Below are 115,343 nucleotides of genomic sequence, written 5' to 3'. Positions count from 1 at the left end.
ATGAATTATCAACTTTGAGATTGATATTTGCTCATGTTGAACAAGTCTGTTTTGTCGAGAATAAAGCAGGTATACTTGCTGCCACTTTATCGTTTAATAATTTTTGGTTGATAAATTAATGGAACAATACGTTGCGTTTTTAGGTAACCATCCGGTACTTAGCATCATTTGGGTTGTGTTAGCCGCGATGTTAGTGAGTAGTTGGTTTAAGAGTCAGTTTTCTAAAATTAGACAAATTAATCCCCAGCAGTTGACTATGCTTGTTAACCGCCAAGATGGTCAGGTACTCGATATGCGTGCAGCAAAAGAGTTTAACCAAGGTCACATTGCAGGTTCTGAGCAGGTGAATGCGGAAAAACTCAAGCAAAAAGATTTTGCTGGTCTTGAAAAACATAAATCTAAGCCCATTATATTGGTCTGTAACACAGGTATGACGGCATCTGCTGTTGCTGATAACATGCACAAAGCTGGATTCGAGCAAGTGTACGTATTATCAGGTGGTATTGGCGCATGGCAAAGTGCGGGTTTACCAATCTCTAACGGAAAATAACTGAGGTCTATGATGAGCCAAGTCGTAATTTACACCAAAGACTATTGTCCTTTTTGTCATCGTGCAAAAGCACTATTAGATGCAAAAGGTGTCACATACACTGAGTATGATATTGGCGCACAGCCTGAGCTTCGTGACGAGATGATCGAAAAAGCCAACGGTGGCTATACTGTGCCACAAATCTTTATCGCTGAGCGCCATATTGGTGGTTGCGACGATATGATGGCGCTTGAAGCGCAAGGCGAACTCGATAAGCTATTACAAGCATAAGATTGATTGAGCTTTGGCTCAGCTTACTTTTTATAATGACTGCTAAGAATTAGCAGGATCACAACAGAATTTAGGAAATTATCATGGCAGAACAAAACCAAGCAGCAGAACAACAACAAGAAGGCGCTCAGTTCAACATTCAACGTATCTATACTAAAGATGTATCGTTTGAAACGCCAAACTCACCAGGTATCTTCCAAAAAGAGTGGACACCAGAAGTTAAGCTAGACATGGACACACGTTCAGCAAAGCTTGATGACAACGTTTTTGAAGTTGTTCTAGCACTAACGGTAACGGCAACTATTGGTGAAGAAACTGCATTCCTATGTGAAATCCAACAAGCTGGTATCTTTGCAATTGCAGATCTTGAAGAAATGCAAATGGCACACATGCTAGGCGCATTCTGCCCTAACATTCTATTCCCATATGCGCGTGAAGCGGTAGCTAGCCTAGTTAACCGTGGTACTTTCCCACAGTTAAACCTTGCGCCAGTTAACTTTGACGCATTATTCGCTCAGTATATGCAGCAACGTGCGGCTCAAGCACAGCCTGAGCAAACTGCTGACGCATAATTGATGAGTACAGCAAAATCAGCTGTAACTGTATTGGGGGCGGGGTCTTATGGCACCGCCCTTGCTATTTGTTTCGCCCGAAATGGTCACCAAGTGACACTGTGGGGCCGCAATAGCGAACACGTTGAGGCGCTAGCAGCTGAGCGCAAAAACCAACGTTATCTTCCTGACATCCAGTTTCCAAACACGCTTGAACTTGAGGCCGATTTAGAAACGGCTGTTAAGTCTAGCGAGCGTATTTTGGTGGTTGTGCCAAGTCATGCGTTTGCAGACACCTTGAAGAAGATTAAACCTATGCTACTTGAGAATGCAAAAGTAGCTTGGGCAACCAAGGGGCTCGAACCAAATACTGGGCGACTATTGCAAGAGGTGGCACTGGATGTGTTAGGTGACGATGTGCCGCTGGCGGTGCTAAGTGGACCTACTTTTGCAAAAGAAATGGCCGCAGGATTACCTACTGCTATTTCAGTGTCTTCGATTTGTGCAAAGTTTCGTGAAGAGCTCGCTGAGCTGTTGCATTGCGGTCGCTCGTTTAGGGTGTATAGCAACGAAGACTTTATTGGTATTCAGCTCGGCGGCGCGGTCAAAAATGTTATCGCAATTGGCGCGGGCATGTCTGACGGCTTTGGTTTTGGTGCGAATGCTAGAACGGCGCTTATCACCCGAGGACTCGCTGAACTTTGTCGTTTAGGATGTGCGTTAGGCGCGCGCTCTGAAACCTTTATGGGTATGGCAGGGCTTGGTGATCTGATTCTCACTTGTACGGATAACCAGTCGCGTAATCGCCGCTTTGGTCTTGCGCTTGGCTCGGGAAAGTCGGTCGATGAGGCGATGTCGAGTATAGGTCAGGTGGTCGAAGGCTATCGCAATACCAAAGAAGTTTATCTACTTGCCAAACGCACTGGTATTGAAATGCCTATCACTGAGCAGATCTATCAAGTGCTTTATGAGCAAAAAGATGTGAAAGAAGCCGCAATGGCGTTGCTTGGTCGCGAAAAGCGAGCTGAGTGATAATCGAATAGAGAGGCGTAGCTACCTCTCTATTACTCTCCAAACTTAATGTTATAGCGACGTTTAAACCACAGTAAAAATGGGATTTCAATCACGCTAAATGCGACAATCGTAAACACCACCCAATTACTCTTAAAAAACACTAACGAAAACTCGATATCCTTGCCATAGTACAAACTTCCAGACACGACTAAAGAAACCGCAGTAACCAATAAATCTTGTTTGCTGATACTGGCGAGACTTTTCTCTTTCAACTTTGGGTAAACGAATACGTAGGCCACAAAAAGGAGAATAAAGTTGAGTAAAATAAGCGTTAGCTCAGGTGACATGATTACCTCTATGCCTTGTGTGTCATTCGGCACAAGATAACATAATTTCTTCGCTTAATGCCTCGTTGAAACGCTTTTTATCTGATACTGAACAGGTATAATGGTAAATCCAACTTTTGAGGTGCACATGATCTCCAAGAATCAACAAAAACTACTTCGTGCTTTAGGGCAAAAAAAATATCGCAAGCAACATGGCCTGTATTTAGTACAAGGCGAGAAGAATGTGATTGAGTTAGTTGATGCTGGGTTGGCTGTTGAACAGCTGTTCGCGACCAGTGAGTTCATGACAAAGTATAAATCCAAACTCGTTAATATTGCCTGTGTAGAAGCAGAAGAAGATGTGCTGAGTAAGGTGAGTACTTTGGTATCAAATAATGCGGCGATAGCGGTCGTTGCAATGCCGCCAGCAGAAGAAATCAATACTGCTGGGCTGGTGTTGGCATTAGATGGAGTCTCAGACCCGGGTAATCTCGGTACCATTATTCGTCTTGCTGATTGGTATGGATTAACGCAGCTTGTGGTGAGCGAAAACTGCGCGGATCAATTTAACCCTAAAGTGATCAGTGCCACCATGGGCTCATTTGTGCGTGTTAATGTGGTGAGAACCGATCTCGAGGCCTTTTTAAAGCAATATCAAGGCGAGTGCTATGGTGCATTCCTTGGTGGTGAGAGTGTGCATCAGTGCCAATTTAGTCGTAATGCCGTGTTGGTCATGGGCAGCGAGTCTCATGGTATTAGCGATACTATAGCGGCGCACATCAATAAAAAGGTGACTATTCCTGCGTTCGGTGGTGCTGAATCATTGAATGTGGCGATGGCTACCGGGATCATTTTGGATAATATCAAACGCTGTCATTGCTAACTCATAGATCTTACTAATGAATTGCCTTATTCTCAAAAGTAACCGCGAACAACAATAATAAGCTATGCGACTGAGTAGCATCAAACTAGCCGGCTTTAAATCTTTCGTAGAGCCAACCAAGATCCCGTTTCCTGACCAGATGACATGTGTGGTTGGGCCAAACGGCTGTGGTAAGTCTAATGTTATTGATGCGGTTCGCTGGGTACTGGGTGAAAGCTCTGCGAAAAATCTCCGTGGCGATGCCATGACGGACGTTATTTTTAACGGTTCAACCAAACGTAAACCTATCTCGCAAGCTTCTGTAGAACTGATTTTTGATAATACTCAAGGCCGGTTGCCCGGCACGTTTGCAGATCGTAACCAAATTGCCATTAAGCGCTTAGTGACGCGAGACGGCCAATCTCTTTATTTTCTAAATGGTAGTAAGTGCCGTAAGCGCGATATCACAGATATCTTTTTAGGTACTGGCCTAGGTCCTCGCAGTTATGCAATCATTGAGCAAGGGATGATCTCTCGCTTGATCGAAAGTAAGCCGCAAGAGTTAAGAGTTTTTTTAGAAGAAGCCGCCGGAATTTCAAAATATAAAGAGCGTCGACGAGAAACCCAAACCCGGATCAAGAGTACCCGCGAAAACATGGAGCGTTTGCTCGATGTTAGGCAAGAGCTACAGAGTCAGCTAGATAAACTGGCACTTCAAGCGCAACAGGCGAGCGAATATAAGTCTTTAAAGTCGCAAGAGCGTGACTTAAAGTCGTGGATAGCAATTTTAAAGTGGCAAAGCCTTGAGCAAAAGCAGGCAATAAAAGCCAAAGAAATTGCCAAACTCAACGAAAAATTAGCATTTTTTAATGAAGCTCACAGTGGCCATGACAGCATTTTGGCGACGCTAGAACATGAAATTAAGCATTTCAATGATGGCTATGAGCAAGCACAACATAGCGTGCACCGAATTGAAACCCAGTTGGCAACGCTTGAGCAACAGAAAGTCAATCTAACTGATAAAAAGCGTCAGCTTATTGAGCAGTCTCAAATACTGAAATCACAACAGCAAGAAGTGATTGAGGCGCAAGATGAGCAAGCCGAGTATGTGGCGAGCAGCGCTGAAAAAGTCGCTGAAGTTTCTGAACGACTTGAAATTGCGCTATTGCAACTGGAAGAAATTCAACTCGCAAATGAGCAAAGTGACACAGAGCAAACTCAGTTAGAAGCGCAGTTTAGTGGCGCACAGAAGCAGTACCAACAAATACATGCTCAGGTACAGCAAGGGGCAAGCCAATTAGCGCAACAACAGCAAGCTAAACTGCACGTAGATAAGCGTCAGGCTGAGCTGCTGGAACAGGCCGAAACGCATCACGCATCTATGTTGGAAAATGACTTGGCTGAAGCTCAGGATGCACATCATCAGCTAGTTCAAGCGATGGCAAAATTACAAAGCCAAGCTAGTAAGTTGCAAGGCCAAGAGCAAACCAATAAAGAAGAAATCTTACAGGCGCAGACTCATGCTCAAAAAGCGCTTCAGGCGCTACAAGAAGTGCAATCTGAAATAAAAGCGTTATCACGCTGGGCAGACGAAGCGTCGGAGACTTCAGCTGCGACTATGTTATCGCAACTTGTTGTTGAGTCTGGGTATGAAGAATGCGTGGAAGCGGCACTGCTTGGGTTGACGCATTTAGTCGTTGAGCAAAGCGAAATGAATACGCTATGGCCCATTGAACTCGAAGTTCCCGTTGATTCCGTCGCGACAAAAATAAGCTCAGGACTGTTCCCCAGCTTTTTAACGAAAATAAAATTATGTGCTGAATCTACAGACTTTCAATCGTGTGAACAATTCCTTCTCGGCGTGACGGTCTGTGGCGTTATTGTGGGGGATAACTTTAAGGCCAAGGTGAAAAGCAATGAAGAGAGTGGCGCGTTAAAACGCTATGCCCAATTGCAGTCATGCCATACTCAGCTTCCTCATTTGCAACAACTCGCCGAAGAGGCTGAGCAGGTTGTAGCACAAAAACACATTGTTCTTGAGAACACGCAAGCTGGCTTATTAGAAACACAGCAATGCGTTCACGAAAAAGCCCAAGCGATCGCCAGCCATAAAACCAAAGTTGAAATGCTGGATGAGAATCTGAGCGCTTGGCGTGAGCAAGGACAAAAAATTCAAGAACAGCTTGATGCCATTGCTCAAGAACGAGGCGAGGTCATCGAACAACTTGAACTTTATACGGAACAGCAATTACAACGTGATGAGTTGCTAGCGCAAGCACAACAAACACAACAACTAGCCGAGGCTAAGTTGACTGAGTTTAAACAACATAGTCAATCTCGACGCGCCGCATTACAAGACGCGCAGCAATTAGTTCATACCACTAAACTTGCATCGCAGCAGGCAGAAAGTGAACTACAGCTCAGCAATTCTAAGTTGGAACACTTGCAACATCGTCGCGATGAAATAAACCAGCGCATCGAGCAAACGCAAGCAGATATTTTGCTTTGTGAAGAGCCGCTCGCGGAGGCGCATGAAGACATTGAATTATTGCTCGCCCAACATCTAGAAGCCAAAGCGCAAAAGCAAACGGTGTTGGATACGCTCAACCAAGCTAAGGAAAACCTCTCCCAAAAACAAGCGGCATTAAAAGATGCACAAGGCGAAGTGAGTAAACTCAATGAGTCTTTGCAACAAGTGAAACTTGAAGAGCAAAGCTTGATGATAAAGGCGCAAGCGGCACTTGAACCCTTGCAGGAGCTTGGTCGGACGCTAAAAGCGGAATTGGCGCAATTACCTGAAGACGCAAACTTGGGCCAGTATCAAGCCAATTTGAGTCGAGTCAGTAATGATCTTGGCAAGTTAGGGGCTGTAAACTTAGCCGCAATTGAAGAGTTTGAAGAAGCGAAGGCACGTAAAACCTATTTAGATACACAGCTGGATGATCTCACTAATGCGTTAGAAACGTTAGAAGCGGTGATCAGAAAAATTGATAAAGAGACCAAAACCCGCTTTAGTGCCACCTTTAATCAAGTGAATGAAGATTTAGCCGAGTTGTTTCCTAAAGTGTTTGGTGGGGGGAATGCATATCTAGAATTGACTAGCGATGACCTGCTTGAAAGTGGTGTTTCTATCATGGCAAGGCCGCCTGGTAAGAAAAACTCGACAATTCATCTGTTAAGTGGTGGAGAAAAAGCGCTGACCGCATTATCATTGGTGTTTTCAATATTCAGGCTTAATCCAGCCCCATTCTGTATGCTGGATGAAGTAGATGCACCGCTTGATGACGCAAACGTAGGGCGATTTTGTCGTTTGGTTGAAGAGATGTCGCAAACAGTGCAATTTATTTATATCAGTCATAACAAGGTCGCTATGGAAATGGCGGGTAGACTGACGGGGGTAACCATGGCAGAACCAGGGGTGTCGCGCATGGTTGCCGTAGATATAGAACAAGCGGTGCAAATGGCACAGGCATAACAACAAAAAAGGTGAGCAATGGCCACAGAGTTAAGATGGGCATTAATCGTGATCAGTGCGTTGGTCATAGGCGGGTTACTCATACATGGACTTTGGTCTGTTCGTAAGAAGAGCAGCGATAAAGTGTCTAAAAAGGAGCCCAATGAACTCAAAGAGCAAACGCCGAATCATGATAAAGAGCCTGACGAACCTGAAATTGGAGAGATGACCTTTAGTGCGGTGGATGACGAGCCTGCGACTGAGGGTATTATAGCGACGGAAGAGCCTGAAACTGAGGTGCAAACCGAGAGCAGTGGCTCTGAAGAGGCTGAGCCTGAAGAGAGTGCAATAGAGCCACAAGACTTTATTATTCTTCACGTTCATATGCCTGAAGGCCTGAAAATGGCAGGTTCTAGGTTGTTACCAACCGTGTTAAGCCTTGGGTTTAAATATTCTGATGAGGGCTTCTTTAATCGCCATTTAGAGCCGTCCGGAAATGGTCCTGTGTTATTTAGATTGGTAAACATGTACAACCCAGGTACGTTTGATATCGATAACATGGAACAATTTAGCACCGCTGGCATTAGTCTATTTATGACCTTACCTTGTGAAGGCGATAACTTGGCTGCATTTAATATGCTTCACAGTGCATCGAAAAAATTAGCTGAAGAGTTTGGCGCAACCGTACTTGATAAAGACCGTGAACCGTTAACGGTTGAAGCCGTGCGAGGTTATGTTGAAAAAGTGCGTGAATTCGCCGCTTAATCGCTACTTAGAATCATTTTTAAGCCACTGGCATCCGCTGGTGGCTTTTTACGTTTAGAGGTTTAAATGTCAGACAACATTGAAAGCCAAGTTGCAGCTCTTAGGCAGCAACTCGAAGATTACAATTACCAATATTATGTTTTAGATAACCCAAGTGTGCCTGATGCGGAATATGATCGTGTGATGCGCCAGTTGATGGCGCTTGAGCAGCAGCATCCTGAGTTACAAAGTCCTGATTCCCCATCGCAGAAAGTGGGTGGTGAAGCGCTTAGCAAGTTTGAGCAAGTAACACACAGAGTACCTATGTTGTCGCTTGATAATGCCTTCGACGAGAGTGAATTTACGGCATTTAATCGCCGTTTAAAAGAGCGCCTACTGACAAGTAAAGATGTTACTTTTTGCTGTGAACCAAAGCTCGATGGCTTGGCGGTGTCTATTTTGTATCGTGATGGTGTGCTCGTTCAAGCGGCGACAAGGGGAGACGGTCAAGTTGGGGAAAACATCACTGAGAACGTCAAAACCATTCGCAATATTCCGCTGAAACTGCGTGGAGAACATATTCCGCATGAAGTAGAAGTGCGTGGTGAAGTTTTTATGGATACTGCGGGTTTCATTAAGCTAAATGAAGCGGCGCAAGCGAAAGGTGATAAGACCTTTGCAAACCCAAGAAATGCGGCAGCGGGAAGTCTGCGCCAATTAGACTCAAAAATTACCGCTAAGCGTCCGTTGATGTTTTATGCTTATTCTATGGGCTTGGTTGAAGGCGGTGAGCTGGCAAACGAGCATTATGCGCAGCTACAGCAATTACAAGGTTGGGGCTTGCCAATGAGCCCTGAGACAAAGCTTGTCGATAATGCACAGCAAGCTTTGGCTTATTATCAAGATATCATGACGCGCCGTGCTGAGCTTCCCTATGAAATTGATGGCGTAGTGATCAAAGTGAATGATAAAGCGCAGCAAGAGCAGCTTGGTTTTGTTGCTCGCGCGCCGCGCTGGGCGATTGCATTTAAGTTCCCTGCACAAGAAGAGATCACTCAGCTGCTTGATGTTGAGTTTCAGGTCGGTCGTACTGGTGCTATCACGCCCGTTGCACGTTTAGAGCCTGTTTTTGTTGGTGGTGTTACGGTATCGAATGCCACGCTTCATAATGGTGATGAAATTGCGCGGTTAGGTGTAAAGATTGGTGATACCGTTATTGTACGCCGAGCTGGGGATGTGATCCCTCAGGTAACTCAGGTCGTTTTAGATAGGCGTCCTGATGATGCCAAAGAGATTGAGTTCCCAGATACTTGTCCGGTGTGTGATTCTCATGTTGAACGTGTTGAAGGAGAAGCGGTTGCGCGTTGTACTGGCGGTTTAGTGTGCCGTGCACAACGTAAAGAAGCAATTAAGCACTTTGCATCGAGAAAGGCCCTCGACATAGATGGGCTTGGCGACAAAATAGTTGAGCAGTTAGTTGAGCGAGAGCTTATCAAGACGCCTGCTGATTTGTTTATCTTAAAGCAGGGCCATTTTGAGTCTCTTGAACGTATGGGGCCAAAGTCTGCTAAAAACTTGGTTGCGGCGCTTGAAGAAGCAAAGCAAACAACGTTAGCCAAATTTTTGTATTCGCTTGGGATCAGAGAAGTCGGTGAAGCGACAGCACAAAACTTGGCAAATCACTTCCAGACGCTTGAAAAAGTGATGGCCGCCTCCATTGATACTCTACAGCAAGTAAGTGATGTTGGTGTTGTTGTTGCGCAGCACATTCATAGCTTTTTTGCCGAGCAGCATAATCAAGAAGTGGTAACTGCATTGATAGAAGTGGGTGTAACTTGGCAAGATGTTGCAGCACCGTCAGAGGATACACAACCTTTAGCAGGGCTAACTTATGTATTGACTGGAACCTTGAGCCAATTGAACCGCAACGATGCTAAAGCGAGATTGCAAGCGCTTGGCGCTAAGGTCGCGGGTAGTGTGTCGAAAAATACGGATGCAGTTTATGCCGGCGAAAAAGCAGGCTCTAAGCTCACTAAGGCACAAGAGCTAGGTGTTGAGGTGTTCGATGAAGAAGCGCTGATCGCACTGTTAAACAAATACGAGTAGTAAAATGAAATCAGTAACACGATACGGCCCTGAATACTGGGATAAATATGGCGTTTATCGTACGCCAATCGCTTTTAATTTAGCGCTGGTTGTGTTGCTCCGCCCGTTGCTTATTTGGGTGTTTTCTGCACTTGCGAGACGCCCAGACTTGGATTTGATGTCGCTATTTTTTGAGTCTAAGTTTCACTTTTTTGTCGCGACAGGGATCGCTTGTATCGCGCTCATACCAACCGTTGTGTTTTCTCTTAGACGGCCAACAAGCTCTCCAAAGCTCGCAGCCGTCTGGCGTTATATGCGTTTGCCACTTATATTAACAGCGGTACTCGATTTAGCGTGGTTGATCCTGCAAGCTGGGAAAACCCATTATAGCTTTTCTCCTTATATTGCCGTACAAATTGTGTTGGTGAGTTGGGTACTTTTATATTTAATTAAAAGTCGCTATCTAAGCTGCTTTTTTGGCGATTGGCCACTTCCTGTTGAAGAGCAAAAGACAGAAGTAAACAAGAGAGAGAATTGAGATGTTAAAGTGGTTAGATATACTAAACTTTGCCAGAAATGGTAATCCTGTTGCTCCTCGCAGAGTTGAAAAATCGGACCAGCAATGGCAATTAGAGCTTGCTCCAGAAACCTACATGATCACTAGGAAAAAGGGGACTGAACGCCCGTTTAGCTCACAAAGTTGTCAGCTTTTTGAACCTGGTAAATACTACTGTGTATGCTGTGGCGAGTTGTTATTCGATGCCGAAGAAAAGTTTGATAGTGGCTCTGGTTGGCCCTCGTTTACACAGCCTGCAGCAGTGGAAGCGGTTGCGTATCATGGCGATAAGAGCCATGGAATGACGCGCGTCGAAATCACTTGTAACGTGTGTGATAGCCACTTAGGTCACGTATTCCCCGACGGCCCTGAGCCAAGTGGACTGCGTTATTGTGTTAATGCCCTTGCAATGGAAAAGAAATAGCTCAATTGCGATAAAACAAGTGATTACTCAAAGTCGAGTTTCATTTCATTTAGTTTAGCTTTGAGTTTACCGTAGCGGATCTGCTGTTCACTATCCAACTCAGACTGATTTAGCAAGGTAGTACAACGCTTTGCTAAATTGGAATTAAAAGTACTTCCTGACTTAGCGCAACTATCACTCATACATTGCAGTAAATTCAGCGCTATTCCCGAGTTTTTAGGCATAATTCTAAATGCTTGAGTGAATGCCTCCAAAGCGGTTTCATATTGTCCTTTGTTAAACTGTGTGACCGCATGGTTATTGAGCTCTCTTGGGCCCATGGTGATCTCTTTTTTCTCTTGCTGCTGCTGATATAGATAGTGCATTGTGATGGGATCTGCGCTTGAGTTATGGCGTTCACAGTGTGCAATAACTTGACTAAATAGCTCCTGAGCTTTGTGGTTTAGCCCCACCTCATGTAGTGCTTTTGCTTTGTCTAAAGTGGAATCTACCGAGCGAATAACGGGTTCATCTTCTAACTGTTCTAGCAGTTGTTTCGCTTTTTTATGCTCATCTTTTAGATAATGGACGCGGGCGTTGAGGACATCGATTTGCGCTTGGGTTTGTGCGTTTGGAAATTGCTGTTTTAAATCACTCAGGTATTGTTGCGTCTGCCTTGTGAGACGAGTAACTTGGTCTGATTGATCGGTACTCAGGGCAAAGTCTATTCCAGCTCGTGCTGCATTCAAATACACTTCGGGTTTGTCATGGATCGAGTAGCGCGCGAAACTTGCGATATCTTTATGTGCTTTATAGCTGGCTTCATAGTCGTGATTAATTTGCGCAACTCGACCAAGTGACTGTTGCCTATTTATGTTTCTGGGTGCCATCTCAATTGCTTGCTCTAACAATTGTTGGGCATTCTCATATTGGTTTAACTTTATTTCGAGTTTGCTCAATAAATCGAGCGCAGGAAGACGAGTTTCCGGTCGCTCGATTAAGGTTTTTAACATCTTTTGAGCAATAACATCTTCATTGTTGGTAATGAGCGCCTCGACCAAGCCTAGCTTAGCCCATGTAAACTTTTGCAGAGCCAAAACCGACTTGTAAAAAGACTTAGCTTCTTCTAATTGATTGAGTCTGAGTAAAAGTTCTCCTTTTAGCTTTAGGAGTAGGGAAGTGTAGTTATGATCTTTGTTGTCTAGTTCTAGATCTAGCGCTTTTAAGGCCTTTGAGTAGTTCTTATCGTCTACAAGCAAGTTTATATGCCTTAAAGCCTGTTTACGCTTTAAAACTCGTTCTATACGGTTTTGTAGTTCTTTTATTGAGAAGGGCTTAACTAAAAAGTCATCGGGTTGGAGCTCGATAATGCTATGGACTAACTCGGGGCTGGTTTCAGAAGAAATAAAAATAAAAGCGGTACTTGAGCGAATTAACTGTTTGGACCGTAACTCTTCATAAAATTGATAGCCATTTTGCTTTTTTGCTAAACCAAAAGAGCATACGATGAGATCAAACTTATTGATGGTGCAAAGCTCTTTTGCACTGTCTGCACTTTCTGCAAATTTTAAATTTCTGAAATCTAACTGTTCTAAAGATTGTTTCATATAGCTCAATGCTAATGGTTGATCTTCAACGATTAACATTTTGGCATTTTGAATAGATGGAGCTGACATAGAAACAATTTTTAGACAATGGCTTTGCTTCTAGTCTAGTACTTAGGTGTAGTTTTGAAAACAAAAATTAACTCATTTTTAGTAGGTTAGTCTATTTAGCTTATCCCAACTATTTACTGAGGTTAGTGGCAAAATAGTTAAGGGTATAACCAAAATTTGGGAGGCTGAGTAGAGTAACTAATTAGTTAATAAATGAGAAAAACGAGGTTGTTTCTATGGACTTTATGGCAGGTTTAAGTTTATTCAGTTTGATGTGATTTTTGAGTATGTAAAAAGTAATAACGATTGTACTGAAAGTGAAGTGGTTTCTTATACTGGATTTGAATCTGAGCTCTTAGTCTTGTTTAGGCATAGGCCACTCTATCTAGAAAATAAAGTGGTGGGTTGTACTGGACTTGAACCAGTGACCCTCGCCTTGTAAGGGCGATGCTCTCCCAACTGAGCTAACAACCCGAATTGTGTTTCAATTTATACTCTTGAATCGAGTTTAATGTCCAATTCTAATCTAAAAGTAGAATTGGTGGGTTGTACTGGACTTGAACCAGTGACCCTCGCCTTGTAAGGGCGATGCTCTCCCAACTGAGCTAACAACCCAATTTGTATTTCAATTTATACTCTTGAATAGAGTTTTATGTCCAATTCTAATCTAAGAGTAGAATTGGTGGGTTGTACTGGACTTAACCAGTGACCCTTGCCTTGATCAGGCTTAGTGCGATGCTTTGCATCGACCACTCCATCTAAATAAAGAATAAAGTGGTGGGTTGTACTGGACTTGAACCAGTGACCCTCGCCTTGTAAGGGCGATGCTCTCCCAACTGAGCTAACAACCCAATTTGTATTTCAATTTATACTCTTGAATAGAGTTATGGTGGGTTGTACTGGACTTAACCAGTGACCCTTGCCTTGATCAGGCTTAGTGCGATGCTTTGCATCGACCACTCAATCTAAATAAAGAATAAAGTGGTGGGTTGTACTGGACTTGAACCAGTGACCCTCGCCTTGTAAGGGCGATGCTCTCCCAACTGAGCTAACAACCCAAATTGTGTTTCAATTTATACTCTTGAATAGAGTTTTATGTCCAATTCTAATCTAAGAGTAGAATTGGTGGGTTGTACTGGACTTGAACCAGTGACCCTCGCCTTGTAAGGGCGATGCTCTCCCAACTGAGCTAACAACCCAAATTGTGTTTCAATTTATACTCTTGAATAGAGTTATGATGGGTTGTACTGGACTTAAACCAGTGACCCTTGCCTTGCTCAGGCTTAGTGCGATGCTTTGCATCGGCCACTCTATCTAAATAATAAAGTGGTGGGTTGTACTGGACTTGAACCAGTGACCCTCGCCTTGTAAGGGCGATGCTCTCCCAACTGAGCTAACAACCCAAATTGTTTTACAACGTCTGCCGTTGTGGGGCGGTATTATAGGTTTAGTTTGAAAAGAGTCAACACTTAACTTTAAAAAACTATACTGTGTGATGCTTTTATGCTCAATGCTTTAAGCTCTTCATTATAGAAGAGGTGAGGGGTCTTATATTTTTGGTCCAAGAATCATCTTAACTTGGGGAAAATAAGTTGCTGAGCTTTGCATGCTATAGCGCGAAATTAAGCTGGGTTGGATACCATGCGGAAAAAGAAAAGAGCCGTAAATCACTCTGGCCTAATTGGATTTAAAACTAAAAGGCGGAGGTGCGGTAACTATGTGTTTTAAATTGTGTAATAAATAATCCAATTCAAGGTGTTAGGCTTGCAAAGGGGAACTGCTTGGTTATATTCTATGCTTCTTGATTTAAAATGAATCAGTTAGAAAAAACTTTCATAAAAGTTGTTGACTTTATTTTTGCTCCTGCATAGAATGCGCCCCGCACTCAGCGATACAGGCTAGCAGTTCAAGTCTGACTATTATGGGGCTATAGCTCAGCTGGGAGAGCGCTTGCATGGCATGCAAGAGGTCGACGGTTCGATCCCGTCTAGCTCCACCAATTTATCGTTAGTGCATATGTCCTAGTACATAATTCAAATGGCAACGCCTCGAGTGCGAAGTTGTTTGTTATTGTGTCCCCTTCGTCTAGAGGCCTAGGACACCGCCCTTTCACGGCGGTAACAGGGGTTCGAATCCCCTAGGGGACGCCACTTACTTCGGTAGGTAACTCGGTTGGCGAGAGAATAAACAGCTAAATAAAGTCCTAGTGACACAGAAAAACTTTCTGTTTTTTGATAAGGCCATTCGCCTCACAGGCTCGGTCTCATCTAACGCAGAAATTGCAAATCAGTGATTTGCAAAACAATTTCTGCGTCCCCTTCGTCTAGAGGCCTAGGACACCGCCCTTTCACGGCGGTAACAGGGGTTCGAATCCCCTAGGGGACGCCACTTACTTTGGTAAGTAACTCGATTAGCAAGAAAATAAACAGCTAAATAAAGTCCTAGTGACACAGAAAACTTTCTGTTTTTGATAGGGCCATTCGCCTCGCAGGCTCGGTCTCATCTAACACAGAAATAGCAAAACGATGATTTGCAAAACAATTTCTGCGTCCCCTTCGTCTAGAGGCCTAGGACACCGCCCTTTCACGGCGGTAACAGGGGTTCGAATCCCCTAGGGGACGCCACTTACTTAGGTAAGTAACTCGGTTAGCAAGAGAATAAACAGCTAAATAAAGTCCTAGTGACACAGAAAACTTTCTGTTTTTGATAGGGCCATTCGCCTCGCAGGCTCGGTCTCATCTAACACAGAAATAGCAAATCGGTGATTTGCAAAACAATTTCTGCGTCCCCTTCGTCTAGAGGCCTAGGACACCGCCCTTTCACGGCGGTAACAGGGGTTCGAATCCCCTAGGGGACGCCACTTACTTTGGTAAGTAACTCGGTTAGCAAGAGAATAAACAGCTAAATAAAGTCCTAGTGACACATCTGTGTCCCCTTCGTCTAGAGGCCTAGGACACCGCCCTTTCACGGCGGTAACAGGGGTTCGAATCCCCTAGGGGACGCCACTTACTTTGGTAAGTAACTCGGTTAGCAAGAGATTAAACAGCTAAATAAAGTCCTAGTGACACATCTGTGTCCCCTTCGTCTAGAGGCCTAGGACACCGCCCTTTCACGGCGGTAACAGGGGTTCGAATCCCCTAGGGGACGCCACTTATTTTCTGTATTCTACTCTCATCATAAAAATGTTCATATTTTCCTTTCATTGTTGTTTAAGTTCAGAACTCTGCTAGTTTTTATATTAACTTTCTGTTGTTCGTTAAGTATTCATACCAATTTTTCTTAATACTTGATCCTTCAAAATAGAACACTTAATTGTGTAAATTGGTATCAAATTATATTTCACTATGATCTCAATCAGTCTTTCGGTGAAATTTCTTACGATTTTTAAGAAAGTAATAATTTATTATCTATTGCCCTTTTTAATCGAGAGCGAGCTATGACAAAAGGTAGAGCTGATTACACAGGAAAAGAGAATGATTATCCAAGTTCTTACAATCTACTTTCAACGACAAACGTAAAAGGTCAGATAAAGTATGCGAATTCGCAGTTTTGTGAAGTTGCAGGGTTTTCACTTAGTGAGTTAGAGGGGAAGCCCCATAATATCGTTAGGCATCCAACAATGCCTAAAGCCGCTTTCAAGAACCTATGGGATTATATCGAAGCGGGCAAACCTTGGATGGGAATGGTTAAAAACCGCTGCAAGAATGGCGATCACTATTGGGTTAATGCTTTTGTCACTCCTATTAAAGATGCATCTGGTAAGACTGTCGAATATCAATCAGTGAGGACAAAGCCGAGCCGGGAGGTCGTTAACCGTGCAGAGGAAATCTACACTGATTTAAATAATGGTGTGTCACTAAGTAAATTTACTCGTGCCTCTTGGTCTTTGTCAGCTCAAATGATGGCAATAATCATTGTTTTCTATGCCCTAACCATGTTGATCTCAACTTTATCATCACCTTGGAATTACCTCGCTGAAACTCTGCTTACTCTTGCTGTATTATTTATTACTTATTCTCGCCTTGCTCCAGTGCGGTCGCTCAGCGAAAAGGCAAAAAAAGTATACGATAACCCTCTGATGCAAAAAGTGTATCTTAATAAGGTTAATGATGTTGCATCTATAGAGCTTGCCTTACTTGCTAGAGAATCCGAGCTTCGGGCTGTGCTTGGGCGTGTTAAAGATGCTAGCGCCACCGTTTCAGAGTACGCAACCAAAACGATGCAAGAATGCAAAACGAGTTCTGATATTTTAAATCGACAGCAAGCGCAAACCGGCTCCTTAGCAACAGCCATTAATCAGATGTCGGTGTCGATTGGTGAAATCGCCTCTAATACTAACAATGCAGCGCAGCAATCCGAAGCGGCGCTTGAATCCGTTGTGAAAGGCAACAAAGCCGTTGATGACAATATGGAAAATAATTATGCCTTATCGGAAGAGTTATCTCGCACGCAAAAAGATATAGAAGATCTTAATGCGCAAACAGTTAACATCGAAGGGGTTGTTGACGTGATCCGTGGGATCTCCGAGCAAACCAACTTACTTGCTTTAAATGCCGCTATAGAGGCTGCTCGTGCAGGTGAACAAGGTAGAGGATTTGCGGTTGTTGCTGATGAGGTGAGAGCGCTTGCGCAAAGGACACAAGATTCGACAGCCGAGATTAATGGTATTATTGCCGATCTGAGGCAGCGAGCAGAACGGGCGGTTACTGCCATTCAAAGTGGAGTAGAGCGCTCCTCTGAATGTGTAGTAAAGGCAGAAGGTACTAAAGTGAGCCTTGAAACGATCAACACAATAGTCAATGAAATATCAGGTTTGAACTATCAAATTGCGACATCGACAGAAGAGATGTCGAGTGTTTCTAATGAGCTAAATGCTAATGCTGTGACAATTTCAGGTCTTGCGGATGAGTCTATGGAAAGTGCGCGTAAAACGCATGAAACGATGAGAAGCACTGAACAGGCTTTAGAAAATCAAGAGGTGCTTGTTGAGCAGTTTATTCGAAAATTAAACAGTGCCCACCGTTGAATAGATAACTTAAAGTAATACAGCACCGACAGGGTTGTTTATGGGGGAGGCTAATCAGAGCTATTTAACCTGAGGTTTGGATAAGGAATGAGTTAACTCATTGTTTTTAATACCACATTAAATTATACCCTTATCTAGCCAGTCAGTTTTAGGGATAACAAGGCGAATTTATGCACCAATAGCTGGCTATTGGAAGTGAATTCAACGCAGTTAGCGCTAAAACTGGCTGCTAGAAAGGCATTAATTATCCCAAGCTCAGGTTATTTAGCTCTGATTAATAATAGTAGTAGTAAACGGAGCGGACCTAATACCAATTGCATTAATTAAACACTGTAGCCGTCTTCAACCCCTTTCACGGCATAGGCTACTGCATCATGAGCATGAAGAGATTCGTAATGGTTTATCTTCACATAGAAATCTAAATAAGCTTGCTGGTTTAGCAATGCTTTTAACTTTCTAGCTGCATCTTCACAAAACATTAGGTTTTGGCCATTTAGGCGCGCAAACTCTTGTTCATCTTCTCGTTTTACTGCGGCTTGAACGGGGGTTTTCAACTCATTTTCAACCAACTCAATTAGATCCAAAATCTCAAATTCAGTACTATTATTTGTAAGCTTAACTTTTATATTTGCAATCGAGCGCTGAGAGTGGGGTGTTGCAACGATCCCTTCTGTGCTACCTAGCCAGTTATGCACACTATGGAAATCTAATTGTTTGCCATCAAAAGCTTGTTGGAAAGCGTTTTGGATCAGTTGACGAGACAATGCTGCCGAACAGGGGCAAGTCGATGAGTAAGCAACGTCAAGCGCCAGTTCTAGCTTGTAAATACCGTTTATCAACGTCGCATCAAGGGTAATTGGGTATGATTTCCATCCCATTTTTTTACTTAAAAGCGAAGGGCGTCTGATAGGCAATTCAAACTGCAGGGTTACTTTTGCACCTGTACTTAAGTCGCTATGCGTACTTAAAAAGTTATCTAACAACTGCTTTAGAGTTTTAGGTGTAAGTACTTGCTCACAAGAAAGCGTATCAAGGGCAAGAAAGAGGCGTGACATGTGAATGCCTTTTGCGTCTTCTTTTTGCAAATTAACAAATGCATCGGCTTTGGCTGTAACAGTAACTTGATTTAGGCCTTTGCTTTCTAATACTAAAGGCAACTCTATGTTACCCATGCCTACCCAGTCTAAAGTTCCTGTTTGTAACGCACTAGCACTGTGTGCAATGTCTGGCATGTTATTTTGCATCGACGCTCTCTTTTCTCACGACTTAAAAAACGGGCATATTACACGAAATCAGATTAAGTTGGGATGGTGCGCTTAAATCTATCCGCACTAAATTAGATGAATTGTGCATTTAGTGATACAGAGTCTCATTTCTGTTATCTATCGTTCTGCTTAGTGTGTATGAAAATGAGTGAATGATCTGGCCCTGCAATTTCTATACTCGCTTATTACTAGGGCTTTTGTATAATATTTACTTTGAGGGCTTGAAAAGCAATTCAGTCAGGCTCAAGCGGTAGAATATAAACTTGCCTGACAAGTGTTTAACAATGGTGAAGTAATAATATGACAGAAAATTCGTTTGGCTCATGGGCTCGAATTTTATCAAACTTGGTAGAAAGATACGGTAACAAGCGGGCGTTTGCCATCGCTTATGCTTTTACGCTCTTCGTTGCAGTTATTCTATCTTGCATGTTTTACTATGTTGCATTAGGTGTAGTTGAAATTGTCGATATATCGGCACTCTTTTTCTTAACCGCTGTCATTGCGCCCGCTCTTATCATGATGTCCGTCGCGGCAATGCGGGAGGTACATTCATCGAAGGCCTACTTGGAGTCGGCAACACAACAAGAAAAGATGCTGAACCAAACGCTAAAGGACAATATTAATCGTTTAAATAGTGAGATTGACGAGCGTAAAATTGCTTTGCATGCTAAACACCGCGCGATAGATGAATTAAGAAAAGAAATTGCAGAGCGTAAAAAGACCCAACAAGAACTTGCGCAGCAAGGTATGTTACTGCGAAGCATTGTTGATTCATCTCCTGATCTGTTCTATTACCGCGATGAAAACGGTGTATTCGCAGGCTGTAACAAGATGTTCGAATTAGTGATGGGCAAAAGCAGTGAAGAACTAATTGGTAAATCAGTCGAACAAATATATTCAGAGCAATATCTTCCAAAAGTACTTGAAACAGATAGCCAGGTATCAGAAACACAGCAACCATTAACACTTGACGTAGAGTATCCCGTTGAAGGCGAACCTCGTTGGTTTGAAATGCGCAAGCTGCCATTTATCAATGATAAAGGCGAATATATAGGCTTGTTGGCCTTTGGTCGTGATATTACTAGTCGTAAAGAAGCCGAGCAGGCGTTAGAAACTGCGTATAAGGATAAAGGTAAGTTTATTGCTACGCTAAGTCATGAATTAAGAACTCCGCTCAATGGTATTGTTGGTCTGACGCGCATGATGTTAGACACCGACCTGACTGCGCAACAAAAAAGCTGGTGTAATACCGTGTTTTCAAGTGCGGAGACGCTTGGCAATATTTTTAACGACATCATTGATTTAGATAAAATTGATAGGGAGCAGCTAGATATAGCAACAGACAGTATCAATGTTTCTGATTTTATAAACGATGTAGTCAACTTTGCAGGTCTAATTGCTGATCAAAAGGGCTTAGAATTTACTATCAATCGTTCCGGAATCTTAGACGTTTATGCGTTACTCGATCCGACACGTCTACGTCAGGTACTCTGGAATCTAATTAATAATGCAGTGAAGTTTACCCACAAGGGGAATGTGACGCTGGAATGCCGCCGCGAGAATCGAGATGATGGGCCATGGCTGACAATTAGCGTTATAGATACCGGTATGGGAATATCCGAAGATCAGCTTGAACGGATCTTTGAGATGTATTACAAGGCTCCAGATGCATCGGGCAGCAATGCGATTGGCTCGGGCATTGGCCTTGCGGTTACTAAAGCTTTAGTTCAGGCTATGAAAGGAACGATAGCGGTTACTAGTCAAGAAGGTAAGGGGAGTCGTTTTGATGTTGAGATCCCGTTACAGCTATGTAATGCACCGAAAGAACAAAGTTACGCTGGTAGAAGCTTGTACATTTTACTTGTTGAGGATGTGCCGTTAAACGCTGAAATTGCAACAAATCTATTAGAACAGCGAGGGCATGAAGTTATTTGGGCTGAAACTGGCGAGGACGCTCTTTCGTTTGTTGAAACTGAAGATGACCTAGATCTCATTCTTCTGGATATGCAGCTACCAGATATCAATGGTGATGTTGTTGCGCGTCAAATAAGAGAAGACAGCCACTTTGATCACTTACCAATAGTTGCCTTAACCGCAAACGTCAGAAGCGCCGAGCAAGAGCTTGAGGGGATTAATGTTCAGGGAGCTTTGGCCAAACCAATAAATACTACTAAGCTCGACAAAATGCTCGCTGAGTTATTTGGAATTGAGGCACAGAAAAACAAACAAAGTATCGATATTCGAGAAGCGTTATCACAACCTGAATACTCCGATTTAGATATAGAGACCATTTGCGACTTTGTTGAGTCTATGGGGGCTGCTGCATTCCAAAGAAGCTGTGATCTATTTACTAAGCTCAGTCCTAAGTACTGTCAAGAGCTCAGAGAGGCTGTTGCACAAAATGATATCGAGGAATATGGTGCGGTTGCACATAAAGTTAAAGGTGCTGCTGGTTCGGTAGGGCTGCAACTTGCCCAATTACAAGCGAAGAAAATGGAATTAGAATCAGAAGGCAAAGAGGAAGAGACACTATTGAATTGGGTTTCTGAGTTAGAGGCAAAAATAGAAGAAGGGCAAGAAGCCCTTCATCCATTAATTGCAAAACTCGCTGAAGATCAGTAAAAACGATTATTGAGCGTCGAGTTTACCAATGAAACGGTAACCTTCACCGTGAATTGTACTAATTAATTCAGGCGTATTGTTATCAGTTTCGAAATGCTTACGAATACGACGAATAGTAACGTCAACAGTACGGTCGTTTGCGCGAAGTTCACGACCAGTCATGTGCTTGATAAGCTGCTCACGGCTAAAAATGCGGCCCGGCGAATCTAGCATTAGACGAAGTGCACGATATTCACCTTTTGGTAGACGCTTTGAATCGCCTGTTGGAGATGTTAAACAGCGACTGTTTTCATCTAACTCCCAACCATTAAAAGTAATAACGCCGTTGCTATCAATTGTTGACTCTTCTGCAGACGTGCCAGTACGAGAGATTAGGTTGCGAGCACGAATCGTTAGTTCACGCGGGTTAAATGGTTTTGTGATGTAATCATCAGCACCAATCTCAAGACCAAGAATGCGGTCAACATCATTGTCACGACCTGTTAGGAAAATAAGGCCGATGTTTTTCTTCTGACGTAATTCACGCGCCAAAATTAAACCATTTTTACCAGGAAGGTTGATATCCATGATTACAAGGTTGACATCATCATTTGATGTCAACTTGTCATGCATGTCATCGCCATCAATGGCTTCGATTACTTTGTAACCTTCCGCTTCAAATAAACTAACGAGGTTCAGTCGAGTTACGTCTTCATCCTCTACAATTAGAATGACTGGCGTTTGCATTATTAATTAACCTTTTCGGAATATATAATTTACAATGTGTCCGGACTTATATAATAAATCCGAATATTTACGATTATAGGAGCTTATCCAATTGTTAACAAGTAAAATCAGTTGGGATGAAACTTGGATACGGCAAGCAGCCTTGAGCGCACGATGAAGTACTGTTTTTCTAGTGCTTGCTTATTTATATACAGTCGAATTTTGCTCCCTTCTTGGACCAAAGAAGCAATCCCGCCTCTTTCTAAAAACTCAATACTTTCGCCCACGGTCAACATGTTTGACTCTATTGTATCGGTCCAAGCGGACAGTATATCATTTTCGCTAGTTTCATCAATGTATGTGATATCGCAAGCGCTGGAAAGTTCCCTATAACTCCACGTTTTTTTTGCTTCTACGAGCTCAATGGGTTTGCCTCGCACATTCAGCTTTGTTGCACTTTTTAGTTCAGCAGCAGGCCCTGATTCAAGTGAATAGAAGCAAAATTGAATACTGGTTTTTGTGTTTTCGTCGGGAAACTCGACGAATTTTGCCATCTGATAGAGAAAAGCAGAACGAACCTGATCTGGTGATTTTGCAGTTGTATTTAAGGAGACAAATAAAAGCAAAATAACTAGATTAATCAACCTCATTTTAGATTACCCGACAGAGGAAGAGTTATAATAAATTTAGCACCTTGGCTAAATTCTTCATCTAAAGTGATCGAGCCTCCAAGTGCTTGGGTTACTAGATTATAAACCAAATGCATACCTAGGCCGCTTCCTCCTTCACCTCTACGCGTTGTGACAAACGGATCGAAGATGCGCTTTTTAATTGCTTTGGGTACACCCATTCCGTTGTCTGCGTATTCAATAGCAAGTTGTCCCATTGATGGTTTCACAGTAATTGCAATGCTATTGTTTTGTTGATCTTTAAAACCATGGAGTAAGGAGTTGGATATAAGCTGTTCTAATACTTGTTGTAGTGGTCCAGCTTTACTTTCGATTGCAAGTCCAGAGTCACAGTCAATAGTCACTTCAGGTTGTTTTGTGGAGAGTTCAGCTCGCATAGATGCTACGACTTCAGTAAGCAGGTTTGACAAATCTATTTGTGAGTTCACTTCTAGATCCTGGCTTACGGCAAGGCGCTTAAAGCTAGAAACCAGCTCAGCCGCTCGGTTTAGGTTGCGGTAGATGAGATCAAGATTTTCAATTCCATCGTTAACAAAGCGCTCTAACTGTTTGGAGGTCAAAGACTTTGTTTGAAACGCTTCGCGAATATCGGATAATTTATCTCTTAACAACGTAGAGCCTGTGATACCCAAACCGATAGGGGTATTTACCTCGTGGGCAACACCTGCCACCATTTGCCCCAGCGAAGCCATTTTCTCGTTCTCGATGATTTGGTTCTGGTATTGATGCATACGCTCTAAAGCGTTCAGCAGTTCTTGGTTAGCCTCTCTCAGCGCAATTGTGCGTTGATTCACTTTTTCTTCTAAGCTCTGGTTGAGCTGTTTTATCTCTTGTTTATCCGCTTTATGACGCTCAAGTTGATTTTCGGTGCGAGCTAACATGATATTTAAGTTATTTGCTAATACGTTTAGTTCAGAAATATTGCTGCCAGGCGCTCTTGCACTGTAATTATGATTTTTTGAAACGTCCTGCAATAGTGCAGAGAGTCCTTCAATTGGCGTCGCTATACGCTTTTGGATCCCCCTTGAAACTAGCAATACGAGGAGGAGTACGAATAAGGTGAGCGCGATATCTACTAAGATTTTTTTATTTATATAGTTTGAGAGTCTTTCTAAACCGCCGCGGACATAAACATAACCTTCAATATTCCCCTCATAAATTACAGGTTTAATCAATTCAATGTAGTCTTCTGAGACCTTGGGGGTTTTTAACTCTTCAATTTGATTAACCTTTAGCGGTACTGGTGGTGTTCGACTGGCGTTGTAGCTGGTAAAAAATACAGGGCTGTTGGTTACGTCATCCATGGCATAGATATGGATGTTTTTGATGATATCCACTTGTTGAAAAGACTTTAGACGTGCATCTTCAGTTTTTCGATCATCGAATAAAATTGTGATCTGAGAATTGAACGCAACGATGTCGGCTATCATCTCTATTTTATTGATGATCAGCTGTTTTTGCTCTTTTACATCAAGGTAAGTGGAAATAGATATGGATAAAGAGAGGCACAGCGCGGTTACAAGCATCACTGCGCTGATCAATACTTTTCTTATGCTTGTTTTGGTTAATTGCTTACTCATTCTTATTCCAGCTGTATGATCAGCCTTAGCTGCGGCTACAGAGCTTTTGAGATCCAATAACTCATTATAATAAAGTAGAGCAAATCTTTGAAAATGAAAAGATAAAAGGTGGGTTTGAGTTAAGGTTTACTTGATATAAGCAAGTAAACCTTAGAGTTAGTAAACTACTGCGCTTTATAGATGGCGAATTTAGTGTTTTTAGTGACAACTTCAAACTGTTCAAACTGAGCTTCTAAAATAGGAGGGTATTTTAAGAAGCTATTTGCAACTAGCTGAATATTAGACTTGGTATCCATATGACGCTTGATGTTATGTAGAAATTGCTCAGCGATATCATAGTCTGTTGAAAGGCCTGTATGAAATGGTGGATTGCTTAAAATAAGGTTGAATTTACCATTCAATTCACTTAAACCGTCACTAAGTAGCAAAGTTGCACTGAGGTTGTTTAAAGCTAAAGTCTGCTGCGTGGCAAACAGCGCAAGCGCATTGACATCCAAACAGGTAAACTTAAGAGTTGGGCTGTTCAATAAGGCGTAGCAGGCTATAAGTCCAGCACCACAGCCAAAATCTAACACTTTACCTTTATAGGGAAGGGTGACATTTTCTAGCAATAATTGAGTACCAGCGTCGAGCTTCCCATGATTAAATACACCTGGCAAACTTGCGGCAGTAAACTCTGTTTTGGCGATACGCACTGAAAATGTCTGTACATAATGGCTTAAATCAAAATTTGGGTTGGCAGTAAGCTGATCAAACTCATACAAAATGCAGTGTTTTGCGCTTTCTAATTTATAACAGTGTGCAGCGTGCTCTTTAAGTTGCTTTTCTGCACTTTTCACCCCACTTTTGTTTTCGCCAACAACGAGTAACCTAGTTTCAGCCGTGCTCAAGTGACGAATATTATCAAATACCATTTGCGCTTCAGGTTTTGATTTAGGGTAATAATAAATAACTAAATCAATATCTTGTAACTGCGGTAATTGATGATCTACATAGCTCTTAACGTCGGCGATTTTATCTGCGTGAAGGTGGTCTGCAAAATCGAAACTAAACGCATGAATTGCCGAACTTGGATTGAGCGCTTTTAATTCACGTAGGAAGCCATCGCGCTGATGGTTAATAACCAGAATATTGTTGGCAATAAGCTCTTCTTCATTACGAAGTAGTAATAAACTTGGGTTGGTAAACTGCAACGCTAACTCCTAGTGAATGTACTCAAATAGCTGGGCGATGAAGCAGCCTGTTGAGCCGCTCCATTATAAAGAGTGGGTGTTTAGCTAGTACGCTCGAACATTAAATCCCAAACGCCATGTCCTAAACGATGGCCTCGTTGCTCAAACTTAGTAAGCGGTCTAAAGTCTGGACGAGGAACATAATCATTGCTTTGCGACTGGTTTTTATAACCAGGTGCTGCACTCATCACTTCAAGCATATGCTCGGCATAGTTTTCCCAGTCAGTTGCCATATGGAACACGCCACCTACTTTAAGCTTTTGGCGTATTTTCTCAGCAAATTCAAGTTGTACGATGCGACGTTTGTGGTGACGCTTTTTATGCCATGGATCAGGGAAGAATAGCTGTAATTTAGCAAGGCTGCCATCAGCGATACAATCCGCTAAGATTTCAACTGCATCGTGTTCAAAAACACGTAAGTTAGTGATGCCTTGTTCATCTGCATCCATCAAGCAAGCACCTACACCTGGACGGTGTACTTCTATGCCAATAAAGTTTTGTTGTGGGTTATTTTTTGCCATCTCAACGAGAGACTTGCCCATCCCAAATCCAATCTCAAGAACGACTTCATTGCTGTTACCAAATACTTCTGTAAAGTCTAGCAAACCTTGTTGGTGCTCCAGTCCCATTGTTGGCCAGCATTTTTCTAGCGATGCTGCTTGGCCTTTAGTAAGACGTCCTTCACGCTTAACAAAGCTACGCACTTTTCTGATGTACTTGCCTTCTTCCTGCGCCTGTTCGAGCGCACTTTTGCTTGATTCGTTCATGGTCATTTCTATGCTCGTGAAAATGGTCGCACATTATCGTCATTCAGTTGGCAATAAACAAGTATAGAGTGAAATTTTACGTGGTGACTATTAAAGCAATTGTGATTACACTGGCGGCTTTTGTAGCAAGTACTAGTCAAGTTTATGAAAGTTAGCCAGCAACAAGCTAAGTGGTTTGGTGAGCAAGTTGTGTCTTGGTATCACCTTCATGGTAGAAAAACACTGCCGTGGCAACTCGGAAAAACACCGTATAAAGTATGGATTTCAGAGGTGATGTTACAGCAGACTCAAGTAACCACAGTTATTCCTTATTTTGAGCGCTTTATGGCGCGCTTCCCAACAGTAATTGCATTGGCCGATGCACCGGAAGATGAAGTGTTACACCATTGGACTGGGCTTGGTTATTACGCCAGAGCAAGAAACCTTCATAAAGCTGCAAAAGTGATCAGAGATAGCTATAAAGGTGAATTCCCACAAACATTAGAAGCGGTGATGGACTTACCGGGCATTGGTCGCTCTACCGCAGGTGCGATACTCTCTCTTGCGCTTGGTCAGCATCATCCAATACTCGATGGTAATGTTAAGCGGGTCTTAGCTAGGTTTTATATGGTTGAGGGCTGGTACGGAGTAAAAAAGGTCGAAAATCAGTTATGGTCTTTGAGTGATGCTGTCACGCCAAGCGGTGATGTAAGAGCGTTTAATCAGGCTATGATGGATTTAGGTTCAGGCGTATGTACCAGAAGTAAGCCAAACTGTGATGTTTGCCCACTTGTTGAGGAATGTTCGGCGTTCAAAAATAATCGGGTTAAAGAGTTTCCAAACCCTAAACCCAAAAAAGAGAAACCAAAAAAGCGTACTCACCACTTAATAATTAAATGTGGTGATAAAGTTTTGATGGAGAAGCGCCCTTCGAGTGGAATATGGGGTGGGTTATTCGGCTTTTTTGAGTTTGCAGAGCAAGATGAGTTAGACGCGTTTATTAAGCAGCAAGAACTTAAACTTGAATGTACAAATACACTTGAACCCTTTGTGCATATTTTTACGCATTTTGAGTTAACTATTACCCCCGTGGTTGTAGAAGTAAAAAGTATGCCAGATTGTGTGCATGATCAGCAATTGCTGTGGTTCGATACTCATAACCCGCCAGAGGTTGGGCTCGCTGCGCCGACTAAAAAGTTGGTTAAAGTATTAACCGCAATAGGGTAAACTGACGCTATCACTGGTGCTGACTCTCATTGAGTGCACGATTAAAATTGAAGAGGTAGATACTCATGGCACGTACGGTATTTTGTCAAAAGTTACAAAAGGAAGCGCCTGGACTGGATTTTCAACTGTATCCAGGAGAAGTTGGTGAACGTATATTTAATAACATCTCCAAAGAAGCTTGGCAGCAATGGCAGCATAAGCAAACTATGCTAATCAACGAAAAGCATCTTAATATGATGGATCCTGAGCACAGGCAAATGCTTGAAGAGCAGATGGTCGGCTTTTTGTTTGAAGATAAAGAAGTCGAAATTGAAGGCTACAGGCCACCAGAAAAATAAAGGTCGCATCAGCGACCTTTTTATAGCTCATAAACTGGCTAGGGGACGATTAATACTCTCTATCCACAGAAAGCTTGGCAAGTCCTATCAGTGCTTCTTTATGCACTGAGTCAGGTAAAACGCTCAATTGTGCAATCGCTTTTTGGGCTTCTTCTTGGGCTTTAGCCATCGTGAAGTCAAGTGCTTTGGTTTCGGCTAGTGTTGCTAAAATATCGTCAAGATAATCAAGCCCATTACCACTTTCTATTGCTGTTCTGATCTGAGCTGTTTGCTGAGCAGTTGCATGCTGCATTGCATAAATAAGCGGAAGCGTAGGTTTACCCTCGGCGAGATCATCACCAATATTCTTACCCAGCAATTCTGCGTTAGCACTGTAGTCAAGAATATCGTCTACAAGTTGGAAGGCTGTGCCTAAATGCATACCGTAAAGCTTAAGCGCAGTTTTAATTTCGTCTGATTGCTCTAGCACTACAGCGGGTAGTAAAGTTGCAGCTTCAAATAGCTTCGCCGTTTTGCTGTAGATAACCTGCATATAACTCTTTTCAGTTGTATCTGGGTCATTACAGTTCATTAGCTGTAACACTTCGCCCTCAGCGATAATATTGGTTGCATCCGCTAGGATCTGCATGACTTCCATATTACCAAGACCAACCATCAACTGGAATGAACGAGTGTAGATAAAGTCACCAACTAATACGCTTGCCGCATTTCCAAATTCAGCATTTGCAGTCGGTTCTCCACGGCGCAGTAATGACTCATCAACCACGTCATCGTGGAGTAAGGTTGCTGTGTGAATAAACTCTACAATTGTCGCTAGTGTGATGTGTTTATCACCTTCGTAACCTAATGCTCGTGCAGCCAAAAGGGCTAACATTGGGCGGATGCGTTTTCCTCCGCTATTTACAATGTATAAACCTAGCTGTTTTACAAGTGCAACATCAGATTGCATTTGTTGATGTATAAGTTGGTTGACGTCAAGCATATCTTGCTCAACCAAATTTTGGATAGTTTTTATATCCATTGCGCTCCGAGCCAATCTATTAACCGAAAATGAATAAACTCGGCGATTGTACTACAAAAAAATCATCGACTCGATAAATTGTCGTAGTTGCTTATAAAAAAACGTTTTTATGCTTACTTTTTGTGCTTTTGATGGTCGCGTAATGGGTGAAATAGGTACAGTAAAATCTCATTTGGTACTGTATTAGGTAAACTATAGATTCGCCTTTTGTCTGATGATTTGTCTGATGAATTGAGAGAAAAAAGAGCTTGGCTTTGACATTTTTTTGACTAGAATAGGGGAAAATATTTGATTGCCCTCATACGAGCTAAATTTTATTCACTTTCTTCAAATTTACTCTTGCGCCAAGATACGCATTAGCGTAAACTTCGCGCCCTATTGAAGAATATTAAGTTGCGTCGATTTGAGGGCGCACAGACGGAGTTAATTATGTACGCGGTTTTCCAAAGTGGTGGTAAACAGCACCGTGTGACTGAAGGTCAAACAATTCGTTTAGAAAAGCTAAACGTTGAAACTGGTGCAGCAGTTGAATTTGATTCAGTACTTCTAATTGCTGATGGTGAAAAGATCGAGATCGGTGCACCGTTTGTTAACGGTGGTAAAATTACAGCTGAAGTTGTATCTCACGGTCGTGGCGAGAAGATTAAGATTGTTAAGTTTAGACGTCGTAAGCATTCTCGTAAGCAGATGGGCCACCGTCAGTGGTTCACTGAAGTTAAAATCACTGGCATTAGCGCTTAATTTTTAGAGGTACAGAAAGATGGCACATAAGAAGGCAGCTGGTAGTACTCGTAACGGTCGCGATTCAGAAAGTAAACGCTTAGGTGTTAAACGTTTTGGTGGCGAATCAGTTCTAGCGGGTAGCATCATCGTTCGTCAACGTGGTACTAAGTTCCACGCTGGTTCTAACGCAGGTATCGGTAAAGACCACACAATCTTCGCAAAAGCAGACGGTAAAGTTGTTTTTGAGCAGAAAGGTCCTTTAAACCGTAAATACGTTAGCATCGTTGCTGAGTAATCGGTATTAAATACTAAAAAACCCCGCTTAGGCGGGGTTTTTTGTTTTCAGCACATCAATTACCAAATTAGCTATATCAAGGCGTATTAATACAATTGGTATTAGGAGCGATTTGTCGCTGCTGCTATAATGGTGTAGTGAATTCAGACAGAGTTAAAGAGTTTAAACCATGAAGTTTGTCGATGAAGTAGAGATTAGAGCGGAAGCCGGAGATGGGGGCAGTGGTGTCGTTTCATTCCGCCGCGAAAAGTTTGTGCCAGATGGTGGCCCAGACGGTGGTGATGGTGGCGATGGCGGTAGTGTATTCCTGCAGGCTGATGAAAATTTAAATACGCTTATCGACTATCAGTTTGAACGCTTTCACAGGGCTGAGCGTGGTACCAATGGTCAAGGCCGTAATTGTACCGGTAAAAAAGGTCAGGACTTAGTACTTAAGGTACCAGTTGGTACAAGAGTTACAGATGTCGATACTGAAGAGTGTTTAGGCGATTTGACCAAAAACGGACAAAAGCTGATCGTAGCGAAAGGTGGGTATCATGGTCTTGGTAATACGCGTTTTAAGTCAAGTACTAATCGCGCACCAAGACAGAAAACGCTGGGTACTCAAGGTGAAGTTCGTAACCTTCGCTTAGAATTAATGCTGCTTGCAGACGTTGGTTTGTTAGGTTTGCCAAATGCCGGTAAATCTACGTTTATCCGCAGTGTATCTGCCGCTAAACCAAAAGTCGCTGACTATCCATTTACCACGCTAGTGCCTAATTTAGGTGTTGTAAGACCTGAAGCGAGCAAGTCATTTGTAATTGCTGATATCCCAGGCTTAATTGAAGGTGCCGCTGACGGTGCAGGCCTTGGTATTCGTTTCTTAAAGCATTTAGAGCGCTGTCGGGTGTTATTACACATTATTGATGTGATGCCGGTTGACGGTAGTGATCCTGTAGAGAATGGCTTCGCTATTATTAACGAACTGCATCAGTACAGCCCTAAATTAGCGGAAAAGCCTCGTTGGTTAGTGCTAAATAAAGTGGATTTATTGCTTGAAGAAGAAAGAGAAGAAATATGCGCTCGTATTGCTGAAGAGCTAGACGCAGAAAACTTTTATATGATCTCTGCTGCAAACAAGTTAAATACGCAACCTTTGTGCTTTGATATCATGAACCTTCTTGAAAGCATGCCAAAAGATAAATTCGAAGAAGAGCAGCAAGAAGAAGTTGAATTTAAGTGGGACACATACCACAGACATGCAACTAAAAATGATAAGAGCGACGATGATGACTGGGATGACTGGGATGACTGGGATGACGACGACTACGATGTTGAAGTTATTTACGAGCGTTAAGTTACATTGAATTTATTCTGAGAGGCCCATATATGGGCCTTTTTTATGCCTATTTGAACAGTATATTACTTCAACTCAGTATTCTCGCCGCAATTCTGTTGAAGATGATATACTAATCAACCTGAACTCGGGATAACAACTTGTTCTCTAGCAGCTGTTATCCCTTACTACTGCGTTAAATTTGTTTGCAATAGGCCAGCTATTGACGCACAAATTTGCCTTGTATTAAGAAATAACTTCTGGCAAGAGTGATACTACGCTTTTGAGCTTAGTGATTTTAGTGGATTAACTTACTTCTTATCTCGAGTTCAGGTTAATCAAACATCTTGCATGCTAATTGTGTGTATAAACTAATACTAAAATACTATAAAGGTGCGTTGTGGTAATTTCAATGATAGCTGCGATGGCAAATAACCGTATTATCGGAAAAGATAACGATATGCCGTGGCACTTGCCTGCAGATCTTCAACATTTCAAAAAGGTTACGCTAGGTAAACCTGTGATTATGGGCCGAAAGACATTTGAGTCTATTGGAAGGCCTCTTCCTGGTCGTAGAAACATAGTGATATCCAGAAATCTTGACTATACTCAAGAAGGTATTGAAGTCCTCGCTTCGCCTGAAGCCGCACTTAGTGCTGTTAGGGGTTGTGACGAAATTATGATAATTGGTGGTGGTCATATATATGACATATTTCTGCCTTATGCTCAGCGGCTCTATTTGACCTTCATCGATTTAGAAGTTGAAGGAGATACTCAATTTCCAGACTACGAGCAAGTTGCTGAATGGGAAGTGCTTGAAACTGAGTGTAACGAACCTGATGAAAGAAATAACCATAGTTATAAATTCGTAACTCTGAACAAAAAACTATGAGTTTCTTGCTAACAATTGTTTAGGTTGCTAAAATATAGCCAGTTATATGCTACGAATAAAGTATTAAAGGGTCTGTGTAATGAAATTAACTACCGTGCTACTGTCAGCTTCTATCGCTGTTGCAGCTTTTTCTTTCAGCAAGCCAGTAAGTGCAAACGATCAGTTGGCGCTTTCTATATGTGAATATATCGCAGCGGACGATAAAAATCGCATTCGTAACGCTTTGAAAACATCACGCCTCAAAATGCGTAATGTTTACGATGCAATCCAGTGCAACGGTAATAACTTACTTAGACATGCTATTGCTAGCAACGCAGTCGATTCGGGCGAGTACATTATTAAAAGTATTCCAAAAAGCGCGCTAGAAGATGGTAAAGAGTTAGCATGGGCTGAGTCAAACCACGGTGATTCAGCATTGATTGCTGTCATCAAAGAGCGTGCAGGCCTTTAATTGTAAAGTTTACGCAATATGAAAAGAGCCCTTGCTAGGGCTTTTTTTATGCCTGAGTTCTAATAAACATACATTTGAGATCAAAGGCCTCACTAATTCTCCTTATTTATTTTTTGATTAGAATCAGCTTCCTTCCAAATTTTGTAATAAATTTCTGCTAAGGCTCTTGAGAAATCGAGCAATCGTGCCAATACTATTGTTAAGGGTAAACGCAAAAGAAGGATTGCATATGAAGATTAATTTATCTGGCCATCACGTAGATGTAACCGATGCTGTTAAAAACCACGTTCATGAAAAGTTTGCCAAGATCGCTAACCATTTTCCGTCGTTGTTATCCCTAGACATCATCGTCAGCAAAGAACACAAACAATTTTATACGGAGATAAGTACAAACTACGCAGGTAGCCGAATATCAGTAAAAGGTGAAGACGAAGTGATGTATCCTGCTATTGCTAAAGCGTCTAAAAAGCTTGATGCAGCTTTGAAGCACCGAAAAGGTCAGTTAAAAGCCAATAAACATCAGAAGCCGGTGAGTACAACGCCACCTATTGCGCACGAGATTATTCAAGAAATGGAACTGAAATAACCTTAGTTTCAGATAAACATCAGGCCCTACGGGGCCTTTTTTGATACACTTCTCCAATCATCCTAGCTAGCCTTAATTACGAGCATATGCCAAATTACCAAGAAATTTTAGAGCAGGCTGCACAGCGAGTTCAACCGTTGTTACGCCAAGGCAAAGTTGCTAACTATATTCCCGCTTTAGCTGAGCAGCCGTTAGAACAATTTTCTGTTTCACTGCACACGGTAGATGGCGAAACATTTAGTGCTGGAGATACTGAAGCCAGATTTACAATTCAATCAGTATCCAAAGTAATGACATTGACGCTAGCACTGCAGCGCTATGGTGACGAGTTGTGGAGTCGGGTAGGGAAAGAGCCTTCGGGTACTGCTTTTAACTCCTTAACCCAGCTTGAGTTCGAAAATGGTATTCCAAGAAATCCCTTTATAAATGCAGGTGCCATTGTAACTTGTGATGCGCTGTACTCTCGTTTATCTGCTCCAATTCATACCATGCTAGAAAGCTACAGAGCGATGTCTGGTAACGACAAGCTGTGTATTAATAAGGTTGTGGCGCAGTCTGAGTATGATCACAGGTATAGAAATGCAGCGATGGCTTATTTGATGAAGTCATTTGGCAATTTTAATAATGAAGTCGAGGATGTGTTGTGGTCATATTTCAATTTTTGTGCAATTGAAATGAATACCACTGAGTTAGCGAAGTCATTTTCCTATCTGTCTAGTCAGGGTTACTGCAACTTATCAAAACAGCGGATACTAACCAAAAAACAAACCAAGCAAATGAACTCGCTGTTGTTTACGAGTGGTCTTTACGATGCAGCAGGTGACTTTGGTTATCGAGTAGGAATGCCTGGCAAGTCAGGTGTCGGGGGGGCAATAATCGCTATTGTGCCGAATCGTTTTACAATTTCGGTCTGGTCGCCTGGGCTTGATAAAGTTGGTAACTCTTTGGCTGGGATCGCGGCATTAGAATATCTATCCAATGAACTTGGTACTGCTATTTTTTGATAGCAAGTAATATACACACTAGATGATATAAAAATAGCGACCGAAGTCGCTATTTTACCAATCCTAAACAGTCTAAGGATCGTTATTGTTCCCAGTATGATTGCTCTAGTGAGTCTTCACGCTCAGGTAGGCCTCGAGATAATCTGGGTGAATGCTGAACGAGTACCTCATAGCTTGCACGGTTTGCATATTTGCTTATCTGTGCCAAAGATGAATAGGTAATAGCACTTTGTTCATGCTTCGCCGAGTTTGGGACATTTAGCTTATGATATTCATTGGCGCAAATATCATGCAGAACAGCGGCAAGGGCACAGTCACCGGCACCATTCGTATTCTTGATGATATCCGGTCCACCCATGTAAGGAGCGGTATGGCTGTATGCTCTGATCGGTTGTTCACATTGGGCTTTTTTCATCGCGCGTGAGAATTCGTAGCGATTAAATTCAGGAATAGCACCAGGCAGCAACGGGTATTCAGTCACACGCTTGCAGCTGTCATCAACATAACCCGCCATAAACAGCCCTTTAGGGCCTGCGGTACAAATGACCAAATCAACCCAGTCCAGTGCTTTATCTGCGGCGAGAAGTGGATCGCTAAAGCCTGTGATTGCCTCACCTTCTTCTTCATTCATTGCAAGGATATCAACATGTTTAGCAACGAAGTCAGCCCACCACTTGGGGTCTTGTTCAATTAAGAACTTAGTGCCAAGCGTCAATACTACGGGTATGCCAGCATTATTGGCATACTCAACCGCCTGCATCGTTGCTTGTGTCATGGTTTCGTCGCCACTCGTGCGCATCAAATAAGCGCTGATCACTAACGCCGATGATTCTTCGATAAGCGTTTGGCAAATAGACTCAGGACGTAGGTGGTTCATTAATCCTGCGCTGATAGCAAAAGTTCGCTCACCACTGTCATCGATAAGCGTAAAACAACGACCAATAGGGCCATCAACTGGCTGCAAGTAGTCCAGATCAACTCGGCTTGAGGTGTTACATAAAAATTTATAGGCGTAGCTGCCAATCTTTATGTTTTCACTCATCACCCCAAGCAGAACTGAGCGGTCATCCGCTAGCACTGAATAGTTGTGCATGGTGTTACCTATGGTACCGCCAGCAAATTCATAGTCGATCATGTCATCACGTTTTAGCCTATCATAAAGGGCGTTGGTGACATCATTGTCTATCACTTGTGACATACCACGCTGTAAGTGGAATTCATCAAGAAAAGCTTGATCCACTTTCGCTTCGATATCAACGACGATTTGATCTATACCACAGATATAGCTCCTTTTTAGCCGATCATCAGCGTGTAACTGGTTAATAAGCGGATCTTTATCTTCCACCGGAAAATAGTGTTTATGCCTACGGCGTCCCGGAAATTTCATATTCTACCCGTGTGTTTTTGAGCTTACGAAATAAAAAAAGCGGCGAATTATAGCGTAAATCCAACCCTGTGAGCCACGGCAAAATTGCGAAAATTATCAATAATGTCCGCAAAATATTAAAAAGATGTTGGTAACATCCTGAGTTTGCTTATAAAAGCAGCTGTAATGGTGACTATGATTATTTAAGAATAGCAGCTTAACCAGAGCTCTGCTGGAGGTGATATACTCCATTTTAGGTGAGGACGACAATAAAATTATCATGTCAGAAGTAAAAGATGATCAATATTGGATGAGAATGGCGTTAGCATTTGCTGACAAAGCTGAAGCCGAAAACGAAATTCCAGTCGGTGCTGTTGTAGTGAAAGATGGTGAAATGATAGCTGCGGGTTGGAACCGTTCAATTACCTGTCATGATCCTTCGGCTCACGCTGAAATGATGGCTATTAGAGAAGCTGGCAAAGTCGTTGAAAATTATCGGCTGATTGATTGCACTTTATATGTGACGCTTGAGCCATGTCCTATGTGTGCCGGTTTACTGGTTCATAGCCGCTTGAGCCGAGTGGTGTTTGGTGCCTCTGATGCAAAAACGGGTGCGGCTGGTTCGATAATGAACTTGTTACAGCACGAAAAGCTGAACCACCAACTAGAAGTTACATCGGGCGTATTGGGTGAAGTATGTGGCGAAAAGCTGTCTGCATTTTTTAAGCGCAGACGCCAAGAGATTAAAGCAGCAAAAAAGTTGAAAAACGGTAGTACTTAAGGCTGTACTACCGCTGTGGCTGTTTTTGCGTCCCTTTGCTCTTCCATTTGAATTAGCGCAAAAATACGATGGCGCAAGAGCATTTTACGGTGTGCATTTTTCATCATTACACGACGGCGATTTGGCGACGTGTATTTGGTGTTACGTTTAAATTGATGATTCCGACGTCTTCTCAACATAGAACCTCCGAATGTGAGAGATTAGGTGGGGGTAATGCCCCCAAATATTAATTTAGTATAAATACGCTATGCCTATGACAGATTTATGACCTTTTGAAGCATTTATCAAGCCAGTTTAGTAAATATAAATTACTGTTGCTTCTCGACTTCACTGGCTTTGTCCGAATTATCAACCGGAGTCGTTTGCGAAGAGGCTTTACTGCTATCAGGTAGGAGTGCACCGTTGTCTTCCAACCACACAAGTGCATCATAATAGCGGCGAATATTATCTACATACGTTACCGCAACATCACCACGAGCATATCCATATCTTGTATTTCGATAGTAGCGCTTTTTAGTAAGTAGCGGTAGTCGTTTTTTAACATCTGCCCAGTTATTCGGATCGCCACCTTGATCCGCAGTAATGTTGCGTGCATCTCGTACATGGCCCCAGCCTACATTGTAAGAAGCAAGGGCAAGCCAAGTACTATCGGGCTGCTGTATTTCTTCAGGCATACGGTCAAATAAAATACGTAGATATTTGGCACCACCTTCAATATTTTGTTGGGCATTGAGGCGGTTTGTCACGCCAACTTTTTTAGCTGTGGGTTGCGTTAGCATCATAATGCCACGAACCCCAGTTGGAGACTTAGCTCTGGGATCCCACATTGATTCTTGATAGCTGACTGCAGCCAGCAAACGCCAATCGATATTGTGCTGTTTCGAATAACTTTTGAACCACTTGAGATAGGTGGGTAAGGTACTATGTACAGCTTCGACAAAAGCTAGGGTGTTTACATAGTTAAACTCTTCGATATGACCAAAATACTTCTCTTCGAGTGTGGCCAAAAAGTTGTTTTGCTGTACTCGAGCGAAAAATGCAGGCAGCAATGCATATAACGAATCGTCTTTTTCGTTACGCATCATCCACGCCACATGTTCATCTTTTGTAACTGAAAACGCAATACTGACGGTCGGGTGGTAGCGTCTAAATAGGGCCAGTGAATGTGAGTCTGTAATGGTGTAGTCAATCTCTCCATCAATGATGGCCTGAAGCAGCTCTTCCTCACCTTTATCTGAAACAACCTCCCAACTCAAATGAGGGTGGCTTGTTTTCGCCTCTTCAAGCGCAATAACATGATTGCTGTGTGCAAGTACGGTAATTGGCGCTTTAATATCATCAAAGTCTCTTGGCCACTCTCTCCCTTGTTTGTACACGAGTTTTTGACTGATCATTCTATACGTTGGGCCAAAACGATATTGCGCTGTTCTTGATGGGTGAAAGCTCACCGCGGAGGCGACGATATCTAAGTCTCCGGCATCTAGCCTTGCAAACAACTCATCTAAGTTAAAGTAAGGAACAATGTGTAATTCAACACCAAGCTCATTGGCAAATTCACTCGCCAGTTCATATTCGAACCCTTGTTCTCCAGTGGTGCCTTGGTAGTAGTTTCCCGGGCCCGCGAGCGTGCCAACACGTAATACCTTATTTTGTTTTACATGTTGCAACTGATTAAGAGGGGCTTTGTCGCACCCAACTAAACAGATGACAACAAAGCACATAAAGACGTATTTAAACATGACCTAGGTTCTCTTTTGCGCTCGAAATCCCAACTTACCGCAGCAAAATCATAATTGCAAAAGCCGAATTAACTTAAGGTAATGATAGATTTGCATGATATTTTCTAGTTTTGACAAATTAGTGTTAATTCCGCGCGCTATTTCCACTATAATGAGCGCCCAAAGATATCGTTCAATCCTTAACCCCGGATGAAAATACCTATGTTAATCCTACGTGGTGCACCTGCACTTTCAGATTTCAAAGTCCAAAAGATCCTTAAAACCTGCGCTGCAGCTCAATTACCAGTTACCAATGTTTATGCCGAGTTCATGCATTTTGCTGATCTAACGGCTGAGCTTTCAGAGGCTGAGTTAACTAAGCTAAACAGCCTGTTAAAGTATGGACCGACTATTACGGAGCACATGCCAGAGGGCAAACTGATCTTGGTAACACCAAGGATCGGAACTATCTCTCCTTGGGCTTCTAAAGCGACAGATATTGCAAACAACTGTGGTCTTACACAAGTACACCGTGTTGAGCGTGGTATTGCTTATTATGTTGAGGGTGAACTAACACAAGCTCAGTTCGAAGAAGTTGCACAGTTACTTCATGACCGCATGACCGAATCTGTTCATGCAGAGCTTGATGATGCAGCTAAATTATTCCGCACGGAAACGCCTCGCCCAATGTCTTCGGTGGATATTCTTGGCGGTGGCCGTGAAGCACTCGCGGTTGCGAACGTTGAGCAAGGCTTTGCACTTGCTGATGACGAAATTGACTACTTGGTAGAAAGCTTTGAAAAGCTTGGCCGTAACCCTAATGACATCGAACTGTTCATGTTCGCTCAAGCAAACTCTGAGCACTGTCGTCACAAAATTTTCAATGCTGATTGGACTATCGATGGTGTAGAACAGCCTAAGTCGCTGTTTAAAATGATTAAAAATACCTACGAAACCAATAGTGACAACGTATTGTCGGCGTATAAAGATAACGCTGCGGTAATGGTTGGCTCTAAAGCGGGTCGTTTCTTCCCAAATACAGACGGCGAATATGCTTACCACGAGGAAGATATCCACATTCTGATGAAAGTGGAAACGCACAACCACCCAACGGCGATTGCCCCATTTTCTGGCGCATCAACAGGTTCAGGTGGTGAGATCCGCGATGAAGGTGCAACCGGTCGTGGTTCTAAGCCAAAAGCAGGTTTAGTTGGCTTTACGGTTTCTAACCTTCGTATTCCAGGTTTCGAGCAACCTTGGGAAACTAACTTTGGTAAACCAGGACGCATTGTTAATGCATTAGACATCATGCTTGATGGCCCACTTGGTAGCGCTGCATTTAACAACGAATTTGGTCGTCCAAACCTATTGGGTTACTTCCGTACTTACGAAGAAAAAGTAGAAAGCCACAATGGCGCTGAAGTACGTGGTTACCACAAGCCAATCATGATCGCTGGTGGTTTAGGTAACATCCGTGAAGATCACGTGCAAAAAGGCTCAATCCCCGTAGGTGCTAAGCTAATCGCACTTGGTGGTCCTGCAATGAACATCGGTCTTGGCGGCGGGGCTGCTTCATCAATGGCATCTGGCCAATCAAACGAAGATTTAGATTTTGCTTCTGTTCAGCGTGAAAACCCTGAGATGGAACGTCGTTGTCAGGAAGTGATCGACAAATGTTGGCAGCTTGGTGATGATAACCCAATTGCGTTTATTCACGATGTGGGCGCGGGTGGTTTATCAAATGCATTTCCTGAGCTTGTCGACGACGGCGGCCGTGGTGGTAAGTTCCAACTGCGTAACATCCCGAACGATGAACCTGGCATGGCACCACACGAAATCTGGTGTAACGAGTCGCAAGAGCGTTATGTATTGGCCGTTGCAGCAGAAGACTTTGCTCGCTTTGAAGCAATTTGTAAGCGTGAGCGCGCACAATATGCGGTAATTGGTGAAGCGACAGAAGAGCGTCATCTAACAGTCGCTGATAGCCACTTTGATAATAATCCTGTGGACCTGCCACTGGACGTATTACTTGGCAAGCCACCTAAAATGCATCGTGACGTTGAGTCAAAGCGTGTAGTGGGTACAGCATTAGATACTGCGGGTATTGAGCTTGAAGATGCTGCTAAGCGTTTGCTTCGCCTACCAACGATTGCTGAGAAAACATTCCTTATCACGATTGGTGACAGAACCGTAACGGGTTTGGTTGCACGTGACCAAATGGTTGGCCCTTGGCAGGTACCAGTCGCTAACTGTGCGGTAACGGCGGCAACTTACGATACTTACCACGGTGAAGCGATGTCGATGGGTGAACGCACCCCTGCAGCACTACTTAACTATGGTGCATCAGCGCGTCTAGCAGTAGCAGAAGCGTTAACCAATATCGCTGGTGCTAATATCGGTAGCCTAAACAACATTAAGCTTTCGGCAAACTGGATGGCGGCTGCGGGTCACCCTGGCGAAGATGCGGGTCTTTACGAAGCGGTTAAAGCGGTTGGTGAAGAATTATGTCCTGCATTAGGCCTTACAATCCCAGTTGGTAAAGATTCAATGTCGATGAAGACTCAGTGGGATGAGAATGGCGAAGAAAAGTCAGTGACTGCGCCATTATCACTTATCATCACTGCATTTGGTCGTGTTGAGGATATTCGCAAAACAGTCACGCCTGAGCTTCGTACTGATAAGGGTGAAACCAGCCTATTCCTACTTGACTTAGGTGCTGGTCAAAACCGTCTTGGTGCGTCAAGCTTAGCGCAAGTGTACAAGCAACTTGGCGACAAGACACCTGATGTTGACAGCCCTGAGCTGTTAAAAGGCTTCTACAATGCGGTACAAGCATTAGTTGAGTCAGGCAAGCTTATCGCTTACCACGACCGCTCTGACGGTGGTCTATTCACCACTGCTGCGGAAATGGCGTTCGCAGGCCACACAGGTGTGAGCATTGAATTAGATGCGCTGCAAGGTACAGACTTAGAAGTGTTATTCAATGAAGAGCTTGGCGCAGTATTGCAAGTTCGCAATGACGATATCGCTGCGGTTGAAGCGGTATTTGCTGAGCACGGTATTGCTGATATTGCACATCGCATCGGTACGCTAAACAGTGAAGACAAGGTTATCTTTACTCGTGGCGGTCAGGCAGTACTTGAAAATACTCGCACAGAGCTTCGCACTATCTGGGCTGAGACAACTTACCAGATGCAAGCACTACGTGATAACCCCGATTGCGCGAAGCAAGAGTTTGACGCTAAGTTCGATGACAAAGATCCGGGCCTTAACGTTAAACTAAGCTTTGATCTAAACGAAGATATCGCAGCGCCTTACATTGCAAAAGGGGTGAAGCCTCAAGTTGCCATCTTGCGTGAGCAAGGCGTTAACTCACATATCGAAATGGCGGCAGCATTTAACCGTGCTGGTTTTGCGGCAATCGACGTACACATGAGCGATATCCTTGAAGGTCGCTTAACACTAGAGCAATTCAAAGGCCTAGTGGCATGTGGTGGCTTCTCATACGGTGACGTTTTAGGTGCTGGTGAAGGCTGGGCTAAATCAATTCTATTCCATGACTCAGCACGCGAGCAATTCCAAGGCTTCTTCCAACGCCAAGATACTTTCAGCTTAGGTGTGTGTAATGGCTGTCAGATGCTTTCTACATTAAAAGAGTTGATCCCTGGCACGGAAAACTGGCCGCGTTTTGTCACCAACAAGTCAGAGCGTTTTGAAGCGCGTTTCAGCTTAGTTGAAGTACAGCAAAGCCCGTCAATCTTCTTTGATGGTATGGCTGGCTCTCGCATGCCAATCGCGGTATCACATGGTGAAGGTCATGCTGAGTTTGCAAGCGAAGCGGCGGTACAAACGGCACTGAATTCAGGTTCAGTTGCTGTGAAGTTTGTTGATAACTACGGTGATCCAACCACTCAGTACCCAGCTAACCCGAATGGCTCTCCTGCTGGTATTACGGGCATGACCTCAACAGACGGTCGTGCAACTGTGATGATGCCGCACCCTGAGCGTGTATTCAGAGCAGTAGCAAACTCTTGGCACCCAGATGAGTGGCAAGAAGATAGCCCTTGGATGCGTATGTTCCGCAATGCGCGTAAGCTAGTAGGCTAACGAAATTAAAAAAGGTCACTTCGGTGGCCTTTTTTATTCATGGCTCGATAATTATCTATCGGGTACACTGAAAGGGAAATACCAATCATATTTTAGGGATACGAATGAAAAAATGGCTTTGGAGCTTAGTGTTGATACTCAGTGTTTTCGTGGGTGTTTACCTTGCCAGAGTTCCTTTGTCGCTCTGGGCCATTAAACATTTTATACCCGTTAATGAACTTCAGGTCAGTTGTCTTGACTGGCGTTTGTCGGGCTTCAATCGTATCCATATTACAAAAGCATGTGTGCAGACAGATGCGTTTAATGCCCAGCTTTATGATGCGCAACTAAGCATGCGCCAAGTTAATATTGAAAAAGCGGACATGCAACTTCTTCCGCCCAAAAAGTCAGATGCAACTCGGCCACAGCGCCTCGCATTACCACTCGACATCACCAGACCCAAAATGCATGTAACCAAGCTCTCTATATCTGGCGAGCCATTACCAAAGCCATTAGTTGTGTCGATTTCGGAGTCCGATCTGAATCAATTTGTAGTTTCAGGTGACATCGCTGCAGAAGTTACGTTGCAGCCAGAGCGTATTGCTGCAAATATTGATCTTAGTGGCGAGTACCTCAGCGCTTTGTTACCTCCTCAGATCCAAGCCCTTTCAGGAACTAGCCAACTTGAATTCGATGGTCTAGCTATGGACGCAGAGCTAGAACTTGAAACTTTAGTGGCGCTTGAACAGGCTGAGTGTAAAGGTACCGTTGCGTATATAGGCGCTGTGTCAGGGCGCTATGATTTAGCCACACAGCAGGGGAAGATAGCACTTGCCGAGCCGATTTCAGCGAAATCAACGCTTAATTGTCTTACTTCTGAATATAACAAACTGTTACCGACCACTTGGCAGCTTCGTATACCGAGTGAAATTACTATTTCTGCGGATTCAATTGCGACAGGTTTACTTCAAGTGACAGGTAAAGATAAACCGTTACAACTTGAAGTTAACGAGTTGGCAGTCGACTTAACTGAGCTTTTCGTCAATGGTGATATTCGCCTTGAATTTTCCGATGATAAGTGGGGCGCGCATACACTGGCTGGAGCGCTGAGTGCGCGACCAAATTTTGTTAATATGAGCGGGGAAATCACAAGTGACCTTCAAAAGCTTACACTGCAAGATGTTATTGCTGAGAATCTCGAGCTCAATAGCCGCTTCAAAATATTGGGTGATCCAACCGAGCTAATTACAGTTGAGGCTCAGCCGAGTATATTCTCAACCCAGTTGTTGACATCAGATTTGGTGATTGATAATCCATCTTTGACGCTTGATTTACATGCGCAGCTAGATGTGCCAAAACTCAAAAGTGGGCATCTACTACACAGAGTCTTACCTGAAGGAATGAGTTTTGCGATAACACTTGATTCAAAACTGCAAAACCTGAGTGTTGAGAATGTAACAGCAAAACAGAGTGCGTTGAGCGGGCGAGTTGTGCTTGAGCCTACACATGATTTTGATATCAACCTCACCTTAACCAGTGCACAGATACAACAGCAGAGTTATAAACTGAATGAGTTAGCGCAGACACTGCACTGGCAAGGCTCAGTCGCGACCGGAGAAATCTTTTCAACCTTGTCGGGCAATACTAAGGTAGCAGAAGTTAACTTAGATGATCTCAGTTTGAAAAACGTGAGCATTGACAGCAAAGGGCAGCAAAGCCGCGGATTGATGGCGTCACATGTGATTAATATTGATGGTGTAAAGGCGTTGCTTGAGCATCAATATTCAAGCTTAAAACATCCAGCACAAATACACGTGCCCATGCAGCAGCTCACTCAACTTCAGCCATATATTGACACGCTTTTACCGAACTTAAAAATTACCCATGGTAACTTCTATGCAGTACTCGAAGGGGATTTGTCCACGCGCATATTTACCTTAGACGGGAGCGTTCAAAACGGCTCTGCGTTATTTAATGAACGGCTTATTCAAAATGCAACGATTGATGTCTTTGGTCTATTAAGTTCAGCTAATATTCAACTCAAGCCAACCACACTGATTGTTGAAGAGTTGAGAGCGGGTGTTATCGTTCAAGCAATAACAGGCCAACTACTCAGCGAAGCAGGCGTGGCTAAACTGAAAGATATTAACGCACAGGTTTTTGCCGGTAACGTGGGGGTTGATGAAGTTAGTTTGGTCCCAACACCGCAGGTCGTTCAGGTATCGCTAGATAAACTGAGTTTGGATCTTATTGCCGCCTCAGGGCATGATGCGGGCGTCGAGCTGAAAGGGCTGATCTCAGGGACATTACCAGTGCAACTATCTTCATCGGGCGTGCGAATTGACTCTGGTCAAATACACAGTGTTGGTGAAGGGCTATTAAAGGTGGAAAACAATGCATCAATTAATGCGCTAAAAGAGCAGCAACCTAGCTTACAAACGGTGATCGGTGTACTTGACGAGTTGACCATTGAGCAATTGAGTAGTGGCGTAAATTTAAGTGAAGACGGCTGGTTGGACTTAGATGTTAAAATTACAGGAATTAACAAACTCCAACAACAACCAGTAAACTTTAACTATACACACTCAGAAAATGTGTTTACCTTATTACGAGCCCTACGCTTAAGCGACGAGATTACGCGCGAAGTGGAAAATGCGTTAAATAAAGAGGAGCGTTAGTGAATGAAATGGATGCTAGTGATATCAGCTTTATTGGTATTGAGCGCTTGTACTCATAAGGTGCAAGTAGAAACCAAAGAGCCTATTACGATCAACTTAAATGTAAAAGTAGATCATGAGATCCGCGTGAAGGTGGATAAAGAACTCGACAATTTATTCAGCGAAGACAGCGAGCTATTCTAAGGAGGATTTATGAAGCTAAAAGCAATCTCTACCCTAATTATTGGGCTCAGTATGAGTTTCGCCGCATTCGCAATTTCCATTGACGATGCTAAATCACAGGGTTTAGTTGGCGAAACTACATCGGGCTATCTTGGCGTAGTTAAAAATGGCCAAGGTGTGCAGCAGCTAGTTGATGAAGTGAATGAAAAGCGCAAAGAAAAATACCAGCAATTAGCGAAAAAGAACGGTATTACACTTGAGCAAGTGGAAGCTTTAGCTGCTAAAAAAGCGTATAACAAAACGCATTCAGGCCATTATATTCAAGTCAATGGCAGCTGGGTGAAAAAGTAATACTTCCAAAATCTTACAAGAAAAGGCTGGCTAAACCAGCCTTTTGACTATTTATCCGAAGCTTAGGTTAATTAGCTTTGTGGCATTGCTGAAGCAAATGCTGCCAAAACGCTTCCCCTTTACGCCTTGCGAGACGGATATTATTTTCTGGGATCTGCTCAGGATCGTCATACTCTACTAATGCTTGAGCCATACTTTCTTCGCGGATCAAGTGGAGTGTTGGGTAGGGCGCGCGGTTAGTGTAGTTTGCTGCGTCATGCTCATCGCTATCAGCGAAAACATAATCTGGATGAAAAGTGGCAATTTGATAAGTACCTTCAAACCCTTGCGCTACTAATAAAGCGTTTGCTAGGTCGACGAGATCCAAAAAGTCGTCAAAATTGCTAAAACCTTTATCAAATATAACTAGTGTTGTTTCTCGCTCTGGCTCATGGTTTAACTCTGAGCACTGCTCTAACATATCCATCACGGCATCGTCGTGGCTTATCGCTTGAGACACGAAATAATGAATGCTGTTACTTTCAACTTCCTGTCGAGCAAACGGGCAAAAGTTGTATTTTACAATGACTTGGCTAACCCAGTTTTGCATTGTAGAGATGACTGTATTCATGAATTATTCCAAGCTCTTATTGATTAGTTTTATGGTTTTAGCAATAGCCCCGGTATTTTCAACTAGTACCGATTGAGCGTTAGCACCGATTTGCGTTCGAAGCGATTTATCTTCAAATAGCGTAATAATTTGAGCGGCAAGCTTGTCCTCATCATCGACTACGATGGCACCTTGTTGCGCGATAAGTTGAGGGTATATATGCGCAAAATTATAGGTATGTGGGCCGGTTAATATTGGTACACCATGAGCCGCCGCTTCTAGTGGGTTATGACCGCCGCGTTCAATCAAGCTACCACCAATATAGGCGATATCGGCACCGCCAAATAGCCACTTTAATTCCCCTAAAGTATCCGCTAACAAGACCGAAGCTTCTGCGTTTATACCGTTACTACTCTTTTTGGTAAAAGCGAGCTCTTGTTCACTGAGGTAGTCAGCAACCGCTTGAAACTGCTCGGGATGGCGAGGCGCGATAATGAGTAACGCATTACTTACCTGCTTTAATACTCGCTGATGTGCAGCAATGACTTGCTCATGCTCCTTAGGATGCGTAGATCCTGCAAGCCAAATTAACCGCTCGGGGTAATTTTCTTGAAACTGTCTTGCCTTTGCAATTTCTTCTTCGGTGATTGAGATATCAAACTTGATTGAGCCGGTAATGTGAAGCTTAGATTGAACAAGCCCGAGCTTGATGAAACGCTCGCCGTCTTCCTCATTATGGGCTGCAAGCAGATCTATGTTGCTCATTAAGCCTTTCGTTAACCAAGCATGCTTTTTATAACCTTGGTATGATTTTTCAGAGAGTCTGGCATTGACTACTAAGGTTTTACATTGATTTTGTTTGGCGTAATGAAAAAGATTAGGCCACAGCTCAGTTTCCATCACAATAAGGAGTTTGGGCTTCAAGGTAATGAAAAACTTTCTGACCGCAAAAGCAAAATCTATAGGTAAATAACAGACATGTACTTGTACATTGCTGTGAAAAGCTTTTGTTATCTCTTCTCTACCTGTCGGGGTGTTACAAGTGACAATGATTGGAGCTGCAGCTTGTTCTTTAAGTACTGATTTTATGAGAGGTGTGGCTGCAAGCACTTCTCCAACGGAGGCGCAATGGATGACAACAGCATGTTGCGGCAGCTTGTTTGAGTTAAAGCCTAAGCGCTCTGTAAAATGAGTTCGATAGCCAGAGTTTTTCCTACCTCGAATAAAATACAGATAACTCAATAAAATAGGTGCTAATACTAGCAACAGTAAGGAATATAGTCGGCGCGCCATAGGAGTCGCTTAAGCTCAAAAATCAGTATTTTACCTTGTTCCAAGGCGAAATTGAATGAACAACACAATTTTACACAGTTCAACAGATGCCTATGGGCTTTTGGTTTGGTAGTATTTAGCGCATTAAAAGTAATGGAATAACAAAATGAATTTAGCTCGAGTACTCGCTTGCTGTAGTTTATTAGCTTCGAATCTCGCTTTTGCGAGCCCCACAGCTTATTTACCTATTGGACAAGATCCGCTGTTGGAATATCAAATCGATAAAATGTTTGCGTTGACCGTTGGTACGCCTATGGCAAAGCCTTACCGTATCAGTGAAATCAAGATGCATTTGATGAAGCTTAGGCATATTGACGCCACATTACAGCAGAGTATTAGTCAGGGGATTGCACCTTATCTGCAGGACGATGCGTTGACACAAAGATCGATAACACTGCGTGTTGATAGCGGTGAAGAAAAGCAAATAGCCAACGACAGAGGTAATTACAGCGGTGAATATGCTGAATTGGGGCTCGGTGGTGTTTGGCGTGGAAGCGAATCAAGCATTTTACAAATCGGTGCTGAGTATCGAGTAGATGCAAACAAACTTGTTCCATACAATACTTTTTATGGCATGTCCTACGGTAACTTGCAGCTTAATTTAGGATATAAAGAACATTGGTTTTCACCATTTAAGCATTCGGCTCAAGTATATTCTAATAACGCTAGGCCTTCATTATCAGCTTCTTTGGGTTTAGTTGTACCTATTCGAAATTGGTGGAACTTCGATTTTGAGCTGTTTTATTCTGAACTTGAGAAAGTCCATGACGGGATTCGTTTTCAAGGCACGCTTCACGATGGAACACCTAAAATAGCGGGTAGTCACTTTAGCATAGAGCCATTAGCTGGATGGAAAATCGCTCTAAACAGAGTCATGCAATTCGGAGGCGGGCCTAGAAAAGTAGATTTTAAGGACTTTGTTAAGGCATATTTTGACCCTGTTGGAAACGATAATAAGATAGGTGATCTCACTCAAGATGATGAACTGGGCGATCAATGGGCAACTATCACGACCAGCTTTACCACAAATTACGGCACTCAAGCACAATGGTATTTAGAATACGGTGGTGAGGATAGTGATAACCATAAAAACTATTTGTTTGGTAACACGGTTGTCAATGTTGGTGTTTTTCTCCCTCAATTGACTTCAACGACTTCATTACGCTATGAGTTTACTGATATGGAAAGCTTATGGTATGTAAACGAAATTTACGATACTTATGGCAATACGATCGACGGATTTGGCGTTGGGCATTTTGCTGCAAACCATCGCCAGTTCGATGATGGTGCACCGACGCAAATTCACGTTTTAGAAGGTACTTACCAATCAGATTATCGTTCATTATGGCGAGCTAAGCTTTCAGTTATCGATAATGAAAGTAATTATTTGAATGAACTTGGTGAGCTTGGCGCAGCGTACGAACGTGGCTACGAGTTTGAGCTGGCGCATATTGGTGAAGCTTATAGCAAGCAAATCGAAACGAAATTAACCTTGGGTAAAGATGTCTTCGGTGAAAATTACACTTGGTTATCAGTCCATGTATACTGGTAGGTATCACGCGGGACAAGCATAGAATAGTTTAGGAACAAATATGTCATTGAATGAACAAGTAGCACAAAGCTACTTTGCAAGCTTACAGCGCCATGTTGATGTTTTTGAAACAATGGCAAACTATCACCAAGAATGTGTTGAGCTACTTGAAGCATGCCAAAGCACGTTAGCAGCTGGTGGTAAGGTCATTTGGTTTGGTAATGGTGGCAGCGCGGCAGATGCGCAGCACCTCGCTGCAGAATTTGTGGTGCGTTACAAATTAGAGCGCGGTCCTTTAGCTTCGATTGCATTAACTACCGACACCTCAATTTTGACCGCGCACAGCAATGACTATCACTTTGACTCAGTATTTGAGCGTCAGGTTCAGGCACTTTGTAAACCAGAAGATATGGTGATTGGTTTAACCACATCAGGTACGAGCCCTAATATCAATTTGGCACTTCAAGCCGCAAATGAAATTGGCGCGTTTACCGTGGCATTGACAGGTAGAACTGGTGGCAAAGTGAAGGACATTGCTAAATTACCGATTATTATCGCAAACGATGAGACAGCGCGTATTCAAGAAGCGCATATGTTTATTGGTCACTGGCTATGCGAAGCGGTCGATATGCTTGTTGCGGCGGAGCAAAAAGCATGAAGTTAGCGGCGCTTCAACAGCTAAATCAAGCCAAGGTATTGGTGGTTGGCGATGTGATGTTGGATAGGTACTGGCATGGAGATACCGGGCGCATTTCTCCTGAGGCTCCAGTGCCTGTGGTGAAAGTCAGCGCATTAGAAGACAAAGCTGGTGGTGCGGCGAACGTTGCCAAAAACATCGCTCACCTAGATGGTAAAGTGGGTTTGCTTGGACTTATCGGCGAAGATGACAATGGCAAAACACTTGAGGCTATTCTTACCAAAGAAAACATTGAATCTAGCCTAGTTAACGTCGTTGAGCTGCCGACTATCGCAAAAATGCGTGTGATCAGCCGTCATCAGCAAGTAGTCCGACTCGATTTAGAAGAACCCTTTCAGTTATCTCACAGTCAACTCCTGCTTGAGCGTCTAAAGCAAGAAGTTGATAAGTATGACTTTGTGTTGTTTAGCGACTACAACAAAGGCGCTTTATGCGCCATTTCAGATATGATTGCGGTGGCTAAAGCTGCTGGTAAAACGGTACTTATTGATCCCAAAAATAGTGACTTGAGCCTTTATCAAGGTGCTGATTTTATCACGCCTAACTTAAACGAATTTAAACTCGCTGGTGGTGATACAAGCAGCGAAGAGGCACTCACCTCTAGTGCGCGCGAACTGCTGAAAACGTCAGGGATCGGTGCTATGCTGCTGACGCGCTCTGAGCAAGGCATGTCTTTGATAACCAATACTGAAAAGTTTGATTTCCCAGCTCAAGTACAGGAAGTAAGTGATGTTACGGGAGCTGGCGATACCGTGATCGCCACACTGACGACGATGTTAGGGGCTGGAATGTCAGCTAAAGACGCGGTAGAAGTAGCAAATATTGCCGCAGGTATTGCCGTGAGTAAGTTAGGTGCTGCAACGGTGTCACCGGAAGAGTTGAGTCGCAAACTGGGTCAATATCTTAGAGAAACGGGCGAGCACTACCAAACGCCATTTGAAGAAGTGCTTAAGCATATTACTTTTGCCAAGCAAAATGGCGAAACCATTGTGTTTACCAACGGCTGCTTTGATATTCTCCATGCAGGCCATGTTCGTTATTTAGCGCAAGCTAAAGCGATGGGCGACAGACTTGTCGTTGGGTTAAATAATGATGAATCGATCTCGCGTCTCAAAGGACCTGAACGCCCAATCAATCCATTGAAAGAGCGGGCTATGGTGTTATCTGCACTCGCTTCTGTGGATTGGGTTATTCCGTTTGGCAGTGTTGAAGAAAATGACACACCAGCTAAGCTGATAGAAATGGTCAGCCCTGACATTTTGGTCAAAGGTGGTGACTATAAAGTAGAAGATATTGCAGGTGCAGAGCATGTGCTTAATCAAGGTGGAAAAGTCGAGGTGTTAGCATTTTTGGATGGCTGCTCGACTTCCAATGTGATTAAAAAGGCACAGTTACAAAAAAGTTAACGTGCGCTGAGATAGGCTTGCGTTAATATTTGCCACTGATTTTCATCAAAATAAAAGGTCGGCCATTTGCCGGCCTCTTTTTTAAATGAACGTTGTAAACGCTCCATGTTTGCGTGCTGCCAACTTGAGTTTGGCTGCATGATTTTGCCCTTATCAAAATCAATTAGAAAAACTTTGCCGTCGGCATCAAACAAAATATTGTTGATGTTCAAATCATCATGATAGGCACCGGCTTGATGAAATTGAGCAATGGTGTGGCCGATACTTTCCAGTTCATTTGTACTAAGCGTTCTTGCTTGCAAAATTTCGCAAACACTGGTGGCATCAGACACCGCTTCGGTCAAAATATCTGCACGATAAATACCAAAATGAAGCGATATTCTTGCGCCAAGTGGTGTTGGGACTGGTAAACCTTGTAGTTGTAGCTGCTCTAGCAAAGCAAACTCTTGATATACGCGAGTATTTTCTAGTTTGGTAAAAATATATTGATCACTCAACAGCTTGCCGATTAAGCCACCACGATAATAGTGCTTGAGTACCGCTATGCCTTGATTAAACCGCACGAACCACGCCGTTGCTCGGCCTTCTTTCGAGCCGACAATCGCATTATTTTTCTGCCAATATTCAGGGTCAAACATTTCTTCTGAAACATCATAATCTAGGGTTGAAGGCGTTAGTAAATAGCTATGCGGCTGTTTGGTGATTTGCACAATATAGGATTCTTAAGAGTCAATTGTGACATTCTAACGATTTTTCACCCTCAGTGAAACTTGCAAACTTGTTTGATTAATTTAAGATCAAGCGCTTGTTACTTTCCATGAGAACTATTGTTTTGAGCAAATCCTTGACCTCTATTTGTATTTTGCGACTTTCTGCGATTGGCGACGTGTGCCATGCAGTGAGTGCTGTACAGGCGATCCAACGTGCACATCCGCAAGCGAAAATAACGTGGGTGATAGGTAAAGTGGAAGCCATGTTGCTGGCTGACTTACCTGGTGTTGAGCTTGTCGTATTTGACAAAAAGCAGGGTAAAGCCGCGCTCAAGGCGTTAAAGGCAAAGTTCAAAGGGCAAAAGTTTGACGTATTACTACATATGCAGGTTGCGTTAAGAGCCAATCTTGTTGCGCGAGTTATTCCTGCAAAGCAAAAAATAGGCTTTGATAAAGGGCGCTCAAAAGAGTTACACAGTTTGTTTATTAACAAGCGGATCGCACCTCAACAGTCGCCACATGTACTCGAAGGTTTCCAAAACTTTGCCCGTGCAATTGGGGCTGAGTGCGGTGAGCCAACATGGCAGATGCCAGTGACGGCAGCTCATCAAGCTGCGGCAAAATCACTGTTGCCCGAAGGGAAAGTGTTTGTGATATCGCCTGCGGCGAGTAAAGCCGAGCGCAATTGGCTTCCTGAGCGTTATGCTAGGGTGGCAGATCATGCTGCTGCATTGGGATTTCAGGTGGTGATAACGGGCGGCCCAACGGAGCTTGAGCAAAACTTAGCAGCCGAAATTCAAAAACACAGCCAAGCTGAGTTATTAAACTTGGTGGGAAAAACTGATTTGAAAACCCTACTTTGTGTATTGGAGCAAGCTGAATTGGTGCTAGCACCTGATACCGGGCCTGCTCATATGGCTGTGACAGTTGGAACGCCGGTGATAGGTTTGTATGCTCACTCCAACCCAACTCGCACAGGGCCATACCTGTATCAAGACTATGTGGTTGAGGTTTATCATCAAAACCTCATTGCGCAAAAGGGTAAAACTGCTGAACAATTACCCTGGGGAACACGGGTAAAAGGTAGCGAACTCATGTCTCAAATTTCCGTTGAAGCCGTAATTGCGATGTTTGAGCGGGTAATAAAAGAGCAGGGGATTGTGACTAATGCATAAGGCTGTATTTTTAGACAGAGACGGCGTTGTTAATAAAGATCACGCCTATGTTCATAAAATCGCGGATTTTGAGTTTATCGATGGGGTATTCAGTGCCTGCCAAGCATTTAGCAAAGCCGGTTATAAAATTGTGGTCGTGACGAATCAGTCGGGCATTGGCCGAGGTTACTATAATGAAGCACAATTTCACGCGTTAAGCGAGTGGATGTGCGCGCAGTTTAAGGCGCATGGTGTTGACATCGCTGGTGTTTATTTTTGTCCTCACCACCCTGAAAAGGCACAAGGCCCATATAAAGTAGAGTGTGACTGTCGTAAACCAGAACCCGGGATGCTGCTGCAAGCGATAGCCGAGCATGACTTGGATCCTGCGCAAAGTATTATGATTGGTGATAAAGTCTCTGACATCAAGGCTGCCCGCGCTGCTGGCGTAAAAACAGCCATTTTAGTTGAGTCTGGGCAGAGTTTTAGTCAAGAGCAACAACAGCTCGCGGATAAAGTATGTGCGTCGTTGGCGGAGGTACCAGCCGCACTATGTTTGTCTGAGTAAAATAAAGTTTGCTGCCAGTTGTCGCAAATCGTGCATTTATTGTGTGAACCTTTTAAAATAAAGATATCTTTTAATGTACCAGGTATGATTGAATTGGTACGTTCCAATTAACTTGAGCTAATTAATATAGAATAAGCCCAAGCGTTAACTTCTGATAGTGAGAATGGCAACCGCCTATGGCGATGCGTAGCTTACTATCACCGTGCAAAAAATGGAGACTCCCAGATGAGAGCATCGGCCTTCTACAGCCAGCTTCAGCAACAAATTGAAGAAGTAAAAGCTGAAGGATTATATAAAAAAGAGCGTATTATCACTTCTCAGCAGCAAGCTGAAATTGCAGTATCGACTGGCGAAAGTGTAATTAACTTCTGTGCAAACAACTATCTAGGTTTGGCGAATCACCCAGAGCTAATTAAAGCGGCGCAAGGCGGCCTTGATGACCATGGTTTTGGTGTCGCGTCGGTGCGCTTTATCTGTGGTACGCAAGATATTCACAAAACGCTTGAAGCAAAGATCAGTGAATTTTTAGAAACAGAAGATACTATCCTTTACTCTTCATGCTTTGATGCCAATGCTGGTTTATTCGAAACTATCTTAGGCCCTGAAGATGCAATTATCTCGGACTCTTTAAATCATGCTTCTATCATTGATGGTGTGCGTTTATGTAAAGCTAAGCGTTTCCGCTATGCTAACAACGATATGGCTGATCTAGAGCAGCAGTTAATTGCTGCTGATGAAGCTGGTGTGAAAACCAAGCTTATCGCCACCGATGGCGTATTCTCAATGGATGGTGTTATTTGTAACTTAAAAGCGGTTTGTGATTTAGCGGATAAGTACGACGCATTAGTGATGGTTGATGATTCACATGCGGTGGGTTTTGTTGGTGAAAATGGCCGCGGAACACCGGAATACTGTGGTGTATTAGACAGAGTGGATATTATTACAGGAACGCTTGGTAAAGCACTTGGCGGTGCATCGGGCGGTTACACCTCTGGTAAGAAAGAAATCGTAGAGTGGTTACGTCAGCGTTCACGTCCTTATTTATTCTCAAACTCGCTAGCGCCTTCAATTGTTACAGCTTCAATCAAAGTACTAGACATGATGAAAGAAGGCGATGCCCTACGTGCTAAACTATGGGATAACGCAGCTTACTTCCGTACTAAGATGGAAGCTGTTGGCTTTACTTGTGCGGGTAAAGATCACGCGATTATTCCGGTTATGTTAGGCGATGCCAAAGTGGCCTCAGAAATGGCTGACAGATTGCTAGCTGAAGGGATCTATGTGATCGGTTTCTCTTATCCTGTCGTGCCAAAAGGTCAAGCTAGGATCAGAACACAAATTTCAGCTGCGCATACGACTGAGCAGCTAGACAAAGCAATCGAAGCCTTTACCCGTATTGGTAAAGACCTAGGCGTCATTTAATTTTGCCACCGGCTTAAGCCGGTGCAGCTAACGAGCGAATACTATGAAAGCATTATCCAAGTTGAAAGCTGAAGAAGGAATTTGGATGGCGGATGTGCCAAAACCGGAAGTAGGGCACAACGATCTATTGATCAAAATCCGTAAAACAGCAATTTGTGGTACCGACGTACACATCTACAAATGGGATGAGTGGGCACAAAACACGATCCCAACTCCAATGGTTGTGGGACACGAATACGTAGGTGAAGTGGTCGATATGGGCCAAGAGGTACGTGGCTTTAGCATTGGCGACCGAGTATCTGGTGAAGGTCATATCACATGTGGTCACTGTCGTAATTGTCGTGCTGGTCGTGTTCACCTGTGTCGTAATACCATTGGGGTAGGCGTTAACCGCGAAGGTTCATTTGCAGAATACCTAGTTATTCCTGCTTATAATGCGTTTAAGATCCCTGACAACATTTCAGATGAACTCGCTTCTATCTTCGACCCATTCGGTAATGCAGTGCACACCGCATTGTCGTTTGACTTGGTTGGTGAAGACGTCCTCATTACTGGTGCGGGCCCAATTGGTATTATGGCTGCGGCAGTGGCGAAACACGTCGGTGCGCGTCATGTGGTTATCACAGATGTAAACGAATATCGCCTTGAACTTGCCACTAAAATGGGTGCTACGCGAGCAGTAAATGTTGCCAGTGAAAGCCTCGAAACGGTTATGAAAGATCTTGGTATGACAGAAGGGTTCGATGTTGGGCTTGAAATGTCAGGTGTTCCTTCTGCATTTAAAGGCATGTTAAACAGCATGAACCATGGTGGTAAGATTGCAATGCTGGGCATTCCACCTTCTGACATGGCGGTGGATTGGAACCAAGTGATCTTCAAGGGTCTAGTGATCAAGGGGATTTACGGCCGTGAAATGTTTGAAACTTGGTACAAAATGGCAAGTTTGATCCAGTCAGGCTTAAACCTTGACCCAATCATTACACACCAGTTCCATGTTGATGACTTCCAGACTGGCTTTGATACGATGATTTCAGGGCAATCAGGTAAAGTTATTCTGAATTGGGATTAATGCTCAACTTTGCTTAGTGCATGTATGAGTAGTTATAATAGAAAGACGGCTAGGTCGATAAGGCTTGAGCCGTCTTTTATTTTTTAGTTTTTAATGGGTAACACATGTCTTTTAAACATATTTCAGTAGCAGACACACAAGCGCTTTTAGGCAAAGATGATGTTGTGGTAGCAGACATTCGCGATGAAAATACCTTTTCACAAGGGCATATTCCTGGCGCCGAACATTTATCTAACGCTAATCTTGCACATTTCATGCAGGAGAAAGAGTTTGACCAACCCATTGTTGTGGTGTGTTATCACGGGATCTCCTCACAAGGCGCAGCTAACTACCTAGTTGAGCAAGGCTTTGAAGATGTTTACAGTATGGATGGCGGTTTTACGCAGTGGGTAAGTGAATTGCCAAACGAGATTGAAAAGTGAAGTTAATAGCCCATTATCACAATGCACGACTAGCTCAAGGTGCGGTCGATTATTTTAAGACGCAAGGGGTTTATTGTGTTTTGCAAAGTCATGATGGGCAACAAGTTGAAGTTTGGCTAGAGCGTGGTGATGAAGCGCTTGCTATGCGTCTTTGGCAAACGTTTTTGGAGCAACCTGAGGCAGAGTTATATCAAGCGGCTTCTTGGCAAACAGGAAGTACACAAGGGTTATTTAGCTACCAAGGCCAAAACTTAAACCTAGTAAAGCGCTTTTTGGGATTGAATTGGTTATTACAGGGCGTTTTTGGTGTCAGTATTATTATTTTTGTCGCCATGTTATTTGGTGACGCTAATGGCATCTTTTCTGCGCTACGTTTCTCCCTAGATAAACCTTGGACTTGGATAGCGCCTACACTCATACATTTTAGCGCCATACATTTGATTTTTAATTTAAGCTGGTGGTTGCACCTTGGCGCGCAAATTTCAGAGAAACTAGGGCTCTGGGCATTAGTTTGCATCTACTTTGTAACTGGCTTAACCAGTAATTTTATGCAGTACCTATTCGTTGACGCTAATTTTGGTGGACTAAGTGGTGTGGTCTACGGATTACTAGGCTTTTGTTGGGTAATTGGTCATCGAAATCCTGCCGGAGCGGCTTTGGTCTCTAAGCCTGTTATTGGTTTTATGCTGCTTTGGATGCTGTTTGGATTTACGGATATGTTTTTCATCAACATGGCTAACTGGGCGCATTTGTTCGGATTGCTATCAGGTATGTTGGTTGCGGTATTTTGGCCTATCAACAGGCAACTCAAAGAGAATAGCTAGTTACTTCGAACTCGGGATCTAGCGCTTCCGAGTTCTTGTATGAGTTGGTTCGCTTAGTGATATAAATATTTGGTAAAAAGCACATCTCGAACAATTTCCTGCCCAGTCTCTTCTTTTAGCAGTGTCTTTAGCTTTTCAGCACAGCGTTTTCTGATTTCTTCTCTGCCAGTTAATGACTTAATGGTTTCTTCATTTTCTTTACTCAGGATCTGTACGATTGCATCTCTTAGTAAAGGAGTATGGTGTTCAACCACGGCAATATTTGCAACGTCATTTAACATTAGGTCAACGGTAACACGGACATAACCGAGCTTTTTGTTGGACTGGCCTATGTAGTTTGTGATGATATCTGGCTCAAATCCGTAATACCCAATAGTTGAGTCCGCTTTTACAGGGGAAGCCGTGGTTAATGCAATGCATAATGTGAGTACAACAGCCAACAGTCTCATGTTTAATTAGGTATCCTAATACAAATTACTTTTTACTTAGTTTATACATAATTGCGTTGATTTTACAGGTAGCTTCAATACAAACATAAACTTTTTAGAAAGCCTCTGCTCTGCTATTATGACCGCGGATTTTTAAAACGGAAATAGAACGTTGCCTTTGCAATTACCCTTAGAGCTCCCTTGGCTGAAGAGCACACAGTTGGTGGATGTTGAGCCTGCACTTTCTCCTTATTTACTAGAGACCCAATCTCTAACCGCAAAATTGAAAGAAACTTGTGATAAATTTTCTGTGACTGTGCTTGCTAATGAGTTCAGGAGCGCTCCAGATGCGTTACGTACAGAGCTTTCTGAACAGGTTTGGTGCCGAGAAGTAACGTTAAATTGTAACGGTAAAGCAGCTGTATTTGGACAAAGTTGGCTCAATGAGGACGCATGTACTGTAGGCATGGATGCAATCGGTGAGACACCTTTGGGTGAGTTACTGTTTACTGATTCAAATTGGCAGCGCGGAACCCTTGAGTTTCTTCGCTTATCTACTGCCGACTATCCGGCGCTGATTGAACTAATTACACCCACTACTGGCGTCGCCCCAGAGCGTTTATTTGCTAGAAGAAGCTGGTTTAAAAACGGCAAAGCAAAGATTTTAGTTTGTGAAGTCTTTATATCGGAAAGCTTTTATGATTGACCACCAGAAATGGCAGGCTTACAGCCAACTTATGCGATTAGATAAGCCAATCGGGACTTTACTTTTATTGTGGCCAACGCTTTGGTCACTGTGGTTTGCAGCTGAAGGTGTTCCAAGTATTTGGTTTATTGTTATCTTTGCTCTGGGTGTATTAGTAATGCGCAGTGCGGGCTGTGTTATCAATGATTTTGCTGATCGCAAGGTTGATGGGGCTGTAAAGCGTACGGCGACAAGACCGCTTGCAAGGGGCGCTGTAACGAGTAAAGAAGCGCTAGGTCTATTTGCTATTTTGGTCGCGGTGGCTTTTATTTTGGTGCTTTTTTTAAACTGGCAAACCATTGTATTATCGCTTGGCGCGCTTGCGTTAGCCTCTGTTTATCCTTTCATGAAACGTTATACAAACTTACCTCAACTCGTACTTGGGGCTGCCTTTAGCTGGGCAATACCGATGGCTTTTATGGCTGTAAATCAAAATGTGTCAGTGCTTGCTTGGGTATTGTTTGTTGCGAATTTAATATGGACGGTCGCTTATGACACTATGTACGCCATGGTAGATAGGGATGATGATTTGAAGATAGGGGTAAAGTCTACAGCGATTTTATTCGGCAAATGGGATCTCCATATTATTGCGTTGCTCAATATCACATTTATCGCGATGATGGCGGCAGTTGGTGTAACATTTGACTTAAATCTCGCTTTTTGGTGCGGCTTACTAGCAGCTTCTGTGCTGCTTATTAGGCAACAATATGCCATACGCTACAGAGATAGAGACAGATGTTTTTGGGCTTTTTTAAACAATAACTATGTGGGCTTGGCGATTTTTGTCGGGGTCGTGCTGGGCTTTTTACCGCTCTAAAGCGAGTAATTAAAAACGGGCAAGTAATACAGATTATTTGCCCGTCTGTTTAGCAACTAATAAGTTACTGTTTGCTTGCTAGATGAAGATGCTGCATCCTCAATTAGCTCAAGCAAGTGATTGATATGCGCATTAGAGCCAACTTGATGATTGGTTTGTACAATCAACTGTTCTCTGTCCAATGCCTTATTGGTTTTTAAGAAAACTAAGTTAGGATCTTGTGCGATAGTTTTGGAATGTTCGATACTCGCAATTGCAAAGCTATTGCTATTCTTCAAACCATCAATTACTTGTTCAATATTACCAATCTTAACGCTCGTTGATTTGTTTAACGAGTCAACGGCTTCATTAAGCATACTTTGTACTTGCTTCGACTGTGAGAAACAGCCATACATAGGGTATTGCGTTAATTCGGCTTTTCTGATGCTGTCTTGATTTGCTAGAGGATGATTTCTCGAAACAAATAAAACTAACTGATCAGGCAGGTGAATATCACTCACTATGCTATTTGCACTTTGTAAATACACGCTGATATCAATCTCACCAAGTTGTAGCTTACGAGTAAGCTCCAACTCATCTTGCAACTGCATTTCGATCTTCACATTAGGGTACTGAGCTAAAAACTGACCGCAAGAAACTGGCACGATGCTGCTAGCTTGAGTCGTATAACCAATAATTAACTTTTGGTTATCACGGCCAAACAAACTTTGCTTAATGGTTTTCTTGGTTAGATCGAGTTCTGATAAGGTTGTTTTGCAATACTTTAAGAACAGCTCACCTTGTTCAGTCAGTTTTACTGAACGTGTTGAGCGTTTAACGAGTTCACAACCTATTTCATCTTCAAGGGTTTGGATGCTTCGAGTAAGCGCTGAAGTACTGATCTGGGTTTGTTCTGCGGCTTGTCTAAAATGTCTTAGATTACCTAATGCTACGAACTGCTCGAGTTGTTCAAATCTCATGTGAAATTCCTTTTAATTTCAACTAAAACACATTTATTACGTCTTTTCCCAATAATAATACACCAATCGGGAAAAAGAAAGTGAAGTTTTTACATTCTGATTACAAAGTTAGTCAGGATACCTGTCACGTATCTCAATAAATTGTTCCAGATTTTTTAGAAAAAGGTCAACCAATTTGGGTTCAAATTGTTTACCACTTTGAGTATTTAGCAAATCTATTACTTTATCTAGTGGCCAAGCGGGTTTATAACACCGCTCACTTCCTAGTGCATCAAAGACATCTGCCAGAGCAGTGATCCTGCCGACAATGTTAATTTGCTCTCCCTTTAAACCCCTAGGATAGCCTGAACCATCCCACTTTTCGTGATGTTGATGTGCGATTAATGCGCCACACTGCAAAATCTCATTTGTTGAATTTTTTAAGATTTCAAACCCTTGCTGCGCATGCGTCTGCATAATTATCCATTCTTCATCAGTGAGTTTTCCGGGTTTATTTAAGATTTGATCTGGAATACTGATTTTGCCAATGTCATGGAGTGGAGAGGCGAGTTTGATGATTTCTGCTTGGTAGTGAGAGAGTCCGTAAAGCTGAGCTAAAAGCATACTATAATGTGCCACGCGTTTTACGTGCGAGCCTGTTTCTTTCGAGCGTTTTTCGACGGCTTCACCTAAAATATAAGAAAGCTCTTTTTGAGAATCTTTGACGGTTTCACGCAACTTCAAGTTGTCGTAGGCTAGTGCAATATTGTTTGCAAAAAATTCAAGTAGCTGGAAATCCATGCTATGAAGTTCGCTGTCCTTACTCACATAAATCATCGTTTCACTCCCTTCTCTAGAAGGGAAATAGCCAATATATTCATTACGGGTTTTGAGCGATGCTTTTTTATTATGTGTTTCTATAAACAGATTTTGTACATTCTCGGGCAAGGTAACATTACTAGGTTCTACGCCAGCCCCTGAGGCTGCAAGTAGTTTAAATTTTGTCGGTTCGTTGGCTTGGTGATTTACCGCAGCTGCGCAATATATTTCCGAATCAGATAATCCCATTACAGCGGATACATGAGATAATATGGTTGATGCGAAATCCTGAATATTGCTACACTTCAAAAAGTTTGAGGATGCATCAATAATGCGTTCAAGTCCCATTTTGTGCTTTTCGATGGTTTGAATATCCCGGTGAGCCCGTAAAGCAGAATAGAGTAGTGTTTTTAGCTTGACGGCAGTGAGCTCGGTTTTGTTCTTATAGTCATTAATATCGTAATCGCGAATGACCGATTCTTCCGGGGCTTCTCCTGGCTGCCCAGTACGCAGGACAAGGCGAATATCAAAGTTTGCTAAGTCATCGCGGATATATCGCACTAAATCAAGCCCTGCATGATTACTTTCCATTACGACATCAATGAGGCCTACAGAGATATTCTGCTCCGTGTCCAAGATGGCTTTTGCTTCTTGTGCAGAGTAGGCGTGATGAAATCTCAGTGCTTTATTCTCAAATTTAAAGCCAGACAACACCAGTTTAGTCACTTGGTGAATGTCTTCTTCATCATCTACAACCAGAATATCCCAGTAGGTTTCGGCCATTTTATTTGTAGGGCTTTCTAGCACTTCATCTGAGAACAAAAATCCGCTCACAGATTGCTCCTCTTTTTATGCTGACTCAACGTTAGTATAGTCGGCAGTAACAAGGCCGCTAATCTTGTTGAGGTTTTTTCTCGATATTTTGCAATTCTAGTTCGATTGCATCGCAAGAAATGTGGATTTCATAAAGAGAAAGTAGCAATGACAAGGTTAGGCTACACAGACTCGCACCAAACAATGTGACGCCAAGTAAGGATATTTCAAGAAACAGGGCAAACATTGAAGACGTGCAGAGTAAAAATGCGATGACGCCCCATACTTGCATTCGTCTGATCAATCTAATTCGTTTTCTTAAGTTTTCTATTTGTGCTTTAACCAAGGATCTTATGGTGTCGCCTTCTCGGGCGTTTAATTCACGGATCAATTGTGCGAGTACCAAAAAGCGATTGGTGTAAGCGAGTAGCAATAAAGAAATTGCTGGGAATAATAGGCCCGGTGTTGTTAGAGTCATAGTCGTATTTTAATGGAATGGCTTGATGTTTAAGTGTGATGATAATGAATGATTTTATCAAGAAACAAATGAGCACATTGAGTGCTAATTCGATAGTGAAGATAATGCAATGAGTGAACAGTCTTTTCATTGGGTGCAATTGTGCGCTATCAGCGGCTTTGTTGAAGCACATTTGCTCAAAGGTCAACTAGAACAAGCGAATATTCAGGTTCGCTTACAAGGTGAGCATTTGTCAGGGGCTATTGGTGAAATTCCAGCAGAGCAAGCTGCCATCAAGCTCTTTGTTTATGCAATAAAGTTACCCGAGGCTCAGGAAATATTGGTAAACTATAACAAATCACGTCATCGCAGTGCCGCCGAGCTGTCGGATTGGCTATGTAATCACTGTGCAGAATTAAATGGACCAGCGTTTGAATATTGCTGGCAATGTGGAAATAAGCATGAGCAAAGCAAATAACTTTCAAAGAATTAGAGAGTTAAATTATCTTCAAAAAGCAGTCTTAGGCGCTGCTATTATTGAACGTATGTTGCCAAATTATTCACTATTTAGTGAGGCAACGGGTTTTGGCGACGAGCAAGTACTCAGAAATGCGCTGAATTTAATTTGGGAGAAAATATTACTGCCTAAGAGCAAAATTAGCTTAGAAAAGCTGGTTGAAAAGGTAGAACCAAATGTACCTGAGCTCAGTGAGTTTGATATGTTTGGTACCTATCCCGCAATCGACGTAGCGACAGCGCTGTTAGGCATGTTGCAAGGTCTGATGACAAAAGATGAACATGAGTTTGTAAGCGTTGCCAAAATTTCTCAGGCAACGGTAGCCAAATACATCGAATTTATGTTGATGGCGGAAGATATATCTCCAACGAATGAGTTAGTGCGTGAACACCCGCAGATGCAGTATGAAATTGAAATCCTCGCTGAGCTTATCGAGCATGTGGAAAATATGGGGCGTATTAGCAGCGAATCGGTGAAGTCGCTAAAGGCCTTGGCACTAGCTGACGGCCAAACAAATATTGGTTTGGAACTTGAGTAGTTGATTTCGTATAATCAGCGGCTGCAGTAAAGAGTTTGGAGAAAGTAACTTGCGTATTTTGGGTATAGAATCCTCATGTGATGAGACGGGTATTGCTATTTATGATGATGAGCAAGGGCTGTTGGCACATCAATTATATTCTCAGGTAAAAGTACACGCCGATTATGGTGGGGTAGTGCCTGAACTTGCTTCTCGTGATCATGTACGCAAAACAATTCCTCTTATTGAAGCTGCTTTCGCCCAAGCGGGTTGTGGTCCAGAAGATCTTGATGGCATTGCTTACACCGCAGGGCCGGGTTTGGTCGGTGCTTTGTTGGTTGGCACCTCAATTGGTCGCTCGTTAGCATTTGGTTGGGGGATCCCTGCCGTTGCCGTACATCATATGGAAGGCCATTTGCTTGCCCCTATGCTTGAAGACGATAAACCAGAGTTCCCATTCGTTGCGCTGCTAGTCTCTGGTGGCCATACCATGATGGTCAAAGTCTCAGGTATCGGTGAGTATGAGGTACTTGGTGAGTCAGTAGATGATGCCGCTGGTGAAGCATTTGATAAAACCGCAAAGCTGCTCGGTCTTGATTATCCTGGCGGCCCAATGCTTGCGAAAATGGCGACACAGGGTAAAGCAGGGCGATTTACTTTTCCAAAACCGATGACAGACAGACCTGGTCTGGATTTTAGTTTCAGTGGATTAAAAACCGCAGCGGCAAACACGATCCGTAATGAAGGCGATGACGAGCAAACGAAAGCAGATATTGCTCATGCTTTTCAAACCGCAGTCGTAGAAACGCTAGCGATCAAGTGTAAGCGAGCACTGAAAGAAACAGGCATTAAAAGCCTGGTGATTGCAGGTGGCGTCAGCGCCAATACTGAACTTAGGCAAAAGCTTGAGCGCATGATGCTTGGTATGAAAGGGCGAGTTTATTACCCGCGCACTGAATTTTGTACAGACAATGGGGCGATGATAGCTTATGCAGGAATGCAGCGCCTAAAAGCAGGTCAGCATGCGCCACTTGATATGAAGACTAAACCGCGTTGGCCGCTGGATAGTCTAGAAAAAGTCTAGGGTCTGTTGATCTTTGCTGTTTGATTTTTGTTCTCCTGAGTGTGTTTTGGTCGCGACGCTCGACTTGCCGCCTAGTAATCTAGGCAAAAGTTGAGCAACAATGAACAAAGCGCACTCAGGTGAACCCAAAGGGCAGCGCTTGATTAGCATTTCTACTGTGTTCTCGCCTGACTCACATAGAATAACTATGCTACGCAGGCTCTGCCTTGTACAAATACCAATCAAACTGCTGCAAAAACAAACTTGAAAGGTAAACAGGCCCTAGTCTTTAGACTTTTTCCCCACCTTGGGCTCTTTACCACTCAAGAGCCTTTTAATATTTGCTCTATGACGAATAATAATCACCACAGTTAAAAAGCTTACCGGCACCGTATAAAGCGGTTTTATCCACCATGTGTAAAGTGGAGCAGCTGCGACTGCGACAATCGCTGCGAGTGAAGAGTAGCGTGTTAGCGCTAGCACCACGAGCCACGTACTAATCAATAGCCCACCCAATGACAAGCCGATGGGTAATAGCGCACCAAATGCTGTTGCTACTGCTTTACCACCGTTAAAGTGGAAGAAAATAGGATAAATGTGGCCTAGGCATGCGCTTACGGCTATTGCACCTAGCCATACAGGCTCTATTTTCAGAAAGTAAGCTCCCCACACCGGGATGGTTCCCTTTAAAATATCGAAGACGAGCACTAGCGCAGCTGGGATCTTTCCTCCCAATCTTAATACATTGGTTGCGCCTGGATTATTAGAACCATTAAAGCGTGGATCTGGCAGGTTGAATAACCGACACACCAGAATCGCTGAGGAAATCGATCCCAATAAATAAGCACATACGCACATTAAACTGATTAACACTGTCTTCCTTATTTTTTATTGCGTTGTTTTGGGCTATGATCGGCGGTCTTAAGTCCTGCACAGATCGCGAATTGCGATTAGAAAATGCGGGTGAATTACAGCGATAAACATGTTTGGAGTTTACATGGATAAAGTCTATATCTCACAGCTACACGTCGAAGCCATAATAGGAGTGTACGACTTTGAAAAAGAAAGTAAACAAAGCCTTTACTTTGATGTTGAGATGTTGACCGATATTAGCGCTGCCGCTCGCCATGACGATATTAATTTGGCGGTTGATTATGCCAAAGTGAGTGAGCGTATTATTGCGCATACCCAAGCAAAACCCGTTGAGCTATTAGAAACCTTAGTTGAACAGCTTGCTGCAATGATCCTAAATGAATTTAATGTACAACAAGTGCTTATAAAAGTGAGTAAACCTGCTGCCGTGCCACAAGCACAAACGGTTGGTGTAGAAATTGTGCGTAAGAAGTAGATTATCATGGCACAAATTTTTATCAGTCTCGGCTCAAACATAGAAAAAGAAAAAAATTTGCTGAGTGGCTTGAGGGTATTGATAGAACACTTTCCGGATTTTCAACATTCGAGTGTTTTTGAGAGTGAAGCCGTCGGATTTGCAGGAAATAACTTTTATAATTCGGTCTTTGCTGCACAAACACAGCTGTCTTTAGACGAAGTGTATAAACTGCTCAAGTCGATAGAATACGATCATGGTCGTCGCTGTAGTGAAAAGAAGTTTAGTCCACGCACATTAGATCTCGATATTCTCTTTTATGACCACCTTATTTGTTCATCACCCGCTCAGTTGCCTCGGGATGAAATAACCAAAAATGCCTTCGTGCTTCAGCCATTAGCTGAACTAGCTCCTGATTTTATCCATCCTGTTGAGGGTAAAACCATTGCTCAGTTATGGCAGGAGTATCACAACCCAACTCAAAAATTATGGAAAGTGGAGTTTCCCAAGCAATGAGCTTTATTGAGATTGTCGTCCTTGCAATTATTCAAGGTCTCACTGAATTTTTACCTATTTCGAGTTCTGCCCACTTACTGCTACCTTCTCAGGTACTAGGTTGGCAAGATCAGGGTCTTGCCTTTGATGTTGCTGTTCATGTCGGTACTTTACTGGCTGTCGTTATTTATTTTCGACAAGACATTGTCAGCCTACTGGCAGGATGGTTCAAATCATTCTCAGGTACGCACTCGAAAGAAAGCCGGCTGACTTGGTGTATTGTGGTTGCCACCATTCCATTCGTGATCTTAGCCCCACTACTTAAAGACATCGTAGAAGTTTACTTACGTAGTGCTTGGGTGATTGCAACATCGACGATAGTATTTGGTTTACTGCTTTGGTACGCCGACGTGAAAGCGAAACAAATCAAAGACGAATTTGCCTTAAACTGGAAAAGCGCGCTGATATTGGGACTTGCGCAAATTACCGCTGTTATTCCCGGCACATCGCGTTCAGGCATTACCATCACCGCAGGTTTATTACTCGGGCTTGATAAGAAAAGTGCGGCGCGCTTTTCGTTTTTAATGTCTATTCCAGTCATTTCTATGATGGGGCTGTATTACAGTTTAGAGCTTGCTACCGGCGATGAAGTGGTTGATTGGAATGCGTTATTAAGTGGTGCGGCACTGTCGTTTATCTCTGCTTATGCCTGTATCTTCTTTTTTCTGAAAATCATAGAGCGCATGGGTATGATGCCATTTGTCATTTACCGCTTGTTACTTGGGGTGGGATTAATCGCTTTCTTGAGTCTAAGTTAATCTGGGCTTTGAATAATCCAGCAAGGTTAACAGAAAAGCCAGCTTGATGAAGCTGGCTTTTTCAGTTTACTAGACTGCATTAAGCAATTTGCTTTTCCGCAAGGCATAATTCCATGGTCGCCTTCAATAGCCTGTAAAGGTTTATCGATGCATCTATTTCTTCTTTGCGGTTTGTTAAGCTCTCAATATTTAAGCCAAGAGAAATATCTAGATGTGAGCAGCTTTTTAAGATTTGATCTAGATTCTCTCTACAAATACGAATTGACTCACTTAGTGTATTGTCTGCATCTAACATGCGCCATTTGGTTGCTTCTGGTACTGAGATCCCCAGCCACTCCATAAACTGCAAGGTCTTTTCTCCACCACATGGAGTAAAGGTAAGAATAATGCGTTTTGGTGTTTGCCCTTGCTGTTTACAGGTGCGAGCATAACTTGTGATAAGATCTATGGTTGCTTGAGCGTCATACACTGCTTGGGAAACAAAGAATTGGCAGCCTTGCTCTGTTTTATCTATCAGCCTTTCGTGTTCATTACGCTTACTGGCATGGCGCTCTGCGATGGTTACACCACCCAAGAAAAAGTCATCTTGGTGATGCTTCAATACCTTATAGGCTTCAGAAAGCGGCAACTTAATATCGCCTTGTGAAGACGGGCTGCCCACTAATACTAGATTGTTCAACCCATATTGCTGTTTAGTGCTGCTTAACCAATTGCCAAAAGCTTCACTATCGCGCTGTGCCACACTTTTATACGTAATTACATCAAGGTGTGACAATTCGCGGATCAACTGGCTATATTCACACGGATCAACGGTGTGCTTAAAAGGAAATGGGCGTGGTACTTGAGTACGGCTGCTTTCATCTTGAATGTCGTAGATGATCACGCCGTCGTATTCAATCTCATGTAAACGGCCCAAAAGTTTAGCGGCAATTGATTTTAGCTGTTCTGGGTCGGTGCCAATCTTAGGTGGTGTGGTACCAATTAAATATACCCCTTGGTTAGGGTCAATGATTTTCTCTTGAAGCGTTAAAGCCATAATCCTCATTCCACAAAAGCATTTCTGTATCTCTTTACTAATATAGCAGCCATTTAGACGTCTAGATAGATTTTTTTAATGAAAGAATTTCAATAATTATGAATTAATCTCAAGTGCTCAAATCAAAATTTCATATTTGTTTACACATTAGGGTGGTAAATCACCTTGGAAATTAGCGAATTAGTATGACTTTGGGGCATAATCAGGAGGTTTGCTAACGTAAGTGAACACGACTTACTTAGAATAAAAAATATGATTAGGACCAAATTCATGAAATTCAAATTACTAGCAACCAGCTTTGCCGTAAGCTTAGCGCTTAGTGGCTGTGCAGCGACGAATTCAGACCAAGCTCAACAGTCAGCTGTAAGTACTCAAGCTGCCCAATCCAATAAAGTATTCGCCCAAGATTATGTTTTGGAAGAGCTAGAAAATGGCCTTCGCGTCATGGTAGTTAAAACTAACTATCCTGATGTAGTGTCGCTTCAAATTCCGGTTTCTGTTGGTTCGCGTAATGAAGTAGAAGCGGGTAAAACCGGCTTTGCTCACTTCTTTGAGCATATGATGTTCAAAGGCTCAGAAAAGTATCCACAAGACGTTTATTCGGACATTTTGAAAAACTCAGGTGTTGATAATCGTGCGTACACTACCAATGACTACACGAACTACCACTTAAATTTCTCAAAGCAGCATTTAGATAAAGTATTAGAAATCGAAGCGGATATCTTTCAAAACCTGACATACAGTGAAGAACAGTTCCGCACCGAAGCACTAACTGTGAAAGGTGAATACCTTAAAAATAATGCCAGCCCAGTTCGAAAACTGCTTTCTGCGGTAAGAAAAGAAGCATTTGATAAACATACCTATAAGCACACAACGATGGGCTTTTTTGAAGACATCGAAGCAATGCCAGATCAAATGGCCTATGGTAAAACCTTCTTTGAGCGTTTTTACAAGCCTGAATATGTATCACTTGTGATCGTAGGCGATGTGGACCCTAAAGCAACTATGGCTATGGTGAAAAAGCATTGGGGTAATTGGAAAAAGGGTGACTACCAAGCCGATATTCCTGTTGAGCCAAAGCAAGACAAAGCGCGTTACGTTCACGAAAAATATGATGGCTTACCGGGTCACTGGTTGCTAGTTTCGTATAAAGGTACTGCATGGGAGCCGAAGAAAAAAGACCGAGCGGCACTTGATCTGATCTCGCAGCTTTATTTCTCTGAAAATTCAGCGCTGTATCAAGAGCTGGTGGTAGATAAACAGCTTGCAAGCCAAATGTTTACCTATAACCCTGAAACCAAAGACCCAGGTCTTCTGCATGTTTTCGTTAAAGTAGAAGATGAAAAAGATTTGGCGACAGTGCGTGATGCAATCAATAACACTTACGCAAAAGCACGCACAGAGCTGGTAGATGAAAATAAACTTGCTGCACTTAAATCAAACCTAAAGTACAGTTTTATTAACGGCCTTGACTCATCACAATCTATTGCTTCGACACTCGCGAGCTACATGCATTTTGAGCGTGATCCTGAAGTGGTGAATGAACTGTATGCAAGTGCAGATAAAGTCACTGCAAAAGATATTCGTGATATTGCCAATAAATACTTTGTGGACAGCAGCCGCACAACGGTGACTATGTCTGCACTTGAGTCTGTCTCTGGTTTTGATAAGGAAGTTAACTTAGATAAGTTAGTGGCAAAAATGGACAAGCCAGTAACGCGTCATTTCAACGTATTAGACAAGACTAATAACTCACCGCTGGTGGATGTGAATTTTCTTTTTTACACAGGTGCTGCTGCCGATCCTGCAGGTAAAAAAGGTCTTGCTGCGCTTACTGCGGCTATGATTGCCAAAGGCGGAAGTGAGTCGCAATCATACAAAGAAATTCAAAAGGCGCTGTACCCGATCGCTGGTAGCTTTGGCTATCAAATCGATAAAGAAATGATTTCTTTACGTGGTCGTATTCATAAAGACAATGCTGATCAATGGTATGGCATTGTGAGTCAGCAGCTTTTAAACCCAGGGTTCAGAGAAGATGATTTTAAACGTCTGAAAAAAGAGCTAATCGACGGCATTAAGGCTGGTTTGAAAGCGTCAAATGATGAAGAGCTAGGTAAAGAAGTGCTTTATCATGAGTTGTACAAAGGCCACCCATACGAAAGCTATAACTTTGGTGATTTATCAGACTTAGAAGCAATCACTTTAGATGACGTTAAGGCTTTTTACGCTCAGCAATTTACTCAAGCTAAACTCAACGTGGGTATTACTGGTGCACTCGATAAACAGCTAAAAGAAGCGATGTTTAACGACCTTGCGGCTTTACCTAAAGGTGAAGAAGCGCGTTTACAAGTGCCTGATGCCCCTAAACTGTCTGGCCATCACGCAACCATCGTAGAAAAGAATGCAAAATCAACAGCGGTGTCTTTTGGTTTCCCAATCGACACGGTTCGTAGCAGCAAAGACTGGGCCGCGCTTTGGTTGGTGCGTTCATACTTTGGTGAGCACCGCAGTTCAAACAGCCACTTGTACCAGCGTATCCGTCAGGTTCGTGGCATGAACTATGGTGATTATGCATATATCGAATACTTCCCTCGTGGTATGTTCCAAACTAAGCCGGATGCAAACTTAGGTCGTAGTGAGCAAATTTTCCAAGTGTGGTTACGCCCACTTCGTTCTAATAACGATGCCCATTTTGCAACGCGTACCGCATTGTTTGAACTCGATAAGCTGATCAAAGAAGGGATGAGCAAAGCAGACTTTGAAGCAACACGTAACTTCTTAATCAACTTTGTGCCGCAAATGGTGGCGAGCCAAGATAGACAGCTCGGTTATGCACTTGATAGCCAGTTCTACAACACCGATGAGTTTGTTGCTTATGTGACAAAGCAGCTAGCGTCACTGTCTGTTGAAGACATCAATCGTGTTATCAAAGAGAACTTGCAGACCGAAGATATTCACTATGTGTTTATCACTGGCGATGCAAAAGATATGGCGCAGCGCCTAAGTGCTGAGCAGTCATCTCCTATGACTTATAACACGAAAAAGCCAGATGTATTACTGGCAGAAGATGCTGAAATTGCTACATACCCGCTCAATATTCCAAGTAAGAATATTAAAACGTTGGATGTAGAAAAAGTGTTTGAATAACGATTATTCAGCTTAATAAAAAATGGCGGCTAAAAATTTAGCCGCCATTTTTTTTGTGTCAAAACCACGCGTAATGTTAGGTTATGGTGTTGAACCACTCCACTGCGGCAGCTATCCAAATTAACGAGCTAATTAATAATGTCAGCGTAACGGCCGCTGATGCCATATCTTTTGCACGACCAGATAGTAAGTGATGCTCTGTACTCACTCGATCTGTCAGTGCTTCGATTGCCGAGTTGATGAGTTCTATGACCAATATCAACAGTACACTACCGACCAATAAGGCCCACTGAGCAATACTTTGCGCCAATATGATTGATAAAGGAAGACTTGCCACCAGTAACCACGTTTCTTGTCTAAATGCCGACTCTTCTTTATAAGCCGCTTTCATTCCTTTCGCTGAGCAATGCGTTGCTTTGATTATTCGCGCAAGCCCTGTGCCATTTGGTTTGTTGGTATCCGTTGTCTTGATCTTTATCGACATATTAGCGATCCCGCGTTGGTAGTATTCAATGGGGCGTTATTATACGAAGATCTACTCAGTTCGACAGTGCTAAATTGTAAGAATCTTTGGTCCAACAGAGGGCATTTAAAACCGTACTAAAATATGTTGGTTGGTTATTAGATATAACCAAGTGTTTGAAGCCTGATTTTTTATAATACATGACACTTAATGACTCTAAGCGTTACACTATGAGAAGTATCAGTATTATCGGAAGTTCGTCACATGAGACATGAGATTTGGAATAAGTTACGCGAAGAGGCCAATGAGTTGGTTGCTCGCGAACCATTACTTGCTAGTCACGTTTACTCGAGTATTTTAAATCACGAGTGTCTTGGTTCTGCATTAAGCTTTATCGTTGCGAATAAGCTAGCGGATGCGGTGGTGTCAGCATTTACAATTCGCGAGCTGTTCGATCAAGCCTTTGTGCACTGCGACACCATGCTGACTCATGTTGCACATGATATAAAAGCCGTTAAAGATCGCGACCCAGCTGCCGATAGTTATCTCAACGTAATTTTAAATCTGAAAGGTTTTCATGCAATCCAAGCACATCGATTGGCATACTGCTTATGGCGTCAAGACAGAAAAGAGCTGGCTCGCTTTATACAGAGCAGAACCTCTGAAGTATTCGGTGTTGACATCCATCCTGCTTGTAAAGTCGGTCATGGTATTATGTTTGACCATGCGACTGGTATAGTCATTGGTGAAACCGCGGTTATTGAAGATAATGTTTCTATCCTGCAATCAGTCACACTTGGTGGTACGGGTAACGAGCAGGGTGACCGTCACCCGAAAATCCGCGCCGGTGTATTGATTGGTGCTGGTGCCAAAGTACTTGGCAACATTGAAGTAGGAGAGGGCGCTCGAATTGGGGCAGGTTCTGTTGTACTCAGCCCTGTAGCACCGCACACTACTGTAGTGGGGATCCCAGCTAAGGTGGTTGGTAAGCCATCATGCCCATGTCCTGCAGAGAGTATGAACCAAAACTTCCTAGAAGACGATGATAGGCTCGAAAATGAGTCTATCACTTCAGCGATGTTGTAAAGTTATTAGATTAAAAATGGGGAAATCGCTTCCCCATTTTTATATCCGCTTACTGGGTTGCTTTTACCATAGACACTACCTCCCCATCAGCCAGTTGCGTAATTATCGGCTTTTCTGGGTTCACATCCGCCACTGACTTAATCACTTTATCTTCCTGCTTGGCAATACTATAGCCCCGAGCTAACACTGCCAGTGGACTGACGCTATCTAGTTTTGCGCTTGATACCGCGAGTTGATGTCTTTGTGTGTTAAGCTTTTGCTCCATTGCATACTGCAACTTATCACCGAGTTGTGCGACCAGTTGTTTGAACTGAGCAATTCTTTGCTCTGGATGTAATCGATCAAATCTATGTTGCAGCAGATGGAATTGCGATTGCTTTTGACGTAAATGATGGGCTTGAGCACGAATTAATCGCTGTTCTAATTCATCAACTCGCTGTGTTTGCTGCATAAGTTGATTCTTAGGGTGTTGTAACTGCAGTCGGGCTTCAAAATTTGCCAAACGCTGTGATGCACCTTCAAGGCGACGTTTAAAAGCTTGATTGAGATATTGTAGTAACTGCGAAGTACGTTGTTTTAACGCTTCTGAGTCTGGGCTCACTAATTCGGCGGCCGCCGATGGAGTTGGCGCTCTGACATCTGCAACATAGTCGGAAATGGTAGTATCTATTTCATGGCCCACTGCGCTTATCACCGGAATTGAGCTGGCAAAAATAGCCCTTGCGACTGATTCTTCGTTAAAGCTCCATAAGTCTTCTAATGAGCCGCCACCTCTGCCAACGATCAATACGTCTACCTCGCGTCTTGCATTCGCTTGAGCGATTTGTTTGCAAATCTGCTGTTTGGCGTCATCGCCTTGCACTAGGGCCGGATAAATAACGACCTGTAACTGCGGGGCACGGCGTTTGAGTACGGTCAAAATATCCTTGATGGCAGCGCCTGTCGCTGAGGTGACGACCCCCACGCGATTGATGACACTTGGCAAAGGCTTTTTGTGACTAGCTGAAAACAGGCCTTCTGCGGCCAGCTGCATTTTGAGGGCATCAAATTGCTGCTTGAGCAAACCTTCACCGGCAGGGGCCATTTGCTCGACTATCAGTTGATAGTCGCCTCGTGGCTCATACACTGACACTCTAGCTTGTACCATTACTTGCTGACCATTGGCAGGGCGGTGGTTACAGTAACGATTATTACCTCGCCACATGGCCGCTTTTATCTGTGCTTTGTCATCTTTTAGAGAAAAATACCAATGCCCTGAGGCCGGAGCAACAAAGTTTGAAATTTCTCCAGTAAGTTGTACAGAGGCAAAACCTTGTTCTAAGAGCGAGCGTATTTCTCTGTTAAGTCTTGATACAGAATAGGTTTTATTATTATTGGGGTATCCCATGTTGGCCTCCATAAAAAATTCACAGTCACTTTATCACATTTTTTGCTAAATTTTATTTACTCCCATAAGGAACGCTGATAAAATTCGCACGCAATTCCTTATACTCAGTTCACTTGAGAGAAGCCGCGAACATGCTAAGAATTGCAAAAGAAGCCCTTACCTTTGACGACGTACTTTTAGTACCAGCTCATTCAACTGTTCTTCCTCACACAGCAAACCTGAAAACGCGTTTGACTCGTGGGATTGAATTAAACTTACCGCTTGTTTCCGCTTCAATGGATACAGTGACAGAAGCGCGCTTAGCGATCGCTCTGGCACAAGAAGGTGGTATTGGTTTTATCCACAAAAACATGACTATCGAAGAGCAAGCTCGCAACGTACGTAAAGTTAAGACGTATGAAGCGGGTATTATCTCTTTCCCTGTGACGGTTACTTCTGATCTTACGATTGCAGAAGCAATGGAGCTTGCACAGGACAAAGGGTTCTCAGGTTTCCCGGTTGTTGGTGCAAACAACCAACTTGAAGGCATTGTAACTAGCCGTGATATGCGTTTCGAAACTAAGCTAGAAAAAGCAGTTTCAACGGTCATGACTAAGAAAGATGACTTAGTGACAGTAAAAGAAGGCGCATCTCGTGAAGAGATCCTTGGCCTAATGCACGAACACCGTATCGAAAAAATCTTAGTGGTTGATGATGCATTTGCACTAAAAGGCATGATCACTGTTAAGGATTACCAAAAAGCGCAAGATAAACCAAACGCATGTAAAGATGAGCAAGGCCGTCTTCGTGTTGGTGCTGCTGTTGGTGTTGGTGCTGGTACTGATGAGCGTATTGCTGCTTTAGTTGAAGCGGGTGTTGATGTACTACTAATCGATACTTCTCACGGCCATTCTCAAGGTGTTATTGACCGTGTTAAAGCAACACGTGAAGTATATCCAGAACTACAAATCGTTGCAGGTAACGTCGCAACAGCTGAAGGTGCAATTGCATTGGCTGATGCTGGTGCAGATGCCGTTAAAGTGGGGATCGGCCCAGGCTCTATCTGTACTACTCGTATCGTTACGGGTTGTGGTGTACCACAAATTACAGCTATCTCTGATGCAGTAGAAGGCCTAAAAGGCCGTGATATTCCAGTGATTGCTGACGGTGGTATCCGTTTCTCTGGCGATATCGTGAAGGCGCTAGTTGCTGGTGCTTCATGCGTAATGGTAGGTTCAATGCTGGCGGGTACTGAAGAGTCTCCTGGTGAAGTTGAACTATACCAAGGCCGTTACTACAAGTCTTACCGTGGTATGGGTTCTCTTGGTGCGATGAACCAAAAAGAAGGTTCGTCTGACCGTTACTTCCAGAAGAGCGATGCTGCTGACAAACTAGTACCTGAAGGTATCGAAGGTCGCGTAGCATACAAAGGACCAATCGCAACGATTATCCATCAGCAAATCGGTGGTATTCGCAGTGCAATGGGTCTAACAGGTTGTGCAACTATCACTGAATTAAATACTAAGCCGCAGTTTGTTCGTGTGACTTCTGCGGGTATGGGTGAGTCTCACGTACATGACGTGCAGATCACCAAAGAGGCGCCTAACTACCGTATGGGTTAAGCCTCAAGGCGTGTTTCTGGGCTAGCAAGTTGCTAGCCCTTATTACTTTTGATAGAGACGCAATGCGGCTTTATCCTGTTTAGTTCCTAACTAACGAGATTATCAATGAGCAAAGATATCCACGATTCCCGAATTTTGATCTTAGACTTTGGTTCGCAATACACTCAGCTAATTGCACGTCGTGTACGTGAAATTGGTGTTTACTGTGAACTTTGGGCTTGGGATGTGACAGAAGAGCAAATCCGTGAGTTCAATCCTCAAGGTATCATTCTATCAGGTGGCCCAGAGTCAACAACGCTTGAAGGTAGCCCAAAAGCACCAGATTACGTATTCGAAGCCGGTGTGCCTGTACTGGGTATCTGTTATGGTATGCAGACGATGGCAATGCAGCTTGGTGGTCAGGTACATAGCTCAGATAAAAAAGAATTCGGCTACGCAAAAGTAGAGAAAGTAGGTGACTGTAAGCTATTTGAAGCGATTGAAGATCACATCGAAGATGGTGCAGGTTACCTAGACGTGTGGATGAGCCATGGCGATAAAGTAGCTAAAATTCCAGATACATTCAAAACTTCAGCGAAAACGGATACTTGCCCTCATGCGGCAATGTCTTGGGAAGAAAAGCGTTTCTACGGTGTACAGTTCCACCCTGAAGTAACGCACACTCAGCAAGGTTTGCGTTTACTAGAGCGCTTTGCAATTGATATCTGTGGTTGTGAAAAACTATGGACGCCTGAGCAAATCATTGAAGATGCAATTGAGCGTATCAAAGAGAAAGTAGGGGATGATGAAGTTATCCTTGGGTTATCTGGTGGTGTTGATTCATCAGTGGTTGCAATGCTTATTCACCGTGCGATTGGCGACAAACTAACCTGTGTATTTGTTGATAATGGCCTACTACGCTTGAATGAAGGCCAGCAAGTAATGGATATGTTCGGTGATAAGTTTGGTCTGAACATCATCAAGGTAGAAGCTGAAGAGCGTTTCCTTAACGCGCTTAACGGTTTAAATGACCCTGAAGACAAACGTAAAGCAATTGGTCACACCTTTATTGAAGTATTCGATGAGCAAGCCAGCCAGCGCGTAAACGCGAAATGGCTAGCGCAGGGTACAATTTACCCTGATGTTATCGAATCGGCAGCATCTAAAACAGGTAAAGCGCATGTGATCAAATCTCACCACAATGTGGGTGGATTACCTGAAGATATGGAGCTTGGTCTGGTTGAGCCACTACGTGAACTATTTAAAGATGAAGTTCGCAAGATTGGTCTAGAGCTTGGCCTACCGTATGACATGCTTTATCGTCACCCGTTCCCAGGTCCAGGTCTTGGTGTTCGTGTACTTGGCGAAATCAAGAAAGAATACTGTGACTTACTGCGCCGTGCTGACGCTATCTTCATTGAAGAGCTACATAAAGCGGACCTATACCACAAAGTATCTCAAGCATTCGCTGTGTTCCTACCGGTACGCTCTGTTGGCGTGATGGGCGATGCACGTAAATACGATTGGGTGATCTCACTACGTTGTGTTGAAACTATCGACTTTATGACAGCACGTTGGTCGCATTTACCATACGAGCTACTAGGCCACGTTTCAAACCGTATCATCAACGAAATTGATGGTATTTCTCGCGTGGTTTACGATGTATCAGGTAAGCCGCCAGCGACAATTGAGTGGGAATAAGCTTGGTGGTAAAAACCTGACCTAGCTTTCGTTAGATTAAGAAAAGGCCAGTCAGTATTTCTGACTGGCCTTTTTTATGAATTTTTACTTTCCTAAAAACCTTGCGGAGGTATTTGGGTTCTTCGCAGTGATGTTTATAGTGATGCTGGCCTGCTATTTTTTGGAGGCCGTGGGTACACAGCACCTCATTTCACATATATCAAACCGATTATGGTGAAGCTGTAACTTGTTTCTGGACAGAAATGAGTTTGAGCCGAAAGGACGGCTCAGTGCCAGAAGCAGATCTTTAATGCTACTTTTTAAACTACGTTGGTCGGGTAAGTAGCGGAAACACGCCTCCCGACAATGATGATAAGAAAGCCCAACTTACCGCGTTAATGTGTGACCCCATGATTACCTATTGGTTTTTTAGGGACTAAAAACTGCTTGTTTTAGTCAACACACCAACTATATAATTCAATGACTTAAATAAACCTAACTACCGTATATTGAGGCAGCGTATTTTGCGCGTTTAACGCTTTTTCCAATGTATCAGTAGTCGGACAAGGATGCTCGTTTTGCGCTATCTAATTTTATTTTTGACGTTCTCTATCGGATTGCTCAGCCCTTCAACATGTTTTGCTTCTGATGCAGCTAATCAAGCCGCTGTAAAATCTCAAGCAGTAGTAGAGCAAACTTGGCTGATTGGTCAGCTTATTGAGCTGCAAGCGAAAAGCGCAAAACTTGAAGCGACGTTACAGTTACAGAATGTAAGCAGGAGCGATTTAAAAAATGTCGAGGCAGAGCTAAATAGGCTGCAAGTTCAGCTTGTTGAAATGAAAGAAAAGCTAACCGCACAGACTGAAAACCAAGCTAAAGAACTGGCATCTTATGACCGTAGGATTGGCGACGTTAGTTGGAATACCAATATGTGGGGTCTCATTCTGACTGTTTTTGGCGCTATCATTACAGTTGCGGCTATCTTGTTAGGCTTTACGGCTAAAAAACGTGCGGTTGCAGAAGCACAAAAAGAAGCGCAGAAATACATCAAATCAGAAAGTCAGTGTCTTCTTGAAGCACAAGAACAAAATTTCAAAGACGAGCTAAAAAAGTATTCGACTAAGTTTGACGAGCTCCACGGGCAACAAGAAATCCAAGGAAAGCTTATTCATGTGCAAACTATTTTTGATAAAGCACGAGAAGATTTTAATGACAAAAACTACGGATCTGCACTTTTAGCTTTTGAAAAGGTGGTGGGTTATATCGGATCTAATACTGATCCAAGCTTGAAAGATTTCGCCAGCAGAGCGTTATTTGCTAAAGGCCTAGCCCAAGGCAAGCAAAATCAGTCTGAGCAAGCCATCCAAACCTACGATGACTTAATCGCTTACGTTGGTGATGACCAAACGCCGGCTTTGCAAGAGTCGGTTGTGAAGGCCATGCTCAACAAAGGCGTTACGCAAGGCCAGCTAAATCAGTCTGAGCAAGCAATCCAAACCTATAATGACTTAATTGCTTACGTTGGTGACGACCAAACGCCGGCTTTGCGAGAGCAGGTTGTGAAGGCTATGGTCAACAAAGGTGTTACGCAAGACCAGCTAAATCAGTCCGAACAAGCAATCCAAACCTACAATGACTTAATCGCTTACGTTGGTGACGACCAAACGCCGGCTTTGCGAGAGCCGGTTGTGAAGGCCATGTTCAACAAAGGTATTACGCAAGGCCAGCTAAATCAGCCTGAGCAAGCCATCCAAACCTACAATGACTTAATTGCTTACGTTGGTGACGACCAAACGCCGGCTTTGCAAGAGTCGGTTGTGAGGGCCATGCTCAACAAAGGCGTTAGGCAAGGCCAGCTAAATCAGTCTGAGCAAGCCATCCAAACTTACAATGACTTAATTGCTTACGTTGGTGACGACCAAACGCCGGCTTTGCGAGAGCAGGTTGTGAAGGCTATGGTCAACAAAGGTGTTACGCAAGACCAGCTAAATCAGTCCGAACAAGCAATCCAAACCTACAATGACTTAATCGCTTACGTTGGTGACGACCAAACGCCGGCTTTGCGAGAGCCGGTTGTGAAGGCCATGTTCAACAAAGGTATTACGCAAGGCCAGCTAAATCAGCCTGAGCAAGCCATCCAAACCTACAATGACTTAATCGCTTACGTTGGTGACGACCAAACGCCGGCTTTGCGAGAGCAGGTTGTGAAGGCTATGGTCAACAAAGGTGTTACGCAAGACCAGCTAAATCAGTCCGAACAAGCAATCCAAACCTACAATGACTTAATTGCTTACGTTGGTGACGACCAAACGCCGGCTTTGCGAGAGCAGGTTGTGAAGGCTATGGTCAACAAAGGTGTTACGCAAGACCAGCTAAATCAGTCCGAACAAGCAATCCAAACCTACAATGACTTAATCGCTTACGTTGGTGACGACCAAACGCCGGCTTTGCGAGAGCCGGTTGTGAAGGCCATGTTCAACAAAGGTATTACGCAAGGCCAGCTAAATCAGCCTGAGCAAGCCATCCAAACCTACAATGACTTAATCGCTTACGTTGGTGACGACCAAACGCCGGCTTTGCGAGAGCCGGTTGTGAAGGCCATGTTCAACAAAGGTATTACGCAAGGCCAGCTAAATCAGACTGAGCAAGCCATCCAAACCTACAATGACTTAATCGCTTACGTTGGTGACGACCAAACGCCGGCTTTGCGAGAGCAGGTTGTGAAGGCTATGGTCAACAAAGGTATTACGCAAGGCCAGCTAAATCAGTCCGAGCAAGCCATCCAAACCTACAATGACTTAATCGCTTACGTTGGTGACGACCAAACGCCGGCTTTGCGAGAGCAGGTTGCGATGGCTCTTAATCAAGTTGGGTTTACCTTGCTATGCCAGAGTAAGCCACTGATTCAGAAAAGTGAGTTTGACGGTGCTAACATACTCCTCAATCAGGCCTTAGAAAAATTTGAATTGGCGATTCGCGAACATGCCTCTGGTATCTGTATTGGCAACAAGGCATACGCCTTAGCGTTATTAGGTCAACTTGAAGGATCCGAGCAGGTGTTAGCGAAGGCTTTACGCGCAGAAGTGGATGGTGGTGAAACCTTGTACCAAGGAACGCTTGAGGATTTAGATATCCATCCTATAGAACAAGACAAAGTCTTCCGTGAAATCATTGAACAGCAGTGGGTCTTTTATCAGCAAGAGCTTAAAGTTAGCGGCGAATAGATTACCTGAAAGTGAAAGTGGGGTCGTCTCTTGCAGCTTATCGGAAAAATGGAGTCGTCTCTTGCAACTTGCAGCATTGAAAAAAACCTAACAGGCGACACCCTTTCACCCTTTTATCACGCCTGAAAATAAACATAATTTTAGGGGCGCTGGGAGAGTCCAGAGAAGGGTAAGCGGCAGCCCCTCTTTGGTTGCCGTCGCCAATGCGACAAAAAGCTGAGCAATGGAATCATAGTAAATGTTCAATTGCAGTGCTTCTCAATATAAAGACCAGAGATCTTCTATTCGCTCATTTGCGACACTCGACTAGACTCATTTTGGGGCAGAAGCGGGTTTCGGGTTTTGGGTTTTAGCAACAAGAGTCAGTACCGCTTACACTGACCCGATATTGAGGTGGCGTTACTTGCTCGAGGATTTACTCGGCTTTAGGCCTGGAGTGTTTCCTGGCGTTTTTTTGTTGTCACGTCGACGTTGATCTGGCTTGCCAGTCGATTTGGCAATTGGTTTTGGTCCTGGTTTCAAACCCATGATTTGATCCTTTTATTTAACGAGGTTATTCCTCGTTGTGTGATCTTTGAGCAGTATTGATGGTTTTCAAGGTTTGTATGAAAAACAATCAAAAAATATCCTCTAAGTTCTCTGCTGGTAACTCTCGGTTTGACGAACCACTTAAAATGTATGGTGATCAGTTGGAGGCATAAGATACATAGAATTGCCTCGGGTCCGCGACGGCTGAGTATTGAAGAGAAAAAGAGCTTCGTCGTGATATGGCAGAGTCCTCAGCTTGGGCAAAAGCTGAACTAAAACGCCGATGAGCAATAAAAAATCAAAAAAATTCTGTGCATAGTATAGATGATGGTAGCGATAACGAGCGCTTTTCTAACTAGCTGTTATATAGATTTATTTCCTGCTCATTGATATTCGAGTGGGAATAATGACTCTAAAATGAGTTAGCACCCGCTTAAGAAAAGGGCGAATATGATAAATATTCGCCGTTTTGCTTGTTTTAGAAGCAGTTGAATCAAAAAAGTGATTTTTTCACTTTACCTTTCAAAAAAGCGCTTTATAATGCGTCGACATTGCAGGGGCGTAGTTCCAATTGGTAGAACAGCGGTCTCCAAAACCGATGGTTGCGGGTTCGAGTCCTGCCGCCCCTGCCACTTCTTATTTTGCACTTCGCATATTTTCAAAGTAAACTCCCTTAAAAAATTAAGCTGCTTAGCTATGAATCCGATTTACGCAAATATTCTCGATATTGTACCGCTAAAGCTAAATTCTACATTTGCACATCTTGACCCTAACGCTGTTGTTGCTACTGATGTGAATGAGCTTCAGCAAGTCGTTTTACCAGCTGTTTTGTTGCAGGACTTTGAATTGGCAATGGGTAGAAAAATTGAGGTTGTCATGGGCAACACGATTTCACTTGAGAATAACCAATTAAGTTTACCGAGTGCACAACTAAGTACGGCTCAAAAGCGTGAGTTGTGGCAAATAATCTGGAGTCAACAAGATGCAAGTTAAGCAAGGTGGTTTACTGCAATTTCCACTTAATGAGATTATGCAAGTAGAACAAGCTTGTCATGCTTTTCCTTGGAGTGAGAAAACCATGCAGTCTTGCCTTCATGGTCGTTACTTTAATACGGCTATTGTCGATGGTAATATTCTGGTGGGCTTCTACGTTGCAGAGCGTGCGGGCCCAGACTTAACCTTGATGGATATTTGTATTCGTCCTAATTATCAAGGTAAGGGCTACGCGAAGCCATTAATGGAAGATTTGTTAGCGCAAGCAGAGGCTTTGCAGGCAGAAAATATCTTCCTTGAAGTTAGAGCGTCAAACACTACAGCAATCGCGTTATATCATCGCTATGGTTTTGTCGAAATGGGCTTGAGAAAAAACTACTACCCGAGCACTCATGGTCGTGAAGATGCAATGCTAATGGCTTTACCATTAGCCTAAGTGACTATTATCCGTTGGCTGGTCTATTGATAGGGTATAGCGCATAGCCTCAGTGAGCTTAAGCAAATAGTAATGGCGGTTACTGTTTTGTGTTTTTTGCAAACTTGTTTCTAGTTCCCCTGCGGCTTCATGAATATTCATAAAGCCAAAGCAACCCGCGCTGCCTTTGATACTATGTGCCAGTGCCCTTAAAGACTCCCATTCTTGTTTATCGTAAAGCTTTTGCAGCTCAATTAGCTGTGACGGTAGCTTTTCGACATAATTACGACTTATTTGTAAGAACTTTTCGGTTTTTAATAAGGCATCCCATGAAGAGGACTTGTCATTTTGAAGTTCAAGGTACTCTAGTAGCAATTTACCTAGCAATTCTTTATCTATCGGTTTGCCTAGAGTGGCATCACACCCTGCTTTAATATGGTTGTCTATGTCGTGTTTCATTACGTTAGCAGTAAGCGCGATGATTGGTCCATCGTAGGCGGCATGTCTGAGCATTTGCGTTGCTTCTTCACCACCCATGACTGGCATTTGCATATCCATTAAGATCAGTTGATAGTCTTCAACCAGCGCCATCTCAACCGCTTCAGCACCGTTATTAGCAATATCAGGAACTATGCCCCAGTTAGACAGTAGCAGCGTAATAAGCTCTTGGTTATCGGGGTTGTCTTCCGCAACAAGCACTTTGGCATCAAGCTCTTTTACCGCCGCAATATGGGTTTTACCGTTATCCGGCTGTTTTGGTCGCTCAAGTGCGTTTAGCCAAGAGTACGAGCGCTCTTTGAAATTACCAGAGACCTCAACAGAAAATAAGCTTCCTGTGCCTTGTTGGCTTTGAACATGCACGTCACCGCCAAGCAGTTGTGCTAAATTCTTTGAAATACAAAGGCCAAGCCCTGTGCCACCGAAGCGTCGAGTTGTTGTTGTGTCGGCTTGCTCAAAAGGCTTAAATGCGCGCTCTAGCTCATTTTGTGACATGCCAATTCCGGTGTCTTTGATGCTAAAGATAAACTTTTCAGATTCTGGTTTAAATTCCACCTTTAAATGAACGCCACCGTACTCAGTAAATTTCACCGCGTTTGTTGCGATGTTAAGCAAGATTTGTTTTAAGCGAGTAATGTCGGTGTAAAGCTTGTCAGGCAAGGGTAGAATAAATTCTGTGGAAAAGTTCAGTAGTTTTTCATTCGTCATCGGTTCAATGATGGATTCAATATCATTGATGAGTGGCATTACCAAGACCTCTGATTCTTCCACATCCAGCTTTTCAGCCTCAATTTTAGAAAGGTCTAAGATATTATTGATAAGTTCTAAAAGGTGTTTAGAGTTTCTTAAAATTGTGTCTAGGTGCTGTTTTGAGGTTGGAGAATTAGGATGCTGTATAAGCTGCTCGGTAAACCCCATAATAGCAGTCAGCGGGGTACGTATCTCATGACTCATGTTAGCTAAAAAGCGGCTTTTAAGCTGGTTTGCCTGCTCGGCTTCTACAATAGCAACTTCTAGCTTGCTATTGGTTTCTTCTAACTCTTTGGTTCTGTCTTCAACTTTTTCTTCCAAGTGCTCTTTGTAATCCTCAAGCTCTCGCTGAAAGGTACGAATTTGGCCGATCATATGGTTGAAATCTCGGAAAAGGATGCCAACTTCGTCACTGTTATGCTCCGGTAGCGCCACCATTAGGTCACCATCTCCGACTCTATGGCTCGCTTCTCCCAGTAATTCTATGGGGTTGAGCAACAGGTTGCGGACCACGATAAAAATCAAAATGGGCAATGTAACGACAGATAGAATAACGATCAATGCTGTGATCAGACTAATAGTTTTACCAGAGCGATAAAGTAGCGACTTGGGGATCGTTGAAATATAAAAGTAGCCTCCGCTTAGTTGCGCGCTGTAGGTCATCCTTTCCACATTATCAATACTATGAATAACGGTAGAGTCTAATTGGCCAAGGTCAGCAATATAGCCAATTTCTTCTATTTCACTGGCGCTTAAGTAGTGGCCAATGAGGTTCGTATCTGAGCTGAATAACACTTCACCATCAATACTCACTAATAGGTTTAGCGTATTGTCGTACGGTGCTTCGAGAATACTGGTACTTAAAAGAGAAGGAGAGACTTGTACGACGATATAACCTTGTTGTCTAGGTTGCTTGAGTTCGTAATCTACGCTGTAGATTTGCTGGACAAAATACAGCTGTGTACCTGCACTTGAGGCAACCATAAATTGATGTTGGCGCAAGTTACTTTGCATGATCTGTTTGGCGAAAGGGTAGAGGTTTGGCGCTTCACCCAAGTTACTGGAATAAAATGCGGAGCTTCTGCCATTGGGAGATAAAAGATTGATGCTGATAATATCTGGGTAGGCTTCACTATAACTGGCAAATACATCCATCAGTGCACCTAAACGTTTGGTTTTTTCCATCCTTTCAAGGTTGGCCGAATTAAGAAAGTCACTAAGTACTGGAGAGGTTGAGAGCAGTTTTGTTGTTGACTGGTAGATCTCAATATAATTGAACATCTTCTGCTGTTGTTGTTCAACGAAACGACTAACAATGAGCTTGGCTTGTTTTTGCGTTGCACTAGTTACATTCGTGAGCGTAAATCCGCCAAGAAACAGCAAGGGTAATATCACAAGCGGGGTGATATACCAAAGGAGTCGAATACTTAACTTGCTTGTTTTCATGGATAACTAGCTGCCTTGCTACACGAAATCTTAATGACAAAAAAATTAACATGAGTATTAAATCATAAGCGGGGAGAGGTGAATACTCAAGTTTGTCCAATTGCGTCGAAAATACGATAAAAGGTGGGGGGCTAAATAAAAAAGCCTCCATAAAGGAGGCTTTCGGATCGAAATTTTACAGCAGATTAGAAGTTATACTTCATACCTAGTGATAGACGACGACCTTTAACATCGAAGAATTCACCATCATCGTATGTATAAGGTGTACGAGGTGGCTCTTTATCAAACACGTTATTTACACCAACACGTAGTTGTAGATCTTCAACCAAGTAAGTTTTATACATGAAATCTACAGTAGTGTAAGAAGAAACCTCATTGAAGTTGTTATCTTCAGGTGTCCACTCGTTATCTTCAACAGTGCTGTGGCGATAGTTTACTGTTACTACGTATGCAGAATCATCATGCGTGTATAGCGCGCTGAAACGGCCTTTCCAGCGTGGTGCATCATCCGTTTCACCCATGTAGTTACGGAAGTCTTCCGCACGACCAGTTGAGTTTTGGTTATCTTCAATCAAATAAGTCGCAGTTAGTTTAAGTGCAAACTCACCGTTTAATGCGTCAAATTTGTATGCAGATTCAAAGTCCATGCCTTTTTTGGTGATTTGTGCTGCGTTAATTGGACGCGCATAGTAGTTCTCAATTTCACCAGTATCTTTGTTACGAACAAAGTTACTACAGAACGGGTTATCTAGAGAAGATGCTTCGTAGCATAGCTTAATACTGTCGCGACCAAAGTACTCAATTGCACCATCGATTTCAAATGACCAGTAATCAACAGTAAGATCCAAGCCTTCAACAAACTCTGACGTGTAAATTACACCGATAGTGTAGTCATTAGATACTTCGTTTTTCAGCTCAGTATTACCTTGAATGTAACCAGGTAAACTACCACCAGATAACCATTCATCAGAAGGCATCCAACCAGCAGCTAGACCAGCAGCTTGACAGTTGTTGATGATGTTATCTCTGTACTTGTAGTCACTGCTTAACTCTGCAATTGAATCTGCGCGACAAACGTCTGCACGGCCTGAGCTGTAAGTTTTAGAGTTTGGAGTAAACAGGTCACCTAAGTTTGGCGCACGTACCGATTTAGAACGGTTTACACGTACACGTAGTTCGTCAGTCACACCCCAGTTTAGTGCTAGTTTCCAAGCATCGTCACCACCTGTTACAGAGTAATCCATGTAACGGTATGCGCCTTCAAAAGTAAGGTCAGTAGCTAGGAACTCATCCATCAGTAGTGGTACAGAAACCTCTGCTGAGAATTCTTTAACTTCGATTTCGCCATCCATAGGTAGGCTTGAGTTACCTTTAATAAGGCCCTGCTCCATGTTTTCAGATGGACGGATCTTAGCAACTTCACGGCGGTGCTCAGCTGTAAACGCTGCACTTACGTAACCTGCAGGTAATTCAAATAATACACCATCAACCGTTGCACCAAATACTGCTTGGTCGTGTCTTGCAAAACGAGTTGCAGTCGTTGAAATGTAACCTAGTTGTTCCTGAGTTGCGCTTGTTGCACCCATTGGGTTGAATGGTACACAACCTTCACGTGCACCAGTCACGTTACCGTCAGCATCACGGGTAGCACACACAACTTGACCATCGATTAATACAGAGTCAATCGCATTAGCTAGGTTGTTTTTATAAACTTCACCAGTCCACAGCGTGTCTTGTTCGATACGACCGAATTGGAAGTATGTGCTGTAGCTCCAGTCATCGTTAATGATGCCTTCCGCACCAATTGATGAACGGAATACTTCACGCTCTTGGTTGTACTTACGGTCACCCCATAAGTTTTCGTTTGCTTGATAAAGTGTTACAGAGTCTAGACCTGCGTCATCCATCACTTTACCCATGGCATCGTTTACAAATGCGCTATCGCGACGGATTGTGTGTGAGAAGAATGCAGGGCTACTTTCAGTCGTTGCTTCTGTCTTAGAATAAGTCGCATCAAATGTTAGTGCATGTTCATCATTCAGCTCATAAGTACCGTAAAGAGTACCGATCATTCGCTCAAGAGGTGTGCGGAAATAATCTTTATAACCGTGTCTGAAGATAGCATCACCAGGGTTTGCTTCGTCGTACGTGTAACGGCCAGCAGCACGCTTTGAAATAGCTGGGTTAGGATCATCAATTAGACCAAGACCGTAATCGAATGGACGCATTGTACCGTCTTCATCGAAAGTGAAGTGGTGGTTCTCAAACGCTTCACGTGTCTTTGTACCAGTCCAAGCAAAGAAGTCACCACGCTCTGAGTAATAGCCAAGTGCTGTTGGGTGATTAAACTCGATATCAGCAGGAATACCGTCACTACCACCTGTATTTGCAGGGTTAGAGATAGATCTCATGCCGCGCTTGAAGAAGTCACGGTCTAGTTTCGCGTAGCTTTCATTTTTGGTGTAGTTTAAAGAGGTAATGAAAGATAGCTTTTCTAGTTCTTGGCCACCTGTAATAGAGAAGAAATATTCCTCACCACCGCTTTGTTCAGGCTTTACTGTAGACACATCAACTTCTACACCATCGAATGACTTTTTCGTGATGATGTTTACAACACCAGCCACAGCGTCAGCACCGTATACTGCTGCTGCACCACCTGTTGCGATTTCTACGCGCTCAATAATAGAGGTAGGGATGTTGTTTAAATCTACAGCAGTATCACCAACAGAGCCTGGTACAAAACGACGACCATTAACTAGTACCAATGTACGCTCTGAACCTAAACCACGTAGGTCAGTTGTATTTAAGCCTGATGCATAGATATAGCTAGTAGTATTCTCTGGAGATAGGCCAACTGTTGCTTGAGGCATTTCAGCTAAAAGGTCATTTACGTTTGTGATGCCTTGGTTTTCAAGCTCCACACCACCGATAACGGTAACTGGAGTCGGCGAAGTTAGGTTTATACGTTTAATTCGAGAACCTGTAACTTGAATACGCTCTACTGATTTTGCTTCTGTCTGTTCGTTTGCAACAGCTACTGAACTACTTACGGCACCAGCCACTAAAGCAACTTGGATACCTGCGGTAACTAGATTTAACTTCTTCAACATTTTGACCCTTATTTACTTTGTTTATAACGACGATCAACTCTTTCCATACATTTGAAAGAGGAGATATCGCAATATAGGTGCAGCGTTTTTACCATAAACAATTGTTAAATATGGCTTTTGTCTAAATGTGTATGATGTTTATAAAAGGTGTAATATGTGATTTTGTTGTTCCTGTTTTGATTTTATTCTTATTAATCATGTGGTTGCGCTGAGTCTTTGTGTCATCTTTTATTTACGGTTAGTGAGTGTTTACAAATGCTGTTATTGTTTTGAAAACAATAATTTTATATTTGATAGGGATGGTATAAGTTTTAGCGGTAATTTTGAGCGTATTTGTAGCTGTGTTTGTAATTTTTATGTAGTATTCACTGTGTTAAAAATGAGCGTTTGATATTTTGGAGATCATTTTTGTGGGAACTTTTAAAGATAGGCTGAAAATTAACCTATCTTTTCACGGTAGATGGCTAGTTTTGTATAGCTTTTAGGCGTCTGAGTTTGAGCTGTTCTTGAATAGTCTTTCCCTGATAGCCCATTGCGATGATCTCTTGTACGTCTATGTTGCGAGTTGCTAAAAAGTTCTGTGTAAGTTTGTCACAAAGCACGCGGAAATTATCACTTACCTTGCTACAAATATAACAAAAACGCGCTAATTTCTCAGGTCTGCGCCATGCGTCAATATTTTGTAATATAATAAGCCAATCCTCCGGTGTTTTATTTTCCTTGCTCAATAAATCGAGATTTGTGATGAGCTCTTTGCTGCTTTCTATGTAACTATTAGGTACTTTGAATCGTTTTGCTTGCGCTAACTGAACCAAGCTAGTACCCGAAAAGTAACAGGCAAGGCTGAATTGTGCTAACCCATCCAGCTCATCATTCTTTTCAAGTCTAGAGAGTGCGCTTTGGAATTTGTCATAGGCTGCTTCATCCCATGTTGGGATATATGGAGTGACATCATCAAGCGCACTGAGCCTCCAAATGGTATGTAGAAAGTGCCCCAAACCTTTATCTTGGATTGTCTTTTCTATTTCTAGCCAAATACGCTCTTTGGTTAAGGTTTTTAATTCACCGTTAGCAACCATGGTTCGCATAAGGTGCCAAGTTTCAGCGGCAATGGTGAAGTTGTATTCTTTATAGCGAGCTGCAAAACGCGCTACTCGCAGCACTCTAAGTGGATCTTCACTAAAAGCACTGCTCACATGGCGTAATATTCTGCTTTCTAAATCTTTTTGGCCGCCATAAGGGTCGATAAGTGAACCATCATCATCTTTAGCAATTGCATTAACGGTAAGATCTCGGCGAATCAAATCTTCTTCCAAGCTTATTTCTGGGCCAAAATCACAAATAAACCCAGTGTATCCTTGACCACTTTTACGCTCAGTGCGCGCAAGTGCGTGCTCATCTTTGGTCGTTGGATGTAAAAACACAGGAAAATCATTACCAACCTGCTGATAACCCAGTTTGCTCATTTGCTCGAGTGTGCTGCCAACGACGACATAATCTCTTTCTTTTATTGGGCGTCCTAGCAGTTCGTCTCTAACTGCACCGCCGACGAGGTAGATTTTCATTTTCTATGTTCCATTTTCTGCGATTCGAGGTTTTATCTTGAACCGGATTTTGCCATTATAGAGCGCATCATAACAATAAAGAGACAAGTCGTGTATTTACGCTATTTTGGGTTAACTGAAAAACCCTTCTCGATTGCTCCAAATCCTGAATTTTTATTCCTTAGCGAACGTCACAAGGAAGCACTTGCACACTTAACCTATGGGTTGGGTGACGCGGGCGGTTTTGTGCTACTGACAGGTGAAGTGGGAACGGGGAAAACCACAGTGACACGCAGCATGTTGGCTCAATTACCTGAATCAACGAAGGTTGCTTTTATACTTAATCCATCACTATCAGAGCTTGAACTGCTTGCGACGATTTGTGATGAGTTGGAAATTGACTATGACAGCAACAACGCCACGTTAAAATCGCTTACCGATGTGATTAAGCATAGATTGTTAGAGAACCATCATAGTGGTGGTCATACTATGTTGATCATTGATGAAGCTCAGCATTTAGCACCAGAGGTGCTTGAACAGCTTAGGCTGCTGACTAATCTGGAAACAGATCATAAAAAATTGCTACAAATTGTATTGGTAGGTCAGCCAGAGCTACAGCATTTGTTACAGCGCAACGAGCTACGTCAATTGGCACAAAGGATCACTGCGCGTTATCACTTGCTACCACTTAGCGAATCGCAAGTGTTTGCTTATATACAGCACCGACTGCAAAAAGCAGGTTGTCAGCAAGCGTTGTTTCACCACGATGCGGTAGCCTATGTACATCAAGTGACAGCTGGGATCCCAAGATTAATAAACTTGTTGGCCGACAGGTGTTTATTAGGTGCGTACTCGGCGTCACAAACTCAGGTAACGAAAGCAATCGCTGTTCAAGCTGCAAAAGAGGCGCTACCCACTAATTTAGTGCCAGTTGCAAGCCAAGAAAAAAATCGCGTGCCTTTATTGTTTACGGCTTGGCTTGGTGTGTTATTTGTTGCAGGCTTTGGCTTGGCAAAGTTGGTGTAGAGGGAAACATGTCGTATTTAACAAGTGCAATGAAACAGTCGCAACAAGGCGCAGATGCAGAGCAGGATTATTTGAGTCAACGTCAAGACGCCCAACTCATTTTCTATAAAAAGCTCGTTACCTATGCCGGTGCGGGTCTCTTGTCTCTGTCTTCACTTGGGGCGGGCTATTATATTGGTAAGATAACGACCCCCGCGGAAGTGCAACTAGCAGCAACGTCTAAAGTGGAGCCGAAAAAAGAAGAGCAAGCTAAGCTTGCTACAGATCTTGCGGTGGAGAATAATCAGCAGGTGAAAAAGGCTAATGTTGCTAGTCAAGAAGTGAGTACACCAACCACTACTTCAGCGACAAACAACACTGTTAATCCTAATCTAGCGGCGCAAACTGCTGAGCCTGAGCAGCATTTCCAGTGGGTGTCTGTGCAAATTGGTGTTGATAACCAAGGCAAGCCTTTATATCAACAACAATTGGTACCGGTAGATTCTGTTAAAGCTGTAGCTGTTGTTCCTGCCCCTGTCCCGACATCGGGTGCCATTCAACCTAATCAGGTTACTCAAGACTCATCTCCCGGAGAAATCCAAACGGCTGGTGAATATGCGGGCTACCGTGTATTTGGTGCTAAGCCAAAACCACAAGATGACGAACTTGCTGGCGTATCAGAAGAACTTAAAAAAGCCTTTGCCGAGGCGGTAAAAGAAACAGCACCGCATGAAGAGCCTGAGGTGCTTGCTACGACTAAGGACTCTGCTTCAGCTACGCCCATCGCGTTGTTGCCTGCTCAATTGCAAAATAGTATTCCAAGCTTGCGTTATCAAGCGCATATTTATGCTACTGACTCCCATGAGCGGTGGATAAAAATAAACAATAGACCTTTATATGAGGGTGATAGTCTAGGGGCTTTGACCGTTGTAGAAATTACACCAGAGCAAACACGTTTTGATTTTGACGGGATTGAATTCAGCCTTGAGGCAATGGAGGATTGGCCGCCTTCATATTAAGGCAGCATTGAGTGTTTAAAAAACCGAATAAGGTCAAGCTTGAATTCTTCAGGCTTGACCGCCGACTCTAGCTCATCATTTGCTTTTTTCGCACTTAAATCTATATCCTGAACTTCAATGTAATGCATGTGCTTAGCGTGATAAAACACTTTCACGACGGGCTTTAAAGGTGTTTTGGGGTTACTTTGGGCAATAACACCGACCTTACCACTAGTGAGTTTTACTAGGGTGCCCACAGGGTATACGCCAATGCAAGCAATAAACCGGCTTAGTAGTTGTTCGTCAAAATGGTGAGGGCAGCCTTCACGCATTAATTTAAAGGCTTTAATTGGTGTCATGCCCTCTTTATAGACGCGCTCGGCGGTCAATGCGTCATACACATCTACAATAGCGGCCATTCTGACATGCTGTGGTAATTCATCCGCAGTTTTGCCATAAGGATACCCTGTCCCATCGAGGCGCTCGTGGTGGTAACCCGCTATTTCGCAAGCAACTCGTCCAAGACCCGCATTGAGCAAAATATCAAAGCTATATTTAGCATGAGACTTCATGATGTGGTACTCATCAAGGCTTAATTTTCCTGGTTTATGTAAAATATCATCAGGAATTTCTATCTTACCAATGTCGTGGAGTAGCGCGCCTGTGGTCATTTCCTCGGTTAATTCTCTTGAGTAACCAAGGTGCTTACAGAAAATAGCCATTAAGATAGAAACATTAATAGAGTGCTCCAATAGATAGGCGTCTTTTTCTCTGATCCGAGCAATGCAGGAAAGTGCATCTTGATTGCGAAATACGGAGTCAATAAAGCCGCTTGCTGTTGCTTTAAAAGCCTCTATTTCTATCGCTTTACCCGCTTTAATATCCGCGAACGCTTTGCTTTGAATTGCTTTTGCTTCGTCGTAAAGCGTCACTGCGTGTTGCATTTCTGCGTCAACACTACACTTGGTTTGCCAAGGATCATGCTCTGGTTTATGCGGCTCTTCTATATTTTCATCATGAGGAGGTTCATCGTGAGGGTCGTGTTCTGAAAGGCGCTTACTGGGATCGACCGTTACCTCTAAAACACCACTCTTTTGTAGCTTTGTAATGCTTGTTTTCGTTCTCACCCAGCCCTTGGTTTTAATCGCAACTGAGCCTGTCTGCTTTGTCACACCGACAACAAACATACCCGGCTCTAAATCACTGATATTAATATTAATCTCTGGCATGAGGATTCCTTTAGTTGTGTCTTTAAGCGTAGCAAAGCTTGGTAAAATAGAAAGGATTAAAATATAAATATGATTGATTTTCCCCCAATAAACCCGCATCCTGAAAGAAACAAAAAGGAGTCTATCTTATGCGCTTATCTCCCTTGGCATTAGGTCTCATTGCCACTTTGTCTTGGCATGCGAATGCTAATTTGAAACAACAAGTTGCAGAGTCTATGCCTGAACTTGAATCTTTGTACCTACATTTACATCAAAACCCTGAGCTCTCTTATAAAGAAGAAAAAACAGCCGGGCGTTTGGCGGATGAAATGCGCAGACTAGGTTATGACGTGACTGAAAATGTGGGTGGTTTTGGTGTTGTCGGCATGCTCAAAAACGGTGATGGTCCAACGGTGATGATCCGAGCCGATACCGATGGTTTGCCAATTATTGAAGAAACAGGAAAGTCGTACGCATCAAAAGTTAAAGTGAAAGATGATGCGGGGAATTTGGTTGGTGTGATGCACGGTTGTGGTCACGACATCCATATGACCAGTTTAATCGGCACGGCAAAACAGCTAATGGCTAACAAGGAAAAGTGGCAAGGTACATTGATGTTAGTTGCTCAACCCGCTGAAGAAGTGGGGGGCGGCGCAAAAGCCATGTTAAAGGAAGGGTTGTATACTCAGTTTGCTAAACCCGATCATGTGCTTGGTTTGCATGTAAGTGCTGCGGTTCCTGCCGGTAAAGTGGCGATCGCACCGGGTTATGCACTGGCTAATGTTGATTCAGTTGACATCATTGTCAAGGGTAAAGGGGGGCATGGAGCCTATCCACATACTACCATCGACCCTGTGGTACTGGCCTCGCGGATTGTGCTAGGACTACAGACCATTACGTCACGAGAGATCTCTCCGTTAGAGCCGTCGGTGATCACAGTAGGCTCTATTCACGGTGGCTCTAAGCACAACATTATTTCAAACGAAGTGAAACTACAATTGACGCTACGCTCTTATAATCCGGATGTACGAGAGCAACAAATTGCGGCGATCAAACGTCTGACTGCAGGTATAGCACACAGTGCAGGATTGGAAGACAGTCTTGTGCCTGAGGTTATCGTTCATGAAAGCGAAAGCATTCCATCTACGTATAATAATCCGGAGTTGGCTGAGTTTGTAACTAGCGCCATTAAGCAGGAAATTGGTGCAGAAAATGTTGAACAATCTCAGCCTGTGATGGCTGGTGAAGATTTCGGCTTATATGGCCGTACTGATGACAATGTACCAATTACCATTTTTTGGCTAGGTGGTGTTAATCAAGCGGTATTCGATGCGGCACAAAAAAGCGGAGAGCCTTTACCTTCATTGCATTCTAGTAAATTTGCACCAGATTATCCTATTGCCATCGCAACTGGAGTAAGAGCGATGAGCAATAGTGCACTTGCTTTGTTTAATCAAAAATAAGCTTTATCTAGCATTTTTATCTCGCATAGTAAAAAGGTAGCCTCGGCTACCTTTTTAGTTTTTAGTCTTTATTTGCTGCAGCAAGCATTAACTCTCTATTGCGCTCTAGTTTTACCAGCATCGCATCTGCAATGGGCTTGAACTTAGCGAGCTCAGACTGAGGTAATGGCTCAGACTTCGGCAGTTTTACCGTTTTAGGATTTCGGTGTACGCCGTTCACCAAAAACTCATAATGAAGGTGAGGACCTGTCACGCGGCCAGTTGAGCCGACAGTACCAATTTTCTGTCCTTGCTTCACTTTTTGACCTGTCTTCACTGCACGTTTATTCAAGTGTAAGTACTTAGTCACATACTTGCTACCGTGCTGAATAAACACATAGTTACCATTGAGTTTATTGTAACCTGACTTGAGTACTTTACCGTTACCAGAGGAAACCACCGGTGTGCCTACGCGTGCTGCATAGTCTATACCATTGTGAGAAGATACTCGGCCAGTCACAGGGTGAAGGCGACGCGGATTGAAGCTGGAGCTGATATATTTGAAGTTAACCGGTGCTCTTAAGAAGGCTTTTTTCATGCTACGGCCTTCAGGGGTATAGAACTCGTCATCAGTATGACGAACCGCGCTGTAACGCTCGCCTTGATTGATAAATTCTGCGGCAATAATTTTACCATTACCGATTTCTTCACCGTCTACATAGTGCTTTTCAAACACTAATGCGAAAGAGTCGCCCTTACGAATATCGTTTGCAAAGTCGACATCCCAACCAAAAATATCGGCGAAGTTCATTATTTGACGTTCGCTAAGACCCGCTGAAATACCGGCGCTCCAGAAGCTGGAACTGATCTCGCCACCCGCTGATTTTTCGCGACTTTCAATTTCTTTGCTTTCGATTTTGGTTTCGTAACTACCCTCGTCGTTTAGGGTGACCAATAAGGTATCCGTTTTTGACAAGATGTATTTTAATTGAGCTAATTCACCACCATCATTGCTAGCAAAGCTAAGCACTTCTCCCGGGTGGATTTTAGTCAGCTTACGGGTTTCTGCGTTGGTATTGACCAGATTGTGTAACGTTTTGGCAGAATAACCTGCGCGTTTAAAAATCACGGCTAGGCTGTCGCCAGACTTCACTTCGTGGTCTTTAAATTCAAATACAGGTTGCTTAGGGGCAGACTCAGGCGTGATGACTGGCGCTGCATCTAATTCAGTAAGTTGCTCTGTTTTTTCTGATATTTTTACTGGCAACTCGTAACGTTTCCCAACTTCTAAAGCTTTTCCGTCATTGTCTTTTGAAGCCGTTGCTTTTTCAGAGGGGATCAGGGCAATTCCGACCATCGCAGATAGGAAGCCGATGATGAGCACTTTGTGCTTTTTGGGGAGCTTATGAACCACATGAACCATAATGCGCCTTTTCTGCTGTCAAGAATTATTGTAGATAATATTGCAGGATATACGTAATAAACCCGTAATACCAGCGTTTTGTGCATTTAAACTCGGATAAATATAGGCTAGAATCGAGCGATTACAAGTTATAGCTGTTGGAGTGAGAATAGTGGATTTAGAAACTGCATTTGCAGAGATTAGCCGTGGTGCAGAAGAAATTCTGTTGCAAGATGAATTAAAAGAAAAGCTGAAGTCAGGTAAAAAACTACGTATTAAAGCGGGTTTCGATCCAACAGCACCTGATCTGCATTTAGGACACACAGTGCTAATCAATAAAATGAAAACCTTTCAAGACTTAGGCCATGAGGTGATTTTCTTGATTGGTGATTTCACCGGTATGATTGGCGACCCAACGGGCAAAAATGTAACTCGTAAGCCACTCACTCGTGAAGATGTACTGGCAAATGCAGAAACATACAAAGAACAGGTTTTCAAAATCCTTGATCCTGCCAAAACCACCGTTGCATTCAACTCAGAATGGATGGAAAAATTAGGCACGGCCGGTATGATCAAGCTTGCTGCACGTCAAACTGTGGCGCGTATGCTTGAGCGCGACGACTTTAAAAAGCGTTATGCAAATGGCCAAGCAATCGCAATCCACGAATTCTTATATCCACTGGTTCAAGGTTGGGACTCGGTTGCATTAGAGGCGGATGTTGAGCTCGGTGGTACCGATCAGCGCTTCAACCTATTAATGGGTCGTGAGCTACAAAAAGACGAAGGGCAAAAGCCGCAAACCGTACTGATGATGCCGCTACTTGAAGGCACCGACGGCGTACAGAAAATGTCTAAGTCATTAGGTAATTACATCGGTATTACTGACGCGCCAAACGACATGTTCGGTAAAGTGATGTCGATTTCTGATGATTTAATGTGGCGTTACTACGAATTACTAAGTGCGAAAACACTGGATGATATCGCTGCACTTAAAGAAGAAGTTACGGGCGGCCGTAACCCTCGTGACATTAAGATTGAATTTGCAAAAGAAATGATTGCTCGATTCCACAGTGAAGCTGACGCTGAAGCGGCACATCAAGACTTTATCAAGCGTTTCCAAAAAAATGCCTTACCTGATGAGATCCCTGAAGTCACCGTAACTATTGAGGGCGAAAGCACGTTTATCACTAACTTGCTAAAAGAAGCGGGTTTAGTGGCAAGTACTTCAGAGGCGATGCGCATGATCAAGCAAGGCGCAGTAAAACTTAACGGCGAAGACAAAGTTACGGATACTAAATTAGAAGTTACCAAAGGTTCTTGCGAAATCTATCAAGTAGGTAAGCGTAAGTTTGCGAAAGTAACGGTAAACTAAATTAGTTTGCCTACACTTCTCTTAAAAAGGATAGGCTAGCGAGTGACTAGCCTTTTTAATTTGAGAAAAAAAGAGCGGTTATCGCTCTTTTTCAAGACAAGTCAATTCCCGCTTCAATTTCGCCTATTCCCACGCAAACTTTATTCTTAATTAAGCTGCAAAAATTGCCTTCAAACGTTGATTGATTTTGATCATAAACGTTATTCGAGTGTTGTTGAATGCAAGCAAGCTTATCAGAATTACACCTTGGCAGAGTTTACCCTAGCCAGTATGCTTAGGTTAGGGTTAATGGTGTAGCGCATACATGGAACAAATTGAGATATTCGAGATCCCAAGTCCGTGTAAGGGGATCTGTCAGGTAAATAATCGCGGTTATTGTAAAGGTTGCTATCGCAGTCGCGAGGAGCGCTTTGAGTGGAATAATTTGAATAACGAGCAAAAGCGTAAAGTTATCTCGTTGTGTCAGCAACGTTATAAAAGGTACCTGCAACGAAAGTCAAAATCAGAGCATATGGATGATGATCAAAAAGGGGAAAACTTCAAATTTGATATTTAGCTTTAAGCATTTTTATTATTCCTTGTCGCTCAAACTCCTCTAATTTTGCTTTGATAAGTGGAACTAGTTGTTCGTTACGCTTATGTACAAAGTGGAAACTTTCAACGACGGCTAAATTTTTTATCTGCAATGTTTCTTCATTTATGTTTTTTAGATGTGGCTTTAAGTGAAAGTCGAGTATCAATGCGCCTTCAACCTGTTTCTGCATGACTAAGTTAAGCTGTGCCACCGCGCTTTTAACGCCAATAACATAGGCTGTGGTATGGTGTTCAGCCAAATAAGTTGTTGCGACGGGATAGCCGCTGCGGACCGTTAATGATTTGATTTCGTTAAGCTCGCAGTGAGCACATAGGGTGAATAACTGTAAATTAAACTGAAATAAGGGATAGTCAATACGGCGCAGGTTTGGATACTCATTCTCCACACTGGCAACTCGAGCTAGCTGTCCGTCTAAGTTTCCTGCGTTGGCTGCAATTAAAGAGCCTTTATGATTAAACTCCTCAAGGCGTAACTCTATTCCGAGAGATTGATAAACCATTTCCATCAGCTCTATCACATAGAGCGCTTGTGGAGTTTGCGGTGGTTTATTGAAGCGCATAACTTTTGGCAGTTCATTAGTAGCGTGTGCAACAGTTGAAATAATCATTAGTAAACACAGTAATACGGTTTTCAATCCAACTCCTTCGGTGGGTCACTCAGCGATTTTTATGCATTTAAGTATACATAATTTTTACAATAAAGGGCACGCTATCGCGCTTTAATCAAAACTAGATTTTGCTGCAATAGACAGACAGCCTTGTGATACACTTGAGCTTTCCTTTGCTTAAAATTGAATGATGCGTAATGAGCTATAACCTGTGTTTACTACCTAGACAAGAAAAATACCAAATTCAACTTGAGTATGAGGCGTCGTTTTGGGCCTACCAAATAAAACGGGGCAAAAAAAGTAGAGAAGCGATTTATGACACCATCAATCAAAGGCCGTTGTCTGAACAGGACACGCTAAAGCAAAAGTTTGAGTATTACCTGAGTCTAATGCTTGCTTGATGCTGACAATTGAATTGCTCCCAGCCGTAATGACGCCGCTTGTTAATAAGTTTTATGCAGCAAACAAAGCACGGGGGCGAGCAGCAAAACACGACAAAGTGTGGGTTGCAAAAAATAGCAATGAAATTATCGCGGCTTGTCGTTTGCAACCGGTAGACGGATATTGGTTGCTGGTGGGCGTTTATGTTGCATCACAATATAGAAAACAAGGCATTGCGAAGAAACTAATTGAAACTGTGATTGCACAGTTTCGTAGTCAGCAGCCACAGCAGATAATTTATACTTTTGCTTACTGCCATCTTCATGACTTTTACAGCACACTTGGGTTTCAAAGCAATTCACTAGAGCTACCACCTGAACTTGCTTCTCGCTTATCTAGTTATCTTGGACAAAATCGTCAACTCGTGGCAATGTATTACGTCTAGTTAACAACCTCGGCTTTTTATGTTTCGCCTGTGTTTTATATTTTGCATTTGCCTATTTACTGCATTGGTAAATGCTGCACAAATTTCTCGACTTTCACCCGCTGAAGGATTGTCACAAAGTTACGTAAATACGTTGCTTATAGATGAGCAGGGCTATTTGTGGCTTTCTACCGAAGGAGGACTTAACCGTTACGACGGTTATCAAGTGCTGGACGTGAATGGACCAGATGGTGTGCTTGATAAAGTGCAAGTGAATTATATTTATCAGGACAACCTTGGTGGCATTTGGATCACCACGGGGATCGCGGGATTATTGCGATACGACCCCATGAAAGACGAGTATAGAAAGTACATAGAGCCCCCCTCCACAGAGGACGAGTTTTATTCCAATTTGGTCAATATCGTTTTGACCAAAGATGATGACCATATGTGGGTTGTGCGCACCAATGATGTCGCTATCCTCAATATCCATACAGGCAAACTTGAGAGTGAAGTGACTTTACCGCTAGATGAAGAAAGCGGTTTTATACGCGCCGTTTATCAACATCAAGACATCTTGTTTATCGCCACTTCAGAGCGCTTGTTTGCATATCATTTAACAACGAAAAAACTAAGACCCCTTGACCACCTTGCTCCCATTGATCATCCCTACCAAACAAATACTAAATCACTATTTATTTTAGACCAAGATACCTTGCTCGTGGGAGCGGTTCAGGGGATGTACGAGCTAGATATTTCTCAATTCCTAAAAGATTTTGACGCAGAGGTACCGTTTAAAACGCTGCTTCCTGAGCTAAACATATGGAAAATGCTCAGACATGATGAACACACCTTGCTACTTGGTACCGACAAAGGTCTTGTTTATTACACGATTGAAGATGGTAATGCGGTTCGTGATAAACGCTTGTCTACAAGCGTATTTTTACCATCAAATACCAGCGTTATCGATATTGTCAAAGACAACTATGGCGGGCTTTGGGTTGCGACCAAAGAAGATGGCGCATTTTACTTACCAGACAGCACGCTGGCGTTTGATAACGTTAGCGATCTTACCGTTGAAGGTGAAGGTTTTTCTCACAGTAATGTCTGGGCAATGCATGAATCTAATCAGTTCTTGTGGCTAGCAACGAATGATGGCCTAACACGATATAATCCAAAAACCAGAGAGACCAAACAGTTTCTAAAGGGTTACTTGGGTGACGAAATTCTCTCAGAGTTTATTATCTGGAAGATTGCGGAGTATAACAATAAGCTTTGGCTAACAACGGTGAAAGGATTGTTTGTCTTTGACCCTATTACTCATGAAGTGACAAGACCCAAGGCTAATAACCCAGAAGATAAAGAGATACTGACATCTTTTGTGAAAGGAGGGGAGTTGTTAGCTGACGGTAAGTTTTATTTCGTCAATAGTGACGTGGGGATGTTCGTTTATGATATTAATACAGCAGAGCTGACACACCTGACGAAGTCATTTGAAAATGTCGATCCGTTTCTTACTTATGGCTTCTACCCACCACTTCCAAACGAACCGCTTAAACCCCTTTACTACTATGCTGGCGTATTGCTGCAATATGATCCGCAGTTGGAAACGCTAACTGAGATCTATAAAGCGCCAAAGGCAAATAAGCATTTAGCGGTTGATATCACCACCTATACCATAGATAAAAATAATATCTTGTGGTTGTCGTTATCATCATTTGGTTTGATTGGTCTGACGCTAGACGGTTATGAGCCGATTTATAACATCGATTTAAAAGCCCATAAAATAGATACTTTGATGTATGAAATGCGCCAAGACAAAGAAGGAATGATTTGGATGTCATCTCACAAGGGAATTTGGCGTCTAGATCCGGATAATTTGCACTTACAACAATTCACCACCGAGGATGGCATACTTTCTAATGAATTTAACGGTGGCGCGTCCGTGATGTTGGAAGACGGTCGCATTGCGTATGGTATGTTAAAAGGGTTTGTGGTGTTTTCTCCTGATGACAATCGGCCTAAAAAGCCTTTACTTGATCATGTAAATATCACCAGCGTGGATTTAATCTCTCGCCCAAATCAAAAAGCCGGATTAAAGCAATTTGATCACATTGAACTTGAACATGACGATATTGGACTCGAAGTGTCATTCTCTGCGATGGCATTTAGCTATCAGGATCGGATCATTTATGAGTATCAAATATCCGGTGGTCAGAAGATCTTGAGCCGCAATCAAAATCGTGTGGTATTTCCTAAACTTAATCCCGGTGAATATGCATTAAAAGTGTGGGCCAAAGACCCATTAACGGGAGATTATACACCGCCTGCAAAATTAACCATTAATGTGAACTATCCCGCGTGGCGTTCACCCGTTGCGATTGCTGGATATGTGTTTCTCACGCTCTTACTACTGTCTCTTTGGAGCTATCGAAAGTATCGTGTTGAGCAACTTATTCTTGCCGCTCATAAGGAAACACAAGACCGCGAAGCTAGGTTGAAAATGGCGCTAGAGGGAAGTAACTCCGGTGTATGGGAGTGGCATGCGGGTAGTACCTTAATCTATCAGCCTCGATTAGTTACTGAACTCGACTACGAACTTGAGAGTGTCGGCTTGGACGATTACCTGCAAAAGATACATCCCTCGGATAGAGCCATGTTCCGCTTACAGTGGCTTGAGTTCGTCACAACGAACAAAGGGTTTATCGACTGTACTTATCGATTAAGAGACAGCAAAGGCCAGTGGCGTTGGTATAAGGATTTTGGCAAGGTACTTGAGTGGGATGAAGGTAATCCAACTCAGGTGGCAGGCACCTATACCAATTTAACGCGTGAACGTTTATTTGAAGAGCGTGCCGCATTATTTGGGGCTGCGTTTGAGCAGACCCGTGATTGGGTTATGATCTTAGACAAAAGACTGCGTATTCAGGCTTGTAATCGGGCGATGCAAAATGCCTTTAACCTTGACTCTATCCCATCATCAAGCACTGCGGTGAAGCTTGGGATGTCGAGACAAAAACGTATGATGTATCTACGCCAAACGTTGGCGTTGGCAGTACATCAACATTTGAGTTCAGAGGAAGTCGTTAGTCTGCCTAATGGTGATGAAAGAGACGTATTGATTAAGATTAGTGCCGTGGCAAATGGTGATGGCGAACTATACAGTTATGTTGTGGTGCTAACCGATATTAGCCAACAAAAGCGTACTGAAAAAGAGCTATATCAGCTCGCTAACTACGATTTACAGACGAAGTTGCCAAATAAAGCGCTATTGATGGATAGAGTGCAGCATGCAATCAAGCAGTCGCAGGCTCACGAGACACATTTTGCGTTGTTGGTAATCAAATTCAATCGCTTACAGAATCTATACGATATTTATGGTGCAGACTTTGTGGCCGAGCTGCTTCCACTGCTTGCAACGAAGCTACGCTGTTGCTTCCGAGAATTAGACAGTTTAGCAACGGGGCATGATAAGTCGTTTTATGTGTTGATGGAGCATCTCGATAACCCCGAAAAGGTGCATCAATATGTAGAGTGTTTAGTTCACTCATTTAGCACACCTTTGGAGGCTGCTGGACATACTGTGCAGATGCAACCTACGATAGGAATTGCAATGTACCCGGATGATGCGTCCGACGCTTTTGAGCTCAATCAAGCGGCTAAGGCGGCCCTTGAGCATGTCAATGTACAACAAGTTTCTAGTTATCAGTTTTTCCGCGAAGAGATGAATGGCAAGGTTAGGCGTTCTCGTGAAGTCGAACAAGCGCTTATGCGAGCACTCAAAAATGGTGAATTTAGTAATCATTATCAGCCAATTGTCGATGTACAAAGCGATACCTTACTTGGCTTTGAAGCGCTATTACGTTGGCCTGAAAATAGTGAGTTTTGCGCTCAAGAGTATGCGCTCGCAGCTGAACATGCTGGCGTAGTTACCGAGCTTACCCTGCAAACGTTATCTCGGGCATTGGTTGAATTGAGACACTGGCAAACCATTGAGCGCGATTTGTATATATCAATTAATCTATCTGCCATTGATTTTGAATCCTCGAGCTTAGTCGATAATATTCAACAAGCTCTAAGTCGCAGTAAAGTGTCTGGTCACTCAGTGGCTTTTGAGATAACGGAAACAGCTTTGCTTTCTAACGTTGATAGCGCCGTGAAAGTGATGAAAGAAATTAAAGCACTGGGCTGTCGTATCTATATGGATGACTTTGGGACGGGGTACGCCTCTTTGACCTATCTGCAACAATTGCCTATTGATGTCATCAAGATAGATAAAAGCTTTGTACAACAAATTGCTGAGGATCCTGAAAGCTATTTGATCATTCGCTCATGTGTAAATTTAGCGCATGGACTGGGATTAAAATGTGTCGCAGAAGGGGTGGAAAACGACCTACAGTATCAGCGAATTAAAGCTGAGCAAGTTGATTATTATCAAGGCTATCGCTTCAGCTTGGCGATTAGTGGTGAGCAGGTAGCGCAATTACTCTCTGAAACATCGCTGTAGCCTCTTTGGCTACAGCTTTTTACCGCAGTGGCGACAGTACATATGATGGACGCGTTGACTACTCATTAGTTTAATCGCTTGGTTTGCTTCTAATTGACTTAAGCCAAGTTCAATACGAAGGGCTTCTAAATGGGCCCTTTCACTTTTGTCGACATCGCCATCGACTAATGCATGCAGCACAGCCTCATTGAACGCATCTCGACGTTTGCGCATTTGGTCCGCAAAGCTTGAAGCTAAGAGACCGGTAGGGATCGCGACCATGCCCATACTGAGTAAAGTGATAAGACCCCCAAAAAATTGCCCGAGCGGGGTGATAGGCACTACATCGCCGTAACCCACGGTGGTTAGAGTAGCCATCGCCCACCACATGGCTTTAGGAATGGAGCCAAACTTATCCGGTTGCACATCGTGCTCAATCAGATAAATCCCGCAAGATGCCATGATAAGCACCACACTCATAATAAAAAAGGCAGCAAGTAATGAGCTCGACTCTTCTTTAAATGCTGCGAGTAGCAACTGCATAGCCCGAGAGTAGCGCGTCAGCTTAAAGATCCTGAGTAATCGAATAACACGTAAAAAGCGCAGATCAAAGGTGATAAAGGCCATTAATATGGTTGGTAAAATAGCGATGAGATCAATCACCGCCAGCGGTGAGATCAGATACTTTAGGCGCTTTTTCCAATTAGGTATATCCAAATGGCGGTAATCAAGTTTATCGACACAGCACCAAAATCTCAGTAAGTATTCGATGGCGAAGATGGTCACACTGACTAACTCTAGGGTTAGAAAGTAGTGATGGTACACACTTGCTAAGTCGCGCTCAGATTCCAACACGATAGCAACGACATTGGTTAAAATCAGGGTGATGAGGAAGATATCAACTGCGCGCCCGAGTCGGCGATATTGACCTGTAGCCTCGAGCACCGCGGCCGTTTTTTCTCTGATGTGAAGTTGCATCAAGTTGCCAGCATCCCTTATCTTTTTTGTGTTTAGTTTAAGTGTAACACCATCTGAATAGTGCCTTCCTCAAAATCTCGAGATACGGTAAATCCAAGCTTTTTGGCAAGGCCTATCATACCGCTGTTTTCTGGCAGGGTGATCCCTTCAATGCTTTGTACGCCCTGTTTACGACAGTGTTTTATAGCAGCTTCCATGAGTATGCGTCCAAGCCCAAGTCCTTGGCAATCTGAGCGTACCACTACGGCAAATTCAGCCACTTGGTTATCAGGGTCCATCAGCACGCGTGATACTCCAAGCGTTTGGTAGCTAGATTTATTAGGCACAGTGACGATAAACGCCATTTCTCGGTCGTAGTCAATTTGCGTCATTTTGGCGAGCTGTTCATGATTAAATTGCGGCAGTTCACCAAAGAAGCGGCGGTATCTATCTTCTTTACTTAAAGACTGATCAAATTCTTGGTGCGCTCTTTCATCCTCAGGACGAATAGGTCTCAAGGTTGCAGGGCGGCCATCTTTTAACGTCACGGTTTTTACCAGTTCTCGAGGGTAAGGTCGGATGGCCAAGCGTTTACGGCCAGATATCGGTTCGTATCGTCTGAGCGTAATACTGGCGTCGAGCACTTGGAACTGACCCGAGCAGGCCAAAATAGGATTGAGCTCCATATCAATGATATCGGGTTGGTCGACTACCATTTGAGACACTCGAGTGAGTAGGGCACACAGACGGTATTTATCGACCTTTTCAGGTAGTGCTCGCTCTTTGATAAAGCCTTTATCATGGGCGGCTGCAATCAGGTACTTTGCAAGGTTCATATTCAGTGGTGGTAATGCCACCGCAGCTTGCGAAAAATTAAGCCCGGTGCCTGCTTCACCCAGCAAAATAACAGGGCCAACACCGGGTTCGGTTTTTACCGCTATCCGTAACTCTTGTCCACCAGCGCGTTTTGCCATGCGTTGCAAAGAGAAGCCTTCTATTTCAGCTTCGGGGGCAGCCTCACGGATCCGTAGTAACATCGAAAATGCGGTTTGTTCTACTTCTTCGGCATCGTTGAGGTTGAGTACAACCCCACCCACTTCAGATTTAGAGGGAATATCATGGCTTATCAGTTTAAGTGCAACGGGGAAACCAAGCTGCTGAGCTTGCTCTTTTGCTTCTGAGGGGGTGAGTGCGATTTGCGTCTCTATACATTCTATATCGTAATTAGCCAGCACTTGAGAAGCCAAATGGGTCGCGAGTTTATTGGCGCCCGAGTTTAAAAAGTCATTAATTAAACGTTTACTTTGCAGGTGTTGCAGCTGGCCTTCATCACTGTAGGATTCTGGTGTTTGCGTGAGGTGTTTTTGGTTTCGACGGTAGCTCACCAAGTGCATAAAGGCGCCAACGGCACCTTCTGGGGTGCGATAAGTTGGGATCTTAGCGTTTGCACATACAAGCCTTGCAGCGTAGGCCGCTTCTTCACCCATAAAGTTTGTCATCACATAAGGGCGTGCCATTTTTGGAATTTTGGCTAGGGTCTGTGCAATGATCTCGGCATAAGCGGTACTTGGCGCAAGCGCTGAAGGAGTATGAATTATCAATAAGTTTTTGACTTCGTCAGCCTTTAATAAAATCTCTAGTGCTTGTTGGTAACGTTTTGGCGAGGAATCACCAAAAATATCTATTGGGTTACAAGCATGATCTGTTTGTGGGATCAGGGCGCTGAGCGCTTGCTTGGTCTGCTCGCTTAGCACCGCCAGTTTGCCTGAGTTCTGTAGTAAGGTATCGACCGCCATGATCCCAGGGCCGCCGCCATTGGTTAAAATGGTCAGCTGTTCTACTTGCAGCAATTTGGGGTGTAAAGCAAGGGTTTGAGTGGCAGCAAATAGCTCCCTAAGATCGTTTACCCTCAGCATACCTGCACGTTGGAACATGGCATCATAAACCGCGTCATCGGAGGTATTGCCACCGGTGTGATTCAGCGCAGCGATTGCACCAGCCTTGGTTTTTCCGGTTTTTATGGCGATGACGGGCTTACTAAATGCAGCGGCTCGAGCTGCGGAAATAAAGCGTCTAACATCGTCGATATTATCGATGTAAAGCAAAATAGCTTGGGTTTTTGGGTCCCGTCCAAGGAAATCAAGTAGTTCGTCGAAATCGATATCAAGACAATCCCCAACGGAAACAAAGTAAGAAAAGCCGATTTTTTTATGTTGTGCCCAGTCTAGTATGGTTGAACATACCGCCGCCGATTGTGAAATAAAAGCAAGCTTACCGGGTGCTGCAACGGTATGAGAAAAACTGGCATTAATACCCAAGTGAGGAATGAGTAAACCGAGACAATTAGGACCAAGTAAAGTGACCTTCGCTATTTTGGCAGCTTCTTTTAATTGTTGTTTGTGCTGATTATCAAGACCTGCCGCGATGATGATTGCATGTTGACAGCCAATATCACCAAGCTCATTGATGATTTGCACTAGGGTTTGTTTGTTGGTACAAATAACAGCGAGATCAGGGACTTTGGGGAGCTGTTTGATGGCGCTGTAGGCGAGCACTCCATGCACGGCGGTATGCTTTGGACTGACGGGCATAATGGGCCCTTTAAAACCGCCTTGTAGCAAGTTACGCATTACGATAAAGCCGGCGCGATCAGGATTGTTAGAAGCGCCAATCACTGCGATGGATTGGGGGTTAAAAAATTGGCTAATACGCTTTACACTCATACTGTTTCCTAGTTCAGCCGCAGCTCATAAGCACCACTCTACCATTTTGCTCGCGGTTTTCGAGTGCAATTAAGGTAGACTTTGATCTATCTCCATAATAATTGTTTGAAAACCATGACTGAGGCGTAACGTTGAGGACAGAGATATGTCTACTATGAGTAAATATTTGGCTCCTGCAGCTTTGCTATCACTAGCGGTGGTAGTGAGCGGTTGGATGGTAAAATCGACCATTCTAGAAGTGAAAGGAATGGAGCGAACGGTAAGTGTAAAAGGCTTATCGGAAAAGGAAGTAACGGCAGACACGGTGATTTGGCCCGTATTTTATCGTGATGCAGATAACGATCTGGAAGCCTTGGTGGAGCGCACGGAAAAGAAAAATGCGGCGATCCGCGCGTTCTTAACCTTGCATGGCTTTGATGCTTCAGAGCTTTCGATATCAGCGCCTTCCATTACGGATAAATACGCCCAAGAGTACGGTCAAAACAATCAAGGATTCCGCTATGTGGCAAAAGCCGGTGTGACTGTGTACTCCAATAATCCAGATAAAGTCTCGCAAGCACTAGGGCAGTTAAGTGAGCTGGCCAAGCAAGGTATTGCTATCACTAAAGACGACTATCAAAATCGGGTTGAATATTTGTTTACTGGTCTTAATGATATTAAGCCTGAAATGGTGCAAGAAGCCACACAAAAGGCACGAGAAGTGGCGGTCAAATTTGCTAAAGATTCCGACTCTGTGCTTGGCAAAATAAAATCGGCAAGGCAAGGACAATTTAGTATTCGCGACAGAGACAGTAATACGCCACAGATAAAAATCGTGCGTGTTGTGACGAGCGTGGAATATTACTTATCGGATTAAAACACGTATATTATGCGACCAAGCAATCGAAAGTGACGAATTCGTCAAAAAGCAAAGCCGTTTTTATCAAGGTGCTTTGCTTTTTTTATTTCTTGCCAATCAACAATTCGTTTTCGATTGGTATAAACTCACTGGCTGCACGGATCAGTGAAGCGGCGGTAAGCTGCGGCACGCCGTAAACTTCGACTCGGGTATGGTATTTATCTCTGAGCTTATTCGCGAGTAAATCAAAATCACCATCGCCAGTAACTAGAATTATCACATCGGATCCTGACGCGCATTCCATGGCATCAATGGTAATGCCAACATCCCAATCACATTTCGCGGAGCCATCGGCACGTTGAATATAAGGCTTTAGCTTCACTTCAAAGCCAATCGCTCGCAAGATATTTTGGAACTGTCTTTGTTTGTCGTTACCCCGTTCGCTGGAATAGGCAATAGCTTGATATATCTCGCGATTAGCCGTTGCTTTGCGCCAAAACGCATTATAGTCAAAGCCTGTTTGGTAGGCTTGCTTGGTAGTGTAATAAACATTTTGGGCGTCAACTAAAATGGTGACTTTTTCCATAATGGACTCTTCGCAATAGATTTGCTTTATGATAGCAAGATTAGCGTTTGTTTAGCCATTTACTCATCGCGGCATCATAGGCTTTTTTGATGGCACCGCCATCGCAAGGGCGAGGCGCAGTACGCCAATTCTTATTTAATCCTTCCGGTGTAGGAATACTCGGATCGGGCCTAACTTCAGCGTAACACAGGCCATTTTCACGGTAGACTGTGTATTGGGGCGTAGACTCGAGTTGCTCTCTTTGTATGCTCGCAGCAGTGGTTTGATGCGTTTTAGGTACGGTGAGCCGCTGTGGCTTTTCTTGGCTTTGGCTGAGTACAGCGTCACTCGGAGCGCGCTCTAAAAGTTGCTGACGAAATTGAGAGATTGCTTTGCGATGGTCTAATTTTTTAGGTTGCGTGACGACCACTGCTTTGGTTATGTGCTGGGTTGTACTTTCAACCGTAGGCTTTTTTGGTTCTGCTTGCGCAGTTTTTGGTACTTCAACTGTAGTGTCCGGCAGCGTCGGCTTTAACTCCTCTACTGGCTTATCTTCAGTTATCGTCGGTGTCTCAATACGCTCCATCTTGGGCTTGGCAGGCTCAATAACCAAATAGGTTTTCATTGCCTTAATTTCTACAGGCTTTGAGGGGATATAAATACTTTGCTGCAGATACCAGCCGAGCAGTAGATGCAGCACAATAGAGGCGATAATGGTGAAACTAATCAGGTTGTGTTGGAGCAGCCGCATTATTCTTATTAAATCCTTGAGTCATGCGGAGTTAGAGCTTAATAAAGACTTAATTGTTCCCTCAATAGGCAAATTAATCTGTGACTAATTGCGCGGAAATGTGTTTTAGCAAAGTGAGTTCACGTAAAACGGACATCCCTTTGTTATTCGCATCATTGAGTTTTGCTTCGTTATGCGCGATGGCTTGGTTTATGTTGATCCACACCGGCTTCATACCATTGGCGTGTTCATAATCCTCCATAGCTGGCGCATTAAATTCGCCACAGATCTCACAAACGTAGCAATAAGAAATAATATGCACATTGTCATGATCGGGTTTATACCAAGGGCGGTACTCTTCATAGCGGCCAAACGGCGTCAAACCTGTGATGGATACTGCACCCGTTTCTTCTTTTAGCTCGCGTTCCAATGCTGCTTCTAAGCTTTCACCCTCGTCGACGCCGCCACCTGGCAAGGTGTAATCGTCATAACGTTTGGTGTAAAGCATAAGGATGTCGTTGCCTCTAAGGACAATGGCGCGAGTGGTCTTTCTGGTAAAGCAGCTGCCTTGAAGCGGAATGACTGGGGTGTTGTTTAAGCTTTGCATGGGGTTTTAACTTCAATCTAGGTAACAAAGATGGGTTTACAAGGTGATACGCCAGCATAAAAGCGGCGTATCACGAATGAAGACATTAAAACGGAGCTGGGTACGCTTTAAATACCGTATCAATCTCGGCTAAAGATTCTGCACATAGCGGCTGTTCAAACGCTTGAATATTTTCTTTAAGCTGTGCCATGGTTGTCGCGCCGATGATGGTTGAAGTCACGCCATCGACTTGATTGCACCAAGCTAGCGCCAGTTGTGCTGCAGTCATATTAAATTCTTTGGCGATTTCTAGATACTTTGCAACGGCTTCTTGCGCTAGTTGCGTGTCTCTAAATAGCCCTTGCCTTTGCACTAAGGTAAAGCGGCTGCCTTCAGGTCTTGCGCCCCCTAAATATTTACCGCTCAGCATCCCACCAGCCAGTGGCGACCAAGGTAAATAGGCAATATCTTCGTTTACGCAGCTCTCAATTAAGTAAGGCCAATCTTTGGCATGTAGCAAGCTAAACTCATTTTGAATTGAAACCGGCTTCGGTAGGTTGTGCTGCATCGCCAAATTAAGGTAAGTGTGAATGCCCCAAGGCGTATCGTCAGAAAGACCCCAATGGCGAATTTTACCTGCTTGAATACAGCTCGCTAAGCCTTCTAAAATATCTAGCATGCCAGCGCGTTCTTCGTCGCGGTCAAGCGCGCTCAAAGGCACCATGCCTGGCCATTGTTTACCAAAGTGCGGTGAAGTACGGTTTGGCCAATGTAGTTGGTAGAGGTCGATATAGTCGGTATTCAGGCGCGCTAAAGAATCATCCACTGCTTGGATCACTGATTGTCCCGTAATAGGGCCGCCTTCACGGATCCAAGGCAAACCGCTTCCCGCAATCTTGGTTGCAAGCACGAGCTTTTCGCGCTTTTCTTGGTGGCGCTTTAGCCAATTGCCAATGATGGCTTCGGTTTTACCATAGGTTTCAGGTGAGGGAGGGACCGCGTACATTTCAGCGGTATCAATGAAGTTAATACCACGGCTTAGTGCATAATTGATTTGCTCGTCGGCATCATGCTGGTTGTTTTGTACGCCCCAAGTCATGCTTCCTAAACAAATGCGCGAAACTTCTAATGGGCTACTACCAAGTCGTGAGTACTTCATGCAGGCTCCTGATTGATTGCTGAATGATTAAATATAGCCAAAGTGACGGATTTAGTACTTTGAACTGTATTGATATTGTTAGCATTATCTCTGTTTTGCAGTGCAACTTGCAACAGACATCCACACAAGTATAGCCCAGAACACTAAGGCCTATGTTCAAGATTGCAACAGTTGGAAAATTAGCACATAATAAACACTGTTTATTTAGACAGTGTTTTAACGTGCGTAAATTTATTCATATTGATATGGACGCGTTCTATGCATCAGTAGAAATGCGCGATAACCCCGAGCTTGCAAAGGTGCCAATGGCGATTGGCGGTCGCAGCCATCGCGGGGTGCTATCCACGGCTAACTATATTGCTCGGCAATATGGCGTGCGCTCGGCCATGTCGAATTATCAAGCGAAAAAACTCTGCCCTCAGCTGGTGATTGTACCTGGGAGAATGGAGGTCTATAAGGCAATATCGCAACAAATTCGCGCTATTTTTGCCCGCTATACTGAGCTAATTGAGCCACTGTCCTTGGATGAAGCTTATCTAGATGTCACAGAGTGCCAGCAATGTAATGGCAGTGCAACGCTTATCGCCGAGCAGATCCGAGCGGATATATTTGCAGAAACGGGCCTTACGGCTTCGGCGGGAATTGCGCCAATCAAGTTTTTAGCCAAAATTGCCAGCGATGAAAACAAGCCCAATGGTCAGTGTGTGATCCCGCCTCACCAAGTGAGCGCTTTTATTGATGCGTTACCCCTTAAAAAAATTCCGGGCGTAGGTAAAGTGACTCAACAACGTTTGCTAGCCATGGGACTTGAGTATGGCCGAGATATTAAGGGACTGTCTGAAACTCAGTTACGCCAGTCATTTGGCAAGTTTGGCGCTGTATTATGGCGGCGTTGTCAAGGTATTGATGAGCGCCGAGTTGAGACCGATAGAGTGCGCAAATCGATAGGCGTTGAAACCACATTTGCAGAAGACACGCTTGACCTTGATACTTTAAAACAAGTCATAAAAGAAAAGTTGTTACCTGAACTGACTCGCCGAGCACAGCCTTATATACAGCGCGGCTTTAATAAGCTTGGCGTTAAAGTGAAGTTTTACGATTTCACCCAAACCACCAAAGAATGCCAATACCAGCATATTGATTTGCCCGTTTTCGAGGAGCTATTGATTGAAGCAATGTCACGACAAAAGTTTAAACCCGTGCGCCTCGTGGGCTTGCACTTGGGGCTAAATGAAAATTCTAACACACAAGCTCAACTAGGGCTTTTTGATGGCTAATTCTGACCTACCTAGACTAAAAGATAACTGCAATTAGTTTAATTTGTGCTAGCTTCGAAGTTGTCGTGCAACAAACTAATCACGCGAACTGCGTGCAATTAAAACAACAACAAGAGGTAAGCATTATGCAATCCATAATGATCGTACTCTTCGGCATCATAGGGATGTTATTTGGATGGTTTGTCTATTCCAAATTTATTGCTGAAAAAATATTTAAAATGGATGACAACTTTGTCACACCGGCTCATGAGCTTGAGGATGGCGTAGATTATGTTCCCACCAACAAAGTGGTATTGTGGGGGCATCACTTTACTTCAGTCGCAGGCGCAGCACCAATTGTAGGACCTGCTATCGCCGTGTATTGGGGCTGGGTGCCAGCAGTGCTTTGGGTTGTATTCGGTACCATATTCTTTGCGGGTGTCCACGATATGGGCGCGCTGTGGGCAAGTGCTCGCCATAAAGGCAAGTCGATGGGCGCGTTGTCTGAAAGCGTGATTGGCAAGCGCACGCGTTCATTGTTTATGATTGTGGTCTTCCTAGTACTGCTCATGGTAAATGCCGTGTTCGGCGTGGTGATAGCCAACTCCTTTGTGGGTAACCCAAATGCGGTATTCCCCGCTTGGTCTGCTATCGTCGTGGCGCTAATCATCGGCCAATTGCTGAAACGAAAAGTGCCGCTAGTACCGCTCTGTATTATCGGGGTTATTGTGCTCTACGCGACCATTTATATGGGCAGTAGTATGCCGATTACCTTACCAACCGAAATGTTTGGTCTAAGCGACAAAGCCAATTGGATCATTATTTTGTTTATCTATGCCGCCGTGGCGTCATTGTTACCGGTTTGGATGCTATTACAACCTCGTGATTTCATTAATGGCATGCAGCTGTTAGTGGGATTGATCCTGCTTTATGGTGCAGTATTTGTGGTGATGCCAGATATCACCGCGCCTGCGTTTAACACCCAAACGGTAGAAAATACCCCAAGTATCATACCCCTGCTATTCGTGACTATTGCTTGTGGTGCGGTATCTGGTTTCCACGGTATTGTTTCGTCGGGAACGAGTTCAAAACAACTAGACAAAGAAAAAGACGGTCGTTTTGTCGGCTACTTAGGTGCAGTTGGTGAAGGCTCACTTGCACTTATCACTTTGGTCGCCGTGAGTGGTGTGATGCTTGCTGTATCACCTGAAGAGTGGCACGAAATTTATAGTCATCTTGGTGCAGGCAGTGTATCAGCCTTTATTAACGGTGGCTCAAATCTTATCAGTACAGGTTGGGGACTACCAGTCGAAATCGCATCAACCTTACTTGCTGTTATGGTTGTACTTTTTGCAGGCACCACTATGGATTCTGGCGTTAGACTTCAGCGTTATATTATTCAAGAGTGGGGCGAGATCTATAACATCAAGTTCCTGAACAACGGCATCATCGCGACTTTGTTGGCCGTTGCATGCTGTTTGCTACTCGCCTTTGGCGCTGGTGGCGCATCGGGTAGTGGTGGTATGGTGATTTGGCCGCTGTTTGGTTCAACCAACCAAATCTTGGCAAGCTTAACCTTGTTGGTTATCTCAGTATATCTTATCAAACTAGGGCGTCCCGCTAAGTACACCCTGATCCCTATGGTATTTGTGCTGGTGATGGCGTTTTTTGCCGGAGTGATCAAGCTAGGTGAATACTATCAAAAAGGCAATTGGCTGTTGGTTGTGCTTGACGTTATCGTGCTGGTGGTCAGTATTTTGGTGATGTTAGAAGCTTGGTCTGTGATCAGCAAAACCAAAGCCAAACCAGATGAAGCCCGTGATATGTCGTAGTTCCCTTGGAACTTGACCACAAATCACCTATAGTCGGCCCTAATTCTAATATAGAAAAGGGCCGTTTTTATGTCTTTTCCAATCGCATTACCTTGTAACACCCTATTTGAAAGCGATGCAGATGCTATCGTTGTTGTTACTCATGATATTCAAAACCTTGGCAGTGCAGAGCTTGACGAAGTTGCTGCACCATTTTTAGCTGTGGATGCGCGCATTGCGCAAAAGGCAAGCCTGCTTGTTTCAGACAAAGTACCTGGCAAGCGTTTGGTGATTGCGCCAACCGGACCACTCGACAGAGATTACGATGACGTTCGCCGTTACTTTGAAGCGGCAAAAGCTGGTATATTAGAAGCGAAAGCGGCTGGTGCGGTAAAACCTGTGCTTGCTGTTGTAAATGTGCCTGCCGATGCTCGTTACGAAAATGCGCGTGCAGTCAGCTTTTTAGGTGCTTGCCAAGGCTTATGGCAGCCATTAGAAGCACGTGAGTACCGTGGCGAAGCGATTGAACCAATCGAAGCGATTTATGTTTTTGAGGCGTCAGCACAATGCTGCGATCAACTGAGTGCAATCGCTGCAGGCCAATATGCTGCGCGCGATCTGTGTGGTACAGAACCTGAGCGCATGGCACCACCTCGTTTTGCTGACTACTGTGTTGAGCTATTTCAAGGTTCAGCGGTAAACGTTGAGGTTATCGCTGATCGTAAAATTATGGATGAGCAATATCCACTCCTAAGCACGGTAGCGCGTGCCTCTTACGCCGTTGAGCGCCACCATCCTCGTGTTGTAAAAATGGCATACGAGCCAGAAGGTGACGTCGAACGTACTCTTATCTTTGTTGGCAAAGGTCTTGTGTACGATACTGGCGGTGCAGACTTGAAAGTGGGCGGTTTTATGGCGGGCATGAGCCGTGATAAAGGCGGTGCGGCGTCAGTGGTTGGTTTTATGGAAGCGGTTGCTAAGTACCAACCAAAAGGTATTAAGGTAATTGCTTACCTTGCCGTGGTTCGTAACTCGATTGGTTCTGACTGTTTCGTGCCGGATGAAATCATTGAGAGCAGAGAAGGCGTTCGCGTTCGTATTGGT

At 43.4% G+C, this 115,343-nt stretch carries 98 protein-coding genes and 14 tRNA genes (1 of these 112 only partly in view); 70 read left to right on the top strand and 42 right to left on the bottom strand.

Features of this window, described 5'->3' with window-relative positions:
* Positions 1 to 118: 118 nt before the first annotated feature.
* The 4 genes from CTT31_RS14990 to gpsA all read left to right on the top strand — a co-directional run bounded on the left by CTT31_RS14990 (position 119) and on the right by gpsA (position 2,403).
* Positions 119 to 550 (top strand): rhodanese-like domain-containing protein, encoded by a 432-nt coding sequence (locus CTT31_RS14990; RefSeq protein WP_010378806.1) that lies wholly within the window; start codon positions 119 to 121, stop codon positions 548 to 550.
* Between the two features lie 12 nt (positions 551 to 562).
* Positions 563 to 820, top strand: a complete 258-nt coding sequence (gene grxC / locus CTT31_RS14985) for a glutaredoxin 3 (protein WP_010378807.1) — start codon at positions 563 to 565, stop codon at positions 818 to 820.
* 83 nt (positions 821 to 903) lie between these two features.
* Entirely contained in the window at positions 904 to 1,392 is a 489-nt protein-coding gene (gene secB, locus CTT31_RS14980) for a protein-export chaperone SecB (protein ID WP_010607582.1), read from the top strand.
* Positions 1,393 to 1,395: 3 nt separating this feature from the next.
* Entirely contained in the window at positions 1,396 to 2,403 is a 1,008-nt protein-coding gene (gene gpsA, locus CTT31_RS14975) for an NAD(P)H-dependent glycerol-3-phosphate dehydrogenase (RefSeq protein WP_010607583.1), read from the top strand.
* A gap of 32 nt (positions 2,404 to 2,435) precedes the next feature.
* Here the strand turns inward: gpsA and CTT31_RS14970 are convergent, their stop codons facing one another.
* A complete protein-coding gene (locus tag CTT31_RS14970) occupies positions 2,436 to 2,732 on the bottom strand; it encodes a hypothetical protein (protein ID WP_010378819.1) in 297 nt (98 codons plus the stop codon).
* A gap of 127 nt (positions 2,733 to 2,859) precedes the next feature.
* Here CTT31_RS14970 and CTT31_RS14965 point away from each other — a divergent pair, with 127 nt between their 5' ends.
* The 6 genes from CTT31_RS14965 to msrB all read left to right on the top strand — a co-directional run bounded on the left by CTT31_RS14965 (position 2,860) and on the right by msrB (position 10,836).
* Entirely contained in the window at positions 2,860 to 3,594 is a 735-nt protein-coding gene (locus CTT31_RS14965; RefSeq protein WP_205992050.1) for a TrmH family RNA methyltransferase, read from the top strand.
* Positions 3,595 to 3,658: 64 nt separating this feature from the next.
* A complete protein-coding gene (locus CTT31_RS14960) occupies positions 3,659 to 7,048 on the top strand; it encodes an AAA family ATPase (RefSeq protein WP_260491526.1) in 3,390 nt (1,129 codons plus the stop codon).
* Between the two features lie 18 nt (positions 7,049 to 7,066).
* Positions 7,067 to 7,792, top strand: coding sequence for a cell division protein ZipA (zipA, locus tag CTT31_RS14955; protein WP_211858573.1), 726 nt, complete (start codon positions 7,067 to 7,069; stop codon positions 7,790 to 7,792).
* 66 nt (positions 7,793 to 7,858) lie between these two features.
* Positions 7,859 to 9,877 (top strand): NAD-dependent DNA ligase LigA, encoded by a 2,019-nt coding sequence (gene ligA, locus CTT31_RS14950; protein WP_260491525.1) that lies wholly within the window; start codon positions 7,859 to 7,861, stop codon positions 9,875 to 9,877.
* Positions 9,878 to 9,881: 4 nt separating this feature from the next.
* Positions 9,882 to 10,394, top strand: a complete 513-nt coding sequence (locus CTT31_RS14945) for a DUF2919 domain-containing protein (protein ID WP_045990300.1) — start codon at positions 9,882 to 9,884, stop codon at positions 10,392 to 10,394.
* 1 nt (position 10,395) lies between these two features.
* On the top strand, positions 10,396 to 10,836 hold the full coding sequence (gene msrB / locus CTT31_RS14940; protein WP_211858570.1) for a peptide-methionine (R)-S-oxide reductase MsrB: 441 nt from the start codon (positions 10,396 to 10,398) through the stop codon (positions 10,834 to 10,836).
* A gap of 23 nt (positions 10,837 to 10,859) precedes the next feature.
* On the opposite strand, the gene CTT31_RS14935 is transcribed toward msrB, so the two are convergent.
* The 7 genes from CTT31_RS14935 to CTT31_RS14905 all read right to left on the bottom strand — a co-directional run bounded on the left by CTT31_RS14935 (position 10,860) and on the right by CTT31_RS14905 (position 13,873).
* The gene (locus CTT31_RS14935) at positions 10,860 to 12,491 is read right to left on the bottom strand and encodes a response regulator (protein ID WP_010378834.1); all 1,632 of its coding nucleotides are present in this window, start codon (positions 12,489 to 12,491) and stop codon (positions 10,860 to 10,862) included.
* A gap of 377 nt (positions 12,492 to 12,868) precedes the next feature.
* A tRNA-Val gene (locus CTT31_RS14930) sits at positions 12,869 to 12,944 on the bottom strand.
* A 65-nt stretch (positions 12,945 to 13,009) separates the two neighbouring features.
* Positions 13,010 to 13,085 (bottom strand) — tRNA-Val (locus CTT31_RS14925).
* Between the two features lie 160 nt (positions 13,086 to 13,245).
* Positions 13,246 to 13,321, bottom strand: a tRNA-Val gene (locus tag CTT31_RS14920).
* Between the two features lie 131 nt (positions 13,322 to 13,452).
* Positions 13,453 to 13,528: transfer RNA gene (locus CTT31_RS14915), tRNA-Val, on the bottom strand.
* Positions 13,529 to 13,593: 65 nt separating this feature from the next.
* Positions 13,594 to 13,669 (bottom strand) — tRNA-Val (locus CTT31_RS14910).
* 128 nt (positions 13,670 to 13,797) lie between these two features.
* A tRNA-Val gene (locus CTT31_RS14905) sits at positions 13,798 to 13,873 on the bottom strand.
* Between the two features lie 520 nt (positions 13,874 to 14,393).
* Between CTT31_RS14905 and CTT31_RS14900 the strand changes: the two genes are divergently transcribed.
* The 8 genes from CTT31_RS14900 to CTT31_RS14865 all read left to right on the top strand — a co-directional run bounded on the left by CTT31_RS14900 (position 14,394) and on the right by CTT31_RS14865 (position 17,496).
* A tRNA-Ala gene (locus CTT31_RS14900) sits at positions 14,394 to 14,469 on the top strand.
* 75 nt (positions 14,470 to 14,544) lie between these two features.
* Positions 14,545 to 14,620: transfer RNA gene (locus CTT31_RS14895), tRNA-Glu, on the top strand.
* 162 nt (positions 14,621 to 14,782) lie between these two features.
* Positions 14,783 to 14,858, top strand: a tRNA-Glu gene (locus CTT31_RS14890).
* A gap of 160 nt (positions 14,859 to 15,018) precedes the next feature.
* Positions 15,019 to 15,094, top strand: a tRNA-Glu gene (locus CTT31_RS14885).
* A 160-nt stretch (positions 15,095 to 15,254) separates the two neighbouring features.
* Positions 15,255 to 15,330 (top strand) — tRNA-Glu (locus tag CTT31_RS14880).
* A gap of 69 nt (positions 15,331 to 15,399) precedes the next feature.
* Positions 15,400 to 15,475 (top strand) — tRNA-Glu (locus tag CTT31_RS14875).
* A 69-nt stretch (positions 15,476 to 15,544) separates the two neighbouring features.
* Positions 15,545 to 15,620: transfer RNA gene (locus tag CTT31_RS14870), tRNA-Glu, on the top strand.
* A 286-nt stretch (positions 15,621 to 15,906) separates the two neighbouring features.
* Entirely contained in the window at positions 15,907 to 17,496 is a 1,590-nt protein-coding gene (locus tag CTT31_RS14865; RefSeq protein WP_260491524.1) for a methyl-accepting chemotaxis protein, read from the top strand.
* A 323-nt stretch (positions 17,497 to 17,819) separates the two neighbouring features.
* On the opposite strand, the gene folE2 is transcribed toward CTT31_RS14865, so the two are convergent.
* A complete protein-coding gene (gene folE2 / locus CTT31_RS14860) occupies positions 17,820 to 18,740 on the bottom strand; it encodes a GTP cyclohydrolase FolE2 (protein WP_039491428.1) in 921 nt (306 codons plus the stop codon).
* A gap of 321 nt (positions 18,741 to 19,061) precedes the next feature.
* On the opposite strand from folE2, the gene arcB reads away from it, so the two are divergent.
* Positions 19,062 to 21,383 (top strand): aerobic respiration two-component sensor histidine kinase ArcB, encoded by a 2,322-nt coding sequence (arcB, locus tag CTT31_RS14855; RefSeq protein WP_039491425.1) that lies wholly within the window; start codon positions 19,062 to 19,064, stop codon positions 21,381 to 21,383.
* A gap of 6 nt (positions 21,384 to 21,389) precedes the next feature.
* Here the strand turns inward: arcB and arcA are convergent, their stop codons facing one another.
* From arcA to trmB, 5 genes are all read right to left on the bottom strand, one after another.
* Positions 21,390 to 22,109 (bottom strand): two-component system response regulator ArcA, encoded by a 720-nt coding sequence (gene arcA / locus CTT31_RS14850; protein ID WP_010379411.1) that lies wholly within the window; start codon positions 22,107 to 22,109, stop codon positions 21,390 to 21,392.
* Positions 22,110 to 22,216: 107 nt separating this feature from the next.
* Entirely contained in the window at positions 22,217 to 22,738 is a 522-nt protein-coding gene (locus CTT31_RS14845) for a YfiR family protein (protein ID WP_010379409.1), read from the bottom strand.
* Positions 22,735 to 24,357 carry a sensor histidine kinase gene (locus CTT31_RS14840; protein WP_039491421.1) on the bottom strand — a complete coding sequence of 541 codons (1,623 nt, stop codon included), beginning with the start codon at positions 24,355 to 24,357 and terminating at the stop codon, positions 22,735 to 22,737. The genes CTT31_RS14845 and CTT31_RS14840 overlap by 4 nt, the downstream gene beginning before the upstream one ends.
* A gap of 164 nt (positions 24,358 to 24,521) precedes the next feature.
* On the bottom strand, positions 24,522 to 25,550 hold the full coding sequence (locus CTT31_RS14835) for a methyltransferase (RefSeq protein ID WP_211858558.1): 1,029 nt from the start codon (positions 25,548 to 25,550) through the stop codon (positions 24,522 to 24,524).
* A gap of 80 nt (positions 25,551 to 25,630) precedes the next feature.
* Positions 25,631 to 26,356, bottom strand: a complete 726-nt coding sequence (trmB, locus tag CTT31_RS14830) for a tRNA (guanosine(46)-N7)-methyltransferase TrmB (protein WP_211858554.1) — start codon at positions 26,354 to 26,356, stop codon at positions 25,631 to 25,633.
* Positions 26,357 to 26,500: 144 nt separating this feature from the next.
* Between trmB and mutY the strand changes: the two genes are divergently transcribed.
* Both mutY and CTT31_RS14820 read left to right on the top strand, forming a co-directional pair.
* Positions 26,501 to 27,562, top strand: coding sequence for an A/G-specific adenine glycosylase (gene mutY / locus CTT31_RS14825; RefSeq protein WP_039491416.1), 1,062 nt, complete (start codon positions 26,501 to 26,503; stop codon positions 27,560 to 27,562).
* 65 nt (positions 27,563 to 27,627) lie between these two features.
* A complete protein-coding gene (locus CTT31_RS14820) occupies positions 27,628 to 27,900 on the top strand; it encodes an oxidative damage protection protein (protein WP_010379401.1) in 273 nt (90 codons plus the stop codon).
* 49 nt (positions 27,901 to 27,949) lie between these two features.
* Here the strand turns inward: CTT31_RS14820 and ispB are convergent, their stop codons facing one another.
* On the bottom strand, positions 27,950 to 28,921 hold the full coding sequence (gene ispB / locus CTT31_RS14815; RefSeq protein WP_211858552.1) for an octaprenyl diphosphate synthase: 972 nt from the start codon (positions 28,919 to 28,921) through the stop codon (positions 27,950 to 27,952).
* Positions 28,922 to 29,350: 429 nt separating this feature from the next.
* On the opposite strand from ispB, the gene rplU reads away from it, so the two are divergent.
* The 7 genes from rplU (at position 29,351) to glsB (ending at position 34,187) form a co-directional block, all read left to right on the top strand.
* Entirely contained in the window at positions 29,351 to 29,662 is a 312-nt protein-coding gene (gene rplU, locus CTT31_RS14810) for a 50S ribosomal protein L21 (RefSeq protein ID WP_010374575.1), read from the top strand.
* Positions 29,663 to 29,681: 19 nt separating this feature from the next.
* Positions 29,682 to 29,939, top strand: a complete 258-nt coding sequence (gene rpmA, locus CTT31_RS14805) for a 50S ribosomal protein L27 (RefSeq protein WP_010374578.1) — start codon at positions 29,682 to 29,684, stop codon at positions 29,937 to 29,939.
* Positions 29,940 to 30,108: 169 nt separating this feature from the next.
* Positions 30,109 to 31,275, top strand: coding sequence for an Obg family GTPase CgtA (cgtA, locus tag CTT31_RS14800; protein ID WP_260491523.1), 1,167 nt, complete (start codon positions 30,109 to 30,111; stop codon positions 31,273 to 31,275).
* 379 nt (positions 31,276 to 31,654) lie between these two features.
* Entirely contained in the window at positions 31,655 to 32,146 is a 492-nt protein-coding gene (folA, locus tag CTT31_RS14795) for a type 3 dihydrofolate reductase (protein WP_069022784.1), read from the top strand.
* A 79-nt stretch (positions 32,147 to 32,225) separates the two neighbouring features.
* On the top strand, positions 32,226 to 32,597 hold the full coding sequence (locus CTT31_RS14790; protein WP_211858548.1) for a DUF3718 domain-containing protein: 372 nt from the start codon (positions 32,226 to 32,228) through the stop codon (positions 32,595 to 32,597).
* 229 nt (positions 32,598 to 32,826) lie between these two features.
* Positions 32,827 to 33,183 carry a ribosome hibernation-promoting factor, HPF/YfiA family gene (gene hpf / locus CTT31_RS14785; protein ID WP_010374586.1) on the top strand — a complete coding sequence of 119 codons (357 nt, stop codon included), beginning with the start codon at positions 32,827 to 32,829 and terminating at the stop codon, positions 33,181 to 33,183.
* 86 nt (positions 33,184 to 33,269) lie between these two features.
* Positions 33,270 to 34,187, top strand: a complete 918-nt coding sequence (gene glsB, locus CTT31_RS14780; protein ID WP_010374588.1) for a glutaminase B — start codon at positions 33,270 to 33,272, stop codon at positions 34,185 to 34,187.
* An 82-nt stretch (positions 34,188 to 34,269) separates the two neighbouring features.
* On the opposite strand, the gene CTT31_RS14775 is transcribed toward glsB, so the two are convergent.
* Positions 34,270 to 35,574, bottom strand: a complete 1,305-nt coding sequence (locus CTT31_RS14775; RefSeq protein WP_010374590.1) for an inosine/guanosine kinase — start codon at positions 35,572 to 35,574, stop codon at positions 34,270 to 34,272.
* A gap of 259 nt (positions 35,575 to 35,833) precedes the next feature.
* Here CTT31_RS14775 and tadA point away from each other — a divergent pair, with 259 nt between their 5' ends.
* Complete coding sequence (gene tadA / locus CTT31_RS14770; protein ID WP_010374591.1) at positions 35,834 to 36,334, top strand: tRNA adenosine(34) deaminase TadA; 501 nt, start codon at positions 35,834 to 35,836, stop codon at positions 36,332 to 36,334.
* Here the strand turns inward: tadA and CTT31_RS14765 are convergent.
* Together CTT31_RS14765 and mltF are read right to left on the bottom strand one after the other, a co-directional pair.
* The gene (locus tag CTT31_RS14765; protein ID WP_010374594.1) at positions 36,331 to 36,513 is read right to left on the bottom strand and encodes a hypothetical protein; all 183 of its coding nucleotides are present in this window, start codon (positions 36,511 to 36,513) and stop codon (positions 36,331 to 36,333) included. The two genes, tadA and CTT31_RS14765, sit on opposite strands and share 4 nt — an antisense overlap.
* Before the next feature lie 129 nt (positions 36,514 to 36,642).
* Complete coding sequence (gene mltF, locus CTT31_RS14760) at positions 36,643 to 38,073, bottom strand: membrane-bound lytic murein transglycosylase MltF (protein ID WP_260491522.1); 1,431 nt, start codon at positions 38,071 to 38,073, stop codon at positions 36,643 to 36,645.
* Positions 38,074 to 38,274: 201 nt separating this feature from the next.
* On the opposite strand from mltF, the gene purL reads away from it, so the two are divergent.
* The 4 genes from purL to CTT31_RS14740 all read left to right on the top strand — a co-directional run bounded on the left by purL (position 38,275) and on the right by CTT31_RS14740 (position 45,329).
* Complete coding sequence (purL, locus tag CTT31_RS14755; protein WP_260491521.1) at positions 38,275 to 42,159, top strand: phosphoribosylformylglycinamidine synthase; 3,885 nt, start codon at positions 38,275 to 38,277, stop codon at positions 42,157 to 42,159.
* Between the two features lie 104 nt (positions 42,160 to 42,263).
* A complete protein-coding gene (locus CTT31_RS14750) occupies positions 42,264 to 44,816 on the top strand; it encodes a YdbH domain-containing protein (RefSeq protein ID WP_260491520.1) in 2,553 nt (850 codons plus the stop codon).
* 3 nt (positions 44,817 to 44,819) lie between these two features.
* Positions 44,820 to 44,999, top strand: coding sequence for a YnbE family lipoprotein (locus CTT31_RS14745; RefSeq protein WP_010374602.1), 180 nt, complete (start codon positions 44,820 to 44,822; stop codon positions 44,997 to 44,999).
* A 9-nt stretch (positions 45,000 to 45,008) separates the two neighbouring features.
* Positions 45,009 to 45,329, top strand: a complete 321-nt coding sequence (locus tag CTT31_RS14740; RefSeq protein WP_017216535.1) for a YdbL family probable chaperone protein — start codon at positions 45,009 to 45,011, stop codon at positions 45,327 to 45,329.
* Positions 45,330 to 45,396: 67 nt separating this feature from the next.
* Here CTT31_RS14740 and CTT31_RS14735 read toward each other — a convergent pair whose 3' ends face one another.
* Both CTT31_RS14735 and waaA read right to left on the bottom strand, forming a co-directional pair.
* The gene (locus CTT31_RS14735) at positions 45,397 to 45,939 is read right to left on the bottom strand and encodes a DUF1415 domain-containing protein (RefSeq protein ID WP_039491398.1); all 543 of its coding nucleotides are present in this window, start codon (positions 45,937 to 45,939) and stop codon (positions 45,397 to 45,399) included.
* A 3-nt stretch (positions 45,940 to 45,942) separates the two neighbouring features.
* The gene (gene waaA / locus CTT31_RS14730) at positions 45,943 to 47,211 is read right to left on the bottom strand and encodes a lipid IV(A) 3-deoxy-D-manno-octulosonic acid transferase (RefSeq protein ID WP_260491519.1); all 1,269 of its coding nucleotides are present in this window, start codon (positions 47,209 to 47,211) and stop codon (positions 45,943 to 45,945) included.
* 145 nt (positions 47,212 to 47,356) lie between these two features.
* On the opposite strand from waaA, the gene CTT31_RS14725 reads away from it, so the two are divergent.
* The 3 genes from CTT31_RS14725 to hldE are packed head-to-tail and all read left to right on the top strand — an operon-like array spanning position 47,357 to position 50,884.
* Positions 47,357 to 48,802: a capsule assembly Wzi family protein gene (locus tag CTT31_RS14725; protein ID WP_260491518.1), complete on the top strand. Its 1,446-nt coding sequence runs from the start codon at positions 47,357 to 47,359 to the stop codon at positions 48,800 to 48,802.
* Positions 48,803 to 48,842: 40 nt separating this feature from the next.
* Positions 48,843 to 49,439 carry an SIS domain-containing protein gene (locus CTT31_RS14720; protein WP_039491395.1) on the top strand — a complete coding sequence of 199 codons (597 nt, stop codon included), beginning with the start codon at positions 48,843 to 48,845 and terminating at the stop codon, positions 49,437 to 49,439.
* Entirely contained in the window at positions 49,436 to 50,884 is a 1,449-nt protein-coding gene (gene hldE, locus CTT31_RS14715) for a bifunctional D-glycero-beta-D-manno-heptose-7-phosphate kinase/D-glycero-beta-D-manno-heptose 1-phosphate adenylyltransferase HldE (RefSeq protein WP_211858534.1), read from the top strand. The genes CTT31_RS14720 and hldE overlap by 4 nt, the downstream gene beginning before the upstream one ends.
* Here the strand turns inward: hldE and CTT31_RS14710 are convergent.
* Positions 50,881 to 51,594, bottom strand: a complete 714-nt coding sequence (locus CTT31_RS14710) for a 3-deoxy-D-manno-octulosonic acid kinase (protein ID WP_260491517.1) — start codon at positions 51,592 to 51,594, stop codon at positions 50,881 to 50,883. The two genes, hldE and CTT31_RS14710, sit on opposite strands and share 4 nt — an antisense overlap.
* 107 nt (positions 51,595 to 51,701) lie before the next feature.
* Here CTT31_RS14710 and CTT31_RS14705 point away from each other — a divergent pair, with 107 nt between their 5' ends.
* From CTT31_RS14705 to glpG, 6 genes are all read left to right on the top strand, one after another.
* Positions 51,702 to 52,769, top strand: coding sequence for a glycosyltransferase family 9 protein (locus CTT31_RS14705; RefSeq protein ID WP_260491516.1), 1,068 nt, complete (start codon positions 51,702 to 51,704; stop codon positions 52,767 to 52,769).
* Positions 52,762 to 53,316, top strand: coding sequence for a D-glycero-beta-D-manno-heptose 1,7-bisphosphate 7-phosphatase (gene gmhB / locus CTT31_RS14700; RefSeq protein ID WP_045988229.1), 555 nt, complete (start codon positions 52,762 to 52,764; stop codon positions 53,314 to 53,316). The genes CTT31_RS14705 and gmhB overlap by 8 nt, the downstream gene beginning before the upstream one ends.
* A 225-nt stretch (positions 53,317 to 53,541) precedes the next feature.
* Entirely contained in the window at positions 53,542 to 54,738 is a 1,197-nt protein-coding gene (locus CTT31_RS14695; protein ID WP_010374617.1) for a glycine C-acetyltransferase, read from the top strand.
* A gap of 43 nt (positions 54,739 to 54,781) precedes the next feature.
* Positions 54,782 to 55,807: an L-threonine 3-dehydrogenase gene (gene tdh, locus CTT31_RS14690; protein WP_010374618.1), complete on the top strand. Its 1,026-nt coding sequence runs from the start codon at positions 54,782 to 54,784 to the stop codon at positions 55,805 to 55,807.
* Between the two features lie 104 nt (positions 55,808 to 55,911).
* Entirely contained in the window at positions 55,912 to 56,229 is a 318-nt protein-coding gene (gene glpE / locus CTT31_RS14685) for a thiosulfate sulfurtransferase GlpE (protein ID WP_211858526.1), read from the top strand.
* Positions 56,226 to 57,053: a rhomboid family intramembrane serine protease GlpG gene (glpG, locus tag CTT31_RS14680; RefSeq protein ID WP_010607623.1), complete on the top strand. Its 828-nt coding sequence runs from the start codon at positions 56,226 to 56,228 to the stop codon at positions 57,051 to 57,053. The genes glpE and glpG overlap by 4 nt, the downstream gene beginning before the upstream one ends.
* Positions 57,054 to 57,106: 53 nt before the next feature.
* Here the strand turns inward: glpG and CTT31_RS14675 are convergent, their stop codons facing one another.
* Entirely contained in the window at positions 57,107 to 57,502 is a 396-nt protein-coding gene (locus CTT31_RS14675; RefSeq protein ID WP_039491379.1) for a flagellar basal body-associated protein FliL, read from the bottom strand.
* A gap of 157 nt (positions 57,503 to 57,659) precedes the next feature.
* Here CTT31_RS14675 and CTT31_RS14670 point away from each other — a divergent pair, with 157 nt between their 5' ends.
* Positions 57,660 to 58,187, top strand: a complete 528-nt coding sequence (locus tag CTT31_RS14670; RefSeq protein ID WP_260491515.1) for a chorismate--pyruvate lyase family protein — start codon at positions 57,660 to 57,662, stop codon at positions 58,185 to 58,187.
* The gene (gene ubiA, locus CTT31_RS14665; RefSeq protein WP_211858523.1) at positions 58,180 to 59,043 is read left to right on the top strand and encodes a 4-hydroxybenzoate octaprenyltransferase; all 864 of its coding nucleotides are present in this window, start codon (positions 58,180 to 58,182) and stop codon (positions 59,041 to 59,043) included. Before CTT31_RS14670 ends, ubiA begins: the two co-directional genes overlap by 8 nt.
* 56 nt (positions 59,044 to 59,099) lie before the next feature.
* Here the strand turns inward: ubiA and CTT31_RS14660 are convergent, their stop codons facing one another.
* The 3 genes from CTT31_RS14660 to CTT31_RS14650 form a co-directional block, all read right to left on the bottom strand.
* Positions 59,100 to 60,002 (bottom strand): LysR family transcriptional regulator, encoded by a 903-nt coding sequence (locus tag CTT31_RS14660; protein ID WP_017216523.1) that lies wholly within the window; start codon positions 60,000 to 60,002, stop codon positions 59,100 to 59,102.
* Positions 60,003 to 60,110: 108 nt separating this feature from the next.
* A complete protein-coding gene (locus tag CTT31_RS14655; protein WP_039491371.1) occupies positions 60,111 to 61,634 on the bottom strand; it encodes a DUF3369 domain-containing protein in 1,524 nt (507 codons plus the stop codon).
* A 58-nt stretch (positions 61,635 to 61,692) separates the two neighbouring features.
* On the bottom strand, positions 61,693 to 62,091 hold the full coding sequence (locus CTT31_RS14650; RefSeq protein ID WP_010374626.1) for a DUF2721 domain-containing protein: 399 nt from the start codon (positions 62,089 to 62,091) through the stop codon (positions 61,693 to 61,695).
* 109 nt (positions 62,092 to 62,200) lie between these two features.
* On the opposite strand from CTT31_RS14650, the gene CTT31_RS14645 reads away from it, so the two are divergent.
* From CTT31_RS14645 to tsaD, 3 genes are read left to right on the top strand one after another with little or no spacing between them, the layout of a single operon-like run.
* Complete coding sequence (locus CTT31_RS14645) at positions 62,201 to 62,548, top strand: putative signal transducing protein (RefSeq protein WP_010607629.1); 348 nt, start codon at positions 62,201 to 62,203, stop codon at positions 62,546 to 62,548.
* Positions 62,532 to 63,125, top strand: a complete 594-nt coding sequence (locus CTT31_RS14640; RefSeq protein WP_010374628.1) for a YjaG family protein — start codon at positions 62,532 to 62,534, stop codon at positions 63,123 to 63,125. The genes CTT31_RS14645 and CTT31_RS14640 overlap by 17 nt, the downstream gene beginning before the upstream one ends.
* A 49-nt stretch (positions 63,126 to 63,174) precedes the next feature.
* Positions 63,175 to 64,188: a tRNA (adenosine(37)-N6)-threonylcarbamoyltransferase complex transferase subunit TsaD gene (gene tsaD / locus CTT31_RS14635; protein ID WP_039491368.1), complete on the top strand. Its 1,014-nt coding sequence runs from the start codon at positions 63,175 to 63,177 to the stop codon at positions 64,186 to 64,188.
* 261 nt (positions 64,189 to 64,449) lie between these two features.
* Here tsaD and plsY read toward each other — a convergent pair whose 3' ends face one another.
* Positions 64,450 to 65,040 (bottom strand): glycerol-3-phosphate 1-O-acyltransferase PlsY, encoded by a 591-nt coding sequence (gene plsY, locus CTT31_RS14630; RefSeq protein ID WP_029215929.1) that lies wholly within the window; start codon positions 65,038 to 65,040, stop codon positions 64,450 to 64,452.
* Positions 65,041 to 65,164: 124 nt separating this feature from the next.
* On the opposite strand from plsY, the gene folB reads away from it, so the two are divergent.
* Genes folB through CTT31_RS14615 form a run of 3 tightly spaced genes read left to right on the top strand, consistent with a single transcriptional unit; the run spans position 65,165 to position 66,807 of the window.
* Positions 65,165 to 65,515: a dihydroneopterin aldolase gene (folB, locus tag CTT31_RS14625; RefSeq protein ID WP_017216518.1), complete on the top strand. Its 351-nt coding sequence runs from the start codon at positions 65,165 to 65,167 to the stop codon at positions 65,513 to 65,515.
* 6 nt (positions 65,516 to 65,521) lie between these two features.
* Positions 65,522 to 66,010, top strand: a complete 489-nt coding sequence (gene folK, locus CTT31_RS14620; RefSeq protein ID WP_010374632.1) for a 2-amino-4-hydroxy-6-hydroxymethyldihydropteridine diphosphokinase — start codon at positions 65,522 to 65,524, stop codon at positions 66,008 to 66,010.
* Positions 66,007 to 66,807 carry an undecaprenyl-diphosphate phosphatase gene (locus tag CTT31_RS14615; RefSeq protein WP_010607635.1) on the top strand — a complete coding sequence of 267 codons (801 nt, stop codon included), beginning with the start codon at positions 66,007 to 66,009 and terminating at the stop codon, positions 66,805 to 66,807. The genes folK and CTT31_RS14615 overlap by 4 nt, the downstream gene beginning before the upstream one ends.
* A 79-nt stretch (positions 66,808 to 66,886) precedes the next feature.
* On the opposite strand, the gene CTT31_RS14610 is transcribed toward CTT31_RS14615, so the two are convergent.
* Positions 66,887 to 67,843, bottom strand: a complete 957-nt coding sequence (locus CTT31_RS14610) for a methylenetetrahydrofolate reductase (RefSeq protein WP_069022749.1) — start codon at positions 67,841 to 67,843, stop codon at positions 66,887 to 66,889.
* 270 nt (positions 67,844 to 68,113) lie between these two features.
* Here CTT31_RS14610 and CTT31_RS14605 point away from each other — a divergent pair, with 270 nt between their 5' ends.
* A complete protein-coding gene (locus CTT31_RS14605) occupies positions 68,114 to 70,990 on the top strand; it encodes a M16 family metallopeptidase (protein WP_260491514.1) in 2,877 nt (958 codons plus the stop codon).
* 76 nt (positions 70,991 to 71,066) lie between these two features.
* Here CTT31_RS14605 and CTT31_RS14600 read toward each other — a convergent pair whose 3' ends face one another.
* The gene (locus CTT31_RS14600) at positions 71,067 to 71,474 is read right to left on the bottom strand and encodes a diacylglycerol kinase (RefSeq protein WP_010374636.1); all 408 of its coding nucleotides are present in this window, start codon (positions 71,472 to 71,474) and stop codon (positions 71,067 to 71,069) included.
* A gap of 243 nt (positions 71,475 to 71,717) precedes the next feature.
* Here CTT31_RS14600 and cysE point away from each other — a divergent pair, with 243 nt between their 5' ends.
* Positions 71,718 to 72,539, top strand: a complete 822-nt coding sequence (cysE, locus tag CTT31_RS14595) for a serine O-acetyltransferase (protein ID WP_010607638.1) — start codon at positions 71,718 to 71,720, stop codon at positions 72,537 to 72,539.
* A gap of 49 nt (positions 72,540 to 72,588) precedes the next feature.
* Here cysE and xseA read toward each other — a convergent pair whose 3' ends face one another.
* Positions 72,589 to 73,926: an exodeoxyribonuclease VII large subunit gene (gene xseA / locus CTT31_RS14590; RefSeq protein ID WP_260491513.1), complete on the bottom strand. Its 1,338-nt coding sequence runs from the start codon at positions 73,924 to 73,926 to the stop codon at positions 72,589 to 72,591.
* Between the two features lie 131 nt (positions 73,927 to 74,057).
* Here xseA and guaB point away from each other — a divergent pair, with 131 nt between their 5' ends.
* From guaB to CTT31_RS14575, 3 genes are all read left to right on the top strand, one after another.
* Positions 74,058 to 75,527: an IMP dehydrogenase gene (gene guaB, locus CTT31_RS14585; RefSeq protein WP_010374639.1), complete on the top strand. Its 1,470-nt coding sequence runs from the start codon at positions 74,058 to 74,060 to the stop codon at positions 75,525 to 75,527.
* A 105-nt stretch (positions 75,528 to 75,632) separates the two neighbouring features.
* A complete protein-coding gene (gene guaA / locus CTT31_RS14580) occupies positions 75,633 to 77,207 on the top strand; it encodes a glutamine-hydrolyzing GMP synthase (protein ID WP_260491512.1) in 1,575 nt (524 codons plus the stop codon).
* 557 nt (positions 77,208 to 77,764) lie between these two features.
* Entirely contained in the window at positions 77,765 to 80,410 is a 2,646-nt protein-coding gene (locus CTT31_RS14575; protein ID WP_260491511.1) for a tetratricopeptide repeat protein, read from the top strand.
* Positions 80,411 to 80,809: 399 nt separating this feature from the next.
* Here CTT31_RS14575 and CTT31_RS14570 read toward each other — a convergent pair whose 3' ends face one another.
* On the bottom strand, positions 80,810 to 80,938 hold the full coding sequence (locus CTT31_RS14570) for a hypothetical protein (RefSeq protein WP_258662949.1): 129 nt from the start codon (positions 80,936 to 80,938) through the stop codon (positions 80,810 to 80,812).
* A gap of 555 nt (positions 80,939 to 81,493) precedes the next feature.
* Here CTT31_RS14570 and CTT31_RS14565 point away from each other — a divergent pair.
* From CTT31_RS14565 to rimI, 3 genes are all read left to right on the top strand, one after another.
* A tRNA-Trp gene (locus tag CTT31_RS14565) sits at positions 81,494 to 81,570 on the top strand.
* Between the two features lie 64 nt (positions 81,571 to 81,634).
* Entirely contained in the window at positions 81,635 to 81,931 is a 297-nt protein-coding gene (locus CTT31_RS14560) for a hypothetical protein (protein WP_260491510.1), read from the top strand.
* Entirely contained in the window at positions 81,921 to 82,367 is a 447-nt protein-coding gene (gene rimI / locus CTT31_RS14555) for a ribosomal protein S18-alanine N-acetyltransferase (protein WP_211858508.1), read from the top strand. Before CTT31_RS14560 ends, rimI begins: the two co-directional genes overlap by 11 nt.
* On the opposite strand, the gene CTT31_RS14550 is transcribed toward rimI, so the two are convergent.
* The 3 genes from CTT31_RS14550 to CTT31_RS14540 all read right to left on the bottom strand — a co-directional run bounded on the left by CTT31_RS14550 (position 82,359) and on the right by CTT31_RS14540 (position 89,715).
* Positions 82,359 to 85,040 carry an ATP-binding protein gene (locus tag CTT31_RS14550; RefSeq protein ID WP_260491509.1) on the bottom strand — a complete coding sequence of 894 codons (2,682 nt, stop codon included), beginning with the start codon at positions 85,038 to 85,040 and terminating at the stop codon, positions 82,359 to 82,361. The genes rimI and CTT31_RS14550 overlap by 9 nt on opposite strands.
* A 185-nt stretch (positions 85,041 to 85,225) precedes the next feature.
* Positions 85,226 to 88,150, bottom strand: coding sequence for a TonB-dependent receptor domain-containing protein (locus CTT31_RS14545; RefSeq protein WP_260491508.1), 2,925 nt, complete (start codon positions 88,148 to 88,150; stop codon positions 85,226 to 85,228).
* A gap of 464 nt (positions 88,151 to 88,614) precedes the next feature.
* The gene (locus CTT31_RS14540; RefSeq protein ID WP_260491507.1) at positions 88,615 to 89,715 is read right to left on the bottom strand and encodes a tRNA nucleotidyltransferase; all 1,101 of its coding nucleotides are present in this window, start codon (positions 89,713 to 89,715) and stop codon (positions 88,615 to 88,617) included.
* 90 nt (positions 89,716 to 89,805) lie between these two features.
* Between CTT31_RS14540 and CTT31_RS14535 the strand changes: the two genes are divergently transcribed.
* The gene (locus CTT31_RS14535; protein ID WP_130125811.1) at positions 89,806 to 90,720 is read left to right on the top strand and encodes an ExeA family protein; all 915 of its coding nucleotides are present in this window, start codon (positions 89,806 to 89,808) and stop codon (positions 90,718 to 90,720) included.
* Positions 90,721 to 90,728: 8 nt separating this feature from the next.
* The gene (locus CTT31_RS14530) at positions 90,729 to 91,718 is read left to right on the top strand and encodes a general secretion pathway protein GspB (RefSeq protein WP_260491506.1); all 990 of its coding nucleotides are present in this window, start codon (positions 90,729 to 90,731) and stop codon (positions 91,716 to 91,718) included.
* Here the strand turns inward: CTT31_RS14530 and CTT31_RS14525 are convergent.
* Positions 91,715 to 92,926, bottom strand: coding sequence for an HD-GYP domain-containing protein (locus tag CTT31_RS14525; RefSeq protein WP_211858497.1), 1,212 nt, complete (start codon positions 92,924 to 92,926; stop codon positions 91,715 to 91,717). The two genes, CTT31_RS14530 and CTT31_RS14525, sit on opposite strands and share 4 nt — an antisense overlap.
* A gap of 128 nt (positions 92,927 to 93,054) precedes the next feature.
* On the opposite strand from CTT31_RS14525, the gene CTT31_RS14520 reads away from it, so the two are divergent.
* The gene (locus CTT31_RS14520; protein ID WP_039493939.1) at positions 93,055 to 94,368 is read left to right on the top strand and encodes a M20 metallopeptidase family protein; all 1,314 of its coding nucleotides are present in this window, start codon (positions 93,055 to 93,057) and stop codon (positions 94,366 to 94,368) included.
* A 61-nt stretch (positions 94,369 to 94,429) separates the two neighbouring features.
* Here CTT31_RS14520 and CTT31_RS14515 read toward each other — a convergent pair whose 3' ends face one another.
* Positions 94,430 to 95,770 carry a peptidoglycan DD-metalloendopeptidase family protein gene (locus CTT31_RS14515; protein ID WP_010374659.1) on the bottom strand — a complete coding sequence of 447 codons (1,341 nt, stop codon included), beginning with the start codon at positions 95,768 to 95,770 and terminating at the stop codon, positions 94,430 to 94,432.
* A 151-nt stretch (positions 95,771 to 95,921) separates the two neighbouring features.
* Between CTT31_RS14515 and tyrS the strand changes: the two genes are divergently transcribed.
* Both tyrS and CTT31_RS14505 read left to right on the top strand, forming a co-directional pair.
* Positions 95,922 to 97,121, top strand: coding sequence for a tyrosine--tRNA ligase (tyrS, locus tag CTT31_RS14510; protein ID WP_260491505.1), 1,200 nt, complete (start codon positions 95,922 to 95,924; stop codon positions 97,119 to 97,121).
* Between the two features lie 304 nt (positions 97,122 to 97,425).
* Positions 97,426 to 97,677, top strand: coding sequence for a DUF1289 domain-containing protein (locus tag CTT31_RS14505; protein ID WP_017216497.1), 252 nt, complete (start codon positions 97,426 to 97,428; stop codon positions 97,675 to 97,677).
* On the opposite strand, the gene CTT31_RS14500 is transcribed toward CTT31_RS14505, so the two are convergent.
* Entirely contained in the window at positions 97,661 to 98,350 is a 690-nt protein-coding gene (locus CTT31_RS14500; RefSeq protein ID WP_010374665.1) for a type 2 periplasmic-binding domain-containing protein, read from the bottom strand. The genes CTT31_RS14505 and CTT31_RS14500 overlap by 17 nt on opposite strands.
* A gap of 170 nt (positions 98,351 to 98,520) precedes the next feature.
* On the opposite strand from CTT31_RS14500, the gene CTT31_RS14495 reads away from it, so the two are divergent.
* The 3 genes from CTT31_RS14495 to CTT31_RS14485 are packed head-to-tail and all read left to right on the top strand — an operon-like array spanning position 98,521 to position 103,635.
* Positions 98,521 to 98,724 carry a DUF3283 family protein gene (locus CTT31_RS14495; protein WP_010374667.1) on the top strand — a complete coding sequence of 68 codons (204 nt, stop codon included), beginning with the start codon at positions 98,521 to 98,523 and terminating at the stop codon, positions 98,722 to 98,724.
* Entirely contained in the window at positions 98,724 to 99,149 is a 426-nt protein-coding gene (locus CTT31_RS14490) for a GNAT family N-acetyltransferase (RefSeq protein WP_260491504.1), read from the top strand. Before CTT31_RS14495 ends, CTT31_RS14490 begins: the two co-directional genes overlap by 1 nt.
* A gap of 19 nt (positions 99,150 to 99,168) precedes the next feature.
* Positions 99,169 to 103,635: an EAL domain-containing protein gene (locus tag CTT31_RS14485; protein WP_260491503.1), complete on the top strand. Its 4,467-nt coding sequence runs from the start codon at positions 99,169 to 99,171 to the stop codon at positions 103,633 to 103,635.
* Positions 103,636 to 103,644: 9 nt separating this feature from the next.
* Here the strand turns inward: CTT31_RS14485 and CTT31_RS14480 are convergent, their stop codons facing one another.
* Positions 103,645 to 104,592, bottom strand: a complete 948-nt coding sequence (locus CTT31_RS14480) for an ion transporter (protein WP_039493932.1) — start codon at positions 104,590 to 104,592, stop codon at positions 103,645 to 103,647.
* Positions 104,593 to 104,624: 32 nt separating this feature from the next.
* Positions 104,625 to 107,294, bottom strand: coding sequence for a bifunctional acetate--CoA ligase family protein/GNAT family N-acetyltransferase (locus tag CTT31_RS14475; protein WP_130125815.1), 2,670 nt, complete (start codon positions 107,292 to 107,294; stop codon positions 104,625 to 104,627).
* Positions 107,295 to 107,439: 145 nt separating this feature from the next.
* Between CTT31_RS14475 and CTT31_RS14470 the strand changes: the two genes are divergently transcribed.
* Positions 107,440 to 108,150, top strand: a complete 711-nt coding sequence (locus tag CTT31_RS14470; RefSeq protein ID WP_010374677.1) for an SIMPL domain-containing protein — start codon at positions 107,440 to 107,442, stop codon at positions 108,148 to 108,150.
* Positions 108,151 to 108,235: 85 nt separating this feature from the next.
* Here the strand turns inward: CTT31_RS14470 and CTT31_RS14465 are convergent, their stop codons facing one another.
* The 4 genes from CTT31_RS14465 to CTT31_RS14450 all read right to left on the bottom strand — a co-directional run bounded on the left by CTT31_RS14465 (position 108,236) and on the right by CTT31_RS14450 (position 111,172).
* The gene (locus CTT31_RS14465; protein ID WP_260491502.1) at positions 108,236 to 108,718 is read right to left on the bottom strand and encodes a LabA-like NYN domain-containing protein; all 483 of its coding nucleotides are present in this window, start codon (positions 108,716 to 108,718) and stop codon (positions 108,236 to 108,238) included.
* A gap of 40 nt (positions 108,719 to 108,758) precedes the next feature.
* On the bottom strand, positions 108,759 to 109,448 hold the full coding sequence (locus CTT31_RS14460) for a hypothetical protein (protein WP_260491501.1): 690 nt from the start codon (positions 109,446 to 109,448) through the stop codon (positions 108,759 to 108,761).
* A 73-nt stretch (positions 109,449 to 109,521) separates the two neighbouring features.
* On the bottom strand, positions 109,522 to 110,034 hold the full coding sequence (locus CTT31_RS14455) for an NUDIX hydrolase (protein WP_211858491.1): 513 nt from the start codon (positions 110,032 to 110,034) through the stop codon (positions 109,522 to 109,524).
* A gap of 85 nt (positions 110,035 to 110,119) precedes the next feature.
* Positions 110,120 to 111,172, bottom strand: a complete 1,053-nt coding sequence (locus tag CTT31_RS14450) for an aldo/keto reductase (protein WP_211858489.1) — start codon at positions 111,170 to 111,172, stop codon at positions 110,120 to 110,122.
* 221 nt (positions 111,173 to 111,393) lie between these two features.
* Here CTT31_RS14450 and dinB point away from each other — a divergent pair, with 221 nt between their 5' ends.
* The 3 genes from dinB to CTT31_RS14435 all read left to right on the top strand — a co-directional run.
* Positions 111,394 to 112,449, top strand: a complete 1,056-nt coding sequence (gene dinB / locus CTT31_RS14445; protein ID WP_463201851.1) for a DNA polymerase IV — start codon at positions 111,394 to 111,396, stop codon at positions 112,447 to 112,449.
* 125 nt (positions 112,450 to 112,574) lie between these two features.
* The gene (locus CTT31_RS14440) at positions 112,575 to 114,260 is read left to right on the top strand and encodes a carbon starvation CstA family protein (RefSeq protein WP_010374688.1); all 1,686 of its coding nucleotides are present in this window, start codon (positions 112,575 to 112,577) and stop codon (positions 114,258 to 114,260) included.
* 69 nt (positions 114,261 to 114,329) lie between these two features.
* Positions 114,330 to 115,343, top strand: partial view of a M17 family metallopeptidase gene (locus CTT31_RS14435; protein WP_260491499.1) — the 5' portion only. Its footprint extends 519 nt past the window's final position; 1,014 of the gene's 1,533 nt are visible here — the first part of the coding sequence; its start codon is at positions 114,330 to 114,332; the stop codon falls past the right edge of the window.

Source organism: Pseudoalteromonas maricaloris (assembly GCF_024746855.1).
Taxonomy (GTDB): Bacteria; Pseudomonadota; Gammaproteobacteria; order Enterobacterales; family Alteromonadaceae; genus Pseudoalteromonas; species Pseudoalteromonas maricaloris.
Note: the sequence above shows the minus strand (reverse complement) of the source record. Positions and strands in the feature narration are given on the sequence as shown.

Excerpts from the sequence above, each read along its gene's own strand:
- CTT31_RS14990 (WP_010378806.1), top strand. The coding sequence starts at position 119 with ATGGAACAATACGTTGCGTTTTTAGGTAACCATCCGGTACTTAGCATC.
- grxC (WP_010378807.1), top strand. The coding sequence starts at position 563 with ATGAGCCAAGTCGTAATTTACACCAAAGACTATTGTCCTTTTTGTCAT.
- secB (WP_010607582.1), top strand. The coding sequence starts at position 904 with ATGGCAGAACAAAACCAAGCAGCAGAACAACAACAAGAAGGCGCTCAG.
- gpsA (WP_010607583.1), top strand. The coding sequence starts at position 1,396 with ATGAGTACAGCAAAATCAGCTGTAACTGTATTGGGGGCGGGGTCTTAT.
- CTT31_RS14970 (WP_010378819.1), bottom strand. The coding sequence starts at position 2,732 with ATGTCACCTGAGCTAACGCTTATTTTACTCAACTTTATTCTCCTTTTT.
- CTT31_RS14965 (WP_205992050.1), top strand. The coding sequence starts at position 2,860 with ATGATCTCCAAGAATCAACAAAAACTACTTCGTGCTTTAGGGCAAAAA.
- CTT31_RS14960 (WP_260491526.1), top strand. The coding sequence starts at position 3,659 with ATGCGACTGAGTAGCATCAAACTAGCCGGCTTTAAATCTTTCGTAGAG.
- zipA (WP_211858573.1), top strand. The coding sequence starts at position 7,067 with ATGGCCACAGAGTTAAGATGGGCATTAATCGTGATCAGTGCGTTGGTC.
- ligA (WP_260491525.1), top strand. The coding sequence starts at position 7,859 with ATGTCAGACAACATTGAAAGCCAAGTTGCAGCTCTTAGGCAGCAACTC.
- CTT31_RS14945 (WP_045990300.1), top strand. The coding sequence starts at position 9,882 with ATGAAATCAGTAACACGATACGGCCCTGAATACTGGGATAAATATGGC.
- msrB (WP_211858570.1), top strand. The coding sequence starts at position 10,396 with ATGTTAAAGTGGTTAGATATACTAAACTTTGCCAGAAATGGTAATCCT.
- CTT31_RS14935 (WP_010378834.1), bottom strand. The coding sequence starts at position 12,491 with ATGTCAGCTCCATCTATTCAAAATGCCAAAATGTTAATCGTTGAAGAT.
- CTT31_RS14865 (WP_260491524.1), top strand. The coding sequence starts at position 15,907 with ATGACAAAAGGTAGAGCTGATTACACAGGAAAAGAGAATGATTATCCA.
- folE2 (WP_039491428.1), bottom strand. The coding sequence starts at position 18,740 with ATGCAAAATAACATGCCAGACATTGCACACAGTGCTAGTGCGTTACAA.
- arcB (WP_039491425.1), top strand. The coding sequence starts at position 19,062 with ATGACAGAAAATTCGTTTGGCTCATGGGCTCGAATTTTATCAAACTTG.
- arcA (WP_010379411.1), bottom strand. The coding sequence starts at position 22,109 with ATGCAAACGCCAGTCATTCTAATTGTAGAGGATGAAGACGTAACTCGA.
- CTT31_RS14845 (WP_010379409.1), bottom strand. The coding sequence starts at position 22,738 with ATGAGGTTGATTAATCTAGTTATTTTGCTTTTATTTGTCTCCTTAAAT.
- CTT31_RS14840 (WP_039491421.1), bottom strand. The coding sequence starts at position 24,357 with ATGAGTAAGCAATTAACCAAAACAAGCATAAGAAAAGTATTGATCAGC.
- trmB (WP_211858554.1), bottom strand. The coding sequence starts at position 26,356 with ATGAACGAATCAAGCAAAAGTGCGCTCGAACAGGCGCAGGAAGAAGGC.
- mutY (WP_039491416.1), top strand. The coding sequence starts at position 26,501 with ATGAAAGTTAGCCAGCAACAAGCTAAGTGGTTTGGTGAGCAAGTTGTG.
- CTT31_RS14820 (WP_010379401.1), top strand. The coding sequence starts at position 27,628 with ATGGCACGTACGGTATTTTGTCAAAAGTTACAAAAGGAAGCGCCTGGA.
- ispB (WP_211858552.1), bottom strand. The coding sequence starts at position 28,921 with ATGGATATAAAAACTATCCAAAATTTGGTTGAGCAAGATATGCTTGAC.
- rplU (WP_010374575.1), top strand. The coding sequence starts at position 29,351 with ATGTACGCGGTTTTCCAAAGTGGTGGTAAACAGCACCGTGTGACTGAA.
- rpmA (WP_010374578.1), top strand. The coding sequence starts at position 29,682 with ATGGCACATAAGAAGGCAGCTGGTAGTACTCGTAACGGTCGCGATTCA.
- cgtA (WP_260491523.1), top strand. The coding sequence starts at position 30,109 with ATGAAGTTTGTCGATGAAGTAGAGATTAGAGCGGAAGCCGGAGATGGG.
- CTT31_RS14790 (WP_211858548.1), top strand. The coding sequence starts at position 32,226 with ATGAAATTAACTACCGTGCTACTGTCAGCTTCTATCGCTGTTGCAGCT.
- hpf (WP_010374586.1), top strand. The coding sequence starts at position 32,827 with ATGAAGATTAATTTATCTGGCCATCACGTAGATGTAACCGATGCTGTT.
- glsB (WP_010374588.1), top strand. The coding sequence starts at position 33,270 with ATGCCAAATTACCAAGAAATTTTAGAGCAGGCTGCACAGCGAGTTCAA.
- CTT31_RS14775 (WP_010374590.1), bottom strand. The coding sequence starts at position 35,574 with ATGAAATTTCCGGGACGCCGTAGGCATAAACACTATTTTCCGGTGGAA.
- tadA (WP_010374591.1), top strand. The coding sequence starts at position 35,834 with ATGTCAGAAGTAAAAGATGATCAATATTGGATGAGAATGGCGTTAGCA.
- CTT31_RS14765 (WP_010374594.1), bottom strand. The coding sequence starts at position 36,513 with ATGTTGAGAAGACGTCGGAATCATCAATTTAAACGTAACACCAAATAC.
- mltF (WP_260491522.1), bottom strand. The coding sequence starts at position 38,073 with ATGTTTAAATACGTCTTTATGTGCTTTGTTGTCATCTGTTTAGTTGGG.
- purL (WP_260491521.1), top strand. The coding sequence starts at position 38,275 with ATGTTAATCCTACGTGGTGCACCTGCACTTTCAGATTTCAAAGTCCAA.
- CTT31_RS14750 (WP_260491520.1), top strand. The coding sequence starts at position 42,264 with ATGAAAAAATGGCTTTGGAGCTTAGTGTTGATACTCAGTGTTTTCGTG.
- CTT31_RS14745 (WP_010374602.1), top strand. The coding sequence starts at position 44,820 with ATGAAATGGATGCTAGTGATATCAGCTTTATTGGTATTGAGCGCTTGT.
- CTT31_RS14740 (WP_017216535.1), top strand. The coding sequence starts at position 45,009 with ATGAAGCTAAAAGCAATCTCTACCCTAATTATTGGGCTCAGTATGAGT.
- CTT31_RS14735 (WP_039491398.1), bottom strand. The coding sequence starts at position 45,939 with ATGAATACAGTCATCTCTACAATGCAAAACTGGGTTAGCCAAGTCATT.
- waaA (WP_260491519.1), bottom strand. The coding sequence starts at position 47,211 with ATGGCGCGCCGACTATATTCCTTACTGTTGCTAGTATTAGCACCTATT.
- CTT31_RS14725 (WP_260491518.1), top strand. The coding sequence starts at position 47,357 with ATGAATTTAGCTCGAGTACTCGCTTGCTGTAGTTTATTAGCTTCGAAT.
- CTT31_RS14720 (WP_039491395.1), top strand. The coding sequence starts at position 48,843 with ATGTCATTGAATGAACAAGTAGCACAAAGCTACTTTGCAAGCTTACAG.
- hldE (WP_211858534.1), top strand. The coding sequence starts at position 49,436 with ATGAAGTTAGCGGCGCTTCAACAGCTAAATCAAGCCAAGGTATTGGTG.
- CTT31_RS14705 (WP_260491516.1), top strand. The coding sequence starts at position 51,702 with ATGAGAACTATTGTTTTGAGCAAATCCTTGACCTCTATTTGTATTTTG.
- gmhB (WP_045988229.1), top strand. The coding sequence starts at position 52,762 with ATGCATAAGGCTGTATTTTTAGACAGAGACGGCGTTGTTAATAAAGAT.
- CTT31_RS14695 (WP_010374617.1), top strand. The coding sequence starts at position 53,542 with ATGAGAGCATCGGCCTTCTACAGCCAGCTTCAGCAACAAATTGAAGAA.
- tdh (WP_010374618.1), top strand. The coding sequence starts at position 54,782 with ATGAAAGCATTATCCAAGTTGAAAGCTGAAGAAGGAATTTGGATGGCG.
- glpE (WP_211858526.1), top strand. The coding sequence starts at position 55,912 with ATGTCTTTTAAACATATTTCAGTAGCAGACACACAAGCGCTTTTAGGC.
- CTT31_RS14675 (WP_039491379.1), bottom strand. The coding sequence starts at position 57,502 with ATGAGACTGTTGGCTGTTGTACTCACATTATGCATTGCATTAACCACG.
- ubiA (WP_211858523.1), top strand. The coding sequence starts at position 58,180 with ATGATTGACCACCAGAAATGGCAGGCTTACAGCCAACTTATGCGATTA.
- CTT31_RS14660 (WP_017216523.1), bottom strand. The coding sequence starts at position 60,002 with ATGAGATTTGAACAACTCGAGCAGTTCGTAGCATTAGGTAATCTAAGA.
- CTT31_RS14650 (WP_010374626.1), bottom strand. The coding sequence starts at position 62,091 with ATGACTCTAACAACACCGGGCCTATTATTCCCAGCAATTTCTTTATTG.
- CTT31_RS14645 (WP_010607629.1), top strand. The coding sequence starts at position 62,201 with ATGAGTGAACAGTCTTTTCATTGGGTGCAATTGTGCGCTATCAGCGGC.
- CTT31_RS14640 (WP_010374628.1), top strand. The coding sequence starts at position 62,532 with ATGAGCAAAGCAAATAACTTTCAAAGAATTAGAGAGTTAAATTATCTT.
- folB (WP_017216518.1), top strand. The coding sequence starts at position 65,165 with ATGGATAAAGTCTATATCTCACAGCTACACGTCGAAGCCATAATAGGA.
- folK (WP_010374632.1), top strand. The coding sequence starts at position 65,522 with ATGGCACAAATTTTTATCAGTCTCGGCTCAAACATAGAAAAAGAAAAA.
- CTT31_RS14615 (WP_010607635.1), top strand. The coding sequence starts at position 66,007 with ATGAGCTTTATTGAGATTGTCGTCCTTGCAATTATTCAAGGTCTCACT.
- CTT31_RS14610 (WP_069022749.1), bottom strand. The coding sequence starts at position 67,843 with ATGGCTTTAACGCTTCAAGAGAAAATCATTGACCCTAACCAAGGGGTA.
- CTT31_RS14605 (WP_260491514.1), top strand. The coding sequence starts at position 68,114 with ATGAAATTCAAATTACTAGCAACCAGCTTTGCCGTAAGCTTAGCGCTT.
- CTT31_RS14600 (WP_010374636.1), bottom strand. The coding sequence starts at position 71,474 with ATGTCGATAAAGATCAAGACAACGGATACCAACAAACCAAATGGCACA.
- cysE (WP_010607638.1), top strand. The coding sequence starts at position 71,718 with ATGAGACATGAGATTTGGAATAAGTTACGCGAAGAGGCCAATGAGTTG.
- xseA (WP_260491513.1), bottom strand. The coding sequence starts at position 73,926 with ATGGGATACCCCAATAATAATAAAACCTATTCTGTATCAAGACTTAAC.
- guaB (WP_010374639.1), top strand. The coding sequence starts at position 74,058 with ATGCTAAGAATTGCAAAAGAAGCCCTTACCTTTGACGACGTACTTTTA.
- guaA (WP_260491512.1), top strand. The coding sequence starts at position 75,633 with ATGAGCAAAGATATCCACGATTCCCGAATTTTGATCTTAGACTTTGGT.
- CTT31_RS14570 (WP_258662949.1), bottom strand. The coding sequence starts at position 80,938 with ATGGGTTTGAAACCAGGACCAAAACCAATTGCCAAATCGACTGGCAAG.
- CTT31_RS14560 (WP_260491510.1), top strand. The coding sequence starts at position 81,635 with ATGAATCCGATTTACGCAAATATTCTCGATATTGTACCGCTAAAGCTA.
- rimI (WP_211858508.1), top strand. The coding sequence starts at position 81,921 with ATGCAAGTTAAGCAAGGTGGTTTACTGCAATTTCCACTTAATGAGATT.
- CTT31_RS14550 (WP_260491509.1), bottom strand. The coding sequence starts at position 85,040 with ATGAAAACAAGCAAGTTAAGTATTCGACTCCTTTGGTATATCACCCCG.
- CTT31_RS14545 (WP_260491508.1), bottom strand. The coding sequence starts at position 88,150 with ATGTTGAAGAAGTTAAATCTAGTTACCGCAGGTATCCAAGTTGCTTTA.
- CTT31_RS14540 (WP_260491507.1), bottom strand. The coding sequence starts at position 89,715 with ATGAAAATCTACCTCGTCGGCGGTGCAGTTAGAGACGAACTGCTAGGA.
- CTT31_RS14530 (WP_260491506.1), top strand. The coding sequence starts at position 90,729 with ATGTCGTATTTAACAAGTGCAATGAAACAGTCGCAACAAGGCGCAGAT.
- CTT31_RS14525 (WP_211858497.1), bottom strand. The coding sequence starts at position 92,926 with ATGCCAGAGATTAATATTAATATCAGTGATTTAGAGCCGGGTATGTTT.
- CTT31_RS14520 (WP_039493939.1), top strand. The coding sequence starts at position 93,055 with ATGCGCTTATCTCCCTTGGCATTAGGTCTCATTGCCACTTTGTCTTGG.
- CTT31_RS14515 (WP_010374659.1), bottom strand. The coding sequence starts at position 95,770 with ATGGTTCATGTGGTTCATAAGCTCCCCAAAAAGCACAAAGTGCTCATC.
- CTT31_RS14505 (WP_017216497.1), top strand. The coding sequence starts at position 97,426 with ATGGAACAAATTGAGATATTCGAGATCCCAAGTCCGTGTAAGGGGATC.
- CTT31_RS14495 (WP_010374667.1), top strand. The coding sequence starts at position 98,521 with ATGAGCTATAACCTGTGTTTACTACCTAGACAAGAAAAATACCAAATT.
- CTT31_RS14490 (WP_260491504.1), top strand. The coding sequence starts at position 98,724 with ATGCTGACAATTGAATTGCTCCCAGCCGTAATGACGCCGCTTGTTAAT.
- CTT31_RS14485 (WP_260491503.1), top strand. The coding sequence starts at position 99,169 with ATGTTTCGCCTGTGTTTTATATTTTGCATTTGCCTATTTACTGCATTG.
- CTT31_RS14480 (WP_039493932.1), bottom strand. The coding sequence starts at position 104,592 with ATGCAACTTCACATCAGAGAAAAAACGGCCGCGGTGCTCGAGGCTACA.
- CTT31_RS14475 (WP_130125815.1), bottom strand. The coding sequence starts at position 107,294 with ATGAGTGTAAAGCGTATTAGCCAATTTTTTAACCCCCAATCCATCGCA.
- CTT31_RS14470 (WP_010374677.1), top strand. The coding sequence starts at position 107,440 with ATGTCTACTATGAGTAAATATTTGGCTCCTGCAGCTTTGCTATCACTA.
- CTT31_RS14465 (WP_260491502.1), bottom strand. The coding sequence starts at position 108,718 with ATGGAAAAAGTCACCATTTTAGTTGACGCCCAAAATGTTTATTACACT.
- CTT31_RS14460 (WP_260491501.1), bottom strand. The coding sequence starts at position 109,448 with ATGCGGCTGCTCCAACACAACCTGATTAGTTTCACCATTATCGCCTCT.
- CTT31_RS14455 (WP_211858491.1), bottom strand. The coding sequence starts at position 110,034 with ATGCAAAGCTTAAACAACACCCCAGTCATTCCGCTTCAAGGCAGCTGC.
- CTT31_RS14450 (WP_211858489.1), bottom strand. The coding sequence starts at position 111,172 with ATGAAGTACTCACGACTTGGTAGTAGCCCATTAGAAGTTTCGCGCATT.
- CTT31_RS14440 (WP_010374688.1), top strand. The coding sequence starts at position 112,575 with ATGCAATCCATAATGATCGTACTCTTCGGCATCATAGGGATGTTATTT.